The sequence below is a fragment of the Escherichia sp. HH26CH genome (genome assembly GCF_009820205.1).
GTDB classification, from domain to species: Bacteria; Pseudomonadota; Gammaproteobacteria; order Enterobacterales; family Enterobacteriaceae; genus Escherichia; species Escherichia coli_F.
Genome location: NZ_VNXM01000066.1, coordinates 169,298 through 284,640 on the forward strand (window position 1 = coordinate 169,298; position 115,343 = coordinate 284,640).

The window sequence follows — 115,343 nt, forward strand, 5'->3', positions numbered from 1 at the left end:
CTCCGCGTGTACATAACAGTGGTCACTGGACGCAAAACGGTGCCAGCATCAGCCAGTTTGAGCTGCATCTGCGGGCAATTACCGATCTGCCGTTACCGCAACCGGTGGTCAATAGCCCGTCAGTGATGATCAACCTGATTGGTAGCGATGTGAACTATGACTGGCTGAAACTGCCGCTGGTGCATCTGCACTGGTACGACAAAGAAGTGCGTCCGGGCCGTAAGGTGGGGCATCTGAATTTGACCGACAGCGACACATCGCGTCTGACCGCAACGCTGGAAGCTTTAATCCCGCTGCTGCCGCCAGAGTATGCCAGCGGCGTGATTTGGGCGCAGAGTAAGTTCAGTTAACCCGGTACTCATATTCCTGCCGGATGCGGCGTGAACGCCTTATCCGGCCTACTAATCCGGTACCCATTGTAGGCCTGATAAGACGCGTCAAGCGTCGCATCAGGCATGGTGCGCCGATTACCGGATGCGGCGTGAACGCCTTATCCGACTACCAATCCGGTACCCATTGTAGGCCTGATAAGACGCGTCAAGCGTCGCATCAGGCATGGTGCGCCATATGCTGGATGCTCCCATCACGACAGCGAAATACAGGTCCCCGCTTCGCCCGCCAGCGTCTCTTCAATCCGCGATAACGCCCCAATCCACGCAGGTTTACCACGGCTTCTGACATAGCCACTCACCGCCGTTACCTTCGGTCCCATCGCCCCATCGGCTTTGGCAAATGGCGCTAACTCATCCGGTGTGGCATGGGGAATGGCGCGTTGCTGCGGCGTTCCCCAGTTTTCATAAACCGCGTCAGCATCGGTGAGGATCACCAGTCCATCGGCATTAATCTGCTCGGCAAGCAACGCCGCGGCGAGATCTTTATCAATCACCGCTTCACTCCCTGCTCCGTCATCCGTCACCGGAACACCGCCGCCGCCACTGCAAATCACCACATGCCCCTCTTTGAGCAACAACTCGATGGCTTCGCTGTCGAGAATTTTACGAGGCTGGGGAGATGCCACCACCCGGCGTAAATATTTGCCATCACGCTTCATTTGCCAGCCGTAAGTCGTTTCCAGTGCCTCTTGTTCTTCTGGCTGATAAACCGGGCCGATAAACTTCTCTGGCTGCAAAAACGCCGGATCATCAGGCGAAACTTCAATGCGCGTCAGCACCGTCGTGACAGGCGGCATCTGCGGCTGTGCGCTCAAGCTCTGCGCCAGCATATAGCCAATCATCCCCTGGCTTTCCGCCACCAGCACATCCAGAGGATACGGTTCTACCTCTTTCCACGCCAGATTCTGTAACGCCAGCAGCCCCACCTGTGGCCCGTTGCCGTGAACAATCGCCAGCCGATAAGAACGGGCCAGGCGCGCCAGTGCGGGTACAGCACTGGCAATGTTGCGATATTGATTTTCTGCCGTCAGCGCTTCGCCGCGCTGGAGTAAGGCGTTGCCCCCAAGAGCCACAACCAGTGTTTTCATGGTGTTCCTTGTAATAATTGTTGACCAAGCCAGAACCCCAGCAGCGTATCGGCCCCTGACGTATGCCCCAGCGCCAGCAGCGAATCAATCGCAACAGCGGTACGTTTCGGGCAACTCAGAGCATGAACAAAGTGCAGGAGTGGCGAGGCGAAATATCCTTGCGCGGCATAACGTAAATAATTAACGCTCACCGCTGTGGTAACGAGTTGAAGATTGTCGGAACAGGCAAAAAACGGGCGACCGGAGCGCGCATCTAAAGCGCCATAATACCAGGCTGCCAGCAGCATTCCCGTTAGCGTGTCATCATGACTCGGCGTTAATCCCGGCCCTTTACCCAGCCAGTGCCGCCAGTCGGTCTTAACGCCATTGAGCGCGGCCTGAAAACAGTGACGAAACTGGCGTAATTCAGCAGGCAGCGGATCGCCTGCCGCCAACGCCAGCGGCCCGAAAAGCCCGGTTTCCTCCGCGCGTTGCATCCATGCCGCTGCAAGCGGTTGAGGATGCGCAGGCGGCGTAATACGCAGCAAACAATAACGCTGTGGCTGTTTAACCGTGAAACGCCCGAGGCGAATCCCTTGAGCCACAACCTGTGGTCGTTCATTGCCGCATAATCCACCGCATAACGCATCGAATTGCGCGCGGCGAAGCACCCATCCTCCGGGGCCGAAACCACTACCCTGACGATGCAGCGTTAACAATTCACCGCTTTCCGTCATCAGGTTAATCGCCCGCCGCCACACGCCCGCTAACCGCCAGGACTGGCGATAATTCGGTGCACTACGGCTGGCAAGCAGAGGATGGATGATCGTCATTGCGCGTTCCTCAACCAATACCCATGCTTTCAGCCAGAGCTTCCAGCGCCTGTTCAAAGCACGCCAGCGGTGCCCGCACAGTACCTGCACCAATCTGCCCGATCCCCGCCTCTTTATGGGCGATACCCGTATTGATGAGTGGTGTAATACCGGTTTCTACCACGCGACGAATATCCAGCCCCAGACACGCGCCCTGGAAATCCCAGCCAGGGATCTGCAACTGCATATTGCGTTCAAGGAAGATTTCCGCCATCTCTTCAGATACCGCTCTGGCCGCTTCCATGCCACCCGCACCGACAAAGCGTGTTACGCCAGGGGCGGCGATCATTGCCGCACCACCGATACCAAAGGTTTCGGTAATCGCGCTATCGCCCATATCCGGGTTCGCCTGCTCCTGCGAGAAGCCGGTGAAAAACAGACCTTGGGGAGTGTTTACAGGCGCAGTAAACCAGCGCTCGCCCAGCCCACTTACCCGAATCCCGAACATATTGCCGTTGCGGGTCATAGCCGTGACGATGCTGCCCGCGCGGATCATCGCGCCTGCATCCATCGCCGCCTTGCAATAGGCCATCGCGAGGTTGAGGAAGAACTGATCGGTCACGCTGAGGAAATCCATCACTTCCGCGATGTGCTGTTTATCGTGATTGAGGCGAGCAATTTGTGGGGCCAGCGCACGCATTAACAGTGCTGAGGAAGCAATATTGCGTTGATGGAACTCATCACCCATCGTAATGCCCTGCGCCATCATCGCGGTGAGATCGATACCGCGCTCCATGCGCCCCAGCGCCGCGCTTAATACTGGCATTAACACATCGCGCATCCAGCGATGGCGAGTCAGGACATCTTCGCCGTAAGCGCCAAAACGCATCACTTTGCCGATACCTTCGTTGAGGTTGCAGTACGCCCGGTTGCCGTCGGTCACGTTCTCGACCACCAGCATCGGCATACTGGCAGAAGTAATGCCACCCATTGGCCCGACGGCATTCACATGGTGACAAGGAATGAAGTTCACTTCCCCCTGCTCCAGCATCGCCAGCGCCTGCGCTTCATCTTTCGCCCAACCTTCGAACAGACATGCGCCCACGCACGCCCCTTTCATGGGGCCGGTCATCTCCTGCCAGCGCATTGGCGGCCCGGCGTGAAGCAGTGTTTTGCCCGGGTGTAGTTCGCTGATAAGTGAAGAAGCCGGTTGCACATCCAGCCAGTGTGGACGAGCGCGACGAATTTGTTCGATAACCGCAGCATTGGCTTGCGCCACTGATGTAAACATGGGAACCCCTTATTGCAAACGTTCTAATAAACGAGCCAGTTTTTTATTGCCACCGGCGACTGGCGACCATTGGTAATGCACAACCGGTTTGCTGGCGCTTTGTAGTTCCAGCGCAAAGCTGCGTAACCCGATGTTAATCACGGCGACGTTTTCCAGTAGTGACGGTGTGTGTGGCTGTGTGGCAGGCGAGAGCGGATGAATTAACGCCGCTACCAGCAAGGTGGCTTCCGGCAGCGAACTCACTACCGCGATCCCCGCATCTTCCAGCGTGGCGATTTGTTGCGAGCGGCATTGCGGGTCACGTTCAGTGCCTGTCACTGTGGCAATGGCATACAGTGGTTGATTGTCTGAACGCGCGGCACAGGCTTTTTGCCAGGCGCTTACCAGCGAGGCTGCAGGATCGGTGGTCGCACCGAAGCCAATCACCACATCAAGCAGCAATACGCGCACTTGCGGTTTAGCGCCGAGATCGGCAATTAACTGGTTGCGTAAGGTTGGGTCGATCATCGGATGGGGACGCCCGACGGTGTAGAAATCATCGCCGAGGTCAATAATCTGGTGACCATCGGCGTCGAGCATCATGCCGTGATGATGGGTATCGTCGGCTACCACGCCAAGGTGCGCGGCGAGTAATCCCGCCGCTTCGGCGGCTAACGTACCGCCGGTATACAGGCCGCAAATAAATCCACTGCTGGCAGACGCTATCGCGTTACGTCGCGCCGTAACGCGTGAAAGCAGGCAAGCCAGGCGTGCAGCCTCATCCAGCGAGGAGGCAAACCAAACATTCTCGTCGCGGGCCACCGCCGGGATATAACCTAAAAACAGCGCCACCGTTGGTTTGCCGGTTGCTTTCATGGCATTAACAATTTTCAGACGCACAGCTTCGGCAGGTGGTTTTGAAACAAATGCCAGCAGTTCGCTTTTCGCATCGGTGCTTAACATTTCCAGCGCCGTTAGCGCACTGATGCCGCCCACTTCACGGCTGAGATCGCGCCCGCCAAGACCAATCGCGTGAGTAATTCCCTCACCTGCCAGCGCAATCTGTGAGCACAGCTCCTGAATCCCGGTACCGGAAGCGCCAATGACGCCAATGTTGCCTTCCGGCATCACGTTAGCAAAAGCCAGCGGCGTGGCGGCAATCATCGATGTACCGCAGTCCGGCCCCATCACCAGCAAACCTTTTTCCCGCGCGCGGGTTTTAAGTTGGATTTCATCTTCCAGCGTGACGTTATCGGAGAACATCATCACGTTGAGGTTGCGATCCAGCGCCTGATTCGCCAGTTCCGCCGCATACTCGCCAGCCACTGAAATCAGCGCCAGATTGGCATTGGGTAATTTCTGACAGGCACTGTCCCAGCGACGCACCAGCGTCAACGCCTGGCTGCTGCCCGTTCCCTGCGCCAGTTGTTTTAGCGCCTCTTCAAGCTGCTGCATAATCGCCTGCGCGATCCCCGCATCCGCCGCTTCGCTACGAATTGCCACGCAAATATCGTTCGGCGTGGCGTTATTAAAATCGTCATGCCAGAAACCTGTAGTCTCTAATAACGCTTTATTGGCGGGCGTACCCATCATTACGGAAACATCATCAACATTTTCTGATTCGCTGAGTTTTCGTGAAATAATCATTAAACTGACCGAATCCTGAAAACACCCTTTTTTAATAAAGGCGTGGATCATAACAACTCCTTAAAAATTGCACCCATGGCAATTGCACGAGCAGTGTTAATGTGGCGATTACGGTATCGATGACAACGAGTAAATAAGGTGATGAATATCACACAGACATTATTAACAAAAGAATTCAAATAACCGCCAGACTATTACGCGTTATTTTTTAATAAGCATAGTTGTTTTAAAAACCAGGTTAAAAGCGAGCGGATTATCAAATAAATTCTAACTATATTTTTTTGCCTGTCTGGATCACATAATCCAGATATTTTCCCTGTATGTTAATTGCAGTCATGCTTCACACCGTCGTTAAAAAGGAAGACAGATGAAAATCAGTCGGGAAACACTCCACCAGCTAATCGAGAATAAACTCTGCCAGGCTGGGTTAAAACGTGAGCACGCTGCAACCGTGGCTGAAGTATTGGTTTACGCCGATGCCAGAGGGATCCACTCTCATGGCGCGGTGCGCGTTGAATACTACGCAGAGCGCATATCAAAAGGCGGCACCAACCGCGAACCAGAGTTTCGTCTTGAAGAAACCGGACCGTGCTCGGCAATTTTACATGCTGACAATGCCGCCGGACAGGTCGCGGCAAAAATGGGTATGGAACATGCCATCAAAACCGCCCAGCAAAAAGGCGTTGCGGTGGTCGGTATCAGCCGGATGGGTCACAGCGGCGCAATCTCTTATTTTGTGCAGCAGGCAGCCCGCGCCGGATTGATTGGCATTTCGATGTGCCAGTCCGATCCAATGGTGGTGCCGTTTGGCGGCGCGGAAATTTACTACGGCACTAACCCACTGGCCTTTGCCGCGCCGGGAGAAGGCGACGAGATTCTTACTTTTGATATGGCGACTACCGTACAGGCATGGGGAAAAGTGCTCGACGCCCGCTCGCGCAATATGTCTATCCCGGATACCTGGGCGGTCGATAAAAACGGTGCACCAACCAGCGATCCCTTCGCGGTTAACGCCCTGCTCCCGGCTGCCGGACCGAAAGGTTATGGCCTGATGATGATGATCGACGTCCTCTCAGGCGTCTTACTCGGCTTACCGTTCGGGCGTCAGGTCAGTTCGATGTATGACGATTTACACGCCGGACGTAATTTGGGGCAATTACATGTAGTTATTAATCCGAACTTTTTCTCCTCCAGCGAATTATTCCGTCAACATCTTAGCCAGACCATGCGCGAATTAAATGCCATTACCCCCGCGCCCGGTTTTAACCAGGTTTATTATCCCGGACAGGATCAGGATATTAAGCAACGCAAAGCCGACGTCGAAGGCATCGAAATTGTTGATGATATTTACCAGTATTTAATTTCCGACGCGCTTTATAACACGTCATACGAAACGAAAAATCCCTTTGCGCAATAATTGTTGAGACAGGACTTTCTTATGATTACACATTTCCGTCAAGCCATAGAAGAAACGCTGCCCTGGCTTTCCTCTTTTAGCGCTGACCCAACGGGTGGAATGACCCGTTTACTTTATTCGCCGGAGTGGCTGGAAACCCAGCAGCAATTTAAAAAAAGAATGGCAGCAAGTGGGCTGGAAACACGTTTCGATGAAGTGGGGAATTTATACGGCCGCCTGAACGGCAGCGAATACCCCCAGGAAGTGATTCTGAGCGGTTCGCATATTGATACCGTGGTTAACGGCGGTAACCTCGACGGACAATTCGGCGCACTGGCGGCGTGGCTGGCGATTGACTGGCTGAAAACGCAATACGGCGCGCCGCTGCGAACGGTCGAAGTGGTGGCAATGGCGGAAGAAGAAGGCAGCCGCTTCCCGTATGTCTTCTGGGGCAGTAAAAATATCTTTGGGCTGGCGAATCCTGACGACGTACGGAATATCTGTGATGCCAAAGGAAATAGTTTTGTCGATGCAATGAAGGCTTGCGGATTTACTCTGCCGAACGCCCCACTAACTCCGCGTCAGGATATTAAAGCCTTTGTCGAACTGCATATCGAACAGGGCTGTGTGCTGGAAAGTAATGGGCAGTCAATTGGCGTGGTGAATGCAATTGTCGGGCAACGTCGCTATACGGTGACGCTGAACGGCGAATCAAACCATGCAGGCACCACGCCGATGGGTTATCGTCGTGATACGGTTTACGCTTTCAGTCGCATTTGCCATCAGTCAGTTGAGAAAGCGAAAAAGATGGGCGATCCGCTGGTGCTGACCTTTGGCAAGGTGGAGCCGCGCCCGAATACGGTGAATGTAGTGCCGGGTAAAACCACGTTCACTATTGATTGTCGTCATACCGACACTGCCGTGTTGCGCGATTTTACCCAACAGTTAGAAAACGACATGCGGGCGATTTGCGATGAAATGGACATTGGTATTGATATCGATTTATGGATGGACGAAGAACCTGTGCCGATGAACAAGGAACTTGTCGCCACCCTGACAGAATTGTGTGAAAGCGAAAAACTGAATTACCGGGTGATGCACAGTGGTGCCGGGCACGACGCACAAATTTTCGCGCCTCGCGTACCAACCTGCATGATTTTCATTCCCAGCATCAACGGGATCAGCCATAACCCGGCGGAACGCACCAATATTACCGACCTTGCCGAAGGGGTCAAAACGTTGGCACTCATGCTTTATCAACTTGCCTGGCAGAAATAAGGAGTTATAAATGGGATATTTAAATAACGTCACCGGTTACCGCGATGATTTACTGGCTAACCGTGCGATTGTGAAACACGGTAATTTCGCGCTGTTAACCCCGGACGGTCTGGTAAAAAATATTATTCCGGGCTTTGAAAATTGTGACGCGACAATCCTCTCCACGCCAAAGCTGGGGGCCTCTTTTGTTGATTATCTGGTCACACTGCATCAAAACGGGGGTAATCAGCAGGGCTTCGGTGGCAAAGGAATTGAAACATTCCTGTATGTGATTTCTGGAAATATCACTGCCGAAGCTGAAGGGAAAACATTTTCCTTAAGTGAAGGTGGCTATCTTTATTGCCCGCCGGGTTCCTTAATGACGTTTGTTAATGCTCAGGCCGAAGACAGCCAAATATTCTTGTATAAGCGCCGCTATGTTCCGGTAGAAGGCCATGCGCCGTGGCTGGTTTCTGGCAATGCCAGCGAACTGGAACGCATTCATTATGAAGGCATGGACGATGTTATTCTGCTGGATTTTCTGCCCAAAGAGTTAGGTTTTGATATGAACATGCATATCCTCTCTTTTGCGCCAGGTGCCAGCCACGGTTATATCGAAACTCACGTCCAGGAACACGGTGCCTATATTCTTTCCGGTCAGGGGGTTTATAACCTCGACAATAACTGGATCCCGGTGAAAAAAGGCGATTACATCTTTATGGGCGCTTATTCCTTACAGGCCGGTTATGGCGTAGGGCGTGGTGAAGCGTTTAGTTATATTTATTCGAAGGATTGTAACCGCGACGTTGAGATTTAAGTCATACCACACGCCTGATTATTTTTAGCTATGTTGGATTTTGCCACGGTTTATACCGTGGCTTTTTTTGTAGTCAATTCAGGTAAAAAAAGATGCGATATAAATCGCATCCGCTTTAAAGGTAAGAGTCAGTTTTTAATTCCCTGACCTATTTTAATGGCGCAGGCAATATTTCGCGCACTGTTGAAGAGATTGGTTTCACCGCTTGCAAGCACTTCGGCTAAAGGTGCCAGACGTGGCAAAATGCTGAATACCGCGTCAATGCCGTACTGGTGCACCACTTCCACACCATCACCCAATACACCAGCAATCCCAATCACCGGGACATTAAACTGCTTCGCCACCGACGCCACGCCCAGCGGTGCTTTACCGCCTGCCGTTTGCGAGTCGATGCGTCCTTCCCCGGTGATCACCAGCGCTGCGCCCTGCACCGCCTGCTCCAGGTTGACCGCCCGCAGTACAATCTCAATACCCGGTTTAATATCCGCATTGAGGAATACCGCTGCGGCAATTCCCATGCCTCCGGCAGCACCGCCGCCCGCCATCTGGCAGACGTTGATTTCAGTTAGCTGTTGTAAAACACGGGCGTAATTTTGCAGCCCCTGTTCCAGCTCTTCGACCATTTCTGGCGTCGCCCCTTTTTGCGGGCCAAACACCGCCGCCGCGCCGCGTGCCCCTACCAACGGATTATCTACATCGCACGCTACTTCAATATGGCAGTTCGCCAGACGCGGATCGCATTCATCCATCTCAATACTTGCCACGCGTGCTAAATTGCCGCCGTTAGCCGCCAGCACCTGACCGTCGGCATCAAGGAAACGCACACCGAGCGCCTGCGCCATGCCCATACCGCCGTCGACCGTCGCGCTACCACCAATGCCGAGAATAATATGGCGAATGCCGTTATCCAGCGCATGGCGAATTAACTCCCCCGTACCAAAACTGGAGGCCAGCAACGGATTACGCTTTTCAGGCGCGACCAGCATCAGGCCGCTTGCCGCAGCCATCTCAATCACCGCCGTTTTCCCGTCGCCGGTAAGGCCATAAAAAGCATTCACTGTTTCGCCCATCGGCCCACAGACTTCAAGCGTCACAATGTTGCCGCCCGTCGCGGCGACCATCGCATCCACCGTTCCTTCGCCGCCATCCGCTATCGGCAAACAGATATAGTGCGCATCGGGAAATATGGTCGAAAACCCGGCTTTAATTGCCTGACAACATTTTTCTGCACTTAAGCTCTCTTTAAACGAGTCTGGCGCAATGACAATCTTCATTATCAATCCTTTTTCAAAAAATTATTCTATACGTTCCCACGGAATAAGATTATCCATAAGAACAGCCAGTAAAATTCCGACCAGTAAGCCGTTACTGAGCAGAGGGCGAAGCGTTAATGGAAGGTCTTGCAGATACACAGGCGGTAATGCCATTAAAAATATGCCGACAAATAACGGCAATGCGAGTCGATAAATATTGCGAGCAGTAAATGTTATTTGTTGGCTAAATACCAGCGCGGAAAAGAGTAAAGGCAGATAAGAAACTAGCATGACCGCGCTACTCACCGGTAAGGGGATACTACAAAACAGTCGCGTGAGTGCCGGAACCAGTGCCACCAGCAGGCAAATAACGCTGCCATAAATAAACGAACGCCGCGTGTAATCGCCAGTCTGGGTTAATAAACCAATGGATGAAACAAACGGTGAAAATGGAATTACCGCCAGCGGCACGGTTATCAGCGTCATAAATCCGGTCGCCACAAAGCTGCGACGATAACGCGTATTCCCCGCGCCCTGTTGCGGATAAAAAACATCCGTGCCACGAATCGCACCGTAGGTATTGCTGATATTTACCAGACCTGTAATCACCGCCGTCAGAATAATCCCCGGCAACAAAGCACCGCCACTGCCAAGCGGGAACCACTGCCAGTGCAACTCACCGGAAAGCGAGTGCGAAGAAGGAAAGCAAAAGTACCACAACAACCAGCCGGTTATCGTACCAACCAGTAAGCCGTAACGGGCAAAACGTTGCGGCAGAAAAATAATCATTGCCAGTACCAGGCACATCACCGCGACCGAGAGCGCGAACGGCGGTAACTGAATTTTAAAATTCGGGTCGGCTATGCCAAACGGCAGGCCGAGCATACCTTTGAAAAAGATAGTGGTCAGCTGCGCGCCCAGCATCAACATAAACAAGACCATCACAGACGGCGTAAATAACCGCGCCAGGCGATGACCTAATCCGCTAAAACCAATCAACATCGTCAGCACGCCAGAAATCGCAATCCCCACCGCCAGACTGGTAGCGATATCGTTGATCGGGGTCCCGCGCGATGCTTCGCCAAGGGTGATAGTAAGGATGGTTCCCCACCACAGGCCGCCCGGACCTTCCATAATAGCGCGACGATGACCGCAGAACGCCTGAGCGAAACAGGCCAGCGCGGTAGCAAGAAAAGCATATTGCGTGAGCGTAAGCAGGCTACTTTGCGGCAACTGAAAAGCCGAAAGTAGCGTAGGAGGAACCACAACCGTGTTGCAAAAAATAAAGAAAAACCACTGAAATCCTGATAACAGGCTTTCACGGCTCACTGCAAAATTGAACATAAACACACCTTAACCGGAGAATGCCCGCCGCAAGGACGGGCATTGCAGGGGCCAGATTACTGCTGATGTTTAAGGATAAATTGACCTTTCGGCGCAACAGGGAAACCCTGTTCGATGTCGTAAATCACATCACCCCGTAAGAGGGTTTTCGTGATACGCGCGCCAATGGTACGGCCAACATACGGGCTGACTTTGTGGCGATATTCCAGATCGTCATTGGTAAGAACATAGCTGCTATTCGGCTGAATGAAGACGAAGTCGGCATCTTTTCCTGGGGCGATCCGGCCTTTTTGCTGCAAACCGAAAATATCTGCTGCGTTAGTCGCCATTAATTTGCCGAACATCGGCAGAGACATACCACGTTTCTGTACTGCTTCATCGAACATCACGTCCATGCAGCTTTGCAGACCGGCGATACCGCCCCATGCTTTCATGATGTTGCCTGCTTTCATTTCCGGCGGGCATGGAGAGTGGTCGGAAACCAGGCAGTCGATTTCACCGTTAAACAGTTTTTCCCACATGCCTTTCTGGTTTTCCAGATCGCGGATCGGTGGTGAACACTTCGCCAGAGTACCGATTTCTTCGAACTGATCGGTATCCAGTACAAAGTAATGCGGGCAGGATTCACAGGTAACGTCCTGGCCTTCCTGACGCGCACGAGTCACCTCTTCAACACCTTCCGGGCTGCTGATGTGGCAAACGTGCAGACGGCAACCGGCGACTTTCGCCAGGTACAGTACGCGGCGAATCGCTTCCACTTCGGTAAATACCGGACGCGAAGCCACATAGTCATGTGCGGTTACGCGACCTTCACGTTTCGCTTCTTCGCCCAGTTCGTCACAGATCAGCGCGTTTTCGCAGTGCACCAGCACTGGCTGACCCAGTTCGCCCAGCTTCTGTGCGCCTTTGAAAAACTGCCAGTCGTTTACGTCACGGAAGTCGTTGTCGATACCGCGATCGCCACAGGTTGCAACGAAGCATTTGAAGCCGACAACGCCCACTTCATCCAGCTCATGCAGACGGTCGATGTTGTAAGACACCAGGCCACCGAGTTGCGCCGCATCGATAGTCAGCTTGCCTTTAGCGGCATCAAACTTCAGTTCAATCGATGCGCGGTCAACCGTTGCAGGCAGCTGGTTGAGCGGCATTTCGATCATGGTGGTGATACCACCTTTTGCCGCTGCGCGAGTACCCGTTTCATAACCTTCCCAGTGGCTACGACCCGGTTCAGAAATATGGGTGTGCGCATCAACCATGCCTGGCGAAACCACCAGACCAGACGCATCCATAACTTCTATTGCATCGCCCAGATCCTGACCGATAGCAGCAATTTTTCCGCCTTTAACGGCGATATCTACAACGCGAGCTTCGTTTTCTAAAATAACGGTGCCGTTTTTAATGATTAAATCAAAAGACATAACAAACTCCTTGTAAAATACAGATTGGTTTTTTAACTCAATGTTCAATATCGGGATTAATTAACCTGTGACTTTTTGTTCTCCTGTTTTTTCTGCTGCAGTACGTTTCTTTAATAAGGCGTAGGCCGCAAAGGCGACAATAACGCCGACAAACCATGAAACGCGTGATAAAGGCTCCATGAACGGAATAAATTTACCACCGAGAGATAAAATAACGGCGACCAAAGTTACTGAGAACGCGGTAAGGTTAAAGCCGTTATCGTAATATTTGAAATCCCCTGCTGCGGTATACAGTTCATCAAGATTAATTTGTCCGCGCATCACCACAAAATAATGCGCCATCATCACACCAATTACTGGACCCAGCATTCCGCCGATAATATCGAGGAACAGATAAATGCTGTCCTGATTTTCCATTAATTTCCACGGACAGATCAGCAAACTGATAATACTGGCAATCAGTACGCCGTTTTTATAGGTCAGTTTCGTCGGTGCAATAGCGGCTATCTGATAACCAGCCGGAATAATATTACCGGTGGCGTTAGTGGAGATAGTCGTCATCAGAATAACCAGTACCGCAAAGAACGAGGCAAACAGGCTATCCCAACGCTGAACAATATCCAGCACGTTCCAGGTGTCAGCGCCGTAGTGAATACTGGCTCCGGCAATAATACATACCCCGGCGACCGCAAACAGAATATAGGCCACAACTAAACCCAGCGTTTGCCCCAGCGCCTGCTCACGAAACGAGTGGGCGTTTTGCGTAAAGTCGGATGCGCTCACCGCCGGTGCCGCCCAGACCGCAACTACCGCGTTAATCACCACCAGGAACAGGAAGCCACCGTTTTCTGCTTTCTGAATACCGCTCGGAATGTAGTCAAAGATTGGACCGATCCCGACCAGCGAAATCGCCCAAATCGCCATACCGCCGAAGACAACATAGATACACGGGTTAAGAATGGCGGTGAATTTATTTAAAACTTTGCCACCACCGAAACCGATTCCGACGTTCACCAGCCAGAAGAGTAAGAAAGTGATTAAGCCCGGTAGAGAAAGCCCTAACAGGGTAAAATCACCACCGAGAGTTAAAAATCCCGGCCAGATTTTGCCAATCAGGATCAAGCAGGCCAGCGATCCGGCGTAACATTGCAGGCCAAACCACATAATGGCAGCAATCCCGCCTCTTAATAATCCGGGAAACAGTGCACCACGTACGCCATAAGAAGCACGCAGGATCATGGCAAAAGGCACTCCGTATTTACTGCCCGCAGCACCGTTTAATACCATTACCGCGGCAATGAAAAAGGCGCTGAGGATAATTGCCAGCATAATACTAAAGGTAGACAAGCCGAGAATAAAAAAGCCGCCGACCATCACATAATTGGGAACGTTATGAACCGAACCCATCCATAAGGTAAAATAGTTAAATGTTTTCCAGGTCCGCTGGCTTTGCGTTTTCGGCAATAGATCTTCGCTATAGCCGCGTTGCTGGAATAGTTTTCTCTGATGTTCCATAAATCCCTCTTAATTTCACGTATCGAATAACGTCTTTTTAATCTAGCTATGAGGAACAAATAAAATAAAAATATTATTTTTAATACTGAAGCAACATCTTTGGCTGCTTTCTTTTTTTAATATTGCTGGCCGATTCATTTTCTGATATCGGCCATTTTTATTGCGGGTATCAGGCCAGTTTATGGTTAGCCATTAATTCCAGCGCCTGCACTAACGCAGAGTGATCCAACTGGCTGCCACCGTTTGCCGCACAGGTATTAAATAACTCCTGGCAGGTCGCGGTGTTTGGCAGGTTCAGCGCCAGTGCTTTCGCACTTTGCAGTGCCAGGTTGAGATCTTTCTGGTGCAGCGCAATTTTAAAACCTGGATTAAAGGTGCGTTTAATCATGCGCTCACCGTGAACTTCCAGAATACGTGAGGAAGCAAAGCCGCCCATCAGCGCCTGCCGCACCCGTACCGGATCCGCTCCGGCTTTTGAAGCAAACAGCAGGGCTTCAGAAACCGCTTCAATATTGAGCGCCACGATAATCTGATTTGCCACTTTGCAGGTCTGGCCGTCGCCGTTACCGCCCACGAGGGTGATATTTTTACCGAGCAATTCAAACAGCGGTTTAACACGTTCAAATACCGCTTCGTCGCCGCCAACCATAATCGACAACGTCCCTTCACGCGCGCCGATTTCACCGCCGGAGACGGGCGCATCGAGATAATCGCCGCCCAGTTCATTCACCTGACGAGCGAAACGTTTAGTTTCGATCGGGGAAATGGAGCTCATATCAACAATGGTTTTGCCCTGGAGCGACGTTTTTGCACAACCATTTTCACCAAACAGAACTTCTTCAACCTGTGGCGTATCCGGCACCATAATAAAAATGATGTCCGATGCTTCCGTTACCTGGCGCGCAGTTTCAACACTGACGGCACCCAGTGACAGTAATTCATCAACAACCGGACCAATGGTTGTGACATGCAGTTGATGACCGGCACGCGCCAGATTAATGGCCATCGGTGTACCCATAATGCCTAAGCCAATAAATCCCAGTTTCATAATTAACCTCTATTAAATTTCGCTTTTCCTGAATTCAGACAACACGATCCCCTGCCAACTTAGCGGCCTAAAAAAGCATTGCCTGAACAGCGTTACGTTTTAACGGTACGGATCCATCCAGTGTAAACCGGCTTCCGTGGTGGTTTGGGGTTTATATTCACACCCAACCCAACCGTTGTAGTCAGAATTTTCAATTACCGTAAAGAGATACTCATAATTAATTTCTCCGGTTCCCGGTTCGCCGCGATGCGGATTATCGGCAATTTGCAGGTGGCCAATTTTATCGGCCCATTGAGTCATAGTGTTGGTTAATTCACCTTCCATCCGCTGCATATGATAAATGTCATACTGAATTTTCAAATTGCAGCAACCAACATCATCAATCAATTTCAGCGCCTGTTGAGTTCCGGTGAGATGGAAACCAGGAATATCAAAATGGTTGATAGGTTCAATCAGTAATAAAATATCTTCTTTCATCAGCATATTCGCGGCATAACGCAGGTTTTCTACAAGCGTTGCGTGAATCTGTTCACTGCTGAAACCAGCCGGCGTTTTACCGACCAGACAGTTAATTTTTTTATTACCCAGCGCACGAGCATAACGAATCGCTGCTGCTACGCCATCCCGAAACTCTTCTTCACGGCCAGGAATACAAGCAATACCCCGCTCGCCCGCCGCCCAGTCACCTGCCGGTAAATTGTGCAGCGTATGTTCGAGTTTATTACTCGCCAGCACCTGTTTTAATTCTTCAATGTCGTAGTCATAAGGGAACATAAATTCAACGCCGCGAAAACCACACTGCGCAGCTTTCTCAAAACGGGCGAGAAAATCATATTCACCAAATAACATCGATAAATTAGCAGAGAAACGTAACATTATTTATCTCCCTTATTCATAGTGCATGAAGCAGGTTTCAGTCGGTGCGTCCGCTGCGTTATCGGCGATATCTTCAAATTCCATGACGTTATCCAGTTCGCTGCCCATCGAAATATTGGTCACACGCTCGAGAATAACTTCCACGACTACCGGTACCCGATATTGCGCCATTAAGGCTTTCGCCTGTTCAAAGGCCGGTGCAATATCTTCCGGTTTGAAGACACGAATCGCTTTACAACCTAAACCTTCCGCTACTTTTACGTGGTCGACGCCGTAACCGTTCACTTCGCTGGAGTTAATATTTTCGAATGCGAGCTGTACGCAGTAATCCATATCAAAGGCGCGTTGCGACTGACGAATCAGGCCGAGATAGGCGTTATTGACCAGCACATGGATGTACGGAATGTTGAACTGCGCGCCAACGGCTAACTCTTCAATCAGGAACTGGAAGTCGAAGTCACCGGAAATCGCCACCACATTGCGCTCTGGATCAGCGGCACAAACCCCCAGCGCCGCCGGAATCGTCCAGCCCAGCGGGCCTGCCTGTCCACAGTTGATCCAGTGGCGGTCTTTAAAGACATGCAGCATTTGTGCCGCAGCGATTTGTGACAGACCAATGGTAGTGACATAACAAACATCGCGACCAAAGGCTTTGTTCATCTCTTCATACACGCGCTGCGGTTTCACCGGCACATTGTCGAAGTGGGTTTTGCGCAGCAAAGTGCGTTTGCGCTGCTGGCAGTCGGCGACCCATTCTTTACGACACGGCAGACGACCCGCTTTTTGCATCTCCTGCGCCACTTCAACCAGCAGTGTCAGCGCCGCTTTAGCATCAGAGACAATGCCGAGATCCGGACACAGCACGCGACCAATTTGCGTCGGCTCAATATCGATATGAACGATTTTGCGCCCTTCGGTGTATTTCTCTACCGAACCGGTATGACGATTGGCGAAACGGTTACCGATACCAAACACCAGGTCGGACGCCAGCAGCGTTGCGTTACCGTAACGATGCGCGGTTTGCAGACCCACCATCCCGGCCATCAGTTCATGATCGTCCGGGATACAGCCCCAGCCCATCAGCGTTGGGATCACCGGAACGCTGGTCAGTTCAGCGAACTGTTGTAACAGTGCAGCTGCGTCAGCATTGATGACCCCGCCCCCGGCAACAATCACCGGACGTTCAGCCTGGATTAACATTTCGACCGCTTTTTCAATCTGCATACGGCTGGCAGCAGGTTTATAGACCGGCAGCGGTTCGTACATGTCAGGATCAAACTCGATTTCCGCCACCTGAACGTCGAACGGTAAATCCACCAGTACCGGACCCGGACGACCAGAACGCATCAGGTGAAATGCCTGTTGCAGCACGCGAGGCACCAGCGCCGCTTCACGAACTGTAACCGCCATTTTGCTGACCGGTTTAGCAATTGCTTCAATATCTACGGCCTGAAAATCTTCTTTATGCAGACGAGCACGCGGTGCCTGACCAGTGATGCACAAAATAGGAATGGAATCAGCAGAAGCGGAATAGAGCGCGGTGATCATGTCCGTGCCCGCTGGACCGGAAGTCCCCAGACATACGCCGATATTCCCTGCCGTTGCGCGGGTATAACCTTCCGCCATGTGCGAAGCACCTTCCACATGACGCGCCAGAATGTGACGAATACCGCCGTGCTTACGCATCGCTGAGTAGAACGGATTGATTGCAGCTCCCGGAACGCCGAAGGCGGTGGTAATACCTTCTTTCTCCAGCACATACATTGCCGCGTCAACGGCTCTCATTTTTGCCATTTTATTCCTACCTCTATTAATTGGAAAAATTTTCCAACTTTCAAATTTTGTCAAAAAAACCCGCTCCGCAGAGCGGGATGCGACAGACACTATGGATGTGCTTTCAGTCCCAACGCCGTGCTGATATCGCGGGCGGTGTCTCTGACCAGCTCACCCTGACTGACAAAACGATCTTCTGTCAGTCTTGATGAAGGCCCGGAGATGGAGATAGCGGCAACAACGCTACCTACATCATCGTAAATTGCTGAAGCTATGCAATTCAGACCTACAACATGCTCTTCTTTATCTACGGTATAGCCCAGTTCACGCGCTTGTTCCAGGTCCTTCAGCAAGGTGGGCATATCCACAAGCGTAGTTGGCGTAAACTGCTGCAAACCGGTTTGCAGAATGATGCTCATCAACTCCTCTTCCGCCAGCGGATAAAGCAGCGCCTTGCCCGCACCGGAAGCATGCAGCGGCAGACGACTGCCCAGTGGCGCACACATCCTGACCATCGATTTACACTCTAACTGACCAATTAATACTGCTTCATTGCCGTTACGGATCGCGACATTGACCGTTTCGCCGGAAAGTAACATCAGGCGGCGCATAAACGGCCCGGCGACGGAGAGGACATCGCGGTTATGGATGTACGCCGCACCGACGTTAAAGACACCTAATCCTATATGCCACCAGCCTAACTGACTGTCCTGATAGACAAAATCCGCTGCCTGTAAAACCTTCAGCAAGCGAAAGGTCGTGGAGAGCGGCAAATCCAGATTGAGAGAAATATCGCTAACCGACGAACTTCCCCCACTTTTTTCCAGATATTGCAGAATCGCAATTCCCCGCTCTAACGCCTGTGCGCCCTTCTGTGCCACAGGCTCCGCCTGTCCTGGCCTGCCGCGCCGTCTAACTTCCGTCATACCTACGTTAACTCCGACCTACAAGTGAGCATAAACAATGAACAATTAATTTATCTTATGCAAGTCGGTTGCAGGCGTCACGCAAAACAGAGTTCCTGTTCAGGAATACTTTCAACATCACAGTTGTCACTGCCGCCGCGATCGATGGTCAGAAAATCGGTGACGCGCTGCCAGGCAAAAAGTGGGTGATGCCAGACGTTACGATGGTAATTCACTCCCTGTTCGCCGTTGGTAATAAACGCCCGCAGGGTTGACAGGTCTGGTTTGTCGTCACCTAACGCCACGACCACCACAAACACTTCCCCTTTCATCGGAATAAAGGCCTGAGTGCCCAGCGGATGACGTTCGAGTTCGTGAATGGTCAGCGGCAGATTGGCCGGTTGCGCGCGGTTAATGCTGATAAGCGTACGGTCTTGCTCAAGAATCTCAACCAGCGCCAAATCGTGGTAACGCTCCACCAGGCCATTGTTAATATGGAAAAAATCCCGTTGCTGCGTTTCTATTACGTCGCCATAAACACTGAAGGCTTCCTGACTTAACGGTAATACCTGAAGTTTCATCTTTTTGTCCTTGTAACATAATTCCGTTCAACCACCGCCGACCGGACAATGTGGTTCAATAACAGGCAATCTAAAACCTTAAGAGAACAACATCAACACAAAAGTTGGAATATTTTTCCAAAACTAGATTTAGCCCACAAATCACACAGGGTTATCATGTGAAAATACAGGTAAATCAAAGGACAGGAAAATCACGCAACCTGCGGATTTAAAAGGGGATACCTGAAGATGTTCGATCCAGAAACTTTGCGGACTTTCATTGCGGTTGCTGAAACAGGAAGTTTTTCAAAAGCGGCAGAACGACTATGTAAAACCACGGCGACGATCAGCTATCGCATTAAACTTCTGGAAGAGAATACCGGAGTGGCGCTGTTTTTCCGCACGACTCGCAGCGTGACGTTGACAGCGGCTGGCGAGCATCTACTTTCTCAGGCCAGAGACTGGCTGAGCTGGCTGGAAAGTATGCCCAGCGAGCTGCAACAGGTGAATGATGGCGTGGAACGCCAGGTGAATATTGTCATCAACAACCTGCTCTACAACCCCCAGGCCGTCGCCCAGCTGCTGGCGTGGCTGAATGAACGTTACCCCTTTACCCAGTTTCACATCTCCCGACAAATCTATATGGGCGTCTGGGACTCGCTATTGTACGAAGGTTTTTCACTGGCTATCGGCGTCACGGGAACCGAGGCGCTGGCAAATACCTTTAGTCTTGATCCCTTAGGATCGGTGCAATGGCGCTTTGTCATGGCGGCGGATCATCCGCTGGCGAAAGTTGAAGAGCCGCTAACAGAAGCGCAGTTGCGGCGCTTTCCGGCGGTTAATATTGAAGACAGCGCCCGCACCTTAACCAAGCGCGTCGCCTGGCGTTTGCCGGGGCAAAAAGAGATTATTGTTCCCGATATGGAAACGAAAATCGCCGCCCATCTGGCGGGCGTTGGCATTGGTTTTTTGCCAAAATCACTTTGCCAGTCAATGATCGATAATCAACAACTGGTCAGCCGGGTAATCCCAACGATGCGCCCTCCTTCGCCATTGAGTCTAGCATGGCGCAAATTTGGCAGTGGCAAAGCGGTAGAAGATATTGTGACCTTGTTTACTCAGCGCAGGCCGGAAATCAGCGGATTTTTAGAAATTTTCGGCAACCCACGCAGTTAAAAATCAAGTTTCCTTGCGCGTTGGCGCGTAAAATAGCGCGCAAGCTGATTTGAGGTTCACTTTTAACTATGCAAGAGAGACACACGGAACAGGACTATCGTGCCCTGCTGATTGCTGATACGCCCATTATTGATGTTCGCGCCCCCATCGAGTTTGAGCAAGGCGCAATGCCCGCCGCTATCAACCTGCCGTTAATGAATAACGATGAACGCGCCGCCGTTGGCACCTGCTATAAACAGCAAGGGTCAGACGCGGCGCTGGCGCTGGGGCATAAACTGGTGGCGGGTGAAATTCGTCAGCAGCGCATGGACGCCTGGCGGGCAGCATGCCTGCAAAACCCGCAAGGTATTCTCTGCTGCGCCCGTGGCGGTCAACGTTCGCACATTGTGCAACGCTGGCTGCATGAAGCGGGGATTGATTATCCGCTGGTGGAAGGCGGTTATAAGGCACTGCGCCAGACGGCGATTCAGGCGACTATTGAACTGGCACAAAAACCGATAGTGCTGATTGGCGGTTGTACCGGCTGCGGTAAAACGCTGTTAGTGCAACAACAGCCGAACGGTGTTGATCTGGAAGGGCTGGCGCGTCATCGCGGTTCGGCGTTTGGTCGCACGTTGCAACCGCAACTTAGCCAGGCGAGTTTTGAAAATCTGCTGGCTGCCGAAATGCTAAAAACCGATGCCCGTCAGGATTTGCACCTGTGGGTGCTGGAAGATGAAAGCCGGATGATCGGTTCGAATCACCTGCCGGAATGCCTGCGCGAGCGAATGACTCAGGCGGCGATTGCGGTGGTAGAAGATCCGTTTGAGATCCGTCTTGAACGCCTGAACGAAGAGTATTTCTTGCGTATGCATCATGATTTTACCCATGCGTACGGCGACGAACAGGGCTGGCAGGAGTATTGCGAATACTTGCATCACGGACTTTCGGCGATTAAGCGTCGGCTGGGGTTACAGCGATATAACGAACTGGCTGCAAGGCTGGATGCTGCGCTGACAACGCAACTCACCACCGGCAGCACCGACGGTCATCTGGCCTGGCTGGTGCCGCTGCTTGAAGAATATTACGACCCGATGTATCGCTATCAGCTTGAGAAAAAAGCGGAAAAAGTTGTCTTTCGCGGTGAGTGGGCGGAAGTGGCGGAGTGGGTGAAGGCTCAGTGATGGGCGGAATAATTCCTGCTTCATAAAGGTTGTTTAGCCGGATGTGTGATGTCACCATCCGGTTTAAGGTTTTCTTTCTCATAAATCAAACAATTGCTGCTCTTCTTTAATTTCAATCATTGCTCTGAGCAAAATCTATAGCATCTATTACTCGCTGATTCTTTTTATTGATTAATAAAAATTCTACACAATTTAATATCTCTTCAAGCTTGTGTTTACCGAGGGTTTCTTTTACATCAGATAGCATAATTTCAAGATCTGCCACATGGTCTTTTGCGTTATTAGAAAGATCAAGGGAAAGGTAGCGTGTTTTTAACAAATCGATTGCATTGTCTGGGGCAACATGCAAAAGAATTTCGTAAGCTTTTAAATGAAATATTTTACTCTTTACTAAAAACTCCAGCATTGAAATATCTTCAGGAGATAAACTCTGGTTAAATCCATTTTGCTTTACGTTATAATCTCTTATGTCATGCCATAATTTATTATGTATATTTATGAATTGTATTAACGTATCACTTAACATATTCTGATTTTCCTCAATTTACTTTATAAGGCAGATGGTATTCATCTATAATTTCACAATCAATACAAACACGTCACGATCCATCCATTCTTCTGTCATCAGGCCTCATCATATGTATATTCTCAAATAGCAAAAATTTTATTATCGTGGATAATTAGCCTCCTATTTTTGTCTGAAATCCTTTGACTCAACAGAATTTTTTAATAGTCCATACACCTCCGAGTCAGAATATGTTTCGTGAACAGGAATTCCATTTTCAAGACACTATATTGCAAAAAAAAGTCGAGATGCGTCTCACCAAAATAGTCTTCTACTAAAAATGTGATGAGATATAAATCACGAGATATATCCACCTTTTGAGTTAACAGTTACAGACGTTATAATATTATCCTTTATCCAGATATCAACAAAAAAGTCTTTACCACAATAAAGACATTCACAATATCCTTCAGAGATAAAATCGTCCTTAAGTTTATTTCTGGTTATATTAATAAGTTTATCGCCAGGATTGTAATGTATTAAATTTCCAGATGGCACAAACATCTCAATTTCACACTGTCCTGACGTTCCACATCGAGGGCAAACGCACCATGCTTTCAATAAATCATAATTCGACATTATATTACCTTAATTTATTCCACATCAACATCTCCCCCTTGTAAACCTCTACTAAACCTCCCTTCCCATAAAATACAAAGAGATGATTGTACTGTTAAACATACATTCACAAAACTCAGGGGAAGAAAAATGACCATCAGTCAAAAATAAAGATAGTTTGCTTAGGGCGAAATCTATTGAATCAAGCGACAAGTATAATTTTATTACTAGTGAGTCCTGTATCAGGACATCATCTTCATTGGACGATTGTAAAAGTAGTAAATTTTTATACGCTACAGGTGATATGTTTTCCAGTCTGATAGGTTTGCTTGCTCCCGTCTCCAATAAACTATAAAGAGCACAAACCATCTCATGAGCATCATCTTTCTCAAAATGTAAATGAAACCCGCCCAGAGATTTATTAGCAATCATAATACGTTTCTAAAGTTGATTTGAAATTTTGCATTTCATGCTCATCAAAAAAATAAATATATTTTAACTACAAAGCAAACATCACAGCGCATAGCGGTTAATATTCTACCTTAACGACTTTCATTCCTCTTTCAATCATACCATTAATTAATTGATAATACTCTTTATCCCCTACATCTACTATTAGAACATGTCCGGTAAGTTCATTGATGAATAAATACTCAGGTTCCTCATCTGTACCAGCATTTGAAATAACCCAACCTGGATCAGTACCATCTATAAAAAACTCCCACTCTTTAAAATTAACACTCATTTAATCCTCCTTTTTATACTCGCAAGAAAAGGAGAGTATCGTTTCTAACTCTGAAATAAAAGTATGATAAAAGACAGGACCTGGCCTCATTGAATGTTATTTCTCAATTCTTGATAGTTTTTGCCGGATGCGGCTTGAACGCTTATCTGGCCTACACAATCTTGCAAAATCAATATATTGCACGATCTTCGTAGGCCAGATAAGACTTAGCGCATCAGGCAATCTAACACCTGTCATCACCCCGCAAACTGCCTGAACAGCGCCTTACCCTTAACCAGTCGCGCACCCAACCAGCCGCCGAAAAGCGACAGCAGCAGTGCACCGCTACAAGGCAGCACAATCCACAATCGCCAGTCTGGCTCCCACGGGAAATCAAACACTTTCGATTGCAGTACCGCCAGTGCCGTTTCCGCACCGATTGCGGCCACCAGGCCGGAGACAAACCCGAGCATGGCGAACTCACACCACAATGTCGTGCGCAGCAGTTTTTTGCCCGCACCGAGTGTGCGCCACACCACCAGCTCCTGATGACGCTGACGCATTCCCACCTGCACCTGTGCCAGCAACAGCAACATACCGCAGGCGGTGACCAGCACCACCATCACTTCCAGCGCCCGACTTACCTGCTCCAGCACCTGACCGACCTGTTTTAAAATCGCACCAATATCTAACAGGCTAATGGTCGGGAACTGGCGGTTGAGCTGCGTCAGCATGCCGTTGCCGTTCTCCCAGCGGAAACTGGTAAGCCAGCTCTGCGGCTGCCCGTCCAGCGCCCCTTCAGGAAAAATAAAATAGAAATTAGGCCGCAGACTTTCCCAGTCCACTTTGCGCAGGCTGGTCACTTTAGCGCGGAACTCCTGGGTATCGCCCATAAAAGTCACGGTATCGCCGAGGGCAACGTTTAAGCGTTTCGCCAGCCCCTCTTCCATCGATACTTCATCGGCTTTTGGCGGCCAGTTACCGGCGACAATCGGATTATGATCGGGCCGCGTATTTTGCCAGGTGAGATTGAGTTCGCGATTGAGCGCCTCATCTTCATTGCCTTCTGTCGGCTTATCGTTAATCGCCGTCAACCGCGCCCGCACTACCGGATAAAACGATTCCGGGACTATGTGATGTTCCGCGAGGAACGCTTTTAGCGGAGTAACCTGTTCTGTGGCGATGTTGATTAAAAAGTAGTTCGGGCTTTCTGGCGGTAGCTGCTGTTGCCAGCGGTCGAGCAGATCGCCACGCAACACCAGCAACAGTGCCAGCAGCATAAAGGAGAGCGAAAATGCCGAAAGCTGGCTTAACGTTGACCACGGCTGACGTAACAGGCGGCTAACCGCCAGGCGCAGAGGTAGCGATTTCAGCGTCATGCGGCGAAGTACATTCAGCAGCATCCAGCCCAGGACACCGCACAGCAAAGCCAGTACTACCGCGCCCGCCAGCACCGCCCAGAGCAGCATACTGCCGCCCATCAGTCCGGCGAGCATTAGCACAACCACCACACTGACAATCGGCAGATAAAACTTCAGCGGCCAGACGTTTGCAACCACATCATTACGTAACACGCGTAAAGGCTGCGTTGCCAACAACAGGCGGTATGGTCGCAGCCCCACCAGCAGCGAGATGACGGTCATGGTGCCGAGCGCCCACAGCCACGGCCAGAGGCTGGCAGACGGTAGTGCGGCGGGCAGAACAGGTTTGAGCAGCACCATCAACACGCTTTCGAACAACAGACCTATAGCCCCGCCGGTAACGGCTGAAAGTACCAGCACCATCAACCACTGACCGACAATTAACTTACGCAATTGCGCTCGCCCTGCTCCCAGCGTTTTGAGGATCGCCACCAGATCATAGCGACTGCGACAGTAATGATTCATCGCCACCGCCACCGCTGCCACTGCCAGCAGCAAGGTCAGAAGCGCCGAAAGCAGCAGGAACTGTTGCGAGCGTTCCATTGAGCGCCCCAGCGCGCCTTCGTCCTGTTCCAGACCGTACCAGCGTTGTTCGGGTTTAAGCTGGGGTAACAACCATTTCTCATAGCCGTCGAGCTGGTTCTCGCTGCCGCCGAATTTATAGCGCCAGGTGACCCGACTCCCCGGCTGCACGGCTCCGGTTTTATCAACATCCGCCAGATTCATCATCAGACGCGGAGCCATCTGGAAGGGGTTAAAACCGGAATCCGGTTCCTGAATCACTTCTCCGGCAATCCGCAAGGTGGTATCGCCCACGTCAATGGTGTCGCCCGTTTTCAGGTTAAGCAATGCCATCAGGCGTGGGGCCAGCAATACGCTGCCCGCCTGTGGTTTCAGGCCAGGGGGATTGGTTTGCAGATCGCCATACATCGGGTAGATATCATCCACCGCTTTGACGTTCGCCAGTTGCGGCGTGTCGCCTGCAAAGGTCATGGTGGCGAAAGTCAGCTGCTTGCCGACTTTCAGGCCGCGCTTTTGCGCTTCCTCCAGCCACGCTTGCGGCACTTCGCGCGAACTGCGCAACGCCCGATCGCCCGCCATAAACTCACGGCTTTGCTGGCTTAAGCCCTTCTCCATGCGATCGCTGATATTGCCCAGCGCCAGCACACAGGCCACCGCCAGGCTAAGCGCCAGCCAGACAATTAATAGCGACGGCGAGCGCCATTCGCGCCAGAACCAACGTGCAATCATGCTTCCTCCTGCAACTGCCCGTTCACCAGCCGTAAGCAGCGGTCACAGCGTGCCGCCAGTTGCAGGTCATGGGTCACCATAATCAACGTGGTGCCATGCTCACGGTTGAGGGAAAAAAGCAGATCGGCAATTTTATCGCCCGTCTGGCGGTCAAGGTTGCCGGTGGGTTCGTCGGCAAACAGCACATCAGGTCGACCATTAAAGGCTCGCGCCAGCGCCACTCGTTGCTGTTCGCCGCCGGAAAGCTGTGCCGGAAGATGATCAAGACGTTTACCCAGCCCTAACTGTTCGAGCAAGGCTTTCGCCCCGTTACGACTTTCCACGCTACTTTCACCGCGCAGCAGCGCCGGAAGCTCGACGTTTTCCAGCGCGTTAAGGGTAGGAATTAACATAAATGACTGAAAAACAAAACCTACGTGCTTCGCGCGTAACTTTGCCCGCGCTTCTTCGTCCATATTATGTAGCGGTTGTCCCACAAGACTTACTTCGCCACTGCTGCCGTCATCCAGCCCGGCGAGGATCGCCAGCAAGGTTGACTTACCCGATCCCGACTCGCCCACCAGCGCGATGGTCTCGCCACGTTTGACAACCAGCTCAACTCCGGTGAGGATGGAGAGTTCATGCTCCCCCTGACCGACGGACTTCTTAAGATGATGAACTTCAACAATGTTTTCCGCTGGCATTTGCCCTTCCTGTTCCTGGTCCTGTTAACCTTCCGTGCCGCCGCAGCGGACACGTTATTGATTCTGGGTGATAGCCTGAGCGCCGGGTATCGAATGTCTGCCAGCGCGGCCTGGCCTGCCTTGTTGAATGATAAGTGGCAGAGTAAAACGTCGGTAGTCAATGCCAGCATCAGCGGCGACACCTCGCAACAAGGGCTGGCGCGCCTTCCGGCTCTGCTGAAACAGCATCAGCCGCGCTGGGTGCTGGTAGAACTGGGCGGCAATGATGGTTTGCGTGGTTTTCAGCCACAGCAAACCGAGCAAACGCTGCGCCAGATTTTGCAGGATGTCAAAGCCGCCAACGCTGAACCATTGTTAATGCAAATACGTCTGCCTGCAAACTATGGTCGCCGTTATAATGAAGCCTTTAGCGCCATTTACCCCAAACTCGCCAAAGAGTTTGATGTTCCGCTGCTGCCCTTTTTTATGGAAGAGGTCTACCTCAAGCCACAATGGATGCAGGATGACGGTATTCATCCCAACCGCGACGCCCAGCCGTTTATTGCCGACTGGATGGCGAAGCAGTTGCAGCCTTTAGTAAATCATGACTCATAAAGCAACGGAGATCCTGACAGGTAAAGTTATGCAAAAATCGGTCTTAATTACCGGATGTTCCAGTGGTATTGGCCTGGAAAGCGCGCTCGAATTAAAACGCCAGGGTTTTCATGTGCTGGCAGGTTGCCGGAAACCGGATGATGTTGAGCGCATGAACAATATGGGATTCACCGGCGTGTTGATCGATCTGGATTCGCCAGAATGTGTTGATCGCGCAGCCGACGAAGTGATCGCTCTGACCGATAATTGTCTGTATGGGATCTTTAACAATGCCGGATTCGGCATGTATGGCCCCCTTTCCACCATCAGCCGTACGCAGATGGAACAGCAGTTTTCTGCCAACTTTTTCGGCGCACACCAGCTCACCATGCGCCTGTTACCCGCTATGTTACCGCACGGTGAAGGGCGTATTGTGATGACCTCATCGGTGATGGGATTAATCTCCACACCGGGTCGAGGCGCTTACGCGGCCAGTAAATATGCGCTGGAGGCGTGGTCAGACGCACTGCGCATGGAGCTGCGCCACAGCGGAATTAAAGTCAGCCTGATCGAACCTGGTCCCATTCGTACTCGCTTCACCGACAACGTCAACCAGACACAAAGCGATAAACCGGTCGAAAATCCCGGCATCGCCGCCCGCTTTACGTTGGGGCCGGAAGCGGTGGTCGACAAAGTGCGCCATGCTTTTATTAGCGAGAAACCGAAGATGCGCTATCCGGTAACGCTGGTGACCTGGGCGGTAATGGTGCTCAAGCGCCTGCTGCCGGGGCGCGTGATGGACAAAATATTGCAGGGGTGAGTTGAAGCGCGCGCTTAAGCCCCCATGTCAAAGAAAATATCGACAACAGAGAGCGACTCCATGTCCGTAGAAAATATTGTCAACATTAACGAATCTAACCTGCAACAGGTTCTTGAACAGTCGATGACCACACCGGTGCTGTTCTATTTTTGGTCTGAACGTAGCCAGCACTGTTTGCAGTTAACCCCAATTCTGGAAAGCCTCGCGGCGCAGTACAACGGGCAATTTATTCTGGCGAAGCTGGACTGCGACGCGGAGCAGATGATTGCCGCCCAGTTTGGTCTGCGCGCGATTCCGACCGTGTATCTGTTCCAGAACGGGCAACCGGTAGACGGCTTCCAGGGGCCGCAACCGGAAGAGGCGATCCGCGCCCTGCTGGATAAAGTGCTGCCGCGCGAAGAAGAACTGAAAGCGCAGCAGGCGATGCAGCTGATGCAGGAAGGTAATTACACCGACGCCCTGCCATTGCTGAAAGACGCCTGGCAGTTGTCGAATCAAAACGGGGAGATCGGCCTGCTGCTGGCAGAAACGCTGATTGCGCTGAACCGTTCTGAAGATGCAGAAGCCGTGCTGAAAACCATTCCGTTGCAGGATCAGGACACCCGCTACCAGGGGCTGGTGGCGCAAATTGAACTGCTGAAGCAGGCGGCTGATACGCCGGAAATTCAACAGTTGCAACAGCAGGTGGCAGAGAATCCAGAAGATGCCGCCCTGGCGACGCAACTGGCACTGCAACTGCATCAGGTTGGGCGTAATGAAGAGGCGCTGGAGTTGCTGTTTGGGCATCTGCGTAAAGATCTCACCGCCGCAGACGGTCAGACGCGTAAAACGTTCCAGGAGATCCTCGCTGCGCTGGGTACGGGTGATGCGCTGGCGTCGAAGTATCGCCGCCAGCTGTATGCGTTGTTGTATTGATTTTCCGTTGAAATGCGATGTGCTGGTTTGTAGGCCTGATAAGACGCGCCAGCGTCGCATCAGGCATCCGCGCATAGCCGCCGGATGCGGCGTGAACGCCTTATCCGGCCTACCAAACCGTGCTAATTCAATATTTATTTCTTCGTCAATTGCGTCACCACCAACTGGTGGCGCGAATTATAAAACTTACGATAGGTTAAATAGCAGGCAATAATGGTCGACAAGCTGGCGGTGGAGAGCAGCATAAAGGTCACCATAATCTGATATTTAATCGCCTTCACCGGATCAATCCCGGCAAATATCAGCCCGGACATCATTCCCGGTAAACTCACTAAGCCAACCGTTTTTGCTGAATCGACCGTCGGAATTAAAGCCGCGCGAATACTGTCGCGAATCAATATCGCTGAAGCCTGTTTCGGCGTCGCGCCAAGACTCAGTTTCTCCTGAATCTGTTGTTGTTCGCTAATGACCCGTTGCCCTAAATTGTTGTAACACAGCCCTACCGCGACCATCGCGTTACCGGCAATCATCCCGGCAATAGGAATCACTTGCATCGGGATAAACTCAATCGACCCTGAGAGTATCAGCACCGCTAGGGTAATTCCCGCCCCGACCGTAATGGCAATAAACGATGAGATAAAAGCTTTAGCAATATATTTACTGCGTTTTTGCGCGTTCCACGCCGCATTAAAGCAGATAAATAACACCATCAATAATGTCAGGCTGGCATCATCCACGCTGAAAATATACTTCAGCACATAGCCGACAATAATCAGCTGAATTATCGCGCGCCCGACGCTCCAGAGAATATCTTTCTCCAGCGCCAGTTTTTCTTTATGGCTAATTAAGATTGCCACCACCACCAGCATCAATGCCAGTGCTAATGATTCATTAGTAATATTATGCGAGTTCATAGCGTGCTTCCTGCATTTCTCCGGCATGCGGTTGCAGTGTAATCACTTTATCCGCATGATTAATTTCGTCTTTATCGTGTGTCACCCACAGCACGGCAATATTTTGCTCGCGCACATAACGGTGGATCATCTCATTAACGTTATGTTTATTACTTTCATCCAGCGCACTGGTGATTTCGTCGAGCAATAAAACCTTCGGCATAAATTGCAGGTTACGAATCAATGAGATGCGTTGTTTTTCACCACCAGATAGCTCGGCGATATTCTTCGTCAAAATGCTGTCCGGTAAAGCGAAGCGTTCAAGAAAATCGAGAAAAATGGCCGGGTCAGGCTGCTGGTTACGGATCTGCCAGGGAAAAATCAGGTTATCGTATACCGTATCGCCAAACAGCGTCGGCGTCTGGGCGCAGTAAGATACTTGCTGGCGGTAGATTTCTGGCTTGAGTGTACTGACATCCTCACCTTCAAACAGCAACGTTCCGCTGGTTGGGCTGATTAATGAAGCAACAATTTTCAGCAGCGTACTTTTGCCACAACCGGAAGGGCCGGTAATTAACTTAAATTCGCCAGCACGTAGCGAAAAATTGATGTTATTAAGAATCTTCGTATCACCCGCCAGATATCCTACGTTTTGTAGCTGAAGCAAAGGACTATTTTCCTGCATCGCTGTTCCCTTTTTCTGATTTTTACTAAAAACAGTTTATCCTTCGCAGGAATAAGGGGGAACTCTCTTTCAGTAATCAGGTATAATTTGTTTAATCAAGCAGCAATTTTGCTGATTATGGACGGTACAACAGGAGGTTTTTCCGATGCTTATCTTTATCCCGATTCTCATTTTTGTCGCGCTGGTCATTGTTGGCGCGGGCGTCAAAATCGTGCCACAGGGCTATCAGTGGACAGTAGAACGTTTTGGTCGCTATACCAAAACGTTACAGCCAGGGCTAAGTCTGGTGGTGCCGTTTATGGATCGCATTGGTCGCAAGATCAATATGATGGAGCAAGTGCTCGATATCCCTTCCCAGGAAGTTATCTCGAAAGATAACGCCAACGTTACCATCGACGCCGTGTGCTTTATTCAGGTGATTGATGCCCCGCGCGCGGCTTATGAAGTCAGCAATCTGGAGCTGGCGATCATCAACCTGACCATGACTAACATCCGTACCGTGTTGGGTTCAATGGAACTTGATGAAATGCTCTCTCAGCGCGACAGCATCAACTCACGCCTGCTGCGTATTGTCGATGAGGCCACCAACCCGTGGGGGATTAAAGTCACCCGTATTGAAATTCGCGACGTGCGCCCACCGGCAGAGCTTATCTCTTCGATGAACGCGCAGATGAAAGCGGAACGTACCAAACGCGCTTACATCCTTGAAGCGGAAGGGATCCGTCAGGCGGAAATCCTCAAAGCCGAAGGTGAAAAACAGTCGCAAATCCTGAAAGCGGAAGGTGAGCGTCAGTCGGCATTTTTGCAAGCTGAAGCGCGTGAACGTTCCGCCGAAGCAGAAGCCCGTGCCACTAAAATGGTGTCGGAAGCCATCGCCTCTGGTGATATTCAGGCAGTGAACTACTTCGTAGCACAGAAATACACCGAAGCGTTGCAGCAGATCGGTTCTTCCAGTAACAGCAAAGTGGTGATGATGCCATTAGAGGCCAGCAGCCTGATGGGGTCGATAGCCGGGATTGCCGAGCTGGTGAAAGACAGCGCCAACAAGCGGACTCAGCCATGATGGAGTTAATGGTCGTTCACCCACATATTTTCTGGCTCAGTCTCGGCGGGTTGCTGCTGGCTGCCGAAATGCTGGGCGGAAATGGTTATCTGTTGTGGAGCGGCGTGGCAGCGGTGATTACCGGCCTGGTGGTCTGGCTGGTGCCGCTGGGTTGGGAGTGGCAAGGGGTGATGTTTGCCGTCCTGACGCTGCTCGCCGCCTGGCTGTGGTGGAAATGGTTGTCGCGGCGGGTGCGCGAACAAAAGCACAGCGACAGTCATTTAAACCAGCGCGGGCAGCAGCTTATTGGCCGACGTTTTGTGCTGGAATCTCCGCTGGTCAACGGGCGCGGTCATATGCGCGTCGGTGACAGTTCATGGCCTGTCAGCGCCAGCGAGGATCTCGGCGCAGGTACGCATGTTGAGGTGATTGCGATAGAAGGGATAACGCTGATTATCCGTGCGGTCATCGCCTGATGCGTCTTATCATACCTGGAAATCTGTACCAAAACCCATGCCGGATAAGGCGCTCGCGCCGCATCCGGCATGTGGCCCTCGACATGGGGGTTAATTGAATTTTCGGCTAAGGAGTGGCCATGCTTTTTCCCTTTCGAAAACCTGAAGTACGTCTGCTGAAAAATAACGCTGCGGGCGTCATTTTTTCGGTGAAGTCAGGTAAAGGATTTCTGCGTCAATGTGTGATTTACGATCCGCACCCTTATGGGCTTATCCGTTCGCTCTGCTGGCAGGATGTCCCGTTAATACGTTTCTGGTCCGAGGCTGGCTGCCCCACCTGTGCGGAATTTGTCTACAGCGGTTTTGCGGATGATGAACAGGGAGCCGCCCGGTTTTTGTCTGCTCTCGAAAACTGGAATCGCCCGTGGTCTGGCATGACGGACGCTTTTGCCGCGCTGACACCGCTGTTCTCATGCATGGCTGATGGCTATTATCTGCTCGAAGATCGTGAACTTTACCCGACGGATGGCAACGGGCATTTCTTTTGGGCGGCAACGGACCATAGCGCCAGTAATCCGGCGACCGTTGCCGTCTGGGATCCTGAATATTGCTATTTCAGTGACACCGCCCCCTGTTTTCTTCTACCCGGCCAGCCGCCATCACATTTTAATCCTGAGCGTGCGACGTTTTATCGCGATAAACCGGACGCCCGCGCTCTGGCCTGGTATCTCCCTGATTCCTATCTCTGCGTTCTGCTCGACGGACACCATAAAGCAACAGCCGCCGCGCTGGAAGGGCGACCGCTCAAAACACTGGTGCTCAGCACGGCAACCCATTTTAATGATGAGCAACAAACCCTGGTATTTCCTGGCGGGGAATGTCTGCACAAAACAGAGCTGCTGTGTCACGTTCCCAAACTCACTGAATGGAAAACATTACCGCCCAACGCATGGGAGAGTTTCGGCCCTGATAAGCACATCAGCCCATCCGAAACCTGGTCAGAAGAGTTGCAGCAGAGCGTCAGCCGGTACCCTTCACTGGATCAAGCCTGGCAAATTGTTGAGGCCGGGAATTTGAGCGAAGCTCGTATTAAGCGCATGATCCAACAAGGTTTGGAGGGGGATGAAAAGGCTGATGTTATTTTGCAGGCACTGTTTTCCACACACTCGCCGCTTTTTGTTGACTTTGCTCGATTCGTTATCAGCCATCCGGCATACGCCATTTATCGCCCTCTCACCTTCCGGTTGATGGCGCAAAACCGAACGCCGCAAGCAGATGCCTTTTTTCTGGATTTTGCCATCAACGATGACGGCGAACGTCCGGAGTTGACGAAAATAATGGACGACTATTTCCGTATGCCTTAATTACCCCGCCCGATGATGACAGCAGCCGGAGAGATTTTCGATAATCGGGCAGTCGGCGCTGTCATCACCGGGGCAGGCATTCGCCAGCGCCAGTAACTGGTTGCGCATGGATTGCAGCTCCTCAATGTGTCGTTCGATCTCCGCCACCTTCTCCAACGTGCGCCGTTTGACGTCGGCGCTATGCCGCTGCGGGTCGTTAAACAGATTCACCAGTTCGCCGCTCTCTTCCAGGTTAAAGCCCACCTGGCGCGCCTGGCGCAGTAAGGTCAGTTCGTTGAGATGCTGCTGCGTGTAGGTTCGATAACCGTTTTCGCTGCGCATCGGCGGTGTCACCAACCCCTTCTCTTCATAGAAGCGAATGGCTTTGCTGGTCAGGCCGGTAATTTTTGCTACATCGCTAATGTTCATCGTTCGCGCAACGCCTCCTGTGCTTTGTTAAAGGGTTTCAACAGATAATCCAGCACGCTTTTTTTGCCGGTGCGGATATCGACCGTCGCCACCATACCGGGGAATATCGGAAACTGCTGTTTATGTTTATTTTCCAGATGGTTGCTGAAAGTGCGAATGTACACCCGATAGTAATAAACATCGCGCCGCACTTCATCCTGAACGGTATCCGGTGAAATCACCGCCACTTCTCCTGGCAGGCCGCCGTAGATGGAGTAATCGTAAGCGGTTATTTTCACCAGCGATTTTTGCCCCGGATGGATAAACGCCACATCGCGGGGGGAGATTTTTGCCTCGATCAGCAGTTGCTCATCCAGCGGCACGATAGTCATAAGTTTACCACCGGGGGCGATGACGCCGCCAACCGTGGTGACGTCAATGTCCTGAACAATGCCTCGCACCGGCGCAGTAAAGTTGAGCCGGGTGAGAGAATCTTCCCGCCCGCGGATCACCGAACGCTGGGTTTCCACTTCCGCATTGGCTTTCGCTAACTCTTCGCGCGCCTGAACGTAATATTGCGTGCGCACGTCGCTAAGTTTGTTTTCCAGTTCATTGGCCTGACGTTGCAGGCGCAGCACTTCGACGCTGCTCGCCGCCCCCTGTTTTACCAGCGGCTGGGTCATCGCCAGTTCGCGGTTGACCAGGCTAATCCCCTGCGTCAGCCCGGTGGTGGCTTTGTTCAACCCGTCGCGGCGAGTGTTATATAACGCCGTTTCCGACTCGATAAGTTCGGGGAATTTATTCAGTTCGTCAGGGAAGACCAGCGGTTTATTGCTCACTTCTGCCCGCAGCCGCGCCGAGGTTGCCAGCGCCGCATACAGCCACGACATCGCTTCCTGGACGTCGGATTCCGTTTTGGTGCGGTTAAGCTGCGCCAGCGGCTGCCCCTGTTCGACAATATCGCCAACCTTCACGTCGAGATGATACAAAATCCCGCCTTCCAGCGACTGCACCACCTGTTCGCGTCCGGAAGGTTCTACCGTGCCGCTGCCGGTAGTGACTTCATCAAGCTGGAAATACCACGCCCAGCCGAGAAAACAGAGCAGCATCACAGCGGTAACGCGCACCGCCAGCGCCGAACGTGGCAGACGGGGTTCAGTCAGGCCCCGGTTGTATTGCAGTTGTCCGTTCATGCGGCAGACCCCTTATTCTTCTCCTGCAACACCACCCGTCGCGCCGTGGGTTCGCCCTGTTCACGCAAAATGGCCTCTTTCGCGCCATCCATCACAATGCGCCCCTGATCCATCACGATTATCCTGTCAACCAGTTGCAGCATTGCCGTGCGGTGAGTAGCGATGACCAGCGTGCGATGCCCAATCCACTGTTTTAGTTGTTCAATTAAATACGCTTCCGCCATTTCATCCAGCGAGGCGCTGGGTTCATCAAGCAGCACGATATTGGGTTGAGAGATGAGGAGCCGCGCCAGCAGCAGCGTTTGCCGCTGACCGCCAGAAAGACCAAATCCCCCTTCCTGAATCATGTAGTTAAGGCCGTTTTTCTGCTTCTGCACAAAGGGCAGCGCCCCGCTGAGGGTTAACGCGCGTTCGATATCTTCATCGCTGGCTTCCGGCATCCCCATGGTGAGGTTTTCCCGCAGCGAACCGAAGAACAGTCGCCCGGTCTGGCTGAGCAGCCCCATGTCACGGCGCAGATCCGCCGGATCAAGCTGCCCGATGCTGATGTTATCCAGCAGCACCTGCCCCTGCTGGGCGATACGCATTCCGGCGAGCATTTGCAGTAGCGTTGATTTACCCGCGCCGTTGCGCCCGAGAATGGCGATTTTCTCTCCGGCCTGAATGTTGAGTTTGCCGATCGCCACATCTGCAATCTTCTCTTCTTCGTCGTAATAAAACACCGCGTTGCTGAACTGATAATTGCCGTGCAGCACTGCTTTATGCACCAGTTTGCCGTGTTCCGGCTGATCCACCGGGCGCTTCATCAGTTCATCAAGCCCGTTACGCGCCACTTTCGCCTGCTGCCAGCGCGAAAGCACGCCGGATATCTGTGACAGCGGCGCGATGGTGCGCGAAGCCAGAATCGTCGTCCCCACCAGTGCGCCGGTGGTCATGTCGCCGTTCATCACCATAAAGCAGCCCACCAACAGCACCACCACATAGACGATGGATTGCACTTCCTGCGTCCAGGTGAGCAGCAGCCCGGTGAGAAAACGTTGCTTCATACTGATGGACGAGGCCACGTCGTTGGTGTAATTCCACTGATTCTGGAAACGCTGTTCAGCACGCAGCAGTTTAATATCTTCAATCGACTGCACGGCCTCGACAAGCGTAGCGTTGCGCACTGCCGATTCGCGCATCCCTTCGTTCGCCAGCCGCGCCAGCGGGCGTTGTACCAGCAGGCCGGGGATCACCAGCAACGGCAGCGCCAGCAAAACCACCAGCACCAGCCAGCCGCCGATCATCCACAGAATAAAAACAAACAGCAGGAAGAATGGCAGATCCGCTACCGCGCCAATGGTGGTGGAGGTGATCAGCTCCCGCACCGATTCCAGTTCGCGGATCTGTGAGATAAACGATCCGGTGGATTTCGATCGCACGTTATTTTTCAGCCGTAATGCGTGACCAAACACGCGATCCGAAATACGCAGATCCGCCCGTTTGCCGATCACATCGGAAAGGTGTGTGCGCACCATGCGCATACAGAACTCAAACAGGATCGCCATCATCACCCCGGCGAACAGCACCCATAGCGTCGGGTACGATTGCGCCGGAACGACGCGGTCGTAAACCTGCATCGAGAAAATCATCGCCGCCAGCGCCAGCACGTTCGCCACCAGCGAGGCCAGCATAATATCGCCATAGCGCCGCCAGTCTTTTAGCGAAAGATTCCAGAACCAGTTCGCCTGATACGGGCGAATATAGTCATCCACCCGCGCATCAGGGATGGCGCTGAGCGGTCGTAGCAGCGCCAGTTCAACGATTTTGTCTTCTATATCCGTGACGTTTAATGTGGTTTCCAGCCCTTCGTCACCGCTGAACTGAACGCTGATATTGTCGTGATTGTCGCGGCGGGTGATCACGCCAATCTGTTGATTATCAAACACCGCGATCAACGGCAGACGCCAGGGGTTAAGCGAATCAGTGGAAAACTCCACCAGCCGTAGCCCCATCCCCAACTGCCGCGCCATATCAGTGAGTAACTCCTCCCGTTTGCTGTCGCGCTCCCAGTTGACGGTCGCGCGCACGTTCTCCTGGGAAAAATCGAGGCGGTAATAACGCGCCACGGCGATCATCGCCTCCAGCCAGGCTTCCACGGACTGGGCATTTTTTTTCATTCTCTACACCACCATCAACTGATGATTCGCCAGTAAGGTGGCGAGGTCGGTATGCACGCCCGTCAGCGTGACCACGTTAGTTGTCGCAAAGCCGCCGCCCGTGCCGTCACGGTCGATCTGCACGATGGTGTCGCTGCCGCTCTGGGTGACTTTGACAAAATCACCGATGTTTCCGGCCTGCGCATCCAGCGTTGCCACGCCGTTGACATAGCTGGCTTTGCCGTTTCCGGTGTAGCCGCTGCCCTGTAACAGTTCACGAATATCAATGCGATCGGTGTCGGCGGTGCCTTCCCAGGTGCCTACCGTAAAGCCATTCACCACGTCCGATCCGTTGCCGCCGGTAGCGTCACTGGCGCTGAGCAGTTTATAGAGCAAGGTGTCGTGACCGCCGTTACCGATATTAATGGTGTCGTTACCGCCGCGCCCTTCCAGTTGGTTATCGCCGCTGCTGCCGGTCAGAGTGTCATTAAAATTCGAGCCGGAAATCCCCTCGATATTGGTAAATGTCGAGGTATTAAAACCTGTGGCCTGGGCGGTGGTGACGCTTAAGTTAGCGGTCACGCCCACCGTTGAGAGACGGAAATCGACCACGTCCATGCCGCCGTTCGCCAGCCAGGTTCCTGTGCCGGAGCTGTACACCCAGCCGCCGGAGCCGTCGTAGGTGTCGGTGCCTGCGGTGGCGAAGAAGGTGTCGTTATAGCCAGTGCCGACAAACTTGCCGTTGTTGCTCGCCGTACCCGCTTCAGCACTGAGATCGTAAGCGTGAGTAGCATCGTTGGCCTGTAAGCCGCCCCAGCTGGTATTCACCGTCTGGTCGATATTGCTGGCGGTAGTGCCGGTGGATTTGATCAGCACCGCGTTGTAGGTTTCTCCAGCGTTAAGTCCGTAGAAGTTGACCAGCGCCGAGGTGTCGTTAACGCCCATCCCCGACTGCGGGTTGATGATTTGTGTGGCAACCAGCACGCCCGCCGAGTTGTACAGCTTCACGGTATTGCCGTAATAGACGTTAATACCGTTAGGATCGGTGATACGCAGGTGCAGCGAGGTGCCGTAGCTCACCGTGTTAGTGTTACGGATGAGGAACACGCTGCCCGACTGTTTGGTTACCAGCACATCCACCGCGCCGTCCCAGTCGTAGTCCATTGCCGCCACGCCGCTGGTGGTGCCGCTCTGGCTGCCACCGAGTGCCGATTGTGTCCAGTTACTGGCGTTGCTGACGTTAGTATAAAGATACGACTGCCCGGTCTGGGCGATACGGGCGATATCCATTAACCCGTCATGATCCCAGTCGACGGCCAGGCTGAATTGACTGGCATAGGTGGTTGCCGTCGCGCCCACCGCCACCGGGCTACCCAGCACGCCGTTGGTGTTGAATAACAGCGAGCCGTAGTTAGCTCTTCCCTGGCTGGCGGGCAGGAAGAGATCCATATCGCCGTCACCATCGAAATCGGCCCATGTCATGGAAACGGATGTCGAGTTTCCCCCCGAGCCAGGACTACTGAGGAAAGTATTGACGGTGTTTTGTCCCCAGACGAAGGTGCCATTGCCCTGACTTATCAACGATGAGAGGGTGAAGTTGTTGTTCAGGTTGAAAGTGTGCTGAACCAGATCAATTCTGCCGTCATTATTAAGATCGACACCGGAACCTTCGTTGAGTGACAGATAACCGGTTACCGCCCCACCGACCGTAGCACTCCCCCCGTTATTAGCGGTGGTGGAGTTGCCTGTCAGGGTGCCGGCGTTGTTCCACAGGAAGGTATTAGAGTCCGGTCCACCGGCGTCGCCAATCCAGAAATCAAGATAACCGTCGCCCTCTTTATCGAACGCCACAATCGAGCCATACCACGTCAGGGTGCCAACGTTCACCTGGATGGCGCTGGAAAACGTACCATCGCCGTTATTAGTAAAGCCGTTGATATACCCCGTGCCGTAGTCATCACGGGTAATAAACAGATCGCCCGTACCGTTACGGTTGTAATCGGCGATGGAGCTGGTGGCATAGTTGTTGCCACTTTGCACCAGCGTCAGGGCGGTTTTCGACCAGGTGAGCGGATCGGTGGATTGCATAATTTGCTGGTTGGCCAGCACTGTCCACATCCCGTGCGTATCGAGGCCGTAGGTCAGCCCCCATGCGGTAGATTTGCTGGTGGTGGTCCAGGTCGGTGTGTAATCAATCGCTGCGTTAACCGTTACCGTGCCAGTGCTGACGTTAGCGGTGTTACCGTTACCCGCCGAGCTTTTCACCTGCGCGGTGACGTTATAGGCGGTCGCAGACGCCGCCAGCGCGTCGGTATCCGGCAGTTGCACATACCAGGTGTTGTGCGCCGGATCGACCACCACCGCACCGCCCGGTTGCGAGGTGTAAGTTTTGCCGTTGATCACCACTTCAACATACTGCCCACTGGCAAGTGCCGCCGTGATTACGCCGCTGATAATCGGCGTGGTATCGCGTGTGGTTTGATTGGTGATTTGCGCCAGCGTGGTCGGAATAGAGGTATCGACCGTCAGGACAAAATCACTGGAGGAGGTGATATTCCCGGCCAGATCCACCACTCGTGCGCTGTAGGTATAGGCACCGCTGACCAGACCACTGTCGCTGTAAGTCCAGTTCAGCGCGCCGACCATCGTTACCGCACCTAACAGCAGACCGTTACGGTAGAGGTAAACGACTTCACCGCTGGCAAGCGGCGCAGAGAGCACGCCGTTCAGCAACGGCGTGGTGTCGTCGGTGGCCTGCGAATTGCTAAACGTCCCCTGCCGCTGCCCGACATCATCGGTATACGACACAATGGTCGGCGTGGCGGTGGGGTTAATCGTATCGACCACCACCGTTTTCGATACCACCGGACCTGTATTTCCCGCCAGATCCAGCACCCGTACCTGATAAACGTAGCTGCCGTCGGTCAGCGTGCGGCTGTCAGTGTAAGTCCACTGCGTACCGTTGGTGGTGAGCGTGGTCCAGGTCGCGCCGCCATCGAGGCTAATCTGCGCCACTTCGCCGCTGGCAAGCCCCGCCCCCAGCGAACCGGTCAGTGTGAGCGTGGTATCGCTGGTGATAAAGTCGGTGGCCGAACTCCCCGTATCGGTGCTGATGCTGGCGATGGTGAGCACCTGCGCCGGGTTAACGGTGTCAATCTGCGCCGACTGGCTGCCGGTTGCGCCAACGTTGCCCGCTAAATCAACCACCCGCACCTGCCAGGTGGTGGTGCCGTTGGTCAGCGTACGCCCGTCCACATATGTCCAGTTCAGACCGTCTGCGGCAACGGTCACGTTCACCCAGGTTGCACCGTTGTCGGTGCTGATTTGCGCGAACTCATTAGCGCCGAGCGCCGCGCCCAGTACGCCGCGCACGGTAAGCGAGGTGTCGCTGGTAATAAAATCGCTGCTGCTGGCTCCGGTGTCATCGCTGATGCCGGTAATCGTGATGCTCTTCGCTGCTTCCGGGCTGGTAGTGTCGACCACCACATTTTGCGTCGCGGTCTGCCCGACGTTCCCCGCCAGATCCACCACCCGCACCGTGTAGTTCCAGGTGCCGTCGGTCAGTGTGCGACCATCGGCATAGCTCCAGTTGGTGCCGATAACGGTTAAGGTGGTCCAGGTAACGCCGCCGTCGAGGCTGATTTGCGCCCGTTCATCTGCCGCCAGCGCCGCGCCGAGCGTCCCGCGCACGGTCAGCGTAGTGTCACGGGTCACAAAATCGCTGCTGCTTAACCCGGAGTCATCGCTGATGCCCGCAATGACGATGGTTTTGCTCGCCAGCGGCGCGGTGGTATCCACGGTGACTATCTGGCTGGCGGTCGCGCCGATATTTCCGGCGGTGTCGATCACCCGTACCTGATAGTTGTAGTTACCGTCGGTCAGCGTGCGCCCGTCAAGATAAGTCCAGGTTAATCCATTTACCGCCAGATTCTGCCAGGTGGTGCCGCCATCGATACTGATTTGCGCGAACTCACCAGCAGAGAGTGCCGCGCCGAGCGTACCACTCACCGCAAGCGTCGTGTCGCTGGTGACAAAATCATTAGTAATCAGACCTGTATCGGTGGTGATCGCGCTAATGGCGATGGTTTTCACCGCGGGATCTGGCGCAGTAGTGTCGATCACTACATTCTGGCTATCAGTCGCCCCGACGTTGCCCGCCGCATCAATCACCCGCACCTGATAGAGATAGTTACCATCGGTCAGCGTGCGGCTGTCGTTATAGCGCCAGGTCGTGCCGGTAACGGTAAGCGTGGTCCAGGTTACACCGCCGTCGATACTGATTTGCGCCGTCTCGTTGCTGGCAAGCGCGGCGGTGAGCGAGCCGTTGACCACCACCGGGCTGACGCTGGTGATAAAGTCACTGGCGCTAAGGCCAGTGTCGGCTTGCAGGGAATCGATACTAATGCCCATCGCCGGGGCGCTGAGATCGACAGTAATGGTGTGATTGCTGCTACCGATGTTGCCGATAGCGTTGCTCACCGAGGCGTTAATCACGTAGGCGTTGCCGTCCGCCAGCGCGGTGACATCGGCGCTGCCGAGGGTGTAGCTCCAGCTACCGCCGGTCTGTACCGTGGTGGTGTAGGTTTTGCCGTTTAAGGTCAGGGTCAGCGTCTGCCCGACCGGCGCGGTGGTAGTGCCGCTGATCACCAGCGATGTGCCGTGTTCCGCCGCGTTCACCACATCGTCGCCCGCAAAGGTGTTGATGGTGACGGTGGGCACATCGCCGTTCAGCGTCACGCCACGGCTGGCGCTACCGGGGTTTCCGGCCTGATCGCTGACCGTCGCGCTAATGGTGTAGCTGCCGTCGCTTAATCCGGCAAACTGCTGCGCCGGAATAAACACCGACCAGCTTCCGCCACTGCCGACCGTTGCAGTCCAGCTCTGACCGTTAAAGGTGACGCTCACCGTCTGGCCCGCTTCGGCGGTGGTGGTGCCGCTGATGGTCTGCCCGGCAAGCTGCTCGGCGTTGTTGATAATATCGTCACCCGCCACCGTAGCGATGGTGACCGTCGGCGCAACAGTGTCAACAGTCAGGGCGTGCGTGGTTTGACCGGGGTTACCCGCACGGTCGTTCACACTGGCGGTGATGGTCTGCGCGCCTTGCCCGAGTGCTGCCAGATCCGCCACAGGCACGTTCAGCGCCCAGGTGCCATTGGCGGCAACCGTAGCGGTATAGGTTTTGCCGCCAAAGGTGACAGTGACCGTCTGCCCCACTTCCGCGCTGGTCGAGCCGTTAAGGGTTAACGGCTGCTGCTGTTCGGCGGCGTTGAGTCGGTCATCCGTCGAAACGGTATTAATGTTGATAACCGGTGCGGTGAGATCCACCGCCACGCTGCGCGAGGCCGTGGCGCTGTTTCCTGCGCTGTCCTGGGCGGAGGCGCTAACCGTGTAGCTGGTGCCATCCGCCAGTGCCGCGACGTCTGCCGCCGACACATTCACGCTCCAGCTCCCGTTGTTCTGAATGGTGGCGCTGTAGCCCTTGCCATTAAGCAACACGGTCACCACCGTGCCTGTCGCGAAATTAGTGCCAGTGCCGCTCAGGGTCAGCGCACTGCCTGCTTCGGCGGCGTTAATAATATTATCGCCACTGATGGTGCTGACTGAGAGCGACACCACCGCCGTATTGACCTGCACGTTGTGCGTCTGCGTGCTGCTGTTGCCTGCGCTATCGGTGATGGTGGCGCTGATGGTCACCGTGCCGTCTGCAAGGCCGGAAACCACGTTGGCTGGCACGCCAACGCTCCAGTTGCCGCTGGCATCGGTGCTGGTGACATACTGCTGCCCTGCGATGGTCACCACCAGGCGGTCACCCGCCACCGCGCCCGTGGCGGTGCCGCTGATAATCTGCGCCTGAGCGTGTTCGACGTTGTTAATCACGTCATCGCCTGCCACGGTGTTGAAGCTGATGACGGGCGCGGTGGTATCGACGGTGACGCCTTTGCTGGCGCTGCCAGGGTTACCCGCCAGATCGCTGACCGTGGCGGTCAGGGTGTAGCCGTTATTGGCAAGTGCGGTTAAGTCACTGGCAGGCAGCGTTAAGCTCCAGCTGCCGTCTGCCTGCACCGTGGTCTGGTAGTTAGTGCCGTTTAGCGTGACGGTGAGCGTTTGCCCGGTTTCCGCGGTGCTGGTGCCGGACACCGTGACGCCCGCCGCCGCTTCGCTGGCGTTGATGATGTTATCGCTGGCAATGGTGTTGATGGTCACCGTTGGCGCGGCGCTATCGACGCTGTATTCATGCGTTGCCGTGGCACTGTTGCCGTTGACGTTAGTCACCCGCACCTGGGCGCTGGCATCGCCGTCACGCAGAGCCGCCAAATCCGCAGTCGGAACGGTGGTGCTCCAGCTACCGTTTGCCGCCACCGTGGTGGTGTAGGTTTTGCCGCCAAAGGTAATAGTAACGGTTTGTCCCGCTTCGACGCCGGACGTGCTGCCGGAGAGCGTTAGCGCCGCACCTTTTTCAGTGGCGTTAATCACATCATCGCTGGTGATGCTGTTCATGCTGATAGCGACGGTAGTGAGATCAACGCTCACCGGATGGGTAATGCTGGTTTGTGTTCCGGCACTGTTCGCCCCGCTAACGGTAATATTCAGCGTTCCCGCAGGCCAGTTGCTGACATCCGCCGCCGGAACGCCGACGCTCCAGGTGCCGTTCGCCAACACCGTGGCGGCATAAGTTTGGTTATTTATCACCACGGTCAGCGCCGTACCTGCCGTAAAGCCGGAGCTGCTCCCGGTGATCACCTGCGCCTGAGCGTGTTCGATGATATTGACCACATCATCGCCTGCGACGGTATCCACCCGCAGACCGGGCAGACTGGCATCGATGGTGATATCACGCATGCCGCTGCCGGTGTTGCCAACGGCGTTGGTCACCGAGGCGTTAACCGTTAATTCACCGTTACCTAACGCCTGCCAGTCAGCGGCTGGTATGCTTACATTCCAGCTTAAATCTGGCTGGACAGTGGCGGTGTAAGTTTTACCGCCCAGCGTAACGGTGACGGTGCTGCCCGCCACCGCCCCGGTTACCTGGCCGCTGATAGTTTGCGCGCTGCCCGCCTCTGAAGCGTTGATAATATCGTCCGTCGCCACCGGATTAATGGTGACGCCCGGCAGCGCGGTATTGACCTGCACATTATGGCTGGCAGTACTGCTGTTGCCCTGGGCGTTGGTGACGCTCGCCGTCACGCTGTAGGTGGCTTCGCCCAGTGCACTGACCGCCGAGGCGGGCACGGTGACGCTCCAGTTGCCGGAGGCATCGGTGGTGGCGCTGTAGTTTTGTCCGTTCAGGGTGACGGTGATCGCCGTACCCGCAGGCTGATCGCTGGTGCCGGAAAGCGCCAGATCAGATCCTTTTTCCGCCGCGTTGATCACATCATCGCCCGCGATGGTGTTGATGTTAATCGCTGGCGCGGTGAGGTTAACGGTGACGGTTCGGCTGGCGTCGTCGCTGTTGCCCGCCCGATCGCTGACGCTGGCGGTGATGGTCTGTGCGCCGCTACTGAGTGCCGCAACATCCGCTGCTGGAACGCCAACGCTCCAGTTGCCGGAGGCATCCAGCGTCGTGGTATACGTTTTGCCATTGAGCACAACGCTCACCACATCGCCCGCTTCCCCGCCCGTGCTGGTACCGGAGATCACCAGCGCCTGGGCGTGTTCGGCGTCGTTGATGATGTCATCGCCCGCCACGGTGTTAATGGTGAGAACCGGCGCGGTGGTGTCTACCGCCAGATTGTGGCTGGCGCTGCCGGGGTTACCCGCTTTGTCGTTGACCGTGGCGCTGACGGTGTAATTGCTTGCACTCAGCGCGCCCAGGGCTGAAGTGGGAACACTGACGCTCCAGCTACCGTCCTCCTGTACATTACCGGTGTAAGTTGCGCCGTTAAGGGTGACGGTGACCGTCTGCCCGGTTTCGGCGGTGCTGGTGCCGCTGATGGTGAGCGGGCTTCCCGCCTCCGTGGCGTTAAGGATGTCATCGCTGGCGATGGTATTAATGGTGAGCGTCGGTGCGCTGGCGTCAACGCTATACGCATGAGTTGCCGACGCGTTGTTGCCGCTCGCGCTGCTGACACTGGCCTGCACGTTCGCCGCGCCGTCTGGCAAGGTTGCCAGATCTGCCGCTGGAACGTTCACGCTCCAGCTACCGTTGGCGGCGACGCTGGCGGTGTAGTTTTTGCCGCCAAAAGTGACGGTAACGGTTTGCCCACTTTCAATTCCGCTGGTGCTGCCAGAAAGGGTCAGATTGGTGCCTTTTTCGGCGGCGTTAATCACGTCGTCGCTGGCAACGGTGTTGATGCTGATTGCCACAGCCGTTAAATCGACGGTGAACGGATGGCTGACGCTGACCGGGTTTCCGGCGCTGCTCTGGCCTGTCACTTCAACGGTTAACGGCCCCGCAGGCCATGCACTGACGCTTGCTGCTGGAATGCCGACGCTCCAGCTCCCGTCTGCCTGTACCGTGGCAGCATAGGCCACACCGTTGATGGTGACCGTCAGCGCGGCGCCTGCATTCAGGCCGCTACTGCCGCCAGTGATTATCAGCGCCTGCCCATGTTCGATGCTGTTGACGATATCATCGCCCGCGACGGTATCCACGCGCAGACCTGGCAGGTTGGCGTCAATGGTGATATCTCGCGTGCCGCTGCCGGTGTTGCCATTCGCGTTGGTGACCGAGGCGGTAATGGTCAAATCACCATTGCCCAACGCCTGGAGATCGGCTGCCGGAACGCTGACGCTCCAGCTTAAGTTGCCCTGTACCGTAGCGGTGTAAGTGTTACCGCCCAGCGTCACGGTAACTGTATCGCCAGCGGCGGCACGGGTCACCACCCCGCTGATGGTTTGATCGGCCCCGGCTTCGGCGGCGTTGATAATATCGTCGTCCGCCACGGTATTGATGGTGACGCCTGGCAGGCCGCTGTCGACCAGTAAATTCGCCTGGCTGCTGGCGGTGTTGCCTGCCGCACTGGTGGCGCTGGCGCTGACGGTATAGTTAGCCTGACCTAAGGCCGCCAGATCGCTCACCGGCACGGTTAAGGTCCAGTTGCCTGCTGCGTCGGTGGTAGCGCTGTAGTTATGACCGTTGAGCGTGACGGTAACCTGTGCGCCGGTCGCCAGCCCCGTACTGCTACCGCTGATGGTCAACGGCTGGCCTTTTTCATCGGCGTTCAGGACGTTATCGCTGCTGATGGCGTTAAAGGTAATGGTCGGCAGCCCGGTATTGACCGTCACCTGATGGGTGGCGCTGCCGCTGTTACCCCCGGCATCGGTGACGCTGGCGTTAATGGTCACCGTGCCGTTCGCCAGCGCCGAGACGACGCTTGCCGGAACGCCGATGCTCCAGTTACCGCTGGAATCCAGCACGGTGGTGAAGGTATTTGAGCCGATAGTCACCGTCACGGTGCTACCGGTTGCCGCCCCCGTGGCAGAGCCGCTAATGATCTGCGCCTGGGCGTGTTCCGTCGCGTTGATCACATCATCGCCTGCCACCGTGTTGATGGTGACGACCGGAACGGAAGTATCCACCGTCAGGTTGTGGTTAACCGAGGTCGGGTTTCCGGCCTTGTCGCTCACCGCCGCGCTGACGGTGTAGATGCTGGCGGTCAGAGCGCTTAAGTCGGCTGGCGGTACGCTGATACTCCAGCTGCCGTCCGTTTGTACCGTGCCAGTATAGTTTGCGCCATTGAGCGTGACGGTCACCGTCTGCCCGGCTTCCGCCGTGCTGCTGCCGGTGATGGTCAGCGCCGCACCCGCTTCGGCGGCGTTAAGAATATCGTCGCCCGCAATGGTGTTAATGGTCACCGTTGGCGCGGTGGCATCGACGCTGTAAGCGTGGGTAGTGGTGGCACTATTGCCGTTAACGTTGCTGACGCTGGCCTGCGCGCTGGCATCACCATCACGCAGGGCTGCCATATCCGCCGCCGGAACCGTGGTGCTCCAGGAACCATTCGCCGCGACACTTGCAGTATAGGTTTTACCGCCAAAGGTCACGGTGACCGTTTGCCCGGCCTCCACGCCAGAGGTGCTGCCGGAGAGCGTTAATGCCGCGCCTTTTTCAGCGGCGTTAATCACATCATCGGCGGTAATGGCGTTGATGCTGACCGCCACCGCCGAGAGATCGACAGTCACCGGATGCGTAACGCTCACCGGGTTTCCGGCTGTAGTGCTGCCGCTCGCCGTAATCGTCAACGCCCCCGCAGGCCAGGCGCTGACATCTACCGCCGGAACGCCGACGCTCCAGGTGCCATCGGCTAATACCGTCGCGCCGTAGGTGACGTTATTGATCACCACCGTCAGCGCCGCGCCCACCGCCAGCCCGCTGCTGCTACCGGTTATCACCAGTGCCTGACCATGCTCGATGCTATTAACCACATCATCGCCCGCCACGGTATCGACCCGCAGACCGGGGAGATTCGCGTCTATGGTGATTTCGCGCGTGCCGTTACCGGTATTGCCTACGCTGTTCGTTACCGAAGCCGAAATGGTCAGCTCTCCGTTGCCCAACGCCTGTAACGCCGAAGCCGGAACATCGACACTCCAGCTTAAGTCTGCCTGTACCGTAGCGGTGTAAGTCGCCCCACCGAGCGTCACGGTCACCGTATCGCCCGCCGCGGCCCTCGTGACCTGCCCGCTGATAGTTTGAGTTGCCCCCGCTTCGGCGGCGTTAATAATATCGTCCGTTGCCACAACGTTAATGGTGACGCCCGGTAGCGCGGTATTAACCTGCACGTTATGGCTGGCGGAACCGCTATTGCCATCAACATCGGTTGCGGCGGCAGTCACCGTATAAGTCGCTTCACCGAGCGTACCAACCGCAGACGCCGGAACAGTCACGCTCCAGTTCCCGGAAGCATCGGCAGTGGTGGTGTAATTTTGCCCGTTGAGCGTAACAGTTACCTGCGTGCCCGCAGGCTGGTTGCTGGTGCCGGAAATCGACAGATCCGCGCCTTTCTCCGTGGCGTTGATGATGTCATCGACGGCGATGGTGTTAATGGCGAGTATCGGTGCACCGAGCGCCACGCTGACAGTGTGCGAGGCCGTGCCGCTGTTGCCTGCGGAGTCGGTAACCGTGGCGGTAATGGTCACATCGCCCTGGGCCAGCGCGGAAATCACGCTGGCAGGCACACCGATGCTCCAGTTGCCGTTGGCGTCCAGCACGGTGGTGTAGGTGGTCGTGCCAATCGTCACGGAAACCGTGTTACCCGTCGTCGCGCCCGTTGCCGAGCCGCTGATAATCTGCGCCTGAGCATGTTCCGTGGCGTTAATGATGTCATCGCCCGCTACCGTGTTAATGGTGACGACCGGAGCGGCAAGATCCACCGTCAGGTTATGCGTTGCCGAGGTTGGGTTGCCCGCTTTGTCGCTGACCGCCGCGCTCACCGTATAGGGGCTGGCGGTAAGGTCGGCTAAATCGCCAGTTGGTACGCTGACGCTCCAGCTCCCGTCTGTCTGCACGTTGCCGCTGTAATTGACGCCGTTTAGCGTCACGGTCACTGTCTGCCCGGCTTCTGCGGTGCTGGTGCCGCTGATAGTCAGCGCCGATCCCGCTTCGGTGGCATTAAGAATATCGTCGCTGGCGATGGTGTTGATAGTAACGGAGGGCGCGGTGGCATCGACGCTATAAACATGCGTTGCCTGGGCGTTGTTACCCGCGACGTTGCTGACGCTGGCCTGGACGTTTGCTGCGCCATCCGGCAAGGTTGCGAGATCGGCGGCTGGGATCGTCAGCCCCCAGGTATTATCCGCGGCAACCGTGGTGATGTAGCTTTTGCCACCGAAAATAACGGTAATAGTCTGCCCCGCTTCCACATCTGAGGTGGTGCCGGAAAGCTGCAAATCAGTGCCTTTCTCGGCGGCGTTTATCACATCGTCAGTGGAAAGGGTGTTGATGGTAATCGCCACGGCCGCAAGATCGACGGTCACCGGATGGCTAATGCTGGTTGTGGTTCCGGCGGTATTAGTGCCAGAGACGGCAATATTGACCGTCCCCGCAGGCCAGTTTGTGACATCTGCCGCCGGAACACCGACGCTCCAGGTGCCATCGGCGAGTACCGTTGCGCCGTAGGTGACGCTATTGATAACCACCGTCAACGCCGCCCCCGCCGCCAGTCCGGTACTGCTACCGGTGACCACCAGTGCCTGAACGTGCTCAATGCTGTTAATCACATCATCGCCTGCCACGGTATCAACCCGCAGACCTGGCAAGTTGGCATCTATCACGATGTCGCGCGTCGCGGTGCCAGTATTACCCACGCCATTAGTCACCGAGGCGCTGATGGTCAGTTCTCCGTTGCCCAGCGCCTGCAAAACGTTCGCAGGTACGCTGACGCTCCAGCTTAAATCTGGCTGCACGGTGGCAATGTATTGATTACCGCCGAGCGTGACAGTGACCGAATCTCCTGCTGCTGCCGTCCCCGTAACCTGTCCGCTGAGGGTCTGGTTAACGGCGATTTCAGCGGCGTTGATAATGTCATCACCCGCCACAGTATTAATGATTACCCCTGGCAGGAGCGATTCGACATTCACCGTATGGGTAGTACTACCGCTGTTACCCGCGCTGTCGGTGGCGCTGGCGCTAATCGAATAAACCGCCTCGCCCAGTGCGCCGACCGCCGAAGCCGGCACGGTAACGCTCCAGTTGCCGGAGCCGTCGGTGGTGGCGCTGTACGCCAGGCCGTTCAACATCACGGTGACCGTAGTGCCTGCCGCCAGGCCGCTGGAGACGCCGCTGATGATCAGATCCTGGGTCTTCTCCGCATTATTAATAATGTCATCACCGGAGACAGTGTTAATGGTCAGCGTCGGGCCACTGAGATCAACGGTCACATCGTGAGTCGTGCTGTCGCTGTTGCCCGCGCGATCGCTCAGGCTGGCGGTGATGGTCTGGCTACCGGTTGCCAGTGCCGTGACATCCGCCGCCGGAATACCCACACTCCAGTTACCGGAGGCGTCCAGCGTTGTGGTGTAGTTTTTACCGTTCAGATTAACCGTGACCACATCGCCCGCCGCCGCGCCCGTACTGGTGCCGCTCACCACCAGCGCCTGACCATGTTCGATGGCGTTGATAATGTCATCGCCCGCGACGGTATTAATGGTGAGATCCGGCGCGGTAACGTCCACCGCCAGTGCATGATCCGCGCTTGCCGGGTTGCCCGCTTTGTCGCTCACCGTGGCGGTCACGGTATAACTGCTGGCGGTTAATCCGCTTAAATCTGTCGCCGGAACGTTCACACTCCAAGTGCCATCGGCCTGGACGGTAGTCTGGTACGTATTGTTATTGAGCGTGACAGTCAGCGTCTGCCCGGCCTGCGCCGTGGTGGTGCCGCTGATGGTTATCCCCGCGCCCGCTTCACTCACGTTGAGAATATCGTCGCTGGCGATGGTGTTGATGGTCACAAGCGGCGCGGCGGCATCGACGCTGTACGCGCGATCGGCCTGGGCGCTGTTGCCGTTAATGTTGCTGACGCTCGCCTGCACGTTGCCCGCGCCGTCCGGCAACGCAGCGAGATCGGCAGGCGGCACATTCACCGTCCAGCTACCGTTGGCTTCCACAGTGGTGGTGTAATTTTTACCGCCAAAAGTGACGGTCACCGTCTGCCCGGCTTCTACACCGCTGGTACTGCCGCTCACCACCAGCGTTTCGCCTTTTTCGACGGCATTGATCACATCATCGCCGGAGAGAGTGTTAATGGTTATGGCGACCACCGCCAGATCGACGGTAACCGGATGGGTAATGGTGGAGGTTGTTCCGGCACTGTTAGTGCCGCTTACCGTGATATCCACCGTCCCCGCAGGCCAGTTGCTGACGTCTGCCGCCGGAACGCCGAGGTTCCATGTACCATCAGCTAACACCGTGGCAGCGTAAGTGACGTTGTTAATCACGACTGTTAATGCCGTTCCTGCCGTCAGCCCGGTGCTGCTACCTGTTATCACCAGCGCCTGATTATGCTCAATGCTGTTAATAACATCATCGCCCGCCACGGTATCGACCCGCAAACCAGGCAGATTGGCATCGATAGTGATATCGCGCGAGCCGCTGCCGCTGTTGCCCACGATGTTGGTGACCGAGGCGTTAACTGTCAGGTCGCCGTTACCCAGCGCCTGAATATCCGCCGCCGGAACGCTGACACTCCAGCTTAAATTAGCCTGCACAGTGGCGGTGTAGGTGTTGCCGCCCAGCGTGACGGTGACCGTATCTCCCTGCGCCGCGCCCGTTACCTGGCCGCTGATGGTTTGCGCACTGCCCGCTTCGGCGGCGTTAATAATGTCATCGGTTGCCACTGCGTTAATGGTAACGCCAGGTAAGGCGCTGTTGACCAGCACATTATGGCTGGCGGAATTACTGTTGCCCGCGCTATCGGTGACGTTCGCGGTTACTGTGTAGTTAGCTTCACCCAACGCGCTAACCGCTGACGCTGGCACCGTGGCGCTCCAGTTGCCACTGCTATCGGTGGTAGCGGTGTAATTTTGTCCGTTCAGCGTCACTGTAATGGTGGTGCCTGCGGGCTGATTACTGGTGCCAGTAATTTGCAGATCCGCGCCTTTTTCTGTGGCGTTAATCACATCATCGGTGGCGATAGTATTGATACCTATCGTTGGCGAGGTGAGATTCACGGTGACCGTGCGGCTGGCATCATCGCTGTTGCCTGCCGCATCGGTAATTGCCGCAGTGATGGTTTGCGGGCCGCTGCCCAGCGCAGTGACGTCTGCTGCCGGAACGCCGACGCTCCAGTTGCCGGAGGCGTCCAGCGTGGTAGTGTAGGTTTTACTGTTTAACGTGATGGTGATGACATTGCCCGCTTCCCCGCCAGTGCTGGAACCGGAGATCACCAGCGCCTGTCCGTGTTCGGCGGCGTTAATGATGTCATCGCCGGAGACGGTGTTAATGGTTAAAACTGGCACGGTGAGATCCACCGACAGGCCGTGAGTGGCGGTCGCCGGGTTACCCGCTTTGTCGCTTACCGAGGCGCTGACCGTGTACGGGCTGGCGGTCAGATTGCTGAGATCTGTTGTCGGCACGCTGACGCTCCAGCTACCGCCCGCCTGAACGGTGCCGATGTAAGCCACACCATTAAGCGTGACGGTTACCGTTTGCCCCGCTTCGGCGGTGCTGGTGCCGCTGATGGTTAACGGATTGCCCGCCTCAGCGGCGTTAAGAATATCGTCTGTGGCAATAGTGTTAATGGCAAGCGTCGGTGCCGTGGCGTCGACGCTGTAGGCGTGGGTTGCCGAAGCCGTGTTGCCGTTAATATTGCTGACACTGGCCTGTACTGTGGCGTCGCCGTCGCGTAACGCGCTGAGATCGGCGGCGGGTACGGTGGTTGTCCAGCTGCCATCGCCCGCTACGGTAGCGGTATAGGTTTTGCCGCCAAAGGTGACGGTGACGGTTTGCCCCGCTTCCACGCCGGAAGTACTGCCGGAAAGGGTTAAATCTGCCCCTTTTTCGGCGGCGTTAATCACATCGTCGCCGGAAACGGTGTTAATGGAGATCGCCACCGCTGCCAGATCGACGGTGACCGGATGGGTGATGGTGGAGGTTGTTCCGGCAGTGTTAGTGCCGCTTACCGTGATATCCACCGTCCCCGCAGGCCAGTTGCCCACGTCTGCCGCCGGAACGCCAACGCTCCATGTGCCATCGGCTAATACTGTCGCGCCATAGGTGACGTTATTGATCACCACCGTCAGCGCCGCGCCCGCCGCCAGCCCGCTGCTGCTACCGGTTATCACCAGTGCCTGAGCGTGCTCGATGCTGTTAACCACATCATCGCCCGCCACGGTATCAACGCGCAGACCTGGCAGATTGGCATCGATAGTGATATCGCGCGAGCCGCTGCCCGTGTTGCCAACGCCATTGGTGACCGAGGCGTTAACTGTCAGGTCGCCGTTGCCCAGCGCCTGAATATCCGCCGCTGGAACGTCCACACTCCAGCTTAAATTAGCCTGCACCGTAGCGGTGTAGGTGTTGCCGCCCAGCGTGACGGTGACCGTATCGCCCGCCGCCGCGCCCGTCACCTGGCCGCTGATGGTCTGCGCCACGCCCGATTCCGCCGCGTTAATAATATCGTCGGTCGCCACCGGATTAATGGTGACACCCGGCAGCGCGGTATTCACCTGCACGTTATGGCTGGCGGAATTGCTATTGCCCGCGCTGTCGGTGACGTTCGCCGTCACCGTGTAACTGGCTTCGCCCAGCGCACCGACGGCAGAGGCTGGCACCGTGGTGCTCCAGTTGCCTGCGGCGTCCGTCGTGGCGGAGTAATTTTGCCCGTCCAGCGTCACCGTAATTGTGGTGCCTGCGGGCTGATTACTGGTGCCGGAAATTTGCAGATCCGCGCCTTTTTCCGTGGCATTAATCACGTCATCGCTGGCAATGGGGTTGATGCCAATGGTCGGCGCGGTAAGGTTAACGGTGACCGTGTGCGTCTCGTTGTCGCTGTTGCCAGCCACATCGGTAACGGTCGCCGTCACGGTTTGCGGGCCGCTGCCCAGCGCAGAGACATCCGCAGCCGGAACGCCGACGCTCCAGTTGCCGGAAGCATCCAGCGTCGTGGTGTAGGTTTTACTGTTTAGCGTGACGCTGACGACATCGCCCGCTTCTCCGCCGGTGCTGGAACCGGAAATCACCAGCGCCTGCCCGTGTTCGGCGGCGTTAATAATATCATCGCCCGCAATGGTGCTAATGGTCAGTACCGGAACGGTGAGATCCACCGCCAGATTATGCGTGGTGCTCGCCGGGTTGCCCGCTTTGTCATTGACTGTTGCCGTCAGAGTGTGGCTGCCATCCGTCAATGCCTCAAGATCTGCCGCCGGAATAGTAATACTCCAGCTGCCGTCGGCCTGCACCGTTGCCTGATACGTCTGCACGGTCGGGCTATTGAGCGTTACCGTAACAATCTGCCCCGCTTCAGCGGTGGTGCTGCCGCTCACCGTCACGCCCGTATCAGCTTCGCTGGCGTTAACGATATTGTCGCTGGCAACGGTATTGATAATGATGGTCGGCGCGCTGCTATCGACGCTGTAGTTATGCACCGCCGAGGCGCTATTGCCATTGATATTGCTGACGCTGGCCTGCGCGGAGGCGCTACCCTCAGGTAATGCTGCCAGATCGGCGGCAGGAACGGTGGCAGTCCAGCTACCATCGCTCGCCACGCTGGCGGTGTAATTTTTCCCGCCAAAGGTGACGGTGATGGTTTGACCGGGTTCTACATTCGTGGTGGTGCCGGAAAGGGTTAAATCAGCGCCTTTTTCTGCGGCGTTAATCACGTCGTCCGTAGCGATGGTGTTGATGGTGATCGCCGCCGGCGTGAGATCGACCGTTACCGGATGCGTAATGCTTATCGGATTTCCGGCGCTACTTTCCCCGGATACGGTAACTGTCACTGTTCCCGCAGGCCAGGCGCTAACCTGCGCCGCCGTGACGCCCACGCTCCAGCTACCATCAGCCTGCACCGCAGTGGTGTATTCCACATTATTAATCGTAACTGTAAGCGGGGTGCCTTCAGCCAGCCCTGAGCTGCTGCCGCTGACCACCAGCGCCTGCCCGTGTTCGATGATATTGACCACATCATCGCCCGCTACCGTATCGACCCGCAGACCGGGCAGATTGGCGTCAATGGTGATATCCCGCGTGCCGCTGCCGGTGTTGCCGTTTTGATTGGTGACCGAGGCGCTCACCGTTAAATCACCATTACCCAGCGCCTGAATATCCGCCGCCGGAACGCTCACGCTCCAGCTTAAATTGGCCTGCACGGTGGCGGTGTAAGTATTACCGCCCAGCGTAACGGTTACCGTGTCGCCAACGGCAGCTCCGGTAACCTGCCCGCTGATGGTTTGCGCTACGCCCGCTTCGGCGGCGTTAATAACATCGTCGGCTGCCACCGGGTTAATGGTCACGCCGGGCAGCGCGCTGTCGACCAGCACGTTATGGCTGGCGGTGTTGCTGTTGCCGATATTACTCGTCACCGCCGCCGTTACCGTGTAGTTGGCCTGGCCCAGTGCGGTTACCGCCGATGCCGGAACGGTGACGCTCCAGTTGCCGGAGGCGTCGGTCGTGGTGGTGTAATTTTGCCCGTTCAGCGTCACGGTGATGGTGGTATTAACAGGCTGATCGCTGGTGCCGGTAATTTGAACATCAGCCCCTTTTTCGCTGGCGTTAATCACATCATCGCCCGCGATAGTGTTAATGCCAATCACCGGCGCGGCGGTATCAACCGTGACGGTCAGTGACTGGCTACCCGTATTTCCGGCGCGATCAGTCACTGAAACGTTGATCGGATAACTGCCGTCCACCAGTCCGCTGACAACGGAGGCCGGAACGCCCAGACTCCAGTTGCCGGAAGCATCCACCACCGTGGTGTAATCCACATCATTCAGCGTAACGGTGACAATATCGCCCGCCTGCGCGCCGGTGACCGTGCCGCTGATGATTTGCGCCTGGGTATGTTCCGGCGTGTTAATGACGTTATCGGTTGCCACCGGATTAATGGTCACCACCGGCGGCGTGGCATCGACCAGCGCCACCCGTGAGACGCTGGTCAGGTTACCCGCGACATCGTTCACGCTGGCTGTCACCGTGGCGTTGCCGTCAGCCAGTGCGCCAACGTTGGCGGCGGGAACGGTCACGCTCCAGGTGCCATCTGACTGCACGACGCCCTGATAGGTCTGCCCATTAAGCGTGACGGTCACCGTCTGCCCCGGCTGAGCGTCGGTGGTGCCCGTGATTTGCAGATCCTGACCACTTTCGGCGGCGTTGATGATGTTATCAGCCGTCAGCGAGTCGATGCTTAAGGCCGGGGCCTGGCTGTCGACGGTAATGGTGCGGGAGGTGTTGCCGGTATTGCCGCTGAGATCCGTCACTGAAGCGGTAATCGCCACCGCACCGTCAGGCAGATTTCCCATCGCGGCGGCAGGTACCGTCAGACTCCAGGAGCCATCGGCCTGTACGGTAGTGGTAAAACTCTGTCCAGCCAGGGTTACTGTGACGGTTTGTCCTGTCTCGGCCTGTTGAGTGCTACCGGTAAGGGTCAGTGGCGCACCTTTTTCTGCGCCACTGATAATGTCATCGCCGGAGACGGTGTTAATGGTGATCAACGGAGAAACACCGACCAGCGTGATTGCTCGAGACGCCGCGCCGGTATTTCCTGCAGCATCTGTCACGGTGACGAAAATCGTATTGGCTCCGCGATCCAGCGTGCGGGTTACCGCCGGGTCCAGTGCCACATTCCAGCTGCCATCTGCCAGCACGATGCCCGTCAGGACATGAGTGCCCAATTTCACCGTTACCGTACCGCCTGGAGAAGCACCGCTGACTTGTCCGGAGATGATCTGCGCGACGGCCTGCTCGGCATTATTAAGAATATCGTCGCCCGCCACGGTGTTAACGCTGACCACGGGTGCTGAGGTGTCTACCGTGAAATTCGCGCTGTTGCTGGTGGTGTTCCCTGCCCGATCGCTGACACTGGCATTGACAGCGTAGTTCCCCTCCGCCAGTGCCTGGACCTCCATGGCAGGCAGCGTCACTTGCCAGGTTCCGTCGCTACCGACGGTTGCTGAATGGCTTTTCCCGTTGACGGTCAGGGTTACTGTTTGCCCCGCTTCTGCATTCGAAGTGCCGCTCAGTACCAGCGCGGCGTTATGTTCCGCAGCACTGACGATGTTGTCCTGAGCGATGGTGTTGATAGCAAGTGTTGGCGGCTGGGTATCGACCGTTAGCAGCTGCGCGCCAGTGACCGTATTGCCCGTGGCATCTTTCCCACTGACCAGCACCGCCTGATTCCCTTCGCCTAACGCCTGCGCATCGGCGGTCGGCACCTGCACGCTCCATCCACCGTTAGCACCTACGCTGGTGGTGTAGGTTTTGCCGTTTAGCGTGACGGTGAGTTCCGTTCCCTGCGCCAGGTTGCTCGTAGTGCCAGAAAGGGTAAACCCGGCGGCCTGTTCGCTGGCGTTAATGATGTTATCGCCTGCGGTGGTGGCGAGCTGTACGGCGGCCTGACTATTGTCGATGGTTAACGTTATCGACCCGGCGTTGGTAATGGTGCTCCCAACAATTTGCACCACCGACCAGGTGTGTTCGCCCGCACTTTGCGTAGGCAAATCGACGCTCCAGCGTCCATCGCTACCGACCTGGGTACTGGCGATGGTGTCACCATTGCTGTCTTTAATCTGGATGGTCGCCCCCACCTGTCCGCTGCCGCTAAAGGTTGGCGTAGTGTCATCGGTGATATCGTTGGCGGAAAGAATACCGCGTTGATCGCCCTGGTTATCGGTTACCAAAAACGATGGCGTGGCGTTGCCAGGCTCGGCAGGTGGCGGAGGGTTATTAACCACTTCCGTTTTTGAATCGTCGTCGCCACCGCTTGCCAGTAATGCGCCAAGCGCGCCACCGCCTACCGCAGCACCCGCCAGCCATCCCCACGGGAAGGCGCTGGTCTGAGCGACGGTATCAAGATACGGCGCAATACTTTCAATCGCGGTAGTCTGGGCGCTCAGTTCAACGGGCGCTAAGCCACCGGCGGCGGTATCGGCAAAGGTGACATGTGTCAGCTGTTGACCATCGGCAAACACCAGTTGAGATTGTTCGCTGGTATTTGCCGCTTGCAGGAAATAACCGTTGCAGCGGATCACCGTGCCGTCTTGCATATAGATCAACAGGTCATTTCCGTCACGGACATAACGCACAACAGCAGATGCCTGAGCATGAACCTGCACCACGGAGGGCTCATAAATGACAACCGTAACGTCGCCAGGATTAATCAGCGTTTGTTTGACGGATGTTTTTCGCGAAATAACATCAATAATCAGGCTCATAATGGCATTCCTGATAAATGGCGCATATCCTTAGCGAGTCCATTTATCTAAATAAGACAAAGGTAATCACTTAACAACGATGCATACCTGATATTAATAATGGCAGGATTATTTTAAGTCGGGTAAGTCGTTGTATAAGCCCTGTTTAATTCCCGCTAATGGAATAAGGTTATTAACCGCAGCGGCATAATTCACTGCGGCGACCCAGCCATCATAATTGGCATTTATTTCAGCCGATTGCGCCTGAAAGACATCTTGCTCGACGGTTAATAGATCATTCAGGCTGCGTTTGCCCAATTTATATTCATTTTGGTACACATCTCGCGTTTTGTGCGCACTTTCAGATTGTGCTAAACCGGCTTCTTCGCGACCCCGTGCGCCGGTCCAGTTCGCATATGCCACAGACGCTCGTTGCAGCACATCCAGTTTTGCCTGTTCGACCTGAGAGGCAGAGATTTTTTGTTGCCCTTCAGCCTGTTGCACCTGGGCTGAAACCGCGCCGCCCTGATACAGCGGCGCGTTAACGTTTAGTTGTAACTGGTCGTCCCAGTACGAGCAGTCGCTGGTCTGGTAGCGCGTTTTGCCGCCCTGAATACTGAGCGTCGGCCAGTATTGCGATTTGGTTTTCTCCACGCCGTACTGGGCAGACTGGCGTAAGTTTTCTGCCGCAAGCACCAGCGGGATGGACTGGTAATCAATATTTTTCAACGATACCGGCTGCTCGGCTAATTCAGCAGGTGGCGCGGCTATCGCCTCCGGTTGGACGCCAGTGAGCACCGCCAGTTGCGCTTTGGCGCTCGCCATCTGCGCCTGATATTGCTCCAGCGTCGAGCGCATTCCCGCTATACGCGTCTGGGCCTGCAATTCATCTGACGATGAGTTCAGACCAGCGTTAGCGCGCAGCGCCGCCATGTTGTAGACGTTTTCCAGCGAGTGGATATTGCGTTGAGCCGCATCGCACAACGCCTGATAACGACTGACCTCCATATAGGCAGTCGCCGTTTTTTCGGCAACATCGGTTAAAGTTGCCATCAATTTAAAGCGGTAGCTGTCACGAGCGGCGGTTTGCAGTTTGATATCGTTATCTGTTTTACCGAAGTCATACACCAGCTGTGTCAGGGTTATGCCATACGAAACGTTGTTATCAAGCCTGCCGCTGGAGTCCGTTTGCCGTGACGGCCCCGCGTTGCCGGTTAATCCAACGTGCGGATACCAGGCACTTTTGGCTTCATCAATTTGCGCTTCGCCAATACCTATCTGCGCCGCCTGTTGAGTGACGTCGGGATTTCGCGCAAAGGCGCGTAATATACTTTCCTGTAAAGATAATCGGGCAACTGGCGTTACCGCTGGGGCGTTCGCCCATTGTGGCAGCGGTGCAGCAATTGTAGCTTCTCCCATCACCATAAAACTTATTAAAAAAATAAACCCATTATTTTTACGGCTTTTAAACTGGAATCGCGCCATAGATAAGTCACTTCCTTCCAGGTCATTATTTTAACTGGTTTTTATAACCAGTCTCATTTTATTAAGAAGGGTAATAACTTGTGCACCTCTTTTGTCGAACATTGAGATTGGAAAAGAAATGCAGTTAAAAAGCTTATACGTTATTTATTTAGAATACACTACGACTTTTAGATTACCATCATACGCATTAAGAATAATCCACAGCAATAAGTGATTAGCATCACAGATTTATCGCGTATATATCATTTTTTTGTGACTTATTTATTAAAGGAATAAGAAAGGAAATTTGAATTAAAGACAAAGGCGCAGTACAGAAAGTACTGCGCCCAGAGAGGTTTTATACGGCTTTATTGCGCTTCATGACCATTGCCACAATAAGGCTGAGTAAGAGCGCGCCAATAATCCATACCAGAGCACGACTGCCCTGGGACCACAGACTGTAGATGAAGCCAACGATCACCAACAACATAACCAACGTACCAACGATAAGAATCGGCAACGAGGCGTGAATATCATGACGCAGGCGGATCGCCACCACAAACACCGCCAGATAGCAGATCAAAAAGGTGGCACTGGCAACGCTGGCGAGTGAGCCTAAATTCAGCGCCGCCGTCATCAGCATAATCAACACCACGACGATGATGTTACCCCAGGTACTCTGCCGCCACAGAGGTTTATTCATTAGCTTCGGCAGTTCGCGTTCGCTTCCCATGTTGTCCATGATGTTAAACACGGCGAACAGGTTCGCGTTTATGGCTGAAGCCGTCGCCAGTAAAGCGCCGATGACAACGATCACATAACCCACATGCCCGAGCAGCGGAGAAGCTGCCTGCGCTACGGCGGTATCGGCATATTTTTCTAACTCTAATGCCGATACATCGCTAAGCAGTACCAGCGCCAGCGAGATATAAAGCAACGTGGTAACGCCAATCGCCACCAGAAACGCCCGTGGCATAATGACCGCCGGATCTTTCACTTTATCCGCCGCGTTCGCCATCATGCCAAAGCCCGCATAGGCAAGGAAGGTTATCCCGATACAGGAGAAGAACGCACCGGAGCTGGGAGGCGCAGAGACGGAAATATGCGCCGGTTGTAGCGACCAGACACCGGCAATAATCAGCAATAACAGGATCATCATTTTAATGCCGACGAGGATCACTTCCAGCCGCCCTACCGCATGGTTGCTTAAGGAGTTGAAAAGCGTCATCACCGCAATGATCCCCAACGCGTAGAGCAAAATAAGGTGCTCCTCCTGGCTGCCTTCATGCAAAAACTGCACGGCATAAGCGCCAAAAGCACGGGCGACCATGGCGATACTCACCGCCAGCGTCAACAGGTACAGTAACGAGAGCGCCAGCGAAAAGACGCCGTTGCCTAATCCGCGACGAAAGAAGTCGATAATACCGCCATTGCTGGGATAGCTCGCCCCCAGGCGCGCATAGGCATAACCGGAAAACATCGCCACAATACCGCCAAAAGCAAAGGCGACCCAGGTCGAGGCTTCCATTAGCAACGCAGCCTGCCCCAGCAGCGCGAAGATCCCCGCCCCCACCATTGCCCCAATGCCAATGGAAACGACGTTCCATAGACCGAGGGGTTTGTTACCGTTATTACCTTCCGTGTTCATCATGATCAGCCCTTAAACACGTTATAGCCGAGTTGATTAGCGACCGATGCCACCATTTTTTGACCGCGAACACTGTTGCCTTCTTCGTCCAGTGGTGGTGAAAACGCGGCAATTCCCATCACGCCAGGGACAACCGCCAGAATACCGCCACCTACACCGCTTTTGCCCGGTAAACCAACGCGATATGCCCAGTCACCGGAGCGACCATACAGCCCTTCCATCATCATTTCGGCCAGAATGCACGGCACGTTGTCGGCCTGAAGAACGCGTTTATGCGTCAGCGGATTCACTCCGCCCGCCGCCAGCGTCGCGCCAAGCGTTGCCAGTTCAACAGTATTGATGAGCGTTGAGCACTCACGGGTGTACACGTCACAGGCTTCCATTGCATCACAATAGAGATATCCGGCGGAGTACAGCAGCCAGGCAATGGCCCGGTTATGGAAGTTGGTCGTTTGTTCCGACTGGTTGACTTCATCAGAGAGCGCTACCTGCTCACCAGCCAGTTGTTGTTGGATATGTAAAATTCGCTGCCAGCGTTGTTCGGCATTTTCAGCGTTAATCAGGCTGGTGGTGGCAATAGCGCCAGCATTTACCAGTGGCGAAAGCGGTTTGCCGCCATGCAACTCTAAGGCGATAACCGAGTTAAAGGGCAATCCGGTCGGGTCAGCGCCAATTTTGTCCTGTACCGCCTGCGGGCCGACATCTTCTAACGCGAGGGCTAACGTACAGACTTTTGAGATGGATTCCAGCGCAAAGCGGTAATCACTGTCACCCGCGCTAAAGACTTTACCATCGCAGGTCACGATAGCCACTGCCGCCAGTTGACTGGGCACATTCGCCAGAAAGGGAATGTAATCGGCATTTTGTCCGCCGTTAAGTGAGTGAAATTGGGTGTAAGCCTGATCCACTGCCTGCTGTAATGTGTTTGCATCTAACATCTTTTGTTAACTCCTTTTTATAGATGCGGGAGGGGATTCCTCACCCCGGTGCCGATTTTCAGGCATCCTGATTTAACTTAGCACCCGCGACTTAACTACAGGAAAACAAAGAGATAAATGTCTAATCCTGATGCAAATTGAGCCGATTTTTTAATCTTTACGGACTTTTACCCGCCTGGTTTATTAATTTCTTGACCTTCCCCTTGCTGGAAGGTTTAACCTTTAACACAGTCAGTCAACACTGTCTTAAAGGAGTACGTTATGTCACAAACTATCGACCTGACCCTGGACGGCCTGTCCTGCGGTCACTGCGTTAAACGCGTGAAAGAAAGTCTCGAACAGCGCCCGGACGTTGAGCAGGCGGATGTGTCTATCACTGAAGCACACGTTACCGGTACTGCCAGTGCAGAACAGCTGATCGAAACCATCAAACAAGCGGGTTATGACGCATCTGTAAGCCACCCAAAGGCTAAACCGCTGGCGGAGTCATCAATCCCGTCGGAAGCACTGACAGCGGTTTCTGAGGCGCTTCCGGCAGCAAACGCCGATGACGATGACAGTCAGCAGTTGCTGCTGAGCGGCATGAGCTGCGCCAGCTGTGTTACCCGCGTACAAAATGCGCTGCAAAGCGTACCGGGCGTCACTCAGGCACGGGTAAACCTGGCGGAGCGTACTGCGCTGGTGATGGGCAGTGCCTCCCCACAAGATTTAGTGCAGGCGGTGGAAAAAGCGGGCTACGGCGCGGAAGCGATTGAAGATGACGCTAAACGCCGCGAGCGCCAGCAGGAAACCGCCGTCGCTACCATGAAGCGCTTCCGCTGGCAGGCAATTGTCGCGCTGGCGGTAGGTATCCCGGTGATGGTCTGGGGGATGATCGGCGATAACATGATGGTCACCGCCGACAACCGCAGTCTGTGGTTAGTTATCGGCCTGATAACGCTGGCGGTAATGGTTTTCGCCGGCGGGCATTTTTACCGTAGCGCATGGAAAAGCCTGCTGAACGGTGCGGCGACAATGGATACGCTCGTGGCGCTGGGTACTGGCGTGGCGTGGCTCTATTCAATGAGCGTCAACCTGTGGCCGCAGTGGTTCCCGATGGAAGCGCGACATCTTTATTACGAAGCCAGTGCGATGATTATCGGTCTGATTAATCTCGGTCATATGCTGGAAGCGCGCGCACGTCAGCGTTCTTCAAAGGCGCTGGAGAAATTACTCGATTTAACTCCGCCGACGGCGCGCCTGGTCACTGACGAAGGTGAAAAAAGCGTGCCGCTGGCAGATGTTCAGCCTGGTATGTTACTACGCCTGACGACCGGCGATCGCGTACCAGTAGATGGTGAAATTACCCAGGGCGAAGCGTGGCTGGATGAAGCAATGCTGACGGGCGAACCTATTCCGCAGCAAAAAGGCGAAGGCGATAGCGTCCATGCAGGTACCGTGGTGCAGGACGGTAGCGTGCTGTTTCGTGCCAGTGCGGTTGGCAGCCATACTACGCTGTCACGGATCATTCGTATGGTGCGCCAGGCCCAGAGCAGTAAGCCAGAAATCGGTCAGCTGGCGGATAAAATCTCAGCCGTATTTGTGCCGGTAGTGGTGGTGATTGCGCTGGTCAGTGCGGCAATCTGGTACTTCTTTGGTCCGGCACCGCAAATTGTTTATACCCTGGTGATTGCCACTACGGTACTGATTATCGCCTGCCCGTGTGCGCTGGGGCTGGCAACGCCAATGTCGATTATTTCCGGCGTCGGGCGTGCGGCTGAATTTGGCGTGCTGGTACGGGACGCTGACGCGCTGCAGCGCGCCAGTACGCTCGACACCGTAGTGTTCGATAAAACCGGGACGCTGACCGAAGGGAAGCCGCAGGTTGTCGCAGTAAAAACATTTGCTGATGTTGATGAAGCGCAAGCATTGCGTCTGGCGGCGGCACTGGAACAAGGTTCCAGCCATCCGCTGGCACGGGCGATCCTCGATAAAGCAGGCGATATGCAGCTGCCGCAGGTCAACGGCTTCCGTACATTGCGTGGGCTGGGCGTGAGCGGTGAAGCAGAAGGTCATGCGTTGTTGCTGGGTAATCAGGCGCTGTTAAATGACCAGCAAGTCGATACTAAAGCGATTGAAGCAGATATTTCAGCCCAGGCATCGCAAGGGGCAACGCCTGTGCTGCTGGCGGTTGACGGGAAAGCGGTGGCCTTGCTGGCGGTGCGCGATCCATTGCGTAGTGATAGCGTGGCGGCGCTGCAACGTCTGCATAAAGCGGGATATCGTCTGGTGATGCTAACCGGGGATAACCCGACCACCGCCAATGCGATCGCCAAAGAAGCAGGGATTGATGAGGTGATAGCCGGCGTGCTGCCAGACGGTAAAGCCGAAGCGATCAAACGTCTGCAAAGTGAAGGACGTCAGGTGGCAATGGTGGGCGACGGCATTAACGACGCGCCAGCGCTGGCTCAGGCGGATGTCGGTATTGCGATGGGTGGCGGCAGTGATGTTGCCATTGAAACCGCGGCGATTACCCTGATGCGCCATAGCCTGATGGGTGTTGCGGATGCGCTCGCTATTTCTCGCGCAACGCTGCGCAACATGAAGCAGAACCTGCTCGGCGCGTTTATCTATAACAGTATTGGTATTCCGGTTGCCGCCGGTATTTTGTGGCCGTTCACTGGAACACTGCTTAACCCGGTGGTTGCCGGGGCAGCAATGGCGCTCTCGTCGATCACCGTAGTGAGTAACGCCAACCGGTTGCTGCGGTTTAAACCGAAGGAATAAGTATGTCATTGCGGATGCGCTGCTTTAGGGTGGCGCATCTGGCATCGACGCATGCCTGCCGGATGCGGCATAAACGCCTTATCCGGCCTACGATTCAGGCACAGGGTTGTAGGCCTGATAAGACGCGTAAGCGTCGCATCAGGCAATGGTGCTCGGATGCCGGATGCCGGATGCCGGATGCTGGATGCCGGATGCGGCGATGTTTTGGCCTTACGCGACCTTTTTGCACGTTTTCCCCGGCGTGCCAAATATTTAATCCGTCCCAACTCCATTTGCGCCATCCCTCCCCGCGCGCTAGCATAATATTTCACAAAGGGAGGTCGTATGGATCTGTTGTACCGGGTAAAAACGCTTTGGGCCGCGCTGCGCGGTAATCATTACACCTGGCCTGCTATCGATATCTCTCTTCCCGGCAATCGCCATTTTCATCTGATTGGCAGTATTCATATGGGCAGCCACGATATGGCTCCCCTGCCCACCCGTTTGATCAAAAAGCTCAAAAACGCCGATGCGCTGATCGTCGAGGCGGATGTTTCCACCAGCGATACGCCTTTTGCCAATTTGCCTGCCTGCGAGGCGCTGGAAGAGCGTATTAGCGAGGAGCAATTACAAAATCTGCAGCACATTAGCCAGGAGATGGGTATTTCTCCGTCGCTCTTTTCTACCCAACCGCTGTGGCAAATCGCGATGGTTCTTCAGGCGACGCAGGCACAAAAACTGGGGCTGCGGGCAGAATACGGTATCGATTACCAGCTATTGCAGGCGGCGAAGCAACAACATAAACCCGTGATTGAACTGGAAGGGGCAGAAAACCAGATTGCCATGTTGCTCCAGCTCCCTGACAAAGGACTGGCGCTGCTGGACGATACGCTGACCCACTGGCACACCAATGCACGGTTGCTGCAACAAATGATGAGCTGGTGGCTGAATGCGCCGCCGCAAAATAATGAAATAACGCTGCCCAATACGTTCAGTCAGTCGCTGTACGATGTGCTGATGCATCAGCGAAATCTCGCCTGGCGGGACAAATTACGCGCCATGCCGCCGGGACGCTATGTGGTCGCGGTCGGTGCACTACACCTGTATGGAGAAGGGAATTTGCCACAAATGTTGCGCTAAAAAAATGGCCAATATCGCTATTGGCCCGTCAAAGAGGAATTTCATTTTTTTATTATTATGCCGTCACTTTAAGCGACGGTGTAACTCGATTGTCGCTCAATCTCACCATCCTGCCAATACTCTTAGGCAAGATGACTCTTTTTTTTGGACCGCCATCAGGCGTATGCTTGCTTCGTTTTTTTGTTTAAGGCAGGAAAATTACCATGACACCCGCAGTTAAATTACTCGAAAAAAACAAGATTTCGTTTCAAATCCATACCTACGAGCACGATCCGGCTGAAACCAATTTTGGCGATGAAGTCGTCAAAAAATTAGGTTTGAATCCGGATCAGGTCTACAAAACGCTGCTGGTGGCAGTGAACGGTGATATGAAACATCTGGCAGTGGCCGTTACGCCGGTCGCAGGTCAACTGGATCTTAAAAAAGTAGCAAAGGCGTTGGGTGCCAAGAAAGTTGAGATGGCCGATCCGATGGTTGCGCAGCGTTCGACGGGGTATCTGGTTGGGGGGATTAGCCCACTGGGGCAGAAAAAACGCCTGCCGACGATTATCGACGCCCCCGCGCAAGAGTTTGCCACTATTTTTGTTTCTGGCGGCAAGCGCGGGCTGGACATCGAACTGGCGGCAAGCGACCTGGCGAAGATCCTCGATGCCAAATTTGCTGATATCGCTCGTCGCGATTAAGCATTGTGCCGGATGCGAACATCCGGCACTTTCGGGTTACTGCCAGCTCACCTCACCTTTCGGTTCATAGACACTCACATCCAGCGGCGAGTTTTTCTGGATATACGCTTTCAGCACTTCAGCATCAATAAAGCCGGTATTCACATAGCCCGGTTTGTTATCCAGACGCGGATAGCCATCACCGCCAGTGGCATTGAAGTTTAATGTCGCCATACGGTAAGTTTTCGCCGGATCGACCGGTTCGCCTTTGATTTTCAGGTCGTTCAGTTTGCCGTCTTTCGCCACAAAGCTAATGTTGGCAAATTGCGGATAGGCACCAGAATCAGGCTTCATTTGTGCGACGGCGGTCAGGTAATCAATCACCTCTTTACCGGTCATGTCGGCATACACCACCACATTGCCGAATGGCTGCACTTTCAGCACATTTTTATAGCTGATATCACCTGCTTCGATAGAATCACGAATTCCGCCTCCGCTCATCACCGCAAAGTCGGCACCAGTGCGATCCATTTGTGCTGCCAGAATCAACCGCCCCATATTGGTCTGTACAAAACGCACTTTGCTGCGGTCGCCTTCCAGACGACCATTGGTTTCGCCTATTTTCACTTCCAGCTGCGCTTTGCCTTTGTTCTGGAACGGTGATAACAGCGAAATCATTTGCTGGTTTTCGGCGATTTCAGGGGTGTAAAGCACACGCTCGCTTTTCCCGTCTTCCCAGGTCACTTTCTTCTTCAGGTTTACCGGAATCAACTGGTAGTTGACCATTTTCATTTCGCCGTTGCGAAACTCAAAGTCGGCCCGACCAACGTACTTGCCCCACTCATGCGCCTGTACAATCCAGATGCCATTTTGTTGATCCGGTTTGCATGGCGTACCAGGAACGTAATCGACCTGTTTTTTATTTTCTACCGCCATACAGACTGGATCTTGCGAGTGACCTCCGACGATCATCGCCAGCGATCCGGCAGGCAGCGCGCGTGCCATCTCCACATCGCCCGGTGCGTTAGAGCCGTGCTCACCATTGTCGTAATGCCCCATATGGGTTGCCGCGATAATAATGTCTGGCTTTTCTGTCTGTTGCAGCTCCTGAATCACCAGCTTCGCTTCATCAGCGGGCTTACGAAATTCGATATCAGTGAAGTATTCCGGGTTACCAATTTTGGCTGTGTCATCGGTTGTCAGCCCAATAACGGCAATTTTCAGATCCTGACGCTTAAACAGCGCCCATGGTTTAAACAGGCGCTCGCCGGTACTTTTCTGGTAGATATTGGCGGAAAGCAACGGGAACTTAGCCCACTTTTCCTGCTGGCGTAATACGGTGAGCGGGTTATCAAATTCATGATTACCGATCGCCATTGCATCATAGCCCACCAGATTCATACCGCGAAAATCAGGTTCGGCATCCTGTAAGTCGGACTCGGGCACGCCAGTATTAATGTCGCCACCGGAAAGTAGCAGCACGCTACCACCTTCAGCCGCAACCTCTTTGCGAATACCGTCCACCAGCGTTTTTTGCGCCGCCAGACCATATTCGCCATATTCATTACGCCAGAAATGACCATGATGATCATTGGTATGCAGAACTGTAATTTTGTAGGTTTTATCCTGCTCATAAGCCAGAGCAGTTTCACTCGCCAGTGTAAATGTGGTTAACAGTGCTAACGCCACGCCCCGCTGCAATAATTTCATACTTCTCTCCCTGATCAGATTTCAACGTGTTGAAAAATAGTATGACGCGACATCATAGACAAGTCTGCGTCCGGTGAAGATAAATCTGTATCCAGATTAGAAATTCTGTATTCAGCGTTGAGACTTCCTTCAGGCGGCGCATACAGGTATGTTAGTCGGGTAATAATCACAAATAAGATCATTCTTTACATCGCAACCCTGAAAAAGTGACTTTCCTATGGCAATGAGTGAACAAACCCAGCCAGTGGCGGGCGCTGCTGCGTCAACGACCAAGGCCCGAACATCGTTTGGTATTTTAGGTGCTATCAGCCTCTCACATCTGCTGAACGACATGATCCAATCGCTGATTCTGGCGATTTATCCCCTGCTTCAGTCAGAATTTTCTCTGACATTTATGCAAATTGGCATGATAACCCTCACCTTCCAGCTCGCCTCTTCACTATTGCAACCTGTGGTCGGCTACTGGACGGATAAATATCCGATGCCGTGGTCGTTGCCGATTGGCATGTGCTTTACCTTAAGCGGTCTGGTGCTGCTGGCGCTGGCGGGCAGTTTTGGCGCAGTTCTGCTGGCGGCGGCGTTGGTCGGCACTGGTTCGTCGGTCTTTCACCCGGAATCTTCTCGCGTGGCCCGTATGGCTTCCGGCGGGCGGCATGGCCTGGCGCAATCTATCTTTCAGGTCGGCGGCAACTTTGGCAGCTCCCTGGGCCCCTTGCTGGCGGCGGTGATTATCGCGCCTTATGGTAAAGGCAACGTTGCCTGGTTTGTGCTTGCGGCACTGCTGGCGATCGTGGTGTTGGCGCAAATCAGCCGTTGGTACTCGGCACAGCACCGAATGAATAAAGGAAAACCCAAAGCGACGATTATCAATCCACTGCCGCGCAACAAAGTGGTACTGGCGGTCAGCATTCTGTTAATCCTGATTTTCTCGAAATATTTCTATATGGCGAGCATCAGTAGCTATTACACCTTTTATCTGATGCAAAAATTCGGATTATCTATCCAGAATGCCCAGCTTCATCTGTTTGCATTCCTGTTTGCCGTTGCGGCAGGTACGGTGATCGGCGGGCCTGTAGGGGATAAAATTGGACGGAAATATGTGATTTGGGGCTCTATCCTCGGCGTTGCGCCGTTTACGCTGATTTTACCCTACGCCAGCCTGCACTGGACGGGGGTTTTAACGGTGATTATTGGATTTATCCTCGCTTCGGCATTCTCTGCCATTCTGGTCTACGCTCAGGAGCTGCTTCCGGGACGTATCGGTATGGTTTCTGGACTCTTTTTCGGTTTTGCTTTCGGCATGGGAGGTCTGGGAGCGGCAGTTCTGGGGCTTATCGCCGACCATACCAGCATCGAGTTAGTCTATAAAATCTGTGCTTTCCTGCCACTATTGGGGATGTTGACCATATTCCTGCCTGATAACCGGCATAAAGACTGATTTCATTGCAGCCAAAGGCAAACTTTGGCTGCATCGTTTTACAGTCGCCATAAGCCTTTCCTCTGTTAAACCGCCTTCTGTTTTCCGATCCGTGCTTTTTTTGCAGCTAATTCCATTTTTCTGCAAAATTCAACAATTATTCATAAACATCATCAATGAAATTGTCATAAACTATTACCTGTAATTTTGGTTTTCCCGGCCAAAAATGGACAATAACCACCAGGAAAAGGAGACGGAATGCATCACGCCACCCCGCTTATCACCACCATTGTTGGCGGCCTTGTGCTCGCCTTTATCCTCGGCATGCTGGCCAATAAACTACGTATTTCTCCTCTGGTGGGATATCTGTTAGCGGGTGTGCTGGCAGGACCATTCACTCCGGGCTTTGTTGCCGATACCAAGCTCGCGCCGGAACTGGCGGAGCTGGGCGTTATTCTGCTGATGTTCGGCGTCGGTTTGCACTTTTCGCTGAAGGATTTGATGGCGGTAAAGGCCATCGCCATTCCCGGCGCGATCGCCCAGATAGCCGTGGCGACGCTGCTGGGTATGGCGCTCTCCGCCGTGCTGGGCTGGTCGTTAATGACCGGTATCGTGTTCGGTTTATGTCTTTCCACCGCCAGTACCGTGGTGTTACTGCGCGCACTTGAAGAACGGCAATTAATAGACAGCCAGCGTGGGCAAATCGCCATCGGTTGGTTGATTGTGGAAGACCTGGTCATGGTTCTGACGCTGGTATTGCTGCCCGCAGTAGCAGGAATGATGGAACAGGGTGATGTGGGCTTTGCGACGCTGGCCGTTGATATGGGAATCACCATTGGCAAGGTGATCGCATTTATCGCCATTATGATGCTGGTAGGTCGCCGTCTGGTGCCGTGGATTATGGCACGCAGCGCGGCAACCGGTTCCCGCGAGCTGTTTACCCTGTCGGTGCTGGCGCTGGCGTTAGGGATTGCCTTTGGCGCGGTGGAACTGTTTGACGTCTCCTTTGCGCTGGGCGCGTTCTTCGCCGGGATGGTACTGAACGAGTCTGAACTGAGTCACCGTGCTGCCCACGATACGCTGCCATTGCGCGACGCGTTTGCGGTGCTGTTTTTTGTCTCCGTCGGAATGCTGTTTGATCCGTTAATTCTGATTCAGCAACCACTGGCGGTGCTAGCGACGCTGGCGATTATTCTGTTTGGTAAGTCATTAGCCGCGTTTTTCCTGGTGCGACTGTTTGGTCACTCTCAACGTACGGCATTAACTATCGCCGCCAGCCTGGCGCAAATTGGTGAGTTCGCTTTTATCCTGGCGGGGCTGGGGATGGCGCTGGATCTGTTGCCGCAGGCCGGACAAAACCTGGTGCTGGCAGGGGCGATTTTGTCGATTATGCTCAACCCGGTGCTGTTCGCGCTGCTGGAGAAATATCTGGCGAAGACCGAAACGCTGGAAGAGCAGACGCTGGAAGAAGCTATCGAAGAGGAGAAGCAGATTCCGGTGGATATCTGCAACCATGCGCTGCTGGTAGGTTATGGTCGTGTGGGCAGCCTGCTGGGGGAGAAGTTGCTCGCATCTGATATTCCTTTAGTGGTGATTGAGACGTCACGTACTCGCGTCGATGAACTGCGCGAGCGCGGGGTCCGGGCGGTATTAGGCAACGCGGCGAATGAAGAAATTATGCAACTAGCGCATCTGGAATGCGCAAAATGGCTGATCCTGACGATTCCCAATGGTTACGAAGCAGGCGAGATTGTGGCGTCTGCTCGCGCGAAAAACCCGGATATTGAGATTATCGCCCGCGCCCATTATGACGACGAGGTAGCATATATTACCGAGCGCGGGGCGAATCAGGTGGTAATGGGCGAGCGTGAAATCGCCCGTACTATGCTGGAACTGCTGGAAACGCCACCGGCGGGTGAAGTGGTGACGGGGTAAGACATTGATTTCATTGCCGGATGCGATGCTGGCGCATCTTATCCGGCCTACAGGTGCCACCTTCCGAAGGTCGGATAAGGCGTTTATGTCGCATCCGACTGTCATTGCCGGATGCGATGTTGACACATCTTATCCAGCCTACAGGGGCCATCTTTCGTAGGTCGGATAAGGCGTTTATGCCGCATCCGACTGTCATCAGTCCGATAACTTAACGATCCCAGTAAGACTCTTCCAGACTGTCTTCACGCTCCGGTAAGCCGCGCGTTAAACGAGGTGAATGCTGGTTCAGTACCTGATAGCTCACACGGTTAGCATATTTACACACCTGCGCTAATGACGAATACGTCAACCAGGTGAATTTATGTTTGCTGGAGTTTGGTACGTTGCTACGGTGGTAGCTGTTGGCGGTAATGTCATGCAGCAATGCTGCCAGTGCGCCATCCCCCGCTCCGTTAGTGTTCATGATTTTTTCCGGCCCACCCATATAAGGCGCAATGTGAGAATAGACGCGCAGCGGGTTCTGGCAATCTTTATGGCGCATGGCGCGGCTAAACTCATACTGGTTAAATTCCGCGATAGCGCCCGGCAGCAGCGGATGCTGGGTTTTACGTTTCGCTTCGTCTTCAGTAAAGCCCGCCATATACAAGCCGATTGGCCCGGCGGTGCACAGCACCAGATCAACCCAGTCCAGCGCCTTGTCAGATGCCAACAACGGATCGCTTTCTCCGGTCAACGCTTCGGCCTCATCTTCGTTCATCGCAAGGATAGAGACGTGATCTTTGAGGAATTGCTGCCACCACTGCGGATTCTCGGCAATGACAAACTTGGTGCCCAGCGTCAGCACCACCGGTACGTTATATTTCTTCGCGTACTCAATGGCTTTCATGGTTGCTTCCGGCATGGGTTCACCCGGCTTACAACGCACCAGATAAGAAGTGAGAACCAGTGCCGAGGCTCCGGCAATCACATCTTCCGGAATACTTTCAGCCCGCAGCTGGTTCATGTGGCCAGGGCTGATAGCAAATGTACGTTCCCCGGACTCGCCAATCAGGGTAAAGCAGCGACCAATCGGGCCGTCCACGCCTTGCAGATAGTTAAGATCGGTACGGCTGGAGGTGTTACACAGGTAACGATAGGCATAGCTGCCAATTTCAATATTGCTGCACATGACGCCCAGCAGCACCGAACGGTCGTCCGCGAGCACCGAGTAGTTGTGCATGGTGTTACCAATGGTGCCACCTGCAAACTGATGAGTAATCAGGTTTTTCTGTTTCAGCTCCTGATAAAGTGCTTCGGCAACATCATCCTCAATCACCAGTGAATGCCCGGCGCTTAATCCATAACGCTCAATGAACTCATCATCCACTTTCGCTTCAATATCGACCAGCGTTTGATCGATACCCACTACCCAGGCAGCGCTGGTTTCGTTTTCTGGCTGGAATTGCTGAAGCAGCGGATCGCGTGCGTTTACGGGAAAATAATGTTTGGATTTACGTTTGCCGGGAAATTTCATGGTTGTTTTTACGGGTGGTTAACTGAGCGGCGAATGTTAACACAATCTGACGGGAGCGCGCGAGACGCAGCCAGTTTCAATATCAGCAGGCGGGATCGCATTTTCATGGCAGTGGTTCCTTACAATGACGTAATTTGAAAGGAGTTTTTGCATGAAGCCGGAAAACAAATTACCCGTTCTGGACCTTATTTCTGCTGAAATGAAGACCGTTGTGAATACTCTTCAGCCGGATTTACCGCCCTGGCCCGCAACGGGAACGATTGCTGAGCAACGACAGTATTACACACTTGAGCGCCGATTCTGGAATGCGGGCGCTCCAGAAATGGCAACCAGCGCTTACATGGTTCCCACACCTTATGGTCAGGTCGAGACTCGCCTCTACTCACCCAAAAGTCACAGCCCGGCGACACTATTTTATCTGCATGGTGGTGGTTTTATTCTCGGCAATCTTGATACCCACGATCGGATTATGCGACTGCTGGCAAATTACACCCAATGTACAGTGATTGGTATTGCTTACACTCTTTCGCCGGAAGCACATTTTCCGCAGGCAATAGAGGAAATTGTGGCTGCCTGTTGCCACTTCCACCAGCAGGCAGAGGATTATCAAATCAATATGTCACGCATTGGTTTTGCTGGTGATTCTGCAGGCGCAATGCTGGCGCTCGCCGGTGCGTTGTGGTTACGTGATAAACAGATCGATTGCGGTGAAGTTGCGGGCGTTTTGCTGTGGTATGGGCTTTACGGATTACGGGATTCCGTGACTCGTCGTCTGTTGGGCGGTGTCTGGGATGGCTTAACGCAACAGGATTTACAGATGTATGAAGAGGCGTATTTAAGCCACGACACAGACCGCGAGTCGCCGTATTATTGCCTGTTTAATAATGATCTCACCCGCGAAGTACCGCCCTGCTTTATCGCTGGGGCAGAGTTCGACCCTCTGCTGGATGACAGCCGTCTGCTTTACCAGACGTTAGCGGCACATCAGCAGCCTTGTAAGTTCAAACTCTACTCAGGCACGCTGCACGCCTTTTTGCATTATTCACGGATGATGAAAACCGCCGACGATGCTCTTCGCGACGGCGCTCAGTTCTTTACCGCTCAGCTTTAGCGATACGCAGCAACAAGATTAGCCATCATTTCGATATGTTCCGGTGTAGCATTAAGCGCCGGAATATATTCGTATTTTTGACCGCCCGCACCGAGGAAGACTTCACGGTTTTGCTCGGCAATCTCTTCCAGCGTCTCCAGACAATCCGCCGCAAAGCCCGGACACATCACCTGGATATGACCGACACCTTTTTCTCCGAGCATTTTCAGTGTTTCGTCGGTATAAGGCATCAACCAGGGTTCCCGCCCAAAGCGCGACTGAAAGGTCATCATCACTTTTTCCGGTGCCATCCCCAGTGCGGAAGCCAGTTCGCGAGTCGTTGTGCGGCAACGTTGCGGATAATCATCGCCTTCATCTGCATAACGCTGGGGAATGCCATGATAAGAGAGCAGCAGCAGATCCGGTTCGCCATGTTTGGCAAAAGAAGCACGTACGCTGTTCGCCAGTGCATTAATGTAATCGTGGTTATCGGCGTAATCACGAATAAACGATATCCCCGGAATGCTACGTTTGCGCGCCAGAATGCGTGCCAGTTCATCCCATACCGCACCGACCGTTGAACAGGAGTATTGCGGATAAAGCGGCAGCACCACAATATGATCTACATGCTCTGCCAGTAGTTCATCTACGGCGCTTTCCAGTGATGGCGAGCCATAACTCATTCCCAGCGCCACGGGCATATCCGGTAAGCGTTGTGCCAGCGCCTGCTGTTGCTGGCGACTGTAAACCATCAGCGGCGAGCCGCCTTCCATCCAGACCGAGGCGTACAGCTTAGCTACGCGCGGTGAGCGCAGCGGCAAAATTACGCCGCGCAGCAACGGCCACCACAACAGCCGTGAGGTATCAACCACGCGTCTGTCGCTTAAAAATTGTTTCAGATAGCGTTTTACCGCTTCAGGTGTGGGGGCATCGGGCGTACCCAGGTTTGCCAGCAGGATACCGGTTTTAGTCTGACGCATTACCGCCTCTTATCGATTCAACTTGTTGATAATTGTAGCGGAAAAGTGAAGAAGAAGAACTAATTGCTGTGAGAGGCTAAATCAGAAAATATCATAAGGCGCTGTATCTTTAATGAGAGATTTTTGCCAGCGCCAGATTTTCCAGAAGGTGCTATTGCGTCACGGGGGTACCATTGACGTTAAGTGTATATGGCCAGATTAAATTTGATGCCCTACCACACATTGGTGTAGGCGTTCTGAAAGTGGTCCTGATCGTATACTCTCCGGCTTTCTGGGGAGTGCCTGAAAATTTTACCCACGCCTCTTCGGTCAGAGAATCTGTATTCTTTTTCAGAAACTCTGCATTTTCTTCCGTGATGGGGAAAAGTTCACCCTCTTTGTTTTTTGCCCAAAATGACATTTGTATGCCTTCAGGCAAAGTTTCAGGCTTTTCGGGACGAATGTCCGGGGCTTCATACCAACTTATGGTCGTTTTTACGACGGCTTCGTAATACTGGCCCACCTGAGCATCAGGAAGCTCTTGTTTTTCATTAACTTTATCATTACTTGTAACATGAGAAAGAGCTACACCGACGTAACACATAGGCATTTCACACCCTGTCAGCAATGACGCAAGCAATAAAATACCTGTTGGTAATAAACAGCGATAACGCATATTTACGTCCTTGTTAAAGGCCGGAAGCGTATCCAGCCTCCAGTTGCTGGCAAAGTGCGCTTTGTTCATGCCGGATGCGGCGCGAACGCCTTATCCGGCCTACAAACTGACAAGTTTGTAGGCCTGTTCCCCTCACCCTCTCCCCGAAGGAGCGAAGGGACTGTCCGTGCGCGCTTTCGAATTAGCCGAGGATTTTTTCCAGATCAGCGCGAACTTCAGCAACCGGTTTGGTGCCGTCAACTTTCGCGTATTTGGTGTTACCCGCTTCCGCTTCTTTGGAGTAGTAGCCGATCAGCGGTGCAGTCATCTGATGGTATTCAACCAGACGTTTACGCACGGTTTCTTCCTGATCGTCTTTACGGGTAGTCAGTTCTTCACCGGTAACGTCGTCTTTGCCTTCTACTTTCGGCGGATTGAATTTAACGTGATATACACGACCAGACGGCGCGTGAACGCGGCGGCCTACGATACGGTCAACAATCAGTTCGTCCGGTACGTCGAATTCCAGAACGTAATCAACGTTGATGCCCGCTTCTTTCATCGCGTCTGCCTGCGGAATGGTACGCGGGAAGCCATCCAACAGGAAACCATTACGGCAGTCTTCCTGAGCAATACGCTCTTTAACCAGCGCGATCACCAGCTCGTCGGTAACCAATTTGCCAGCATCCATAATGTCTTTTGCTTGTTTACCCAGCTCGGAGCCAGATTTGACCGCAGCACGCAGCATATCGCCAGTGGAGATTTGCGGAATACCATATTTCTCCATGATGAACTGAGCCTGAGTCCCTTTCCCCGCGCCCGGAGCGCCAAGCAGAATGATACGCATTGCGAAAATCCCCTTAAAATGTGTCGAATTTTTTGAAAAAGCGATAAACGATACCACCATCAGGCGATTGCCTCAAGAAAGGCACCTGAGGCTGAAACGGTTAATGGCGAGATAATTTGCGGAAAGGACAGATGATGAAAAGAAAAATGCCGGATGACACGAGGGTCATCCGGCATTACATCAGGAAACCAGCAGCTGGTTCATACGACGAATAAACAGGTTCGGATCTTCCAGCGTGCCGCGTTCTGCCAGCAGCGCCTGATCCAGCAGCAGTTCTACCCACTCGCTGAACTTCGCTTCATCTTCAGTATCTGCCGCACGTTTCACCAGTACGTGATCCGGGTTCAGTTCGAAGATGTATTTCACTTCTGGTACTTTCTGGCCCGCCGCAGCGAACAGTTTCGCCATCTGGGTACTCATTTCGTCCGCGTCGGTAGAGACAATCGCTGGCGTATCGGTCAGACGGTGAGTCAGACGGACATCTTTCACGCGCTCGCCGAGCAGGGCTTTCACACGGTCGATGAACGGAGTCAGTGCTTTCTCCGCTTCTTTCGCGCTCTCATCAACTTCGTCAGCCAGTTTTTCCAGCGACTCGTCAACTTTAGACACAGACTGGAACGGTTTACCGTCGAACTCAGTCAGATAGTTCATCATCCACTCATCAATGCGGTCGGAAAGCAGCAGAACTTCGATGCCTTTCTTACGCAGCAGCTCCAGGTGCGGGCTGCTCTTCGCTGCCGCATAGCTGTCTGCGGTGATGTAGTAGATTTTCTCCTGCCCTTCTTTCATGCGGGAAACGTAGTCTTCCAGAGACACGGTCTGCGCAGAAGAGTCGGTATGTGTAGAAGCAAACCGCAGCAGTTTGGCGATCGCTTCCTGGTTAGCGAAATCTTCCGCCGGACCTTCTTTCAGTACCAGGCCAAACTGTTGCCAGAAGGTCTGGTATTTTTCCGCGTCGTCTTTCGCCAATTTTTCCAGCATTTGCAGCACACGCTTGGTCAGCGCATTGCGCAGGTTGCGGGTTACGGTGCTGTCCTGGAGGATTTCACGGGAAACGTTCAACGGCAGATCGCTGGAGTCAATCAGACCACGCACGAAGCGCAGATAGTTCGGCATGAACTGTTCTGCGTCGTCCATGATGAACACACGCTGGACGTACAGTTTCAGGCCGTGCTTATGATCGCGGTTCCACATATCCCACGGTGCCTGCGACGGGATGTACAGCAGGCTGGTGTACTCCTGCTTACCTTCAACGCGGTTGTGGCTCCAGGTCAGCGGATCGTTAAAGTCGTGGGCGATGTGTTTGTAGAACTCTTTGTACTCTTCGTCGGTGATTTCCGACTTGTTACGGGTCCACAGCGCCTGCGCTTTGTTGATTTTCTCCCAGGAAATAACGGTTTCGCCGTCTTTCTCTTCGCGTTTTTCGATCTCTACCGGCAGCGCGATATGGTCGGAGTATTTGCTGATGATAGAGCGCACGCGCCAGTCATCGAGGAACTCGTCTTCGCCTTCACGCAGATGCAGGGTGATTTCAGTACCACGATCTTCCTTGGTGATGTCGGCAACGGTGTATTCACCTTCACCCGCCGATTCCCAGAACACGCCGTTTTCTGGTTTTTCGCCTGCCGCACGGGTGCGCACAGTCACTTTATCAGCCACGATAAACGCGGAGTAGAAACCAACACCAAACTGACCGATCAGCTGGCTGTCTTTCGCCTGATCAGAACCCAGCGATTCGAGGAATGATTTGGTGCCGGATTTAGCGATAGTACCCAGATGGTCAATCACTTCGTCGCGGGTCATCCCCACGCCGTTGTCGGAAATGGTCAGCGTACGCTTGTCTTTATCGAAAGAGACACGAACGCGCAGTTCGCCATCACCTTCGTACAGGTCCGGGTTAGAGAGCGCGCGGAAACGCAGCTTGTCCGCCGCATCGGAGGCGTTAGAGATAAGCTCACGCAGGAAGATTTCTTTATTGGAATAGAGAGAATGGATCATCAGGTGCAGAAGTTGTTTCACTTCTGACTGAAAACCACGAGTTTCTTGTCCTTTCATGTAGGTCTACCTCAATAATGCCATTTTAAGGTTAAAAACAGGATGAGGGAGAGATGGGGACAAGGAGGAATAATTTCAAGCGAGAGCAGGTGATCCTGCTCTCGTTTGCTTAAAAACGAATCTTATGACGCCCGGCAAGGGAGTGTGACAGCGTGGTGCCATCGACCATTTCCAGCTCGCCGCCAACCGGTACGCCATGAGCGATTCGGCTGGCTTCCACGTCATATTGCGCGCAAAGCTCGGCAATGTAGTTAGCGGTAGCTTCACCTTCAACCGTGGGGTTGGTGGCGAGGATCACTTCAGTGATTTTTTCCTCTGCCAGACGCTGTTCCAGACGATCAAGGCCGATATCATCCGGACCGATGCCGTCCAGCGGTGACAGATGTCCCATCAACACAAAATAACGACCTGAAAACTGCCCCGTCTGCTCAATGGCGTAAATGTCCGCCGGACTCTCCACCACGCAGATTTGACCGTTTTCCTGACGACGCGGATTCGAACAGATGTTACAGACTTCCTGTTCGGTGAAGGTGCGGCAATCGGCGCAGTGGCCGATTTCCGACATCGCCCGGGTGAGCGCCTGCGCCAGACGCATCCCGCCGCTACGATCGCGCTGAAGCAGCGTGAACGCCATACGCTGCGCCGACTTCGGGCCAACGCCCGGCAGACAGCGCAGTGCTTCCATAAGCTGTGTTAACAGCGGGCTGGTTTGCATCAGAACGGCATCTTAAAGCCAGGCGGCAGCTGCATTCCGGAGGATACAGAGGCCATTTTTTCTTTCTGCGTTTCTTCGATACGACGTGCCGCGTCGTTGAATGCTGCAGCCACCAGGTCTTCCAGCATCTCTTTGTCGTCTTCCAGCAGGCTCGGGTCGATCTCTACGCGACGGCAGTTGTGTGCACCGTTGATGGTCACTTTTACCAGACCTGCGCCAGATTCGCCGGTCACTTCCAGCTGCGCGATCTCTTCCTGCATTTTCTGCATTTTTTCTTGCATCTGCTGGGCTTGCTTCATCAGGTTACCCAGACCGCCTTTACCAAACATAGGTTTCTCTCTCAATCACGTTAAGGATGACGAACGTAAGCTGTGCTTACGATCAAATGGGGCGGATACTTTCTTCATCCAGCTCCGCATCGAAGAACCGACGCAGGGTCTGAATATTATTATCCGCAATAATGGACTCGCGCGCCTGCGCAAGTTTTTCTTCGTATATCGCCTGACGCCATTCCAGCGGCGTGCGCACCGCGGGATTATCATCTTCAACGATAGTCAGTTCAACCGTTGAACCTTTTAACGTGCTCAACGCTTCAACCAGTTTTTGCTGTGCACCGCGGTTGTTTAAATGCCGCTGAGAGGAGCGCAAATGCAGACATACTGCGTTGTCGCTCTCCTCTTTCCAGGCATTTAACGCCACCTGTTCGACCAGTTTTGGTAGCGAAAGTTGGCTCACCTGTGCCGCCCAAGGATCGCGGTCAATGGCTTCTGCCGCCAGCTTTGCCGCCAGTTCCGGCGTTTTTTCATGTTCCAGCGCTTTTTTCAGCGCCTTCGGCGTGGCGACCACTTCTTTTTGCTGCATCACTGGAGTGGTCGCCTTCCAGCGATACGCTTCTTTTTTGGCTGGTGCTTTTTCCAGCGCCGATGGCACCGGACGCGCCTGAACGCGATCGGTGACCGAAGCCAGTCTTTCCAGCGCAGCGTTATTCACCGGCCGCGCGCGGGTAGCGGCTGCCGGTTCACTCTTTTTTGCTTTGGTTGCTCCCTGTGCGCGCTGCAGTTGTTGGCGCGCCGCCAGCACCTGGCTGGTGGTTTCTGAGAGCGGTACAGTCGGTGCCTGCTGCGGAGCTGATTGCGGTTGCGGCGGCACCTGGGTTGGCGTCATTACTGCCGTTGGCGCGACGGGCGCAAAAGACTGGCGTGGCACTTCTGGCTCAGGCAGCGGCATACGCGGATGAAACGCCAGTGCGCGCAACAGCGTCATCTCAACGCCCATGCGGCGGTCCGGCGCATACGGTAATTCTTTGCGACCAATCAACAGCGTCTGGTAGTAAAGCTGAATATCCGTCGGCGGTATGGTGCGCGCCAGTTCACGCATCCGCAGCTCGATAGCGGCCATGTCGTTGCCAAGTGCAGCAGGGGAAAGTTGCACCATTGCAATGCGGTGCAACAGGCCGAGCATTTCTACCAGCAACGCTTCCCACTCAATACCACGAGCGGCGGCTTCATTAATCAGCGACATTACACGCTCGCCGTTGGCTTCAACCATCGCTTCAACCAGCGACAGCGCCTGATCGTCGTCAAGCGTACCCAGCATCGCACTGACCGCCTGAGTTGAAACCTGGCCGTCACCGCTGGCAATCGCCTGGTCGGTCAGACTTAAGGCATCTCGCAGGCTGCCTTCAGCGGCGCGTGCCAGCAATTGCAGCGCCCGCGGCTCGTGAGCGATATGTTCTTCGTTGAGGATGTGCTCAAGCTGATGGCGAATTTGCTCGACATCCAGCGCCTTGAGATGAAATTGCAGACAACGTGACAAAATCGTCACCGGCAATTTCTGCGGATCGGTCGTCGCCAGCAGAAACTTGACGTGCTCCGGCGGTTCTTCAAGGGTTTTTAACAGTGCGTTAAAGCTGTGGCGCGACAGCATATGCACTTCGTCGATCAGATAAACTTTAAAACGACCACGCGCTGGCGCGTACTGGACGTTATCCAGCAGGTCGCGGGTATCTTCGACTTTGGTGCGCGAGGCGGCGTCGATTTCAATCAGATCGACAAAGCGCCCCTGCTCAATTTCACGACAGTTATCGCACACGCCGCACGGCGTCGCGGTAATGCCAGTTTCGCAGTTTAGCCCCTTCGCCAGCAGTCGGGCGATAGAGGTTTTTCCGACGCCCCGGGTGCCGGAAAAAAGATAAGCATGATGAATACGCCCTAACGACAAGCCGTTCGCCAGTGCGGTCAGCACATGTTCCTGGCCGACGACGTCAGCAAAGGTTTGTGGGCGCCATTTTCGGGCTAAGACCTGATAACTCATTGGCAGGCTCTGAAACGCTGGAAGGTGGATTCACGAAGGGGTAATGCTAACACAGCCCCGTCAGAACGGCGAGGCTGAATGCACATCTTGTGCTGTCCGTAGCGTGGACAGCACAAGGCTGGCGATAATTAATGGCCCGGGAACGGGACAAGGCTGTAGCTGGTAATGCCCTGTTTTTCCAGACGCTGTTCGCCGCCGAGATCGAACAGGTTGATAATGAACGCAGCGTCAGCCACTTCACCACCCAGACGACGGATCAGTTTAACCGTCGCTTCAATAGTGCCGCCGGTTGCCAGCAGATCGTCCACCACCAGAACTTTATCGCCCGGTTTGATGGCATCAACGTGGATTTCCAGCTGATCGGTGCCGTATTCCAGATCGTAAGTTTCACTGATGGTTTCACGCGGCAGTTTGCCCGGTTTACGGACCGGTACAAAGCCAACGCCCAGACCCAGAGCTACCGGAGCGCCAAACAAGAAGCCACGCGCTTCGGTGCCGACAACTTTGGTAATGCCCGCATTTTTGTAACGCTCAACCAGCAAGTCGATGCTGAGAGCGTAAGCTTTCGGGTCTTCCAGTAAGCTGGTGACATCACGGAAAAGAATGCCGGGTTTTGGGTAGTCCTGAATGCTTTTGATGCTATTTTTGAGATACTCAAGCTGCTGTGCAGTCGCGGTCATAAGTGTATGCCTGCTTGTTACGGTGGTACTCACGGCGCGTCTTAAGCGTATCAAAAGTATCAGTTGTTTAACCTTTGACCGCCTGCGCCTGTGCTCGAAAACGCCAGAATGTACTGGCTGTACGCAATAATTGCAACTGCGATTGTTGTGCTTCAGTGCTTTTCTTGCTTTTCATCAATCACCGGAATTCGCCACATATAAAAAAGCAAACAGGCGAGAATTACCAGCAACATGATGCGCACCCATGGCATCTGGACGAACCACAGAGAAATGGCAAACGTGAGCAAAATAAGCAAAATCGCCCGCGGTTTGACGCCGCGCGGCATCGCATGATGTTTCTGCCAGAAACGTAGATAGCTGCCAAACCATGAGCGGTACAGCAACCAGGCGTGAAAGGGCGGGGAAGAACGGGCAAAGCACCAGGCCGCCAGCAGGATAAACGGCGTCGTCGGTAATACCGGTAATACCACGCCCAGCGTACCCAGCACTACCGCCAGCCAGCCAATGATGATTAAAATGATTCGTTGCATATTGAGTGTTGTCAGCTTACAGAGTGGCTACTTTAGCATAACAATTATCATTTTCATTGAGGTCTTATCGTGAAAACCGCCCTGCTGCTGGAAAAACTGGAAGGACAGCTCGCCACGCTGCGTCAGCGTTGTGCCCCGGTAGCGCAATTTGCCACGCTAAGTGCCCGTTTTGACAGGCACCTTTTTCAGACCCGTGCGACAACACTACAGGCTTGTCTCGATGAGGCGGGCGATAATCTGGCTGCGCTTCGTCATGCGGTTGAGCAGCAACAGCTGCCGCAAGTGGCCTGGCTGGCGGAACATCTGGCTGCACAACTGGAAGCCATCGCGCGTGAAGCCTCCGCCTGGTCCTTGCGCGAGTGGGACAGTGCGCCACCGAAAATTGCCCGCTGGCAGCGTAAACGTATTCAGCATCAGGATTTTGAGCGGCGGCTACGTGAGATGGTAGCCGAACGTCGAGCCCGCCTGGCGCGGGTGACCGATCTCGTGGAACAGCAAACGCTGCATCGTGAAGTCGAAGCCTATGAAGCGCGCCTGGCACGCTGCCGCCATGCGCTGGAAAAAATCGAAAACAGGTTAGCGCGTTTAACCCGCTAGCAATGGAGAGAGTATGTCACTGGAAAATGCCCCTGACGATGTCAAACTGGCTGTCGATTTGATTGTGCTGCTGGAAGAAAATCAGATCCCAGCGCGCACCGTGCTGCGTGCGCTGGATATTGTAAAACGCGATTATGAAAAGAAATTAACGCGCGATGATGAGGCGGAAAAGTGAGAAATAAATGGGGCCGCTAAATGTCCCCTAAGATTGCGGGCAAACGCAAAACTGCCTGATGCGCTACGCTTATCAGGCCTACACCGCTCCTGCAATATATTGAATTCTTGCGGTTTCGTAGGCCGGATAAGGCGGTCACGCCGCATCCGGCATGAACAACGCGCACTTTGTCAGTAATCTCGGGGCAACTAAATGTCGCCCCCTTTGGTTATTACCCTACCGCTGGTGTCGGATCGTCGCCTTTGTACTCGCGTTTGACTTCCGTCACCTCATCGCCCTTCTCGTTGTGCAGATGCACTTCAAGCTGGTTAAAGGCAATGTTGATGTCGTTTTCACGGCACAGCTGATCGATAGTACGGTTCAGCTCATCGACAGTACGGCTGCGGTCACGCAGTTCACGCACATACAGACGCAGCTCATGATCCAATGTGCTGGCACCAAACGCCGTAAAGAAGACTTCCGGCATTGGTTCGTGCATCACCCTTGGGTGCTCAGTCGCCGCCTTCAGCAATACTTTACGCACTTTTTCCAGATCGGAGCCATAGGCCACGCCCAGACGGATCACCAGACGCGTGGTGGTGTCGGTTAACGACCAGTTGATGAGACGCTCGGTAACAAACGCTTTGTTCGGGATGATCACTTCTTTGCGATCGAAATCGGTAATCGTTGTCGCACGAATGCGGATCTTGCTGACCGTCCCGGAGAAGCTACCAATGGTTACCGTATCGCCAATGCGTACCGGACGTTCGAACAGGATAATCAAACCAGAGACGAAGTTACCGAAGATCTCTTGTAAACCAAAACCAAGACCTACGGATAATGCCGCCGCCAGCCACTGGAGTTTATCCCACGAGACGCCCAGCGATCCGAACACCGTCATCGCACCAACGGCAATGATGATGTAGTTAAGGATGGTAGTAATGGCATACGACGCGCCCTGGCGCATATTCAGTCGCGAGAGCACCAATACTTCCAGCAAACCAGGCAGGTTGCGAATCAACGCCCAGGCTACCATTGAGGCGATAATCGCAAACAACAGACTGCCCATGGTGACGTTTTTCACCACCGCAGCGCCAGCTTCAGTGCCGTTGTAATGCCAGAGCGTGATGCTGTCGAGATAGCTGAACACGGTGATCAAATCTGACCAAATTGCCCAGAACATGACACCGAACAGCGCAAACATCAGCAACATAGTAATACGCAGCGTCTGTTGGTTAACCTGCTCCAGTGCAATGGTTGGTTCTTCCGGCGGTTCGGCACCTTCTGCGCCCTCTTTCACCAGATTCTGTCGACGCGCGAGCGCACGACGCCAGGCGATACGCCGCGCCGCTACGCTTAAGCCGCGCAATACCGTCTGGTACAGCAGGTTCCAGATAATCACCAGATACACGGTTTCAATCCAACGTCCGGAGAGGCGCAGTGTGGTGTAGAAATAACCCGTGGCGGTCAGCACCATCAACGCAATTGGGATTATCGACAGTATGGTAATGGTGACAAGTCGCATGGTGTGCGACTCTTTATCACGCCAGCTTTCGCGGCACATTGGCCATACCAGGAAGGCAATCAGCAGCAGGTTGAAGAAAATCATCGCCTGCCCCAGCACATCATCCATCAGATGCAGCGGGGAAAGTTCTGCCACCACAGACCAGAAATGAATTGGCAGCAACGCGAGACTGATGCGGACAATCTGCCGACGCCAGTGGCTGGTCTGCTGTTCCGGCATGCCAAAGTGACGTACGGCAACACCGTTTTTCTCCAGCACTTTCCAGCACAGGCCAAACACCAGCCAGAAGATCGCCAGTTTTTTACAGAACGACCACAGCAGTTCGCTGATGTTGAGCTGCATGGTTAGCAGAATCAGACCAACCGCAAGAATAATCAGACATACCGGCAGCGCGCGGATCAGGTCGATAAGGATCGCTTTTGGTGTGTTGAGCTGGCTGTCGTTACGCAGGGAACCCACAGCGGAAGCCAGTTTTTGTTGATACGCTTTCAGCCAGCCCAGACGCCAGTGGATCAGCCCGGCAATTAATAGCAGTGGCAAACCAGCGAGGAAAGCGATAAAGACGGCAGGCCAGGCTTTTTCCCAGTTTACCGTGATCTTCATCGACTTAAATTCATCTTTCAGCGTTTGTGGGAACGCTTTGATCCAGTCCCAGTCCATTGGACGGTTACTGTTTACCCAAAAGATTTGCTGAGTCAGGATTGATTTCAGGTTTTTCGACACGCTCATTAACTGCTGCTGGTTGATTTGCAGGTTAATGGCCATCATCAACTGGTTACCCAACTGTTTATTAAGCTGATCCAGCAGTTCGCGACGCATATCCACAACCTGGAGTAATGCGTCATGAACTTCACTGTTAACTTCGTTGGCGTGGCCTTCTTCCAGCTTGTTAACGAACGCATCACTCTGGAAGAGCGCATCACGCTGCTGGTTGACTTCAAACTGTTCGAGACGCAAATCCGCGATGCGGTTGGTCATGTTTTCCAGTTCATCCGCCGAGGGCAGCGTTTGTTGTTGCTGGTAAAGGATACGAGACAACAGCAGACTGCCCTTCAGGACGGCAATCTGCTCCTTAATATTTCGTTCCGATTGCAGCGCCCGCTCAAGCCAGTTTTTGACTTTAATGTTTTGCTGCATTAGCTGATTACCGTTTTCAGTCGCGGTAATCAGACGCTGACTCAACTGCTGGTTAATTTCCAGTTCCTGTTTCACCAGAGGATTAGCCTGAATACGTGCAGCTTCATCCGGAGAGACGGCTTCCTGCGCCGTTTTTTCGGTTAAGGTCAGGCGCTTGCTGTTTACTGCTTCTTGCAACAGCTGCAACTGGTGCTCCAGACGGGCGCTGTTCGCCGTCACGTAATCACGCTGCTTTTGCAAGGTATCCTGTAAGACGGTGTTCCCTTCCAGGCTTTTTCGCTGCTGGTCAATCTCAGCATTCAGCAAAACCTGCTGGGCCTGCATCAACACTTTCTGGCTGGGACGTAAGGCAGTATCGCCAACATCAGTGCCATCCAGGCGGCTGCGAATTTGTTGCAGCTGCTGCGAAGCGTTATACATCGCATTTTGCACGCGTTCGGGCTGCGTCTGTAACGAAACCAGCTGGCTGTTATAAGACGCCAGATCGTTTTGTGCGTTTTGCAAATCGTCCAGCGCCTGGGCAACGCGAGTTTCCAGCTGGCGCAACGAAAGCGTGCTTAGAATTTTGCGCGTTTCTTCGTCGTTATCGACATCGCTAAGTGCTGTTAACGCCGCGGTCGCCTGACGCATTTTTTCCGGCGCTTCAGCGACTTTTTGCCGTAGCTGAACTGTCTCTTCTTTTATGCGATCGATTTTATCGAGGGTGGCTAATGTATCTGTCAGATCCTGCTGCACCAGTTTGTCCTGAGCAGAAAGATCTTTTTGTTTATTCAGTGAGTCAAGTTGTGCCTGCAGGTCCGCTTTTGTCGGCAGATCACCATTCGATGGCGCCCGCGCAAACGCCGTGTTCTGGCATAACAAGACAAAAACAAAAGCAATAAATGCTGAAAAAACAAAATGCCGTGATCGTTTGTAATACTGGAACATAGTCATGATGAATGAAGGTTTCTGAACCTGAAGAACGACCTGAAAAAGTCAAACCGCAAGAATATCACGACGCAGTGAACCAGAATAGCAACGACGAAAATGTCCAGGAAAAATCCTGGAGTCAGATTCAGGGTTATTCGTTAGTGGCAGGATTACGAAGCGTGGGGCACAGGAGATACATCTCCAGTAAGATGGCGACGTAATCGCGGGCTTCTTTTTTAAGATCAAAAGATTGCGGGGCAAAGAGCCAGTTTTCCATCAGGCCGGAAATATAGCCGCGCATAATAATTGCTGCGCGACGCGTCATTAAATCCGCAGGCAACATTTTCGCTTCAATACAATGTTTTAACGTTTGTTCTATACGGTCATAACTTTCCAGACAGAGATTACGTTGTGCCTGTTGCACAACAGCCATTTCTCCGACAAATTCGCATTTGTGGAATATAATCTCCATCAATAATCGACGCCGTTCTTCTGTCACCGTGGATTCAAGAACATGAATTAATATCTCTCTTAATACTGAGAGTGGATCGCCAGGGAATTTTGCCTGATACTCAAGCTCTAGTTCACCAATATTGGATTCTGACAGTTCCCAGATCTCACTGAACAAATCCGACTTGTCTTTAAAATGCCAGTAGATTGCACCGCGCGTAACGCCAGCTGCTTTTGCAATCTCGCCCAGCGAGGTGGATGATACCCCCTGCTGTGAGAAAAGACGTAGAGCCACATCGAGGATGTGTTGGCGCGTTTCCTGCGCTTCTTGTTTGGTTTTTCGTGCCATATGTTCGTGAATTTACAGGCGTTAGATTTACATACATTTGTGAATGTATGTACCATAGCACGACGATAATATAAACGCAGCAATGGGTTTATTAACTTTTGACCATTGACCAATTTGAAATCGGACACTCGAGGTTTACATATGAACAAAAACAGAGGGTTTACGCCTCTGGCGGTCGTTCTGATGCTCTCAGGCAGCTTAGCCCTAACAGGATGTGACGACAAACAGGCCCAACAAGGTGGCCAGCAGATGCCCGCCGTTGGCGTAGTTACAGTCAAAACTGAACCTCTGCAGATCACAACCGAGCTTCCGGGTCGCACCAGTGCCTACCGGATCGCAGAAGTTCGTCCTCAAGTTAGCGGGATTATCCTGAAGCGTAATTTCAAAGAAGGTAGCGACATCGAAGCAGGTGTCTCTCTCTATCAGATTGATCCTGCGACCTATCAGGCGACATACGACAGTGCGAAAGGCGATTTAGCGAAAGCCCAGGCTGCAGCCAATATCGCGCAATTGACGGTGAATCGTTATCAGAAACTGCTGGGTACGCAGTACATCAGTAAGCAAGAGTACGATCAGGCTCTGGCTGATGCGCAACAGGCGAATGCCGCGGTAACTGCGGCGAAAGCTGCCGTTGAAACTGCGCGTATCAATCTGGCTTACACCAAAGTCACCTCTCCAATTAGCGGCCGCATTGGTAAGTCAAACGTGACGGAAGGTGCCCTGGTACAGAACGGTCAGGCGACGGCGCTGGCAACCGTGCAGCAACTTGATCCGATCTACGTTGATGTGACTCAGTCCAGCAACGACTTCCTGCGCCTGAAACAAGAACTGGCAAATGGCACGCTGAAACAAGAGAACGGCAAAGCCAAAGTGTCGCTGATCACCAGTGACGGCATTAAGTTCCCACAGGACGGTACGCTGGAGTTCTCTGACGTTACTGTCGATCAGACCACCGGGTCTATCACCCTACGCGCTATCTTCCCGAACCCGGATCACACTCTGCTGCCGGGTATGTTCGTGCGCGCACGTCTGGAAGAAGGGCTTAATCCAAACGCCATTTTAGTCCCGCAACAGGGTGTAACCCGTACGCCGCGTGGCGATGCTACCGTACTGGTGGTAGGCGCGGATGACAAAGTGGAAACCCGTCCGATCGTTGCAAGCCAGGCTATTGGCGATAAGTGGCTGGTGACAGAAGGTCTGAAAGCAGGCGATCGCGTAGTAATAAGTGGGCTGCAGAAAGTGCGTCCTGGTGTCCAGGTAAAAGCACAAGAAGTTACCGCTGATAATAACCAGCAAGCCGCAAGCGGTACTCAGCCTGAACAGTCCAAGTCTTAACTTAAACAGGAGCCGTTAAGACATGCCTAATTTCTTTATCGATCGCCCGATTTTTGCGTGGGTGATCGCCATTATCATCATGTTGGCAGGGGGGCTGGCGATCCTCAAACTGCCGGTGGCGCAATATCCTACGATTGCACCGCCGGCAGTAACGATCTCCGCCTCCTACCCCGGCGCTGATGCGAAAACAGTGCAGGACACGGTGACACAGGTTATCGAACAGAATATGAATGGTATCGATAACCTGATGTACATGTCCTCTAACAGTGACTCCACGGGTACCGTGCAGATCACCCTGACCTTTGAGTCTGGTACTGATGCGGATATCGCGCAGGTTCAGGTGCAGAACAAACTGCAGCTGGCAATGCCGTTGCTGCCGCAAGAAGTACAGCAGCAAGGGGTGAGCGTTGAGAAATCGTCCAGTAGCTTCCTGATGGTTGTCGGCGTTATCAACACCGATGGCACCATGACGCAGGAGGATATCTCCGACTACGTGGCGGCGAATATGAAAGACGCCATCAGCCGTACGTCGGGCGTGGGTGACGTTCAGCTGTTCGGTTCTCAGTACGCGATGCGTATCTGGATGAACCCGAATGAACTGAACAAATACCAGCTAACGCCGGTTGATGTCATTACCGCCATCAAAGCGCAGAACGCCCAGGTTGCGGCGGGTCAGCTCGGTGGTACGCCGCCGGTGAAAGGCCAACAGCTTAACGCCTCTATTATTGCTCAGACGCGTCTGACCTCTACTGAAGAGTTCGGCAAAATCCTGCTGAAAGTGAATCAGGATGGTTCCCGCGTGCTGCTGCGTGATGTGGCGAAAATTGAGCTGGGTGGTGAGAACTACGACATCATCGCAGAGTTTAACGGCCAACCGGCTTCCGGTCTGGGGATCAAGCTGGCAACCGGCGCGAACGCGCTGGATACCGCTGCGGCAATCCGTGCTGAACTGGCGAAGATGGAACCGTTCTTCCCGTCGGGTCTGAAAATTGTTTACCCGTACGACACCACGCCGTTCGTGAAAATCTCTATTCACGAAGTGGTAAAAACGCTGGTCGAAGCGATCATCCTCGTGTTCCTGGTTATGTATCTGTTCCTGCAGAACTTCCGCGCGACGTTGATTCCGACCATTGCCGTACCGGTGGTATTGCTTGGGACCTTTGCCGTCCTTGCCGCCTTTGGCTTCTCGATAAACACGCTAACAATGTTCGGGATGGTGCTCGCCATCGGCCTGTTGGTGGATGACGCCATCGTTGTGGTAGAAAACGTTGAGCGTGTGATGGCGGAAGAAGGTTTGCCGCCAAAAGAAGCCACCCGTAAGTCGATGGGGCAGATTCAGGGCGCTCTGGTCGGTATCGCGATGGTACTGTCGGCGGTATTCGTACCGATGGCCTTCTTTGGCGGTTCTACTGGTGCTATCTATCGTCAGTTCTCTATTACCATTGTTTCAGCAATGGCGCTGTCGGTACTGGTGGCGTTGATTCTGACTCCGGCTCTTTGTGCCACCATGCTGAAACCGATTGCCAAAGGCGATCACGGAGAAGGTAAAAAAGGCTTCTTCGGCTGGTTTAACCGCATGTTCGAGAAGAGCACGCACCACTACACCGACAGCGTAGGCGGTATTCTGCGCAGTACGGGGCGTTACCTGGTGCTGTATCTAATCATCGTGGTCGGCATGGCCTATCTGTTTGTGCGTCTGCCAAGCTCCTTCTTGCCAGATGAGGACCAGGGCGTATTTATGACCATGGTTCAGCTGCCAGCAGGGGCAACGCAGGAACGTACGCAGAAAGTGCTCAATGAGGTAACGAATTACTATCTGACCAAAGAAAAGAACAACGTTGAGTCGGTGTTCGCCGTTAACGGCTTCGGCTTTGCGGGACGTGGTCAGAATACCGGTATTGCGTTCGTTTCCTTGAAGGACTGGGCCGATCGTCCGGGCGAAGAAAACAAAGTTGAAGCGATTACCATGCGTGCAACACGCGCTTTCTCGCAAATCAAAGATGCGATGGTTTTCGCCTTTAACCTGCCCGCAATCGTGGAACTGGGTACTGCAACCGGCTTTGACTTTGAGCTGATTGACCAGGCTGGCCTTGGTCACGAAAAACTGACTCAGGCGCGTAACCAGCTGCTTGCAGAAGCAGCGAAGCACCCTGATATGCTGACCAGCGTACGTCCAAACGGTCTGGAAGATACACCGCAGTTTAAGATTGATATCGACCAGGAAAAAGCGCAGGCGCTGGGTGTTTCTATCAACGACATTAACACCACTTTAGGCGCAGCATGGGGCGGTAGTTATGTGAACGACTTTATCGACCGCGGTCGTGTGAAGAAAGTTTACGTCATGTCAGAAGCGAAATACCGTATGCTGCCGGATGATATCGGCGACTGGTATGTTCGTGCTGCTGATGGTCAGATGGTACCGTTCTCGGCGTTCTCCTCTTCTCGTTGGGAGTACGGTTCGCCGCGTCTGGAACGTTACAACGGCCTGCCGTCTATGGAAATCTTAGGCCAGGCGGCACCGGGTAAAAGTACCGGTGAAGCAATGGAGCTGATGGAACAACTGGCGAGTAAACTGCCTACCGGTGTTGGCTATGACTGGACGGGGATGTCCTATCAGGAACGTCTCTCCGGCAACCAGGCACCTTCACTGTACGCGATTTCGTTGATTGTCGTGTTCCTGTGTCTGGCGGCGCTGTACGAGAGCTGGTCGATTCCGTTCTCCGTTATGCTGGTCGTTCCGCTGGGGGTTATCGGTGCGTTGCTGGCTGCCACCTTCCGTGGCCTGACCAATGACGTTTACTTCCAGGTAGGCCTGCTCACAACCATTGGGTTGTCGGCGAAGAACGCGATACTTATCGTCGAATTCGCCAAAGACTTGATGGATAAAGAAGGTAAAGGTCTGATTGAAGCGACGCTTGATGCGGTGCGAATGCGTTTACGTCCGATCCTGATGACCTCGCTGGCGTTTATCCTCGGCGTTATGCCACTGGTTATCAGTACTGGTGCTGGTTCCGGCGCGCAGAACGCAGTAGGTACCGGTGTAATGGGCGGGATGGTGACCGCAACGGTACTGGCAATCTTCTTCGTTCCGGTATTCTTTGTGGTGGTTCGCCGCCGCTTTAGCCGCAAGAATGAAGATATCGAGCACAGCCATACTGTCGATCATCATTGATACAACGTGTAATCACTAAGGCCGCGCAAGCGGCCTTTTTTATGCATAACCTACGAACATTAAGGAGTCATTGAACCACCAACTCAGGATCTCATACGAAAACCAGTATTAAACACGTATAAAATTCATAAAAAATACTGATTGTTAGTTAATTTATATTAAGTAGCGCTAATAGATTTAATAATCCATAATCATTTAGAGGCTATTCTTAATTATTTGCGGTAATTCTTTATTCATTCCTCGGTTATTACGTCATATTCAGAGCAATCCTGGTATTAGTGTGACCAATTTCATCTGGCGATAATCCTGAAATGTTATGAACAGTTCGAGCAAACTGCTTTTACCTGCAGCGGGTTGGTGCTAGTATGAAAAAGTGAGTCCTATCCCGCTTCCTTCCTATTTGTAATTTTTCGTAATAATGCGATGAAAACCTGCAAAGAGTGGCTTATAGTTAAGCTAACAAACGAGAGGGCAAGTCCAGGTCAGTAAGTTTTTTCCATCCCGAAAGGTGTCCGTTAGTTCAACCGCTAAGAAGGGGACGCGTTATGGATGAATACTCACCCAAAAGACATGATATCGCACAGCTTAAGTTTCTCTGTGAAACCCTGTATCATGATTGCCTTGCAAACCTTGAAGAAAGCAACCATGGCTGGGTTAACGACCCAACCTCGGCGATCAACCTCCAGTTGAATGAACTGATTGAGCATATTGCGACCTTCGCACTTAATTACAAAATTAAGTATAATGAAGACAATAAGCTCATTGAGCAGATCGACGAATATCTGGATGACACCTTTATGTTGTTCAGTAGTTATGGTATTAATATGCAGGATCTTCAAAAATGGCGGAAGTCAGGTAATCGACTATTCCGTTGTTTTGTCAATGCGACGAAAGAGAATCCTGCGAGTTTATCTTGTTAGAATTATTACAACCATGGGTAGAAGTATGTCCGAAAAACCTTTAACGAAAACCGATTATTTAATGCGTTTGCGTCGTTGCCAGACAATTGACACGCTGGAGCGTGTTATCGAGAAAAATAAATACGAATTATCAGATAATGAACTGGCGGTATTTTACTCAGCCGCAGATCACCGCCTCGCCGAATTGACTATGAATAAACTGTACGACAAGATCCCTTCCTCAGTATGGAAATTTATTCGCTAATAAATAATTGGCTTTCGGAGCTATAACCAGCTGTTTATTAAGAATTTTATACTTTATCGCCATGAAGGCATACCCTATGTGATCTTCATCACACAGACGTAATGGGAACGTTCTCTTCACTGACTTTTCGTCTTACTGTGTTGCCGCATTTTCAGCAACCGGAGGTCAGTAATGAGCACAGAAAAAGAAAAGATGATTGCTGGTGAGTTGTATCGCTCGGCAGATGAGACGTTATCTCGCGATCGCCTGCGCGCTCGTCAGCTTATTCACCGATACAATCATTCCCTGGCGGAAGAGCACACATTACGCCAGCAAATTCTCGCTGAATTATTCGGTCAGGTGACAGAGGCTTATATTGAGCCAACGTTTCGCTGTGACTATGGCTATAACATTTTTCTCGGCAATAATTTTTTCGCCAACTTCGATTGCGTGATGCTTGATGTCTGCCCTATTCGCATCGGTGATAACTGTATGTTAGCGCCAGGTGTTCATATCTACACGGCAACACATCCCATCGACCCTGTAGCACGTAATAGCGGTGTTGAACTGGGGAAACCCGTCACCATCAGTAATAACGTCTGGATTGGTGGACGCGCAGTCATTAACCCTGGTGTGACCATTGGTGATAACGTCGTGGTAGCCTCAGGTGCAGTTGTCACAAAAGATGTCCCGGACAATGTTGTCGTGGGCGGTAATCCAGCCAGAATCATTAAAAAATTGTAACCTGTTTTTCGCAACTGTTATGCAAAATCGTGGCAAATCTGTTACTTTCCCTCTACTATTCCCACGTTAAAATAGGGTGTTCCCTGGAAAGTTGCAGATACCACGAAGGCAAACGATGACCGAAATACAACGCCTGCTGACCGAAACGATTGAGTCTCTGAATACCCGCGAAAAACGCGACAACAAACCCCGCTTTAGTATCAGTTTTATCCGTAAACATCCGGGGCTGTTTATCGGTATGTACGTTGCTTTTTTTGCCACCCTGGCGGTGATGTTGCAGTCCGAAACGCTGTCAGGCTCTGTCTGGCTACTGGTTGTATTATTTATCCTGCTTAATGGTTTCTTCTTTTTCGATGTCTACCCACGCTACCGCTATGAAGATATCGACGTGCTGGATTTCCGCGTTTGCTATAACGGCGAATGGTACAACACGCGCTTTGTACCTGCCGCGCTGGTTGAAGCCATCTTGAACTCTCCGCGTGTCGCGGATGTTCATAAAGAACAACTGAAAAAAATGATCGTCCGTAAAGGTGAACTGTCTTTTTACGATATTTTTACCCTCGCTCGCGCCGAATCAACATCTTAAGTTAGGGTTACATACCAGGCGTAAAGCTCTACGCCTGGTCAAATGACAACGATCGTTTCCACCCATCGCTTCATGAAATACCAGCTCTACCTCCTTATCTCCTGCCTGCCTTTTTCCACAATCAGATATACTTTCCCTACACTGTGTTAATAAGGATATGCTGGTGAGAACACGACATCTGGTCAGCCTGATTTCGGGAGTACTGATTCTTTCAGTATTACTGCCTGTCGGCTTAAGCATCTGGCTGGCCCATCAGCAAGTACAAACATCGTTTATTGAAGAGCTGAATACTTATTCCTCCCGCGTCGCTATTCGGGCCAATAAGGTGGCGATACAAGGGAAAGATGCTCTGCAGGAGCTGGAAAGGTGGCAAGGTGCGGCCTGTAGCGCAGCCCATCTCATGAAAATGCGTCGGGTATCTTACAGTTATCGCTATATTCAGGAAGTGGTTTATATCGATAACAACGTTCCCCAGTGTTCGTCTCTGGAGCATGAAAGCCCGCCCGATACCTTCCCCGAGCCAGGTAAAATTTCGAAAGATGGTTATCGTGTCTGGTTAACATCGCATAACGATTTAGGCATTATCCGTTACATGGTTGCCATGGGAACGGCACATTATGTCGTCATGATCGACCCCGCTTCCTTTATTGATGTCATTCCCTATAGCTCATGGCAAATTGATGCCGCCATTATTGGCAATGCCCATAATGTTGTCATAACCAGCAGCGATGAAATTGCTCAGGGAATTATTACCAGGCTACAAAAAACACCCGGTGAGCATATCGAAAATAATGGAATTATTTACGATATCCAGCCCTTCCCGGAGATGAATATTTCGATCATCACCTGGGCTTCAACGAAAATGTTGCAGAAAGGCTGGCATCGGCAAGTCTTTATTTGGTTACCGCTCGGGTTGGTGATTGGCCTGCTGGCAGCGATGTTTGTGCTGCGTATTTTGCGCCGTATCCAGTCACCGCATCATCGGCTGCAGGATGCTATCGAAAATCGTGATATTTGCGTGCACTATCAGCCGATTGTCTCCTTAGCCAATGGCAAAATTGTCGGTGCTGAGGCACTGGCGCGCTGGCCGCAGACAGACGGTAGTTGGTTGTCACCAGATAGTTTTATTCCGCTGGCACAGCAAACGGTGCTTTCTGAGCCGTTGACGCTACTGATTATAAAAAGTGTCTTTGAAGATATGGGCGACTGGCTGCGTCAGCATCCGCAGCAGCATATTTCGATCAATCTTGAATCCACCGTACTCACCTCGGAAAAAATCCCGCAATTGCTGCGTGAAATGATCAATCACTATCAGGTTAATCCCAGACAGATCGCGCTTGAACTCACTGAACGCGAGTTTGCCGATCCGAAAACCAGCGCCCCGATAATTTCTCGCTACCGGGAGGCGGGCCATGAAATTTATCTCGATGATTTTGGTACGGGGTATTCAAGTTTAAGCTATTTACAGGATCTGGATGTCGACATTCTGAAGATCGATAAATCTTTCGTTGATGCGCTGGAATATAAAAATGTCACGCCACATATCATCGAAATGGCAAAAACACTGAAACTGAAAATGGTAGCGGAGGGAATCGAAACCAGTAAACAAGAAGAGTGGCTACGCCAGCATGGCGTGCACTACGGCCAGGGCTGGCTCTATAGCAAGGCATTACCGAAAGAGGATTTCTTACGCTGGGCCGAGCAACATTTGTGAATTTTTGGGCTGACGGCACGCCGCACAGCCCGTCACGCTACCTATTCGTCGATGATTGACTCGAATCCGCCATAGATCATTCGCTTGCCATCAAACGGCATGGACTCGCCGAACTCCTTCATCCGTGGGTCCGACATCATCTTTTGATTAGCAGCGTCGCGGACCTCTTTTGAAGGGTATTCAATCCAGCTAAAGACAACCTCTTCATTCTCTTCCGCTTTCACCGCCATACGAAAATCGGTCACTTTGCCATCCGGTACATCGCTGGCCCAGCATTCGACAATACGAAGCGCGCCAAACTCTTTAAACAATGGCGCGGCCTTAGCGGCCATTTCCCGATAGGCATCCTTTTTATCGGCAGGAACGGCAACCACAAAACCATCAACATACTTCATCAGACATACCTCCGAAGCGTACTGCGCAGCCAGACAATTCTTGCGACGTCAGTTGTGGTTAAAGTTTAGCCATGTTGGGATTTTTTGACGAAACGGTGGGAGGCAGAAATGGGTGGGGGCCCTGCCAGCTACATCCCGGCACACGCGTCATCTGCCTTGGCTGCTTCCTTCCGGACCTGACCTGGTAAACAGAGTAGCGTTGCGGGAGAACCAACAGAGCCCCCATTGAGAGCGTTGAGAACCAACGCGCAGGCGCATTATCACTGCTGCCCCGGCTAATTGCAACCCATTGCGTGCCAGATGCTGGTTTCTTGCGCAATGCTGCTTCACTCGGGCGTTTTTCCAGATTATGCTGAAAAATTACCTCAGGAAGAAAAGATGGAAAAAGAAGATTCATTTCCCCAACGCGTCTGGCAAATCGTAGCCGCTATTCCCGAAGGCTATGTCACCACTTACGGTGATGTCGCGAAATTGGCGGGATCGCCCCGCGCCGCGCGCCAGGTAGGTGTTGTGTTAAAGCGTCTCCCGGAAGGCAGCACCTTGCCCTGGCACCGGGTGGTTAATCGCCACGGCACAATTTCGCTAACCGGACCGGATTTACAGCGTCAGCGACAGGCATTACTGGCAGAAGGTGTGATGGTGTCAGGAAGAGGGCAAATCGACTTGCAGCGTTATCGCTGGAACTACTAACCCTCTCCGGGCGGAGAGGGTTAACTTCGCTTAATATTGCGTAGGAGCCGGAACTGCCGAAGACGGATTCACCTGGGTTGGTGAAGTTGATGGTACGGTAGTCGTTGCGCCACCGCTGGCCTGAACCGGCACGGCGGTTTGCTGCACCGGCACCAATGTCAGGTCAGCTTTAGTTCCGCCCTGGTTGATCACCGGCTGAACGGTATCGGTAATAAATACCAGTTTGTCATTCACGGTAATCGCCGCACTCAACAGAATACGCGCTTTCGGCTGAACGTCTGCCGGGTTAAATGGCAGAACAAAGCTGAATGGTGACTGTTTACCTTCAGTACGCACCGCTTTCTGCGCCAGTACTTTTGACGGTGCATCGGCTAACGACGCGTCAGAAAGTGTCACGGTCAGCACGGCATCAGGCGGCAGTGCGACTTTCTGACGGATCCAGACGGTACCGGAAACATTCGGTTGCTGGATAGCAGGTTGCTGTGTTGCTGAAATAGACGTATTTGCAGCCGGTGCTGGCGTCTGAATATCCGCGCTTTTATCTGCGCAAGCCGCCAACGCAATCGCAACCGCTAAACCACTGGCCATGTGCACGAGTTTCATTCACTTCTCCTTATTATCAATGCACCAGCGGGCTAACTTTCCTCGCCGGAAGAGTGGTTAACAAAATAGTAACGTCAACAAGTGTGGCACACATCACGCATTTCTGCCTGTAATTAGCCCGTAATTCAGACCATTGCACCCATCGGACCAGTGGCAAATTTGCGTTATACTCAACTCACTTTGGCTTGCTGCGGCAGCTTTGTTACTGGAGAGTTATATGAGTCAGGCGCTAAAAAATTTACTGACATTGTTAAATCTGGAAAAAATTGAGGAAGGACTCTTTCGCGGCCAGAGTGAAGATTTAGGTTTACGCCAGGTGTTTGGCGGCCAGGTCGTGGGTCAGGCCTTGTATGCTGCAAAAGAGACCGTCCCTGAAGAGCGGCTGGTACATTCGTTTCACAGCTACTTTCTTCGCCCAGGCGACAGTAAGAAGCCGATTATTTATGATGTCGAAACGTTGCGTGACGGTAACAGCTTCAGCGCCCGCCGGGTTGCTGCTATTCAAAACGGTAAACCGATTTTCTATATGACAGCCTCTTTCCAGGCTCCGGAAGCGGGTTTCGAACATCAAAAAGCTATGCCACCCGCACCCGCACCTGATGGCCTGCCTTCAGAAACGCAAATCGCCCAATCGCTGGCGCACCTGCTGCCGCCAGTGCTGAAAGATAAATTCATCTGCGATCGTCCGCTGGAAGTCCGTCCGGTGGAGTTTCATAACCCACTGAAAGGGCATGTCGCAGAACCGCATCGTCAGGTATGGATCCGCGCAAATGGTAGCGTGCCGGATGATCTGCGCGTTCATCAGTATCTGCTCGGTTACGCTTCTGATCTTAACTTCCTGCCGGTAGCTTTACAGCCGCACGGCATCGGTTTTCTCGAACCGGGGATTCAGATTGCCACCATTGACCATTCCATGTGGTTCCATCGCCCTTTTAATTTGAATGAATGGCTGCTGTATAGCGTGGAGAGCACCTCGGCGTCCAGCGCACGCGGCTTTGTGCGCGGTGAGTTTTATACCCAGGACGGCGTGCTGATTGCCTCGACCGTTCAGGAAGGGGTAATGCGTAATCACAATTAAAAAAATAGCCGGAGGTGAAAACCGTCCGGCTGTTTTTTGCAGTGCTTATTACGCGTTATAGGCATTTTCGCCGTGGCTGTTGACGTCCAACCCTTCTCGCTCCTGTTCTTCCGGTACACGCAGACCAACCGTCAGATCCGCCAGTTTGTAGCCAATAAACGCCACCACACCGGACCAGACAATCGTAATGGCAATGCTTTCCAGCTGTACCAGCAACTGATGGCCCATCGTCACACCTTCAGCGAAGCCCACGCCGCCCAGCGAGCTGGCGGCAAAAATCCCGGTCATGATACAGCCGACAATGCCACAAACGCCGTGCACACCGAAAACATCGCAGGGATCATCCACCCGCAGCAAGCGTTTGAGCATGGTCACGCCCCACAAGCCCGCCAGACCAGCGACTACGCCGATAATCAACGCGCCGCCAACACCAATGTAGCCACAGGCTGGCGTCACGCCGACCAGACCGGCAATCGCGCCAGAACACGCTCCCAGCAGTGAAGGCTTACCGCGCAGCGCCCATTCACCGAAGATCCAGCCAAGAATTGCCGCCGCCGTTGCGACCACAGTATTCACAAATGCCAGTGCTGCAATTTCATTCGCCGTGCCCGCTGATCCGGCGTTAAAGCCAAACCAACCGATATAGAGAATGGCAGTACCGGTAAAGACCATCGGCAGGTTGTGCGGTTTAAACGCCTCTTTGCCGAAGCCCACGCGTTTGCCAATTAGATATGCGCCCACCAGACCAGCAATTGCGGCGTTAATGTGCACCACCGTGCCACCCGCGAAATCCAGCGCACCGTGAGAAGCCAGCAAACCACCGCCCCAGACCATATGCGCAATCGGAATGTAAGAGAGCGTCAGCCACACCACCACGAAAATCAGCACAGCTGAGAAGCGGATCCGTTCCGCCAGCGCCCCGACGATCAAGCCGACGGTAATGCAGGCAAACGATCCCTGAAACGCCACGTGGATATACTGATAAATGCTGCCCATCACCGCCGTCAGTTCGATGTTTTTCAGCATCAACCAGTTAATGTTACCGAAGAAGTTGTTGCCCTCACCAAACGCCAGCGAGTAGCCGTAAACCACCCAGAGAATGCAGACCAGAGCAAACGTCACCGTCACCTGCGTCAGCATCGACAGTACGTTTTTGCCGCGAATTAACCCACCGTAAAACAGGGCAATCCCCGGAATAGTCATAAACAGCACCAGCGCAGTACAAATCATCATAAACGCATTGTCAGCTTTATCGGCCACCGCAGGTGCAGCCATTACCAGTCCCGGCAGCATCGCCAGTGAAGCAAGCCCAGTTTTTATCGTCGCTATCTTCATTTTTCGTTCCTGTTGCTGTGTGCCAGAGATTACAGCGCCGCTTCGTCGGCTTCGCCGGTACGAATACGAATGACGCGTTGCAATTCAGCGACGAAGATTTTGCCGTCGCCAATTTTTCCGGTGTAAGCCGCTTTGCTGACGATATCGATCACTTCATCGAGTTGGTCATCAGCAATCGCCACATCAATTTTTACTTTTGGCAGAAAGTTGACGCTGTATTCCGCCCCCCGGTACAGCTCGGCATGCCCTTTCTGACGCCCGAAACCTTTCACTTCGGTGACGGTCAGGCCCTGAATACCAATGGAAGATAACGCTTCACGAACGTCTTCCAGCTTGAATGGTTTGATTATCACGGTCACCAGCTTCATAGATCCCCTCCGGTCAGAATTCGGTAATGGTTCTGCTACACGAATAAGGTATTGCAAGCGGTGTGCCAGAAATGAAAAACGAGAAAGAGAGCAGGAAGTTAAGAAGATTGAAAACAAAAACGCACTATGACAGTGCACAGTGCGTTACATTTTTGCACCAACGATGAAATATTGCGCTATTCAGGCGCTCAATGATTCATCTTCACGCACGCTGGCTGCCAGCTCTTCGCCCGCTAGTTGCAGTTGATACATCTGCCAGTAGCGCCCCTGGGCGGCCAGCAGTTGCTGGTGAGTCCCCTGTTCCACAGCCTGACCACGATGAAGCACCAGAATGGTGTCAGCATCAACAATGGTCGATAAGCGGTGAGCAATCACCACAAGCGTAGTGTGTTCACGCACCGCCGCCAGTGCGTGTTGAATCGCCTGTTCAGTACCGGAGTCAATGCTGGCGGTGGCTTCATCGAGGATCAGGATTTGCGGTGTCTCCACCAGCACGCGCGCCAGTGCCAGCAGTTGCTTTTGCCCGACGGAGAGATTATTCCCTTGCTCGCCCAGCGGCGTATAAATACCATCGCTCATGCTGCGCGCCAACTCCGCCAGTTGCACAGTTTCCAGCGCCTGCCAGACGCGTTCTTCGGAGATATCACGTCCCAGCGTCACGTTGGCGAGGAAGGTATCCGCCAGCACTACCGGATCTTGCTGCACCATTGCCACGCCCTGGCGCAGCGCGCTGTGACTTAGCGAACTTAATGGACGACCATCAAGGCGAATATCACCTTCCGTTAGCGGGTAATAGCCCATCAATAAACTGGCGAGGGTACTTTTACCACTGCCGGTATGCCCCACCAGCGCCACAAAGTTGCGCGAAGGCACAGAGAGATTAATATTCTTCAGCACCAGATTGTTATCGCGATAAGCAAATGACACGTTATCGACTTCAATGTTGCCGCTCTGCAACGGGCGATCATCATTGCCGTATTGCTGGCGCGGCCCGTCCATCAACTCAAACACGCGCTCACCAGCAACAACAGCCTGTTGCAGCATCGCCTGTTGCGTGGTCAGTTCGATTAAGGGTTCGTTAAGCCGCCCAAGATAGCTGATAAACGCATACAGCACGCCCACTTCAATGGTGCCGCTGGCAGAGAAGCCAAACAGCATCAACAAGCCACAAAGAATGAGCGAAGAAAAGAGACTCAGCAGGGGCCGCAGTAAAAAACCATCGAGGCGCAGGGTTTGCATCCTCGCCATATAGTGTGAACGACTGGCCTCACCCATACGTTCGCCAAATCGCGCCTGCTGACGGAACTGCTGGATGACGCTCATGCCATTGATGATTTCGTTAAAGCCGTCGTTGATATCTGCCAGATAGGCGCGCACACGACGGACAATCGGCGTGCTGTAACGCTGGTATATCACCATCACCACCAGCACCACCGGGAAAATCATTATCGCCACCAGCGCCATTCGCCAGTCGAGGCTGAACATTGCCACCAGCATCGCACCCACCAGTGCGGCACTACGCAGGACAGTTGCCACTACGGTAACGTAGAGGTCGCGGATCACTTCAGTATCATTGGTAACGCGGGAAATCACCTGCCCGACCGGCTGAGTATCAAACTCGCTTAATGGCTGGCGCAACGCGGCATCCATCACATCCGTGCGCAACTGTTGTACCACGCCAACCGCCGCCCGATTAAACAGCAGCGACTGCGCGTAATGTAGCCCTGCGGCAAACAGTTGTAGCCCAACATACGCCGCAGCCAGCCCGGCAACCACTTTCAACGGCAGGTTATTTTTCGCTACCATATTGTCGATAAAATAGCTGATAAGCAGCGGCCCGCTGACTTCTGCCGCCGCCGCAACCCACATCATCAGGACCGCAATCCCCAACGGTTTACGCCACGGCGAACCGTACGCTAACAGGCGCTTGAGAGTCGGCCACAGTTGGCTAAAACTACGCATCGATGGCCTCCTCGCGAATTTCCGGAGCGTCGTCGAGCGCCGCCTCCAGTTGTTGATAGCGATACATATCGCGATACCAGCCGCTTTGTTGCGCCAGTGCATCATGATTGCCACGCTGGGCGATATGTCCGTGCTGCATCACAATAATTTCACTGGCTTCCGTCAGTGCCGAAAGGCGATGGGCACTGATGATTACCGTTCTTCCCTGCCCCCACTGACGCAGGTTATGCAGGATCTGGTGCTCTGTGCGTCCGTCCACCGCCGAAAGCGCATCATCAAGGATGAGGATTTCCGCGTTGACTAATAACGCACGAGCAATGGAGATACGCTGTTTTTGCCCACCAGAAAGCATCACGCCGCGCTCGCCCACCTCTGTATCGTAACCTTGCGGTAGACGCAAAATATCGTCATGTACGCTGGCTAACCGCGCGACATGCTCAATCTCTTGCTGTGTGGCATTCGGGCAACCCAGCGCGATATTGTTCGCCACGGTGTCGGAAAAAAGGAATGGCGTCTGGCTGACCACCGCCAGGCGGCTACGCCAGCTATCGAGTTGTAACTTCGTCAGAGGAATATCATGAAAGCGAATATCCCCCTCGCTGACGTCGAAATGACGCTGAATGAGCGACAACAGGGTACTTTTGCCGGAACCAGTCGGCCCGCAGATACCCAGCATCTGACCGGGTTTCAGGGCGAAATTGACGTTTTCCAGCGCAGGATGGTCAGTCTGCGGATACATAAACTGGCGAATATTTACATCCAGTTCACCACGACCTTCTGGCACGGGTTCGCTACCATCGTTCACCACCGGCGCTTCCGCCAGCATCGCGCGAATACGGCTGTACGCAGCACTACCACGCTCCACTATGTTAAACATCCATGCCAGCGCCAGCATCGGCCAAATCATCAGACCTAAATACATCATAAAACTGGTGAGCTGGCCCAGCGTTAAACTGCCCTGCACCACCATCCAACTACCGCCGCCAATCGCCAGCAAGTTCGCCATACCAATCGCGATATAGATGGTCGGGTCGAAACGAGCATCAATACGCGCCACCCGCATGTTTTTTTTGCCGGTATCTTCGGCATCCGCGGCAAATAACGCCGACTGGCGATCTTCCAGACCAAAGGCTTTGATCATGCGGATACTGGTGAGGCTTTCCTGGGTGCGGTCATTAAGACTGGAAAACGCCGCCTGTGCCAGCTTAAAGCGTTCATGCAAGGCATCGCCGTTGCGCTTAATCATGATCGCCATCACTGGCATAGGTAACAGGGCAAATAAGGTCAACTGCCAGCTAATTTGCGTAGACATCATAATCAACACAGCGCAGCCCATCACCAGTGAATCCACCAGCGTCAGCACCCCTTCTCCGGCGGCAAACACGACCCGATCGACGTCATTGGTCGCACGAGCCATGAGGTCACCCGTGCGATGACGCAGGTAAAACTCAGGATGCTGCCGGCTTAGCTGACGGTAATAATCTTCACGCAGTTCAACAGCCAGTTGATAAGACGCGCCAAACAGCAATACGCGCCAGACGTAACGCAGGAGATAAACTACGACTGCAATCAGCACCATGGTGGCGATCCACATCAGGATCTGCCCGGTAGTAAAGTGTTGTTCTGTCACGCCATCGACAACAATACCAACCACCTTCGGCGGAACCAGTTGCAGCATCGCGATAATGACAAGCAAGGCAACAGCCCCGAGATAGCGACGCCATTCCCGACGGAAATACCAGCTTAATTGAGCAAATAATCGCACGCGTAGTGTCCTGACCTGATTCTGGATATTTATTCGATGGGTAAAGAAGTGGTGTATTTAATCTGTTCCATCGCGAAGCTGGAAGTGACGTCCGACAGCCCCGGCACGCTGTTTACCAGACGCTTATAAAACTCGTCGTAGCGTTTCATGTCGGCAACCTGGACGCGCATCAGATAATCGTATTCACCGGCCATGCGCCAGAACCCCAGCACTTCTGGCATTTCGGTAACCACCGTGACAAAGCGGCAATACCATTCGCTGCTGTGATGTTGCGTTTTTATCAGCACAAAGGCGGTCAGGCCGAGGCCAATTTTTTCCGGGTCCAACAGGGCGACTTTGCCGATAAGGATACCGTCATCCTCCAACCGTTTCAGTCGCTTCCAGCAAGGCGTGGTTGTCAGATTAACGGCTTCAGCCAATGCCTGCAAAGAGAGGGTGCAATCCTGCTGTAGTAAGGCCAGCAGCTTACGGTCAATTTTATCTAACATAACCCTTCCACAGAGAATTTTTTTCTCTTTTAATTCTATTTTAAAGGTGAAATCGCGACAATTTATTCTGTGCGGTTTAAACATCACGGCACAAAATGACAAATTCAACGCAAAAAAAACCGGGCAATTGCCCGGTGCTGGAAGGGATCTCGTTATTCGGGGGAATAAGGTAGATGTGGATAGTCCAGCCAGTGCGTCAAATAGTGAGAGACCGCCTGATTTCGGCAATGTCCAATCACCGGTAAATGAGGGAGCTCCGCGCGCAGTTGCGGCATCGCATTGCCCATAATAAAGCCGCTACCGACGCTGCCTAACATTTCGCGATCGTTCATCGCATCACCAAAGGCCATGCAATCGCGCAACGATAAACCTAAATGTTGGGTCAGCACCGTCAATGCAGCGCCTTTATTGCAGCCCACCGGGAGCACTTCGAGGCAATCCGTCGCGGAAAAACACAAATGTGCACGCTCGCCTAATGCTTCGTGTAGTTGGATCTGCAAGCGTGTAAGATCGTCGTGATCGCCACAGAAGCAGATCTTGGTGACGCTGCCGAGTGGCATTTTTTTAACATCGATTATCTGATAACGAAAACCGCTATAGACAAATGCCTGCAGCAATGCAGGGATCTCTTTTCCGGTAAACCAACCGTCGTCATTGAAGATATGCATGCTGGCTCGGGTATCCCATTGCTGATACAGCACCAGCTCCGCGACATCCGCAGGTAAATCATCACGATGTAAAAGTTCACCTTCCAGAGAATGCACGCGCGTTCCGTTGCCGGTAATCAAATACGCATCCAGCGATAGCGCCCCGAGAATATGCTGCATCTCCAGCGCATGACGACCTGTGGCGAAAGTGAGGGTAATGTCGCGTTCACGCAGTCGTGCCAAAGTAGAGAGTGTTTTCTCACCTAAATGATGGTCAGGCATCAATAAAGTGCCGTCCATATCAAATGCTGCCAGACGAGCCATTTCTTTCTCCACTCTGTGACACGGTTAATAGTGATTGAGTATCACCTGATATATACGGAAGTAATAGTGAATAGTTAAATAATATTGTTCCGGGTTTATATGCGACTGCTCAACCGTCTTAACCAGTATCAACGTCTGTGGCAACCTTCTGCCGGAAAGCCGCAAACCGTCACCGTCAGCGAACTGGCCGAACGCTGTTTTTGCAGCGAACGCCATGTTCGTACGCTGTTACGCCAGGCACAGGAGGCGGGATGGCTGGAGTGGCAGGCGCAGTCAGGACGCGGAAAGCGCGGTCAACTACGCTTTCTGGTCACGCCAGAATCGCTACGCAATGCGATGATGGAACAGGCGCTGGAAACCGGAAAGCAGCAAGATGTGCTGGAGCTGGCGCAACTGGCCCCAGGTGAGCTGCGCACTCTGTTACAGCCGTTTATGGGCGGACAATGGCAAAACGATACGCCCACGTTGCGTATTCCCTACTATCGCCCGCTCGAACCGCTACAACCGGGCTTTTTGCCCGGCCGTGCCGAGCAGCATCTCGCCGGACAGATATTTTCCGGCCTGACCCGCTTCGATAATAATACCCAGCGCCCGATTGGCGATTTAGCGCATCACTGGGAAACCTCTGCTGACGGGTTACGCTGGGACTTTTATCTTCGTTCAACCCTACACTGGCATAACGGCGATGCAGTAAAAGCCTCACACTTACACCAGCGGTTATTGATGCTGTTACAACTGCCAGCACTGGGTCAATTATTTATTAGCGTGAAGCGTATTGAAGTCACCCATCCGCAGTGTCTGACCTTCTTTTTACATCGCCCCGATCACTGGCTTGCGCACCGGCTGGCGAGCTACTGCAGCCATCTGGCGCATCCGCAATTCCCCCTGATCGGCACTGGTCCTTTTCGCTTAACACAATTCACAGCGGAACTGGTGCGCCTGGAGAGCCATGATTATTACCATTTGCGTCATCCGCTGCTTAAAGCGGTTGAGTACTGGATAACTCCGCCGCTTTTCGAAAAAGATTTGGGAACCAGTTGTCGGCATCCCGTGCAAATCACCATCGGCAAACCGGAGGAGCTGCAACGCGTCAGCCAGGTCAGTAGCGGCATCAGTTTAGGTTTTTGCTATTTAACGTTGCGCAAAAGTCCCCGACTGTCCCTCTGGCAGGCGCGAAAAGTGATCTCCATTATTCATCAATCCGGTTTATTACAAACGTTAGAAGTCGGAGAAAACCTGATCACCGCCAGTCATGCATTACTGCCTGGCTGGACTATTCCACAATGGCAAGTACCGGATGACGTCAAACTACCGAAAACCTTGACGCTGGTTTATCACCTACCGATAGAACTTCATACCATGGCAGAACGCCTACAGGCGACACTGGCCGCGGAAGGCTGTGAACTTACAATTATTTTTCATAACGCAAAAAACTGGGACGACACGACCCTACTGGCACACGCAGACCTCATGATGGGCGACAGGTTAATTGGCGAAGCACCGGAATATACCCTGGAGCAATGGCTGCGTTGCGATCCACTGTGGCCACATGTTTTCGACGCTCCAGCATATGCACATTTGCAATCGACACTGGACGCGGTGCAAGTAATGCCTGATGAGGAAAACCGATTTAATGCCCTGAAAGCGGTTTTTAGCCAGTTAATGGCAGATGCGACGCTGACGCCGCTGTTCAACTATCACTATCGCATTAGCGCCCCTCCCGGCGTGAACGGTGTGCGACTGACACCGCGAGGCTGGTTTGAATTTACCGAAGCCTGGCTTCCCGCGCCGTCGCAATGAATAGCTGGTCCGGGTTAATCGCAGGCGTTACCATAACGCTTTTATTGTTCAAGCAGGATTATCTATGAAACGTGCTGTCGTTGTGTTCAGTGGAGGCCAGGATTCCACCACCTGTCTGGTGCAGGCATTACAACAATATGATGAAGTCCATTGCGTGACGTTCGATTACGGTCAGCGACATCGCGCAGAAATCGACGTGGCACGCGAACTGGCGCTGAAACTGGGCGCTCGTGCACATAAAGTGCTGGATGTAACGCTGCTCAACGAACTGGCGGTCAGCAGCCTGACGCGTGACAGCATTCCGGTGCCTGATTATGAACCTGAAGCTGATGGCATCCCGAATACGTTTGTCCCTGGGCGTAATATTTTGTTCCTGACACTGGCGGCAATATATGCGTATCAGGTAAAAGCCGAAGCCGTAATTACCGGCGTCTGCGAAACGGATTTCTCCGGCTACCCAGATTGCCGCGATGAGTTTGTGAAAGCACTAAATCATGCCGTCAGTTTGGGCATGGCGAAAGATATTCGTTTTGAAACGCCACTGATGTGGATTGATAAAGCGGAAACCTGGGCGCTGGCGGATTATTACGGCAAACTAGATTTAATCCGTAACGAAACGTTGACCTGCTATAACGGCATTAAAGGCGACGGTTGCGGTCATTGTGCGGCGTGTAATTTACGCTCCAACGGTTTGCATCATTATCTGGCCGATAAACCGACGGTGATGGCAGCGATGAAGCAGAAAACCGGGTTGAAGTAATTATTCCGGGTGTCGCCGGATGCGGCTTGAGCATCCGGCACCACAAAACGTTTACTTAACCATCTGCTCCAGCTTTTCGCGCAATTCCCCTTCCAGAGCTAATGCTTTCTGCGTTTTAAGATCAATACAAACAAACGTAATAAGCGCATCCGCCACCACCTGCCCTTCCGGCTCCAGTGTAATGACCTGGCTTAAGATGCCGCTTTTACCGTTTAATTGCTGCAACTGACTGGTAATGGTTAACAGGTCGCTTAATACCGCCGGGCGACGATAGTTAATATTGATATTGACCACGACGAAGGCGATGTTATGGGCCGTCATCCACTGAAAACTGTCGCTATTTTCCAACCCATCCCAGCGGGCTTCTTCGAGAAACTCAAGGTAGCGGGCGTTGTTTACGTGCTGGTAAACGTCGAGATGATATCCACGAACTTTGATTTGTGTTTGCATAGCGCAATAACCTTACGTTGTTGTTATAAGAACTGTTATAAGTACAGAGGTCATAACTGGTATGACCTCTTCAGTCTGGCAAAAATTTGCCACTATGCAAATTAATTACAGGGTTAATACCGCCAGATTACGTTCCACCAGCGAATTGCCCATCCCCGGCACCTGCTTGAGATCCTCCACCGTTTTAAACGGACCGTACTCTTCGCGATAACTGACAATCGCCTGCGCCTTCTTCAGGCCAACGCCATTCATCGCGCGGGCTAACTCTTCCGCGCTGGCATTATTAATGCTGACCCGGGTACCTTCTTCGTCACTGGCTTTAGTCGGTACTGCTGCTTTACTTTGTGCTGCAGGAGCTTCCGCTTTGGTTTCTACCGTTGTCGGTTTCGCCGCAGGAGCTGCCGCCAGCGCGCTATGAGACATTCCGGCACAGGCCAGGGACAGGGTAATGAGCAGTGCTTTAATTCCGTGTTTCATACTGTTTTCTCCTTGTTTGTTAACAGTGGAATCACCTTAACGGCAGTGAAAACAGGAAACAAATGGCAATGTTCAGAAATGGAAAAGGCCGCGAAAGCGACCTTTTCTTGTTACAGCTGCAAAGCATTTTTTTGCGAGGCGGCTTCAGGATTATTGCTGTTCCAGCGCATCGCCAATTTTGATTTTCGCCTCTTTACGCAGGTTACTCATCAGAGCTTCAAAGACGATTTGTGCGTTGTTCTGGGTGATACCCTGCACCATCGCTTTTTTCTGCTCTTCCGGCATTGAACCTTGTTTCACTTCGTCCAGCGCCAGCAGAACGACATTGCCTTGCATATCGGTCGCCATACCGTAGCTCGGTTTGTCTTTCGCAGGCAGTGGCAGTGCAAACGCCGCCTGGCTAATCGGATCACGACCGGAACGGCTTAAGGTTTTCGGCTCGCCAAATTTCAGACCGGCGGCCTGCATAGCTTCTGCACCTTTGCCAGCTTTCAAATCAACCAGCAGTTTTTCAGCATCCACTTTCGCCTGTTGTTCAGCTTTGTTGTGCTGAACCAGTGCCTTAACTTGTTCCTGAACATCTGCCAACGGTTTCACCGCTTCCGGTTTGTGCTCGCTGATGCGCAGCACGAATGCGCGGTCGCCGTCTACGGTGATGATGTCAGAGTTGATGCCCGGTGCGCCGTTTTCACCTACCAGACCGCCGTTAAAGATAGCGTCTGCAACCGGCTTAAAGTTCAACTCTTCCGGCAGGTTATCTTTGCTGAACCAACCCGTCTGAGTGGCTTTTACGCCCGCAGCTTGCTCTGCACCGGCCAGAGACTCGGTATCATTGCTTGCTGCATCACTCACTTTCTGCTGCAGTGCGTAGTACGCATCGAGGGCTTTTTCGTGTTTCACTTTCGCCGCGACATCGTCACGCACTTCGTCTAACGACTTCACTTTCGCTGGCTGAATGTCGTCCAGACGTACAATCAGGAAACCGACCGAAGATTTGATGACACCAGAGAGTTGGCCTTTTTCTTTCAGACCAGCATTTTTCAGTTCGTCCGGGATAGTGGCATCTTCTAACCAACCCATATCGCCGCCGTTACGGGCAGAGATAATATCGGCAGATTTTTCTTTGGCTAACGCAGCAAAATCACCGCCTTTATTCAGCTCATCAAGTACCGCTTTCGCTTCATCTTCAGTTTTGGTCTGGATGATGCTGTAGCGGGTACGCTGCGGCTGGGTGAATTGATCCTGATGCTGATCGTAGTAGCTCTGGATATCCGCATCGCTAACCGGTTGCTGCATCGTTGCGGCATCCAGCTTGATGTAACTCACGCGGAATTGTTCCGGCGTCATGAAATTGTTTTTGTTTTGTTCGTAGTAGCTGGCAATTTCCTGTTCGGTCACAGGCTGCTTCGCCGCCAGCGCGTTAACATCGATAGTCGCTTCACGTACCACGCGTTGTTGAGCTACCAGTGCCGCCAGCTCGTCGGTTTCACCTTTCAGCATAAAATCGGTACCGGCAACGCCGTTAATCAGCTGTTGGGTAGTGAGCTGGTTACGTAGCGCCTGGGCGTACTGATCGGCGGTCATCCCCATCTGGTTGAGGATACCGTTATAGCGGCTGTTATCAAATTTGCCGTCAACCTGGAAGGCTGGGGTCGCGAAAATCGCCTGTTTAACCTGCTCATCACTGATACCCAGTTTCAGCTCACGAGCGTACTGATCCAGCAGCGCCTCGTCGATCAGACGATTCAGCACCTGTTGACGCAGGGTTTTCATATAGCCTTCGTTCGCTGCAAGCTCAGAGTATTGATCGCCCAGCTGTTGCTGCATGCGATTACGCTCGCTGTTGAAGGCGTTCTCGAACTGCCCACGGCTGATTTCCTGGTCATTCACTTTTGCGGCGTAGTTATTGCCTCCGCCAATCAGGTAACCACTCACGCCGGTCAATATGAACGACACGATAATGATACCGAAAATAATCTTGAGCACGAGACTGTTTGCAGCCGTGCGTAAGCTGTCCATCATGGTGTAACAACACTCCGCTGTAGATGACTGTGTACCTCACGCAACGTATCGATGCGCGCAAAGGCCTATTGTGACAAGAAACGGGGGCAATTGTCAGCCCACAAGACGCAGAAAGTCACCGAATACAAATAAAAAAGGCACATCAGTAGATGCGCCCTTGAACTTCGTCACATCCCCACTGGGGACAACGCTTAGTTTACCGCGTCTTTCAGTGCTTTACCTGCACGGAAGCTCGGTACTTTAGCGGCAGCGATGGTGATCTCTTTACCGGTCTGCGGGTTGCGGCCAGTACGGGCAGCACGCTCTTTAACGGCAAAAGTACCAAAACCTACCAGTGCTACATCATCCCCTTCTTTCAGAGATTCAGTTACGGAAGCAATAATAGCATCTAACGCACGGCCAGCCGCAGCTTTAGAGATATCAGCCCCTGCAGCAATCTTGTCGATCAATTGAGATTTATTCACTCTTCTCTTCCTCTTTATAATTTATATCGCACTTGAATCCTTCAAGGTACGAACGCGCAGCAGTTATATCAGGCCAGCCATCCCCTTACAACACCCCTTAATAAGGGCAAGCCCAATCCGCCATCTAACTTAGCGAGACAAAAAAAGGCTGGCAAGTCCGAATTAGCCTGCCAGCCCTGTTTTTATTAGTGCATTTTGCGCGAGGTCACTATTTTGCAGTCACAACCTGCATGCCAGACGGTTCATTTTGCAGCGCCAGAGTCAGAACTTCCTCAATGCGTTTCACAGGATGAATGTCCAGATCAGCAATTACGTTGTCAGGAATCTCTTCCAGATCGCGTTTATTTTCGAACGGAATTAACACTGTTTTAATCCCGCCGCGATGCGCTGCCAGTAGTTTTTCTTTCAAACCACCGATCGGCAGTACCTGACCACGCAGAGTGATCTCACCGGTCATTGCCACATCGGCACGAACCGGGTTACCGGTCAGGCAAGAAACCAGCGCGGTGCACATAGCAATACCGGCACTCGGACCATCTTTTGGCGTCGCACCTTCCGGTACGTGGACGTGGATGTCGCGTTTTTCGTAAAAATCAGGGTTGATCCCCAGTTTTTCTGCACGCGCACGAACCACCGTTAACGCCGCCTGAATGGACTCTTGCATCACTTCGCCGAGCGAACCGGTATAGGTCAGTTTGCCTTTACCCGGAACGCACGCAGTTTCAATGGTCAGCAAGTCGCCACCCACTTCTGTCCACGCCAGACCGGTTACCTGGCCGACACGGTTTTCGTTATCAGCACGACCATAGTCGAAACGCTGAACACCGAGGTAGTCATGCAGGTTATCGCCGTTAATTTCGATATGTTTTAATGACTTATCGAGCAGTAACTGCTTAACCGCTTTGCGGCACAGTTTGGAGATTTCACGTTCCAGGCCACGCACGCCCGCCTCACGGGTGTAGTAACGAATAATGCCGATAATGGCGCTATCGTCGACGGTCAGTTCACCTTTTTTCAGTGCATTACGTTCAATCTGCTTCGGCAGCAGGTGACGTTTGGCGATGTTCAGTTTTTCATCTTCGGTATAACCGGAGAGGCGAATCACTTCCATACGATCCAGCAGTGGTGCCGGAATGTTCATGGAGTTTGACGTCGCGACAAACATCACGTCGCTGAGATCGTAATCCACTTCCAGGTAGTGGTCGCTGAACGCTACGTTCTGCTCTGGATCCAGCACTTCAAGCAGTGCGGAAGCCGGATCGCCTCGCATGTCAGAAGACATTTTGTCGATCTCATCGAGCAGGAACAGCGGGTTTTTCACGCCCACTTTCGCCATTTTCTGGATCAATTTACCCGGCATAGAACCGATGTAAGTACGGCGGTGACCACGGATTTCCGCTTCGTCACGCACGCCGCCCAGCGCCATACGAACATATTTACGTCCGGTAGCTTTGGCGATGGACTGACCAAGAGAAGTTTTACCTACCCCCGGCGGCCCAACCAGGCAGAGGATCGGCCCCTTGATTTTGTTGACACGGCTTTGAACCGCAAGATACTCAAGGATACGATCTTTAACGCGCTCCAGACCATAATGGTCGGTATCAAGGATTTCTTGCGCCTGACGCAGGTCTTTTTTGACCTTGCTACGCGCATTCCACGGCACCTGCACCATCCAGTCGATATAACCACGCACCACGGTCGCTTCTGCCGACATCGGAGACATCATTTTCAGCTTCTGCAGTTCTGCTTCCGCTTTCTCTTTTGCCTCTTTCGGCATTTTCGCCGCGTCGATTTTGCGCTTCAGTGCTTCGTTTTCGTCCGGCGCATCGTCCATTTCGCCGAGTTCTTTCTGAATAGCTTTCATTTGCTCGTTCAGATAGTACTCACGCTGGGATTTTTCCATCTGCTTTTTAACGCGGTTGCGAATGCGTTTCTCAACCTGCAGCAGATCGATTTCCGATTCCATCATCGCCATCAGATATTCCAGACGTTCGTTGACGTCGGACATCTCCAGAACAGACTGTTTGTCAGCCAGTTTCAGCGGCATATGCGCAGCAATGGTATCCGCCAGACGCGCCGGATCGTCGATGCTGTTCAGCGACGTCAGCACTTCTGGTGGGATTTTTTTGTTCAGCTTGATATAACCTTCAAACTGGCTGATTGCGGTGCGCACCAGCACTTCCTGTTCCCGCTCATCAATGGTCGGCGACTCCAGATACTCCGCCTTCGCAGAAAAGTGTTCGCCATTGTCAGAGAGCGCAGAAATACGCGCGCGCTGTAACCCCTCGACCAGCACTTTGACGGTGCCGTCAGGCAGTTTCAGCATCTGCAATATAGAGGCCACGGTCCCGACGGTGAAAAGATCGTTTACACCCGGCTCATCCGTTGAAGCTTCTTTCTGCGCGACCAGCATAATTTTTTTATCATGGTCCATCGCCGCTTCCAGACAACGGATAGATTTTTCCCGCCCGACAAATAAGGGGATGACCATGTGCGGATAAACCACCACATCGCGCAGCGGCAATACGGGGATTTCAATGCGTTCAGAACGCTCAGGATTCATAGAGCTCTCTCTTAGTTTAATTTCCGCCAGGTAATCAGATGACACGACTGTGCTTCACGCCATCTATTAACATGTACGTCAGTATATGGGGATGTTTCCCCCACATTCAACGCCGAGAATAGAGGAAAAATTAAAGGGGAGATAAAATCCCCCCTTTTTGGTTAACTAATTGTATGGGAATGGT

The 115,343-nt window shown here is 53.3% G+C and carries 83 protein-coding genes, 1 other RNA gene and 1 other annotated feature (1 of these 85 cut by a window edge); of the genes, 31 read left to right on the forward strand and 53 right to left on the reverse strand.

From position 1 onward, the window contains the following. Positions 1-350, forward strand: partial view of a 5-(carboxyamino)imidazole ribonucleotide synthase gene (gene purK, locus FQ015_RS21985; protein ID WP_160524496.1) — the final stretch only. Its footprint begins 718 nt before the window's first position; 350 of the gene's 1,068 nt are visible here — the last part of the coding sequence; its start codon lies off the left edge, out of view; the stop codon is at positions 348-350. Between the two features lie 233 nt (positions 351-583). Here the strand turns inward: purK and FQ015_RS21990 are convergent, their stop codons facing one another. Genes FQ015_RS21990 through FQ015_RS22005 form a run of 4 tightly spaced genes read right to left on the reverse strand, consistent with a single transcriptional unit; the run spans position 584 to position 5,239 of the window. Beyond that, the gene (locus tag FQ015_RS21990; protein ID WP_160524497.1) at positions 584-1,480 is read right to left on the reverse strand and encodes a carbamate kinase; all 897 of its coding nucleotides are present in this window, start codon (positions 1,478-1,480) and stop codon (positions 584-586) included. Further along, entirely contained in the window at positions 1,477-2,292 is an 816-nt protein-coding gene (locus FQ015_RS21995) for a DUF2877 domain-containing protein (protein WP_105278207.1), read from the reverse strand. The genes FQ015_RS21990 and FQ015_RS21995 overlap by 4 nt, the downstream gene beginning before the upstream one ends. Positions 2,293-2,302: 10 nt before the next feature. Further along, complete coding sequence (locus FQ015_RS22000; RefSeq protein WP_125400659.1) at positions 2,303-3,562, reverse strand: DUF1116 domain-containing protein; 1,260 nt, start codon at positions 3,560-3,562, stop codon at positions 2,303-2,305. 9 nt (positions 3,563-3,571) lie between these two features. Beyond that, entirely contained in the window at positions 3,572-5,239 is a 1,668-nt protein-coding gene (locus FQ015_RS22005) for an acyl-CoA synthetase FdrA (RefSeq protein ID WP_160524498.1), read from the reverse strand. A gap of 316 nt (positions 5,240-5,555) precedes the next feature. Here FQ015_RS22005 and allD point away from each other — a divergent pair, with 316 nt between their 5' ends. The 3 genes from allD to allE are packed head-to-tail and all read left to right on the forward strand — an operon-like array spanning position 5,556 to position 8,658. Further along, positions 5,556-6,605, forward strand: coding sequence for an ureidoglycolate dehydrogenase (gene allD / locus FQ015_RS22010; RefSeq protein WP_088541942.1), 1,050 nt, complete (start codon positions 5,556-5,558; stop codon positions 6,603-6,605). A 21-nt stretch (positions 6,606-6,626) separates the two neighbouring features. Then, positions 6,627-7,862 carry an allantoate deiminase gene (gene allC, locus FQ015_RS22015; RefSeq protein ID WP_160524499.1) on the forward strand — a complete coding sequence of 412 codons (1,236 nt, stop codon included), beginning with the start codon at positions 6,627-6,629 and terminating at the stop codon, positions 7,860-7,862. 10 nt (positions 7,863-7,872) lie between these two features. Beyond that, a complete protein-coding gene (gene allE, locus FQ015_RS22020; RefSeq protein ID WP_000540966.1) occupies positions 7,873-8,658 on the forward strand; it encodes a (S)-ureidoglycine aminohydrolase in 786 nt (261 codons plus the stop codon). Between the two features lie 128 nt (positions 8,659-8,786). Here the strand turns inward: allE and glxK are convergent, their stop codons facing one another. The 9 genes from glxK to allA form a co-directional block, all read right to left on the reverse strand. Beyond that, complete coding sequence (glxK, locus tag FQ015_RS22025) at positions 8,787-9,932, reverse strand: glycerate 3-kinase (protein WP_039021573.1); 1,146 nt, start codon at positions 9,930-9,932, stop codon at positions 8,787-8,789. A gap of 21 nt (positions 9,933-9,953) precedes the next feature. After that, entirely contained in the window at positions 9,954-11,255 is a 1,302-nt protein-coding gene (locus tag FQ015_RS22030) for a uracil/xanthine transporter (protein ID WP_032302608.1), read from the reverse strand. A 56-nt stretch (positions 11,256-11,311) separates the two neighbouring features. Next, on the reverse strand, positions 11,312-12,673 hold the full coding sequence (gene allB, locus FQ015_RS22035) for an allantoinase AllB (RefSeq protein ID WP_088541939.1): 1,362 nt from the start codon (positions 12,671-12,673) through the stop codon (positions 11,312-11,314). Positions 12,674-12,733: 60 nt separating this feature from the next. Further along, positions 12,734-14,188: an allantoin transporter gene (locus FQ015_RS22040; protein WP_000401151.1), complete on the reverse strand. Its 1,455-nt coding sequence runs from the start codon at positions 14,186-14,188 to the stop codon at positions 12,734-12,736. Positions 14,189-14,357: 169 nt separating this feature from the next. Continuing rightward, the gene (gene glxR, locus FQ015_RS22045; RefSeq protein ID WP_039021571.1) at positions 14,358-15,236 is read right to left on the reverse strand and encodes a 2-hydroxy-3-oxopropionate reductase; all 879 of its coding nucleotides are present in this window, start codon (positions 15,234-15,236) and stop codon (positions 14,358-14,360) included. Positions 15,237-15,335: 99 nt separating this feature from the next. Further along, the gene (gene hyi / locus FQ015_RS22050; protein ID WP_160524500.1) at positions 15,336-16,112 is read right to left on the reverse strand and encodes a hydroxypyruvate isomerase; all 777 of its coding nucleotides are present in this window, start codon (positions 16,110-16,112) and stop codon (positions 15,336-15,338) included. 12 nt (positions 16,113-16,124) lie between these two features. Further along, on the reverse strand, positions 16,125-17,906 hold the full coding sequence (gcl, locus tag FQ015_RS22055; protein WP_160524501.1) for a glyoxylate carboligase: 1,782 nt from the start codon (positions 17,904-17,906) through the stop codon (positions 16,125-16,127). Between the two features lie 89 nt (positions 17,907-17,995). Beyond that, positions 17,996-18,811 carry an HTH-type transcriptional repressor AllR gene (gene allR, locus FQ015_RS22060; RefSeq protein WP_000141275.1) on the reverse strand — a complete coding sequence of 272 codons (816 nt, stop codon included), beginning with the start codon at positions 18,809-18,811 and terminating at the stop codon, positions 17,996-17,998. A 77-nt stretch (positions 18,812-18,888) separates the two neighbouring features. After that, entirely contained in the window at positions 18,889-19,371 is a 483-nt protein-coding gene (gene allA, locus FQ015_RS22065) for an ureidoglycolate lyase (protein WP_160524502.1), read from the reverse strand. A gap of 228 nt (positions 19,372-19,599) precedes the next feature. Here allA and allS point away from each other — a divergent pair, with 228 nt between their 5' ends. Beyond that, positions 19,600-20,526: an HTH-type transcriptional activator AllS gene (gene allS / locus FQ015_RS22070; protein ID WP_000460135.1), complete on the forward strand. Its 927-nt coding sequence runs from the start codon at positions 19,600-19,602 to the stop codon at positions 20,524-20,526. Positions 20,527-20,594: 68 nt separating this feature from the next. Beyond that, positions 20,595-21,689, forward strand: coding sequence for a tRNA 2-selenouridine(34) synthase MnmH (gene mnmH, locus FQ015_RS22075; protein ID WP_039021569.1), 1,095 nt, complete (start codon positions 20,595-20,597; stop codon positions 21,687-21,689). A gap of 112 nt (positions 21,690-21,801) precedes the next feature. Here mnmH and FQ015_RS22080 read toward each other — a convergent pair whose 3' ends face one another. The 4 genes from FQ015_RS22080 to ybbA all read right to left on the reverse strand — a co-directional run bounded on the left by FQ015_RS22080 (position 21,802) and on the right by ybbA (position 26,891). Continuing rightward, positions 21,802-22,215 carry a hypothetical protein gene (locus tag FQ015_RS22080; protein ID WP_237427084.1) on the reverse strand — a complete coding sequence of 138 codons (414 nt, stop codon included), beginning with the start codon at positions 22,213-22,215 and terminating at the stop codon, positions 21,802-21,804. A 1,126-nt stretch (positions 22,216-23,341) separates the two neighbouring features. After that, positions 23,342-23,557 carry a hypothetical protein gene (locus FQ015_RS22085; protein WP_000115621.1) on the reverse strand — a complete coding sequence of 72 codons (216 nt, stop codon included), beginning with the start codon at positions 23,555-23,557 and terminating at the stop codon, positions 23,342-23,344. A gap of 236 nt (positions 23,558-23,793) precedes the next feature. Beyond that, on the reverse strand, positions 23,794-26,208 hold the full coding sequence (ybbP, locus tag FQ015_RS22090; RefSeq protein ID WP_039021123.1) for a putative ABC transporter permease subunit YbbP: 2,415 nt from the start codon (positions 26,206-26,208) through the stop codon (positions 23,794-23,796). After that, a complete protein-coding gene (ybbA, locus tag FQ015_RS22095) occupies positions 26,205-26,891 on the reverse strand; it encodes a putative ABC transporter ATP-binding protein YbbA (RefSeq protein ID WP_001110581.1) in 687 nt (228 codons plus the stop codon). The genes ybbP and ybbA overlap by 4 nt, the downstream gene beginning before the upstream one ends. Here ybbA and tesA point away from each other — a divergent pair. Genes tesA through cnoX form a run of 3 tightly spaced genes read left to right on the forward strand, consistent with a single transcriptional unit; the run spans position 26,862 to position 29,199 of the window. After that, complete coding sequence (tesA, locus tag FQ015_RS22100; protein ID WP_001295836.1) at positions 26,862-27,485, forward strand: multifunctional acyl-CoA thioesterase I/protease I/lysophospholipase L1; 624 nt, start codon at positions 26,862-26,864, stop codon at positions 27,483-27,485. The genes ybbA and tesA overlap by 30 nt on opposite strands. Then, positions 27,475-28,284, forward strand: a complete 810-nt coding sequence (ybbO, locus tag FQ015_RS22105) for an NADP(+)-dependent aldehyde reductase (protein ID WP_160524503.1) — start codon at positions 27,475-27,477, stop codon at positions 28,282-28,284. The genes tesA and ybbO overlap by 11 nt, the downstream gene beginning before the upstream one ends. Before the next feature lie 60 nt (positions 28,285-28,344). Next, the gene (gene cnoX / locus FQ015_RS22110; protein ID WP_001295322.1) at positions 28,345-29,199 is read left to right on the forward strand and encodes a chaperedoxin; all 855 of its coding nucleotides are present in this window, start codon (positions 28,345-28,347) and stop codon (positions 29,197-29,199) included. 134 nt (positions 29,200-29,333) lie between these two features. Here the strand turns inward: cnoX and fetB are convergent, their stop codons facing one another. Together fetB and fetA are read right to left on the reverse strand one after the other, a co-directional pair. Continuing rightward, complete coding sequence (gene fetB, locus FQ015_RS22115; RefSeq protein ID WP_001353389.1) at positions 29,334-30,113, reverse strand: iron efflux ABC transporter permease subunit FetB; 780 nt, start codon at positions 30,111-30,113, stop codon at positions 29,334-29,336. Next, positions 30,100-30,777, reverse strand: coding sequence for an iron efflux ABC transporter ATP-binding subunit FetA (gene fetA / locus FQ015_RS22120; RefSeq protein ID WP_001157551.1), 678 nt, complete (start codon positions 30,775-30,777; stop codon positions 30,100-30,102). The genes fetB and fetA overlap by 14 nt, the downstream gene beginning before the upstream one ends. A 145-nt stretch (positions 30,778-30,922) precedes the next feature. Here fetA and FQ015_RS22125 point away from each other — a divergent pair, with 145 nt between their 5' ends. From FQ015_RS22125 to FQ015_RS22135, 3 genes are all read left to right on the forward strand, one after another. Next, positions 30,923-31,840: an SPFH domain-containing protein gene (locus FQ015_RS22125; protein WP_000904502.1), complete on the forward strand. Its 918-nt coding sequence runs from the start codon at positions 30,923-30,925 to the stop codon at positions 31,838-31,840. Then, the gene (locus FQ015_RS22130; protein ID WP_000970331.1) at positions 31,837-32,295 is read left to right on the forward strand and encodes an NfeD family protein; all 459 of its coding nucleotides are present in this window, start codon (positions 31,837-31,839) and stop codon (positions 32,293-32,295) included. Before FQ015_RS22125 ends, FQ015_RS22130 begins: the two co-directional genes overlap by 4 nt. Before the next feature lie 119 nt (positions 32,296-32,414). Next, positions 32,415-33,638, forward strand: coding sequence for a hypothetical protein (locus FQ015_RS22135; protein ID WP_160524504.1), 1,224 nt, complete (start codon positions 32,415-32,417; stop codon positions 33,636-33,638). Here FQ015_RS22135 and cueR read toward each other — a convergent pair whose 3' ends face one another. The 7 genes from cueR to glsA all read right to left on the reverse strand — a co-directional run bounded on the left by cueR (position 33,639) and on the right by glsA (position 62,187). Further along, complete coding sequence (gene cueR / locus FQ015_RS22140; RefSeq protein WP_001026752.1) at positions 33,639-34,046, reverse strand: Cu(I)-responsive transcriptional regulator; 408 nt, start codon at positions 34,044-34,046, stop codon at positions 33,639-33,641. It abuts the gene before it with no gap. Continuing rightward, positions 34,043-35,218 carry an HlyD family type I secretion periplasmic adaptor subunit gene (locus FQ015_RS22145; protein WP_160524505.1) on the reverse strand — a complete coding sequence of 392 codons (1,176 nt, stop codon included), beginning with the start codon at positions 35,216-35,218 and terminating at the stop codon, positions 34,043-34,045. Before FQ015_RS22145 ends, cueR begins: the two co-directional genes overlap by 4 nt. Next, on the reverse strand, positions 35,215-37,377 hold the full coding sequence (locus tag FQ015_RS22150; protein WP_160524506.1) for a type I secretion system permease/ATPase: 2,163 nt from the start codon (positions 37,375-37,377) through the stop codon (positions 35,215-35,217). The genes FQ015_RS22145 and FQ015_RS22150 overlap by 4 nt, the downstream gene beginning before the upstream one ends. Positions 37,378-37,380: 3 nt before the next feature. Beyond that, entirely contained in the window at positions 37,381-58,158 is a 20,778-nt protein-coding gene (gene siiEA, locus FQ015_RS22155; RefSeq protein ID WP_160524507.1) for a BapA-related adhesin SiiEA, read from the reverse strand. A gap of 108 nt (positions 58,159-58,266) precedes the next feature. Next, the gene (locus FQ015_RS22160; RefSeq protein ID WP_160524508.1) at positions 58,267-59,622 is read right to left on the reverse strand and encodes a TolC family outer membrane protein; all 1,356 of its coding nucleotides are present in this window, start codon (positions 59,620-59,622) and stop codon (positions 58,267-58,269) included. A gap of 337 nt (positions 59,623-59,959) precedes the next feature. Beyond that, entirely contained in the window at positions 59,960-61,252 is a 1,293-nt protein-coding gene (locus tag FQ015_RS22165; RefSeq protein ID WP_160524509.1) for an APC family permease, read from the reverse strand. A gap of 2 nt (positions 61,253-61,254) precedes the next feature. Continuing rightward, positions 61,255-62,187: a glutaminase A gene (glsA, locus tag FQ015_RS22170; protein WP_160524510.1), complete on the reverse strand. Its 933-nt coding sequence runs from the start codon at positions 62,185-62,187 to the stop codon at positions 61,255-61,257. Between the two features lie 261 nt (positions 62,188-62,448). On the opposite strand from glsA, the gene copA reads away from it, so the two are divergent. The 3 genes from copA (at position 62,449) to ybaK (ending at position 66,755) form a co-directional block, all read left to right on the forward strand. Continuing rightward, on the forward strand, positions 62,449-64,953 hold the full coding sequence (gene copA, locus FQ015_RS22175) for a copper-exporting P-type ATPase CopA (protein ID WP_160524511.1): 2,505 nt from the start codon (positions 62,449-62,451) through the stop codon (positions 64,951-64,953). A gap of 324 nt (positions 64,954-65,277) precedes the next feature. Beyond that, the gene (locus FQ015_RS22180; protein WP_160524512.1) at positions 65,278-66,072 is read left to right on the forward strand and encodes a TraB/GumN family protein; all 795 of its coding nucleotides are present in this window, start codon (positions 65,278-65,280) and stop codon (positions 66,070-66,072) included. Between the two features lie 203 nt (positions 66,073-66,275). After that, positions 66,276-66,755 (forward strand): Cys-tRNA(Pro)/Cys-tRNA(Cys) deacylase YbaK, encoded by a 480-nt coding sequence (gene ybaK / locus FQ015_RS22185; RefSeq protein WP_000186628.1) that lies wholly within the window; start codon positions 66,276-66,278, stop codon positions 66,753-66,755. Positions 66,756-66,791: 36 nt separating this feature from the next. Here ybaK and ushA read toward each other — a convergent pair whose 3' ends face one another. Beyond that, positions 66,792-68,444: a bifunctional UDP-sugar hydrolase/5'-nucleotidase gene (ushA, locus tag FQ015_RS22190; RefSeq protein WP_160524513.1), complete on the reverse strand. Its 1,653-nt coding sequence runs from the start codon at positions 68,442-68,444 to the stop codon at positions 66,792-66,794. 217 nt (positions 68,445-68,661) lie between these two features. Here ushA and fsr point away from each other — a divergent pair, with 217 nt between their 5' ends. Further along, positions 68,662-69,882: a fosmidomycin MFS transporter gene (gene fsr, locus FQ015_RS22195; protein WP_001251634.1), complete on the forward strand. Its 1,221-nt coding sequence runs from the start codon at positions 68,662-68,664 to the stop codon at positions 69,880-69,882. 237 nt (positions 69,883-70,119) lie between these two features. After that, positions 70,120-71,796 carry a YbaL family putative K(+) efflux transporter gene (gene ybaL, locus FQ015_RS22200; RefSeq protein ID WP_000546224.1) on the forward strand — a complete coding sequence of 559 codons (1,677 nt, stop codon included), beginning with the start codon at positions 70,120-70,122 and terminating at the stop codon, positions 71,794-71,796. 208 nt (positions 71,797-72,004) lie between these two features. Here ybaL and gsk read toward each other — a convergent pair whose 3' ends face one another. Further along, positions 72,005-73,309, reverse strand: a complete 1,305-nt coding sequence (gene gsk / locus FQ015_RS22205) for an inosine/guanosine kinase (protein WP_000671574.1) — start codon at positions 73,307-73,309, stop codon at positions 72,005-72,007. Between the two features lie 151 nt (positions 73,310-73,460). Between gsk and aes the strand changes: the two genes are divergently transcribed. Beyond that, the gene (gene aes / locus FQ015_RS22210; RefSeq protein WP_160524514.1) at positions 73,461-74,420 is read left to right on the forward strand and encodes an acetyl esterase; all 960 of its coding nucleotides are present in this window, start codon (positions 73,461-73,463) and stop codon (positions 74,418-74,420) included. Here aes and hemH read toward each other — a convergent pair. The 9 genes from hemH to FQ015_RS22255 all read right to left on the reverse strand — a co-directional run bounded on the left by hemH (position 74,417) and on the right by FQ015_RS22255 (position 83,153). Then, complete coding sequence (hemH, locus tag FQ015_RS22215) at positions 74,417-75,379, reverse strand: ferrochelatase (protein ID WP_160524515.1); 963 nt, start codon at positions 75,377-75,379, stop codon at positions 74,417-74,419. The genes aes and hemH overlap by 4 nt on opposite strands. Positions 75,380-75,530: 151 nt before the next feature. Continuing rightward, a complete protein-coding gene (locus FQ015_RS22220; RefSeq protein WP_160524516.1) occupies positions 75,531-76,034 on the reverse strand; it encodes a hypothetical protein in 504 nt (167 codons plus the stop codon). Between the two features lie 181 nt (positions 76,035-76,215). Continuing rightward, positions 76,216-76,860 carry an adenylate kinase gene (gene adk, locus FQ015_RS22225; RefSeq protein WP_001220233.1) on the reverse strand — a complete coding sequence of 215 codons (645 nt, stop codon included), beginning with the start codon at positions 76,858-76,860 and terminating at the stop codon, positions 76,216-76,218. Between the two features lie 180 nt (positions 76,861-77,040). After that, positions 77,041-78,915, reverse strand: coding sequence for a molecular chaperone HtpG (gene htpG, locus FQ015_RS22230; RefSeq protein WP_000678201.1), 1,875 nt, complete (start codon positions 78,913-78,915; stop codon positions 77,041-77,043). A gap of 109 nt (positions 78,916-79,024) precedes the next feature. After that, complete coding sequence (recR, locus tag FQ015_RS22235; protein ID WP_001195025.1) at positions 79,025-79,630, reverse strand: recombination mediator RecR; 606 nt, start codon at positions 79,628-79,630, stop codon at positions 79,025-79,027. After that, on the reverse strand, positions 79,630-79,959 hold the full coding sequence (locus tag FQ015_RS22240; RefSeq protein ID WP_000467098.1) for a YbaB/EbfC family nucleoid-associated protein: 330 nt from the start codon (positions 79,957-79,959) through the stop codon (positions 79,630-79,632). Before FQ015_RS22240 ends, recR begins: the two co-directional genes overlap by 1 nt. A gap of 52 nt (positions 79,960-80,011) precedes the next feature. Then, positions 80,012-81,943 (reverse strand): DNA polymerase III subunit gamma/tau, encoded by a 1,932-nt coding sequence (gene dnaX, locus FQ015_RS22245; protein ID WP_160524517.1) that lies wholly within the window; start codon positions 81,941-81,943, stop codon positions 80,012-80,014. After that, positions 80,615-80,679 (reverse strand) — a sequence feature (DnaX frameshifting element). Its footprint overlaps the gene before it by 65 nt. Before the next feature lie 128 nt (positions 81,944-82,071). Next, positions 82,072-82,623 (reverse strand): adenine phosphoribosyltransferase, encoded by a 552-nt coding sequence (gene apt, locus FQ015_RS22250; protein WP_000127356.1) that lies wholly within the window; start codon positions 82,621-82,623, stop codon positions 82,072-82,074. A gap of 152 nt (positions 82,624-82,775) precedes the next feature. Then, positions 82,776-83,153, reverse strand: a complete 378-nt coding sequence (locus FQ015_RS22255) for a DUF454 family protein (protein WP_160524518.1) — start codon at positions 83,151-83,153, stop codon at positions 82,776-82,778. Positions 83,154-83,222: 69 nt separating this feature from the next. Between FQ015_RS22255 and priC the strand changes: the two genes are divergently transcribed. Together priC and rsmS are read left to right on the forward strand one after the other, a co-directional pair. Beyond that, positions 83,223-83,750 (forward strand): primosomal replication protein N'', encoded by a 528-nt coding sequence (gene priC, locus FQ015_RS22260; RefSeq protein ID WP_000844848.1) that lies wholly within the window; start codon positions 83,223-83,225, stop codon positions 83,748-83,750. A 13-nt stretch (positions 83,751-83,763) separates the two neighbouring features. Beyond that, entirely contained in the window at positions 83,764-83,925 is a 162-nt protein-coding gene (gene rsmS / locus FQ015_RS22265) for a pleiotropic regulatory protein RsmS (RefSeq protein ID WP_000051146.1), read from the forward strand. A gap of 211 nt (positions 83,926-84,136) precedes the next feature. Here rsmS and mscK read toward each other — a convergent pair whose 3' ends face one another. Both mscK and acrR read right to left on the reverse strand, forming a co-directional pair. Next, positions 84,137-87,499, reverse strand: coding sequence for a mechanosensitive channel MscK (gene mscK, locus FQ015_RS22270; RefSeq protein ID WP_160524519.1), 3,363 nt, complete (start codon positions 87,497-87,499; stop codon positions 84,137-84,139). A 127-nt stretch (positions 87,500-87,626) separates the two neighbouring features. Next, positions 87,627-88,274, reverse strand: coding sequence for a multidrug efflux transporter transcriptional repressor AcrR (gene acrR / locus FQ015_RS22275; protein ID WP_000101737.1), 648 nt, complete (start codon positions 88,272-88,274; stop codon positions 87,627-87,629). A gap of 141 nt (positions 88,275-88,415) precedes the next feature. Between acrR and acrA the strand changes: the two genes are divergently transcribed. From acrA to pdeB, 7 genes are all read left to right on the forward strand, one after another. Further along, positions 88,416-89,609, forward strand: a complete 1,194-nt coding sequence (acrA, locus tag FQ015_RS22280) for a multidrug efflux RND transporter periplasmic adaptor subunit AcrA (protein ID WP_001353399.1) — start codon at positions 88,416-88,418, stop codon at positions 89,607-89,609. 22 nt (positions 89,610-89,631) lie between these two features. Beyond that, complete coding sequence (acrB, locus tag FQ015_RS22285; protein WP_001132494.1) at positions 89,632-92,781, forward strand: efflux RND transporter permease AcrB; 3,150 nt, start codon at positions 89,632-89,634, stop codon at positions 92,779-92,781. Positions 92,782-93,326: 545 nt separating this feature from the next. Beyond that, positions 93,327-93,701, forward strand: coding sequence for an Hha toxicity modulator TomB (tomB, locus tag FQ015_RS22290; protein WP_000344800.1), 375 nt, complete (start codon positions 93,327-93,329; stop codon positions 93,699-93,701). Between the two features lie 25 nt (positions 93,702-93,726). Further along, positions 93,727-93,945, forward strand: a complete 219-nt coding sequence (locus tag FQ015_RS22295) for an HHA domain-containing protein (protein WP_001291435.1) — start codon at positions 93,727-93,729, stop codon at positions 93,943-93,945. 171 nt (positions 93,946-94,116) lie between these two features. Further along, the gene (maa, locus tag FQ015_RS22300) at positions 94,117-94,668 is read left to right on the forward strand and encodes a maltose O-acetyltransferase (protein WP_039020784.1); all 552 of its coding nucleotides are present in this window, start codon (positions 94,117-94,119) and stop codon (positions 94,666-94,668) included. Positions 94,669-94,783: 115 nt separating this feature from the next. After that, complete coding sequence (locus FQ015_RS22305) at positions 94,784-95,254, forward strand: YlaC family protein (RefSeq protein ID WP_160524520.1); 471 nt, start codon at positions 94,784-94,786, stop codon at positions 95,252-95,254. A gap of 163 nt (positions 95,255-95,417) precedes the next feature. Then, positions 95,418-96,968 carry a cyclic-guanylate-specific phosphodiesterase PdeB gene (gene pdeB, locus FQ015_RS22310; RefSeq protein WP_160524521.1) on the forward strand — a complete coding sequence of 517 codons (1,551 nt, stop codon included), beginning with the start codon at positions 95,418-95,420 and terminating at the stop codon, positions 96,966-96,968. 41 nt (positions 96,969-97,009) lie between these two features. Here the strand turns inward: pdeB and FQ015_RS22315 are convergent, their stop codons facing one another. Further along, complete coding sequence (locus FQ015_RS22315; RefSeq protein ID WP_000878140.1) at positions 97,010-97,363, reverse strand: DUF1428 domain-containing protein; 354 nt, start codon at positions 97,361-97,363, stop codon at positions 97,010-97,012. A gap of 119 nt (positions 97,364-97,482) precedes the next feature. After that, an RNA gene (gene ffs / locus FQ015_RS22320) (signal recognition particle sRNA small type) lies at positions 97,483-97,579 on the reverse strand. A gap of 162 nt (positions 97,580-97,741) precedes the next feature. Here ffs and FQ015_RS22325 point away from each other — a divergent pair. Next, positions 97,742-98,053 (forward strand): MGMT family protein, encoded by a 312-nt coding sequence (locus tag FQ015_RS22325; protein ID WP_160524522.1) that lies wholly within the window; start codon positions 97,742-97,744, stop codon positions 98,051-98,053. A gap of 30 nt (positions 98,054-98,083) precedes the next feature. Here the strand turns inward: FQ015_RS22325 and FQ015_RS22330 are convergent, their stop codons facing one another. Beyond that, positions 98,084-98,656 (reverse strand): YbaY family lipoprotein, encoded by a 573-nt coding sequence (locus tag FQ015_RS22330; protein WP_160524523.1) that lies wholly within the window; start codon positions 98,654-98,656, stop codon positions 98,084-98,086. A gap of 217 nt (positions 98,657-98,873) precedes the next feature. On the opposite strand from FQ015_RS22330, the gene tesB reads away from it, so the two are divergent. Next, entirely contained in the window at positions 98,874-99,734 is an 861-nt protein-coding gene (gene tesB / locus FQ015_RS22335; RefSeq protein ID WP_032302580.1) for an acyl-CoA thioesterase II, read from the forward strand. A gap of 48 nt (positions 99,735-99,782) precedes the next feature. Here tesB and amtB read toward each other — a convergent pair whose 3' ends face one another. The 6 genes from amtB to cof all read right to left on the reverse strand — a co-directional run bounded on the left by amtB (position 99,783) and on the right by cof (position 106,623). Continuing rightward, positions 99,783-101,069, reverse strand: a complete 1,287-nt coding sequence (amtB, locus tag FQ015_RS22340; protein ID WP_000685029.1) for an ammonium transporter AmtB — start codon at positions 101,067-101,069, stop codon at positions 99,783-99,785. Between the two features lie 29 nt (positions 101,070-101,098). Continuing rightward, a complete protein-coding gene (glnK, locus tag FQ015_RS22345; RefSeq protein ID WP_000780338.1) occupies positions 101,099-101,437 on the reverse strand; it encodes a P-II family nitrogen regulator in 339 nt (112 codons plus the stop codon). Between the two features lie 180 nt (positions 101,438-101,617). Next, entirely contained in the window at positions 101,618-103,399 is a 1,782-nt protein-coding gene (locus FQ015_RS22350; protein WP_160524524.1) for a SmdB family multidrug efflux ABC transporter permease/ATP-binding protein, read from the reverse strand. Next, positions 103,392-105,164, reverse strand: a complete 1,773-nt coding sequence (locus FQ015_RS22355; RefSeq protein ID WP_001235619.1) for a SmdA family multidrug ABC transporter permease/ATP-binding protein — start codon at positions 105,162-105,164, stop codon at positions 103,392-103,394. The genes FQ015_RS22350 and FQ015_RS22355 overlap by 8 nt, the downstream gene beginning before the upstream one ends. A 29-nt stretch (positions 105,165-105,193) precedes the next feature. Beyond that, on the reverse strand, positions 105,194-105,652 hold the full coding sequence (gene decR / locus FQ015_RS22360) for a DNA-binding transcriptional regulator DecR (RefSeq protein ID WP_000884589.1): 459 nt from the start codon (positions 105,650-105,652) through the stop codon (positions 105,194-105,196). Between the two features lie 152 nt (positions 105,653-105,804). After that, a complete protein-coding gene (cof, locus tag FQ015_RS22365) occupies positions 105,805-106,623 on the reverse strand; it encodes an HMP-PP phosphatase (protein ID WP_001305489.1) in 819 nt (272 codons plus the stop codon). Between the two features lie 99 nt (positions 106,624-106,722). Between cof and FQ015_RS22370 the strand changes: the two genes are divergently transcribed. Together FQ015_RS22370 and queC are read left to right on the forward strand one after the other, a co-directional pair. Next, complete coding sequence (locus tag FQ015_RS22370) at positions 106,723-108,423, forward strand: SgrR family transcriptional regulator (RefSeq protein WP_160524525.1); 1,701 nt, start codon at positions 106,723-106,725, stop codon at positions 108,421-108,423. A gap of 64 nt (positions 108,424-108,487) precedes the next feature. Further along, on the forward strand, positions 108,488-109,183 hold the full coding sequence (gene queC / locus FQ015_RS22375; protein WP_115738923.1) for a 7-cyano-7-deazaguanine synthase QueC: 696 nt from the start codon (positions 108,488-108,490) through the stop codon (positions 109,181-109,183). 51 nt (positions 109,184-109,234) lie between these two features. Here queC and fadM read toward each other — a convergent pair whose 3' ends face one another. The 5 genes from fadM to lon form a co-directional block, all read right to left on the reverse strand. Next, a complete protein-coding gene (gene fadM, locus FQ015_RS22380) occupies positions 109,235-109,633 on the reverse strand; it encodes a long-chain acyl-CoA thioesterase FadM (protein WP_001194534.1) in 399 nt (132 codons plus the stop codon). 105 nt (positions 109,634-109,738) lie between these two features. Beyond that, a complete protein-coding gene (locus FQ015_RS22385; protein WP_000680297.1) occupies positions 109,739-110,110 on the reverse strand; it encodes a helix-hairpin-helix domain-containing protein in 372 nt (123 codons plus the stop codon). Between the two features lie 150 nt (positions 110,111-110,260). Continuing rightward, on the reverse strand, positions 110,261-112,132 hold the full coding sequence (ppiD, locus tag FQ015_RS22390; protein WP_000969383.1) for a peptidylprolyl isomerase: 1,872 nt from the start codon (positions 112,130-112,132) through the stop codon (positions 110,261-110,263). Between the two features lie 191 nt (positions 112,133-112,323). Continuing rightward, the gene (hupB, locus tag FQ015_RS22395) at positions 112,324-112,614 is read right to left on the reverse strand and encodes a nucleoid-associated protein HU-beta (protein ID WP_254892905.1); all 291 of its coding nucleotides are present in this window, start codon (positions 112,612-112,614) and stop codon (positions 112,324-112,326) included. Between the two features lie 190 nt (positions 112,615-112,804). Then, positions 112,805-115,159, reverse strand: coding sequence for an endopeptidase La (lon, locus tag FQ015_RS22400; protein WP_001295325.1), 2,355 nt, complete (start codon positions 115,157-115,159; stop codon positions 112,805-112,807). Between the last annotated feature and the right edge of the window lie 184 nt (positions 115,160-115,343).

Coding starts and splice junctions, on each gene's coding strand:
- FQ015_RS21990 (WP_160524497.1), bottom strand. CDS start 1,480: ATGAAAACACTGGTTGTGGCTCTTGGGGGCAACGCCTTACTCCAGCGC.
- FQ015_RS21995 (WP_105278207.1), bottom strand. CDS start 2,292: ATGACGATCATCCATCCTCTGCTTGCCAGCCGTAGTGCACCGAATTAT.
- FQ015_RS22000 (WP_125400659.1), bottom strand. CDS start 3,562: ATGTTTACATCAGTGGCGCAAGCCAATGCTGCGGTTATCGAACAAATT.
- FQ015_RS22005 (WP_160524498.1), bottom strand. CDS start 5,239: ATGATCCACGCCTTTATTAAAAAAGGGTGTTTTCAGGATTCGGTCAGT.
- allD (WP_088541942.1), top strand. CDS start 5,556: ATGAAAATCAGTCGGGAAACACTCCACCAGCTAATCGAGAATAAACTC.
- allC (WP_160524499.1), top strand. CDS start 6,627: ATGATTACACATTTCCGTCAAGCCATAGAAGAAACGCTGCCCTGGCTT.
- allE (WP_000540966.1), top strand. CDS start 7,873: ATGGGATATTTAAATAACGTCACCGGTTACCGCGATGATTTACTGGCT.
- glxK (WP_039021573.1), bottom strand. CDS start 9,932: ATGAAGATTGTCATTGCGCCAGACTCGTTTAAAGAGAGCTTAAGTGCA.
- FQ015_RS22030 (WP_032302608.1), bottom strand. CDS start 11,255: ATGTTCAATTTTGCAGTGAGCCGTGAAAGCCTGTTATCAGGATTTCAG.
- allB (WP_088541939.1), bottom strand. CDS start 12,673: ATGTCTTTTGATTTAATCATTAAAAACGGCACCGTTATTTTAGAAAAC.
- FQ015_RS22040 (WP_000401151.1), bottom strand. CDS start 14,188: ATGGAACATCAGAGAAAACTATTCCAGCAACGCGGCTATAGCGAAGAT.
- glxR (WP_039021571.1), bottom strand. CDS start 15,236: ATGAAACTGGGATTTATTGGCTTAGGCATTATGGGTACACCGATGGCC.
- hyi (WP_160524500.1), bottom strand. CDS start 16,112: ATGTTACGTTTCTCTGCTAATTTATCGATGTTATTTGGTGAATATGAT.
- gcl (WP_160524501.1), bottom strand. CDS start 17,906: ATGGCAAAAATGAGAGCCGTTGACGCGGCAATGTATGTGCTGGAGAAA.
- allR (WP_000141275.1), bottom strand. CDS start 18,811: ATGACGGAAGTTAGACGGCGCGGCAGGCCAGGACAGGCGGAGCCTGTG.
- allA (WP_160524502.1), bottom strand. CDS start 19,371: ATGAAACTTCAGGTATTACCGTTAAGTCAGGAAGCCTTCAGTGTTTAT.
- allS (WP_000460135.1), top strand. CDS start 19,600: ATGTTCGATCCAGAAACTTTGCGGACTTTCATTGCGGTTGCTGAAACA.
- mnmH (WP_039021569.1), top strand. CDS start 20,595: ATGCAAGAGAGACACACGGAACAGGACTATCGTGCCCTGCTGATTGCT.
- FQ015_RS22080 (WP_237427084.1), bottom strand. CDS start 22,215: ATGTTAAGTGATACGTTAATACAATTCATAAATATACATAATAAATTA.
- FQ015_RS22085 (WP_000115621.1), bottom strand. CDS start 23,557: ATGAGTGTTAATTTTAAAGAGTGGGAGTTTTTTATAGATGGTACTGAT.
- ybbP (WP_039021123.1), bottom strand. CDS start 26,208: ATGATTGCACGTTGGTTCTGGCGCGAATGGCGCTCGCCGTCGCTATTA.
- tesA (WP_001295836.1), top strand. CDS start 26,862: ATGAACTTCAACAATGTTTTCCGCTGGCATTTGCCCTTCCTGTTCCTG.
- ybbA (WP_001110581.1), bottom strand. CDS start 26,891: ATGCCAGCGGAAAACATTGTTGAAGTTCATCATCTTAAGAAGTCCGTC.
- ybbO (WP_160524503.1), top strand. CDS start 27,475: ATGACTCATAAAGCAACGGAGATCCTGACAGGTAAAGTTATGCAAAAA.
- cnoX (WP_001295322.1), top strand. CDS start 28,345: ATGTCCGTAGAAAATATTGTCAACATTAACGAATCTAACCTGCAACAG.
- fetB (WP_001353389.1), bottom strand. CDS start 30,113: ATGAACTCGCATAATATTACTAATGAATCATTAGCACTGGCATTGATG.
- fetA (WP_001157551.1), bottom strand. CDS start 30,777: ATGCAGGAAAATAGTCCTTTGCTTCAGCTACAAAACGTAGGATATCTG.
- FQ015_RS22125 (WP_000904502.1), top strand. CDS start 30,923: ATGCTTATCTTTATCCCGATTCTCATTTTTGTCGCGCTGGTCATTGTT.
- FQ015_RS22130 (WP_000970331.1), top strand. CDS start 31,837: ATGATGGAGTTAATGGTCGTTCACCCACATATTTTCTGGCTCAGTCTC.
- FQ015_RS22135 (WP_160524504.1), top strand. CDS start 32,415: ATGCTTTTTCCCTTTCGAAAACCTGAAGTACGTCTGCTGAAAAATAAC.
- cueR (WP_001026752.1), bottom strand. CDS start 34,046: ATGAACATTAGCGATGTAGCAAAAATTACCGGCCTGACCAGCAAAGCC.
- FQ015_RS22145 (WP_160524505.1), bottom strand. CDS start 35,218: ATGAACGGACAACTGCAATACAACCGGGGCCTGACTGAACCCCGTCTG.
- FQ015_RS22150 (WP_160524506.1), bottom strand. CDS start 37,377: ATGAAAAAAAATGCCCAGTCCGTGGAAGCCTGGCTGGAGGCGATGATC.
- siiEA (WP_160524507.1), bottom strand. CDS start 58,158: ATGAGCCTGATTATTGATGTTATTTCGCGAAAAACATCCGTCAAACAA.
- FQ015_RS22160 (WP_160524508.1), bottom strand. CDS start 59,622: ATGGCGCGATTCCAGTTTAAAAGCCGTAAAAATAATGGGTTTATTTTT.
- FQ015_RS22165 (WP_160524509.1), bottom strand. CDS start 61,252: ATGATGAACACGGAAGGTAATAACGGTAACAAACCCCTCGGTCTATGG.
- glsA (WP_160524510.1), bottom strand. CDS start 62,187: ATGTTAGATGCAAACACATTACAGCAGGCAGTGGATCAGGCTTACACC.
- copA (WP_160524511.1), top strand. CDS start 62,449: ATGTCACAAACTATCGACCTGACCCTGGACGGCCTGTCCTGCGGTCAC.
- FQ015_RS22180 (WP_160524512.1), top strand. CDS start 65,278: ATGGATCTGTTGTACCGGGTAAAAACGCTTTGGGCCGCGCTGCGCGGT.
- ybaK (WP_000186628.1), top strand. CDS start 66,276: ATGACACCCGCAGTTAAATTACTCGAAAAAAACAAGATTTCGTTTCAA.
- ushA (WP_160524513.1), bottom strand. CDS start 68,444: ATGAAATTATTGCAGCGGGGCGTGGCGTTAGCACTGTTAACCACATTT.
- fsr (WP_001251634.1), top strand. CDS start 68,662: ATGGCAATGAGTGAACAAACCCAGCCAGTGGCGGGCGCTGCTGCGTCA.
- ybaL (WP_000546224.1), top strand. CDS start 70,120: ATGCATCACGCCACCCCGCTTATCACCACCATTGTTGGCGGCCTTGTG.
- gsk (WP_000671574.1), bottom strand. CDS start 73,309: ATGAAATTTCCCGGCAAACGTAAATCCAAACATTATTTTCCCGTAAAC.
- aes (WP_160524514.1), top strand. CDS start 73,461: ATGAAGCCGGAAAACAAATTACCCGTTCTGGACCTTATTTCTGCTGAA.
- hemH (WP_160524515.1), bottom strand. CDS start 75,379: ATGCGTCAGACTAAAACCGGTATCCTGCTGGCAAACCTGGGTACGCCC.
- FQ015_RS22220 (WP_160524516.1), bottom strand. CDS start 76,034: ATGCGTTATCGCTGTTTATTACCAACAGGTATTTTATTGCTTGCGTCA.
- adk (WP_001220233.1), bottom strand. CDS start 76,860: ATGCGTATCATTCTGCTTGGCGCTCCGGGCGCGGGGAAAGGGACTCAG.
- htpG (WP_000678201.1), bottom strand. CDS start 78,915: ATGAAAGGACAAGAAACTCGTGGTTTTCAGTCAGAAGTGAAACAACTT.
- recR (WP_001195025.1), bottom strand. CDS start 79,630: ATGCAAACCAGCCCGCTGTTAACACAGCTTATGGAAGCACTGCGCTGT.
- FQ015_RS22240 (WP_000467098.1), bottom strand. CDS start 79,959: ATGTTTGGTAAAGGCGGTCTGGGTAACCTGATGAAGCAAGCCCAGCAG.
- dnaX (WP_160524517.1), bottom strand. CDS start 81,943: ATGAGTTATCAGGTCTTAGCCCGAAAATGGCGCCCACAAACCTTTGCT.
- apt (WP_000127356.1), bottom strand. CDS start 82,623: ATGACCGCGACTGCACAGCAGCTTGAGTATCTCAAAAATAGCATCAAA.
- FQ015_RS22255 (WP_160524518.1), bottom strand. CDS start 83,153: ATGCAACGAATCATTTTAATCATCATTGGCTGGCTGGCGGTAGTGCTG.
- rsmS (WP_000051146.1), top strand. CDS start 83,764: ATGTCACTGGAAAATGCCCCTGACGATGTCAAACTGGCTGTCGATTTG.
- mscK (WP_160524519.1), bottom strand. CDS start 87,499: ATGACTATGTTCCAGTATTACAAACGATCACGGCATTTTGTTTTTTCA.
- acrR (WP_000101737.1), bottom strand. CDS start 88,274: ATGGCACGAAAAACCAAACAAGAAGCGCAGGAAACGCGCCAACACATC.
- acrA (WP_001353399.1), top strand. CDS start 88,416: ATGAACAAAAACAGAGGGTTTACGCCTCTGGCGGTCGTTCTGATGCTC.
- acrB (WP_001132494.1), top strand. CDS start 89,632: ATGCCTAATTTCTTTATCGATCGCCCGATTTTTGCGTGGGTGATCGCC.
- tomB (WP_000344800.1), top strand. CDS start 93,327: ATGGATGAATACTCACCCAAAAGACATGATATCGCACAGCTTAAGTTT.
- FQ015_RS22295 (WP_001291435.1), top strand. CDS start 93,727: ATGTCCGAAAAACCTTTAACGAAAACCGATTATTTAATGCGTTTGCGT.
- maa (WP_039020784.1), top strand. CDS start 94,117: ATGAGCACAGAAAAAGAAAAGATGATTGCTGGTGAGTTGTATCGCTCG.
- FQ015_RS22305 (WP_160524520.1), top strand. CDS start 94,784: ATGACCGAAATACAACGCCTGCTGACCGAAACGATTGAGTCTCTGAAT.
- FQ015_RS22315 (WP_000878140.1), bottom strand. CDS start 97,363: ATGAAGTATGTTGATGGTTTTGTGGTTGCCGTTCCTGCCGATAAAAAG.
- FQ015_RS22325 (WP_160524522.1), top strand. CDS start 97,742: ATGGAAAAAGAAGATTCATTTCCCCAACGCGTCTGGCAAATCGTAGCC.
- FQ015_RS22330 (WP_160524523.1), bottom strand. CDS start 98,656: ATGAAACTCGTGCACATGGCCAGTGGTTTAGCGGTTGCGATTGCGTTG.
- tesB (WP_032302580.1), top strand. CDS start 98,874: ATGAGTCAGGCGCTAAAAAATTTACTGACATTGTTAAATCTGGAAAAA.
- amtB (WP_000685029.1), bottom strand. CDS start 101,069: ATGAAGATAGCGACGATAAAAACTGGGCTTGCTTCACTGGCGATGCTG.
- glnK (WP_000780338.1), bottom strand. CDS start 101,437: ATGAAGCTGGTGACCGTGATAATCAAACCATTCAAGCTGGAAGACGTT.
- FQ015_RS22350 (WP_160524524.1), bottom strand. CDS start 103,399: ATGCGTAGTTTTAGCCAACTGTGGCCGACTCTCAAGCGCCTGTTAGCG.
- decR (WP_000884589.1), bottom strand. CDS start 105,652: ATGTTAGATAAAATTGACCGTAAGCTGCTGGCCTTACTACAGCAGGAT.
- cof (WP_001305489.1), bottom strand. CDS start 106,623: ATGGCTCGTCTGGCAGCATTTGATATGGACGGCACTTTATTGATGCCT.
- FQ015_RS22370 (WP_160524525.1), top strand. CDS start 106,723: ATGCGACTGCTCAACCGTCTTAACCAGTATCAACGTCTGTGGCAACCT.
- queC (WP_115738923.1), top strand. CDS start 108,488: ATGAAACGTGCTGTCGTTGTGTTCAGTGGAGGCCAGGATTCCACCACC.
- fadM (WP_001194534.1), bottom strand. CDS start 109,633: ATGCAAACACAAATCAAAGTTCGTGGATATCATCTCGACGTTTACCAG.
- FQ015_RS22385 (WP_000680297.1), bottom strand. CDS start 110,110: ATGAAACACGGAATTAAAGCACTGCTCATTACCCTGTCCCTGGCCTGT.
- ppiD (WP_000969383.1), bottom strand. CDS start 112,132: ATGATGGACAGCTTACGCACGGCTGCAAACAGTCTCGTGCTCAAGATT.
- lon (WP_001295325.1), bottom strand. CDS start 115,159: ATGAATCCTGAGCGTTCTGAACGCATTGAAATCCCCGTATTGCCGCTG.